Source organism: Maricaulis sp. B-26 (assembly GCF_056857855.1).
The window spans coordinates 1-111,630 of record NZ_JBSXNX010000017.1; the positions used below are offsets into that span (position 1 = coordinate 1).

Annotated in this window: 112 protein-coding genes, 3 tRNA genes and 1 pseudogene (1 of these 116 only partly in view); 51 read left to right on the plus strand and 65 right to left on the minus strand. The window is 64.4% G+C overall.

The window, feature by feature from the left end; all coding sequences use genetic code 11:
- From AC13HB_RS04320 to AC13HB_RS04340, 5 genes are all read left to right on the plus strand, one after another.
- Nucleotides 1-334, plus strand: a 334-nt coding sequence (locus AC13HB_RS04320; RefSeq protein ID WP_482948501.1) for a hypothetical protein, incomplete at its 5' end; no start/stop codon positions are given.
- Nucleotides 335-342: 8 nt separating this feature from the next.
- Nucleotides 343-1,500 carry a hypothetical protein gene (locus tag AC13HB_RS04325; protein WP_482948502.1) on the plus strand — a complete coding sequence of 386 codons (1,158 nt, stop codon included), beginning with the start codon at nt 343-345 and terminating at the stop codon, nt 1,498-1,500.
- Nucleotides 1,500-3,083: a radical SAM protein gene (locus tag AC13HB_RS04330; RefSeq protein ID WP_482948503.1), complete on the plus strand. Its 1,584-nt coding sequence runs from the start codon at nt 1,500-1,502 to the stop codon at nt 3,081-3,083. The genes AC13HB_RS04325 and AC13HB_RS04330 overlap by 1 nt, the downstream gene beginning before the upstream one ends.
- Nucleotides 3,080-4,381: an aKG-HExxH-type peptide beta-hydroxylase gene (locus AC13HB_RS04335; protein ID WP_482948504.1), complete on the plus strand. Its 1,302-nt coding sequence runs from the start codon at nt 3,080-3,082 to the stop codon at nt 4,379-4,381. The genes AC13HB_RS04330 and AC13HB_RS04335 overlap by 4 nt, the downstream gene beginning before the upstream one ends.
- Nucleotides 4,378-5,709 carry a tetratricopeptide repeat protein gene (locus tag AC13HB_RS04340; protein WP_482948505.1) on the plus strand — a complete coding sequence of 444 codons (1,332 nt, stop codon included), beginning with the start codon at nt 4,378-4,380 and terminating at the stop codon, nt 5,707-5,709. The genes AC13HB_RS04335 and AC13HB_RS04340 overlap by 4 nt, the downstream gene beginning before the upstream one ends.
- A 71-nt stretch (nt 5,710-5,780) precedes the next feature.
- Here the strand turns inward: AC13HB_RS04340 and AC13HB_RS04345 are convergent.
- Nucleotides 5,781-5,864: pseudogene (locus tag AC13HB_RS04345) on the minus strand (IS6 family transposase); the annotation flags it as partial.
- Between the two features lie 225 nt (nt 5,865-6,089).
- Nucleotides 6,090-6,180 (minus strand) — tRNA-Ser (locus AC13HB_RS04350).
- Between the two features lie 149 nt (nt 6,181-6,329).
- Here AC13HB_RS04350 and msrA point away from each other — a divergent pair.
- The 3 genes from msrA to AC13HB_RS04365 all read left to right on the plus strand — a co-directional run bounded on the left by msrA (nt 6,330) and on the right by AC13HB_RS04365 (nt 8,299).
- The gene (gene msrA / locus AC13HB_RS04355; RefSeq protein ID WP_482948506.1) at nt 6,330-6,983 is read left to right on the plus strand and encodes a peptide-methionine (S)-S-oxide reductase MsrA; all 654 of its coding nucleotides are present in this window, start codon (nt 6,330-6,332) and stop codon (nt 6,981-6,983) included.
- A 78-nt stretch (nt 6,984-7,061) separates the two neighbouring features.
- A complete protein-coding gene (locus AC13HB_RS04360) occupies nt 7,062-7,625 on the plus strand; it encodes a carboxymuconolactone decarboxylase family protein (RefSeq protein ID WP_482948507.1) in 564 nt (187 codons plus the stop codon).
- Nucleotides 7,622-8,299, plus strand: a complete 678-nt coding sequence (locus AC13HB_RS04365) for an HAD-IB family phosphatase (protein ID WP_482948508.1) — start codon at nt 7,622-7,624, stop codon at nt 8,297-8,299. The genes AC13HB_RS04360 and AC13HB_RS04365 overlap by 4 nt, the downstream gene beginning before the upstream one ends.
- A gap of 26 nt (nt 8,300-8,325) precedes the next feature.
- Here the strand turns inward: AC13HB_RS04365 and serA are convergent, their stop codons facing one another.
- Together serA and AC13HB_RS04375 are read right to left on the minus strand one after the other, a co-directional pair.
- Nucleotides 8,326-9,534: a phosphoglycerate dehydrogenase gene (gene serA, locus AC13HB_RS04370; RefSeq protein WP_482948509.1), complete on the minus strand. Its 1,209-nt coding sequence runs from the start codon at nt 9,532-9,534 to the stop codon at nt 8,326-8,328.
- Nucleotides 9,535-9,654: 120 nt separating this feature from the next.
- Entirely contained in the window at nt 9,655-10,182 is a 528-nt protein-coding gene (locus AC13HB_RS04375) for a peroxiredoxin (protein ID WP_482948510.1), read from the minus strand.
- A 150-nt stretch (nt 10,183-10,332) separates the two neighbouring features.
- Here AC13HB_RS04375 and AC13HB_RS04380 point away from each other — a divergent pair, with 150 nt between their 5' ends.
- Both AC13HB_RS04380 and AC13HB_RS04385 read left to right on the plus strand, forming a co-directional pair.
- Nucleotides 10,333-10,938: a hypothetical protein gene (locus tag AC13HB_RS04380; protein ID WP_482948511.1), complete on the plus strand. Its 606-nt coding sequence runs from the start codon at nt 10,333-10,335 to the stop codon at nt 10,936-10,938.
- Between the two features lie 146 nt (nt 10,939-11,084).
- Nucleotides 11,085-11,837, plus strand: coding sequence for a DUF5131 family protein (locus tag AC13HB_RS04385; RefSeq protein WP_482948512.1), 753 nt, complete (start codon nt 11,085-11,087; stop codon nt 11,835-11,837).
- Here AC13HB_RS04385 and tcmP read toward each other — a convergent pair.
- The 7 genes from tcmP to tsaD form a co-directional block, all read right to left on the minus strand.
- Nucleotides 11,813-12,706 carry a three-Cys-motif partner protein TcmP gene (gene tcmP, locus AC13HB_RS04390; protein ID WP_482948513.1) on the minus strand — a complete coding sequence of 298 codons (894 nt, stop codon included), beginning with the start codon at nt 12,704-12,706 and terminating at the stop codon, nt 11,813-11,815. The two genes, AC13HB_RS04385 and tcmP, sit on opposite strands and share 25 nt — an antisense overlap.
- Before the next feature lie 83 nt (nt 12,707-12,789).
- On the minus strand, nt 12,790-14,598 hold the full coding sequence (gene lepA, locus AC13HB_RS04395; RefSeq protein WP_482948514.1) for a translation elongation factor 4: 1,809 nt from the start codon (nt 14,596-14,598) through the stop codon (nt 12,790-12,792).
- A gap of 125 nt (nt 14,599-14,723) precedes the next feature.
- Nucleotides 14,724-15,197, minus strand: coding sequence for an MAPEG family protein (locus tag AC13HB_RS04400; protein WP_482948515.1), 474 nt, complete (start codon nt 15,195-15,197; stop codon nt 14,724-14,726).
- 159 nt (nt 15,198-15,356) lie between these two features.
- Nucleotides 15,357-15,692, minus strand: coding sequence for a Rieske (2Fe-2S) protein (locus tag AC13HB_RS04405; protein WP_482948516.1), 336 nt, complete (start codon nt 15,690-15,692; stop codon nt 15,357-15,359).
- Complete coding sequence (locus tag AC13HB_RS04410; protein WP_482948517.1) at nt 15,689-15,985, minus strand: YciI family protein; 297 nt, start codon at nt 15,983-15,985, stop codon at nt 15,689-15,691. Before AC13HB_RS04410 ends, AC13HB_RS04405 begins: the two co-directional genes overlap by 4 nt.
- 13 nt (nt 15,986-15,998) lie before the next feature.
- The gene (locus tag AC13HB_RS04415) at nt 15,999-17,000 is read right to left on the minus strand and encodes an NAD(P)H-dependent glycerol-3-phosphate dehydrogenase (protein ID WP_482948518.1); all 1,002 of its coding nucleotides are present in this window, start codon (nt 16,998-17,000) and stop codon (nt 15,999-16,001) included.
- Entirely contained in the window at nt 16,997-18,130 is a 1,134-nt protein-coding gene (gene tsaD, locus AC13HB_RS04420; RefSeq protein ID WP_482948519.1) for a tRNA (adenosine(37)-N6)-threonylcarbamoyltransferase complex transferase subunit TsaD, read from the minus strand. The genes AC13HB_RS04415 and tsaD overlap by 4 nt, the downstream gene beginning before the upstream one ends.
- Before the next feature lie 36 nt (nt 18,131-18,166).
- Here tsaD and hemC point away from each other — a divergent pair, with 36 nt between their 5' ends.
- From hemC to AC13HB_RS04450, 6 genes are all read left to right on the plus strand, one after another.
- The gene (gene hemC, locus AC13HB_RS04425; RefSeq protein WP_482948520.1) at nt 18,167-19,132 is read left to right on the plus strand and encodes a hydroxymethylbilane synthase; all 966 of its coding nucleotides are present in this window, start codon (nt 18,167-18,169) and stop codon (nt 19,130-19,132) included.
- Complete coding sequence (locus tag AC13HB_RS04430; RefSeq protein WP_482948521.1) at nt 19,129-19,866, plus strand: uroporphyrinogen-III synthase; 738 nt, start codon at nt 19,129-19,131, stop codon at nt 19,864-19,866. The genes hemC and AC13HB_RS04430 overlap by 4 nt, the downstream gene beginning before the upstream one ends.
- A gap of 33 nt (nt 19,867-19,899) precedes the next feature.
- On the plus strand, nt 19,900-21,219 hold the full coding sequence (locus AC13HB_RS04435; RefSeq protein ID WP_482948522.1) for a hypothetical protein: 1,320 nt from the start codon (nt 19,900-19,902) through the stop codon (nt 21,217-21,219).
- On the plus strand, nt 21,216-22,688 hold the full coding sequence (locus AC13HB_RS04440) for a heme biosynthesis HemY N-terminal domain-containing protein (RefSeq protein ID WP_482948523.1): 1,473 nt from the start codon (nt 21,216-21,218) through the stop codon (nt 22,686-22,688). The genes AC13HB_RS04435 and AC13HB_RS04440 overlap by 4 nt, the downstream gene beginning before the upstream one ends.
- A 3-nt stretch (nt 22,689-22,691) precedes the next feature.
- Nucleotides 22,692-23,345 (plus strand): uridine kinase, encoded by a 654-nt coding sequence (gene udk, locus AC13HB_RS04445; protein ID WP_482948524.1) that lies wholly within the window; start codon nt 22,692-22,694, stop codon nt 23,343-23,345.
- 92 nt (nt 23,346-23,437) lie between these two features.
- A tRNA-Thr gene (locus AC13HB_RS04450) sits at nt 23,438-23,513 on the plus strand.
- Nucleotides 23,514-23,618: 105 nt separating this feature from the next.
- Here the strand turns inward: AC13HB_RS04450 and AC13HB_RS04455 are convergent.
- The gene (locus tag AC13HB_RS04455) at nt 23,619-24,449 is read right to left on the minus strand and encodes a hypothetical protein (RefSeq protein WP_482948525.1); all 831 of its coding nucleotides are present in this window, start codon (nt 24,447-24,449) and stop codon (nt 23,619-23,621) included.
- A gap of 364 nt (nt 24,450-24,813) precedes the next feature.
- Between AC13HB_RS04455 and yghU the strand changes: the two genes are divergently transcribed.
- Nucleotides 24,814-25,668 carry a glutathione-dependent disulfide-bond oxidoreductase gene (gene yghU / locus AC13HB_RS04460; protein WP_482948526.1) on the plus strand — a complete coding sequence of 285 codons (855 nt, stop codon included), beginning with the start codon at nt 24,814-24,816 and terminating at the stop codon, nt 25,666-25,668.
- 9 nt (nt 25,669-25,677) lie between these two features.
- Here the strand turns inward: yghU and AC13HB_RS04465 are convergent, their stop codons facing one another.
- The 11 genes from AC13HB_RS04465 to AC13HB_RS04515 all read right to left on the minus strand — a co-directional run bounded on the left by AC13HB_RS04465 (nt 25,678) and on the right by AC13HB_RS04515 (nt 37,051).
- On the minus strand, nt 25,678-27,567 hold the full coding sequence (locus AC13HB_RS04465; RefSeq protein ID WP_482948527.1) for an LVIVD repeat-containing protein: 1,890 nt from the start codon (nt 27,565-27,567) through the stop codon (nt 25,678-25,680).
- A gap of 31 nt (nt 27,568-27,598) precedes the next feature.
- Nucleotides 27,599-28,267, minus strand: coding sequence for a DUF305 domain-containing protein (locus AC13HB_RS04470; RefSeq protein WP_482948528.1), 669 nt, complete (start codon nt 28,265-28,267; stop codon nt 27,599-27,601).
- 84 nt (nt 28,268-28,351) lie between these two features.
- Nucleotides 28,352-29,728 carry an efflux transporter outer membrane subunit gene (locus tag AC13HB_RS04475; RefSeq protein WP_482948529.1) on the minus strand — a complete coding sequence of 459 codons (1,377 nt, stop codon included), beginning with the start codon at nt 29,726-29,728 and terminating at the stop codon, nt 28,352-28,354.
- Entirely contained in the window at nt 29,725-32,853 is a 3,129-nt protein-coding gene (locus tag AC13HB_RS04480; protein WP_482948530.1) for an efflux RND transporter permease subunit, read from the minus strand. Before AC13HB_RS04480 ends, AC13HB_RS04475 begins: the two co-directional genes overlap by 4 nt.
- Nucleotides 32,850-33,980: an efflux RND transporter periplasmic adaptor subunit gene (locus AC13HB_RS04485; protein ID WP_482948531.1), complete on the minus strand. Its 1,131-nt coding sequence runs from the start codon at nt 33,978-33,980 to the stop codon at nt 32,850-32,852. The genes AC13HB_RS04480 and AC13HB_RS04485 overlap by 4 nt, the downstream gene beginning before the upstream one ends.
- Before the next feature lie 199 nt (nt 33,981-34,179).
- Nucleotides 34,180-34,656 (minus strand): bacterioferritin, encoded by a 477-nt coding sequence (gene bfr, locus AC13HB_RS04490; RefSeq protein WP_482948532.1) that lies wholly within the window; start codon nt 34,654-34,656, stop codon nt 34,180-34,182.
- An 84-nt stretch (nt 34,657-34,740) separates the two neighbouring features.
- The gene (locus tag AC13HB_RS04495; RefSeq protein WP_482948533.1) at nt 34,741-34,938 is read right to left on the minus strand and encodes a (2Fe-2S)-binding protein; all 198 of its coding nucleotides are present in this window, start codon (nt 34,936-34,938) and stop codon (nt 34,741-34,743) included.
- Nucleotides 34,939-35,053: 115 nt separating this feature from the next.
- On the minus strand, nt 35,054-35,470 hold the full coding sequence (locus AC13HB_RS04500; protein WP_482948534.1) for a response regulator: 417 nt from the start codon (nt 35,468-35,470) through the stop codon (nt 35,054-35,056).
- 70 nt (nt 35,471-35,540) lie between these two features.
- Nucleotides 35,541-36,437 (minus strand): bifunctional methylenetetrahydrofolate dehydrogenase/methenyltetrahydrofolate cyclohydrolase FolD, encoded by an 897-nt coding sequence (gene folD, locus AC13HB_RS04505; RefSeq protein ID WP_482948535.1) that lies wholly within the window; start codon nt 36,435-36,437, stop codon nt 35,541-35,543.
- Nucleotides 36,434-36,751: a DUF167 family protein gene (locus tag AC13HB_RS04510; protein ID WP_482948536.1), complete on the minus strand. Its 318-nt coding sequence runs from the start codon at nt 36,749-36,751 to the stop codon at nt 36,434-36,436. Before AC13HB_RS04510 ends, folD begins: the two co-directional genes overlap by 4 nt.
- Nucleotides 36,752-37,051, minus strand: a complete 300-nt coding sequence (locus AC13HB_RS04515) for a YggT family protein (RefSeq protein WP_482948537.1) — start codon at nt 37,049-37,051, stop codon at nt 36,752-36,754.
- Between the two features lie 120 nt (nt 37,052-37,171).
- Between AC13HB_RS04515 and AC13HB_RS04520 the strand changes: the two genes are divergently transcribed.
- Nucleotides 37,172-37,247, plus strand: a tRNA-Ala gene (locus tag AC13HB_RS04520).
- A gap of 168 nt (nt 37,248-37,415) precedes the next feature.
- Here AC13HB_RS04520 and AC13HB_RS04525 read toward each other — a convergent pair.
- Entirely contained in the window at nt 37,416-37,856 is a 441-nt protein-coding gene (locus tag AC13HB_RS04525) for a response regulator (protein ID WP_482948538.1), read from the minus strand.
- Between the two features lie 150 nt (nt 37,857-38,006).
- Between AC13HB_RS04525 and AC13HB_RS04530 the strand changes: the two genes are divergently transcribed.
- Nucleotides 38,007-38,468, plus strand: coding sequence for a hypothetical protein (locus AC13HB_RS04530; protein ID WP_482948539.1), 462 nt, complete (start codon nt 38,007-38,009; stop codon nt 38,466-38,468).
- On the opposite strand, the gene AC13HB_RS04535 is transcribed toward AC13HB_RS04530, so the two are convergent.
- From AC13HB_RS04535 to AC13HB_RS04550, 4 genes are all read right to left on the minus strand, one after another.
- Complete coding sequence (locus AC13HB_RS04535; protein ID WP_482948540.1) at nt 38,469-38,753, minus strand: 4a-hydroxytetrahydrobiopterin dehydratase; 285 nt, start codon at nt 38,751-38,753, stop codon at nt 38,469-38,471. It lies immediately after the preceding gene.
- A gap of 81 nt (nt 38,754-38,834) precedes the next feature.
- On the minus strand, nt 38,835-39,827 hold the full coding sequence (gene bioB / locus AC13HB_RS04540) for a biotin synthase BioB (RefSeq protein WP_482948541.1): 993 nt from the start codon (nt 39,825-39,827) through the stop codon (nt 38,835-38,837).
- Between the two features lie 191 nt (nt 39,828-40,018).
- Nucleotides 40,019-41,551, minus strand: coding sequence for an alanine/glycine:cation symporter family protein (locus AC13HB_RS04545; protein WP_482948542.1), 1,533 nt, complete (start codon nt 41,549-41,551; stop codon nt 40,019-40,021).
- Nucleotides 41,552-41,734: 183 nt separating this feature from the next.
- Complete coding sequence (locus AC13HB_RS04550) at nt 41,735-42,643, minus strand: lipid II:glycine glycyltransferase FemX (RefSeq protein ID WP_482948543.1); 909 nt, start codon at nt 42,641-42,643, stop codon at nt 41,735-41,737.
- A 41-nt stretch (nt 42,644-42,684) separates the two neighbouring features.
- On the opposite strand from AC13HB_RS04550, the gene AC13HB_RS04555 reads away from it, so the two are divergent.
- Nucleotides 42,685-42,891 carry a hypothetical protein gene (locus tag AC13HB_RS04555; RefSeq protein WP_482948544.1) on the plus strand — a complete coding sequence of 69 codons (207 nt, stop codon included), beginning with the start codon at nt 42,685-42,687 and terminating at the stop codon, nt 42,889-42,891.
- Nucleotides 42,892-42,894: 3 nt separating this feature from the next.
- On the opposite strand, the gene AC13HB_RS04560 is transcribed toward AC13HB_RS04555, so the two are convergent.
- Together AC13HB_RS04560 and AC13HB_RS04565 are read right to left on the minus strand one after the other, a co-directional pair.
- Entirely contained in the window at nt 42,895-43,962 is a 1,068-nt protein-coding gene (locus AC13HB_RS04560) for an NAD-dependent epimerase/dehydratase family protein (RefSeq protein WP_482948545.1), read from the minus strand.
- On the minus strand, nt 43,949-44,542 hold the full coding sequence (locus AC13HB_RS04565) for a TetR/AcrR family transcriptional regulator (protein ID WP_482948546.1): 594 nt from the start codon (nt 44,540-44,542) through the stop codon (nt 43,949-43,951). The genes AC13HB_RS04560 and AC13HB_RS04565 overlap by 14 nt, the downstream gene beginning before the upstream one ends.
- A gap of 159 nt (nt 44,543-44,701) precedes the next feature.
- Here AC13HB_RS04565 and AC13HB_RS04570 point away from each other — a divergent pair, with 159 nt between their 5' ends.
- Complete coding sequence (locus AC13HB_RS04570) at nt 44,702-45,319, plus strand: TetR/AcrR family transcriptional regulator (protein ID WP_482948547.1); 618 nt, start codon at nt 44,702-44,704, stop codon at nt 45,317-45,319.
- A gap of 105 nt (nt 45,320-45,424) precedes the next feature.
- Here the strand turns inward: AC13HB_RS04570 and AC13HB_RS04575 are convergent, their stop codons facing one another.
- On the minus strand, nt 45,425-48,751 hold the full coding sequence (locus AC13HB_RS04575) for a TonB-dependent receptor domain-containing protein (protein ID WP_482948548.1): 3,327 nt from the start codon (nt 48,749-48,751) through the stop codon (nt 45,425-45,427).
- Nucleotides 48,752-49,130: 379 nt separating this feature from the next.
- Between AC13HB_RS04575 and AC13HB_RS04580 the strand changes: the two genes are divergently transcribed.
- Nucleotides 49,131-50,597 carry a sigma-54-dependent transcriptional regulator gene (locus AC13HB_RS04580; RefSeq protein WP_482948549.1) on the plus strand — a complete coding sequence of 489 codons (1,467 nt, stop codon included), beginning with the start codon at nt 49,131-49,133 and terminating at the stop codon, nt 50,595-50,597.
- A gap of 96 nt (nt 50,598-50,693) precedes the next feature.
- Here the strand turns inward: AC13HB_RS04580 and AC13HB_RS04585 are convergent, their stop codons facing one another.
- From AC13HB_RS04585 to AC13HB_RS04605, 5 genes are all read right to left on the minus strand, one after another.
- The gene (locus AC13HB_RS04585) at nt 50,694-51,128 is read right to left on the minus strand and encodes a hypothetical protein (RefSeq protein ID WP_482948550.1); all 435 of its coding nucleotides are present in this window, start codon (nt 51,126-51,128) and stop codon (nt 50,694-50,696) included.
- A gap of 84 nt (nt 51,129-51,212) precedes the next feature.
- Complete coding sequence (locus AC13HB_RS04590; RefSeq protein WP_482948551.1) at nt 51,213-51,692, minus strand: hypothetical protein; 480 nt, start codon at nt 51,690-51,692, stop codon at nt 51,213-51,215.
- 29 nt (nt 51,693-51,721) lie between these two features.
- Entirely contained in the window at nt 51,722-52,015 is a 294-nt protein-coding gene (locus tag AC13HB_RS04595) for a DUF2312 domain-containing protein (RefSeq protein WP_482948552.1), read from the minus strand.
- A 75-nt stretch (nt 52,016-52,090) separates the two neighbouring features.
- Complete coding sequence (locus AC13HB_RS04600; protein WP_482948553.1) at nt 52,091-53,065, minus strand: alpha/beta fold hydrolase; 975 nt, start codon at nt 53,063-53,065, stop codon at nt 52,091-52,093.
- 5 nt (nt 53,066-53,070) lie between these two features.
- The gene (locus AC13HB_RS04605) at nt 53,071-53,646 is read right to left on the minus strand and encodes a tetratricopeptide repeat protein (RefSeq protein ID WP_482948554.1); all 576 of its coding nucleotides are present in this window, start codon (nt 53,644-53,646) and stop codon (nt 53,071-53,073) included.
- 160 nt (nt 53,647-53,806) lie between these two features.
- Between AC13HB_RS04605 and AC13HB_RS04610 the strand changes: the two genes are divergently transcribed.
- Nucleotides 53,807-55,051, plus strand: coding sequence for a lipase family protein (locus AC13HB_RS04610; RefSeq protein WP_482948555.1), 1,245 nt, complete (start codon nt 53,807-53,809; stop codon nt 55,049-55,051).
- 202 nt (nt 55,052-55,253) lie between these two features.
- Nucleotides 55,254-56,051: a bis(5'-nucleosyl)-tetraphosphatase PrpE gene (gene prpE, locus AC13HB_RS04615; RefSeq protein ID WP_482948556.1), complete on the plus strand. Its 798-nt coding sequence runs from the start codon at nt 55,254-55,256 to the stop codon at nt 56,049-56,051.
- Nucleotides 56,052-56,061: 10 nt separating this feature from the next.
- On the opposite strand, the gene AC13HB_RS04620 is transcribed toward prpE, so the two are convergent.
- A complete protein-coding gene (locus AC13HB_RS04620) occupies nt 56,062-56,739 on the minus strand; it encodes a COQ9 family protein (protein WP_482948557.1) in 678 nt (225 codons plus the stop codon).
- Between the two features lie 198 nt (nt 56,740-56,937).
- Here AC13HB_RS04620 and rpsU point away from each other — a divergent pair, with 198 nt between their 5' ends.
- Entirely contained in the window at nt 56,938-57,168 is a 231-nt protein-coding gene (gene rpsU / locus AC13HB_RS04625; protein ID WP_203291443.1) for a 30S ribosomal protein S21, read from the plus strand.
- 99 nt (nt 57,169-57,267) lie between these two features.
- Here the strand turns inward: rpsU and AC13HB_RS04630 are convergent, their stop codons facing one another.
- Nucleotides 57,268-58,662, minus strand: a complete 1,395-nt coding sequence (locus AC13HB_RS04630; RefSeq protein ID WP_482948558.1) for an ABC transporter permease — start codon at nt 58,660-58,662, stop codon at nt 57,268-57,270.
- Nucleotides 58,662-59,600, minus strand: coding sequence for an ABC transporter ATP-binding protein (locus AC13HB_RS04635; RefSeq protein ID WP_482948559.1), 939 nt, complete (start codon nt 59,598-59,600; stop codon nt 58,662-58,664). The genes AC13HB_RS04630 and AC13HB_RS04635 overlap by 1 nt, the downstream gene beginning before the upstream one ends.
- Nucleotides 59,601-59,732: 132 nt before the next feature.
- Here AC13HB_RS04635 and AC13HB_RS04640 point away from each other — a divergent pair, with 132 nt between their 5' ends.
- Nucleotides 59,733-60,059, plus strand: a complete 327-nt coding sequence (locus AC13HB_RS04640; RefSeq protein WP_482948560.1) for a TraR/DksA family transcriptional regulator — start codon at nt 59,733-59,735, stop codon at nt 60,057-60,059.
- A gap of 132 nt (nt 60,060-60,191) precedes the next feature.
- Nucleotides 60,192-60,938 (plus strand): 2OG-Fe(II) oxygenase, encoded by a 747-nt coding sequence (locus AC13HB_RS04645; protein ID WP_482948561.1) that lies wholly within the window; start codon nt 60,192-60,194, stop codon nt 60,936-60,938.
- On the opposite strand, the gene AC13HB_RS04650 is transcribed toward AC13HB_RS04645, so the two are convergent.
- Nucleotides 60,935-61,489: a DUF4269 domain-containing protein gene (locus AC13HB_RS04650; RefSeq protein ID WP_482948562.1), complete on the minus strand. Its 555-nt coding sequence runs from the start codon at nt 61,487-61,489 to the stop codon at nt 60,935-60,937. The two genes, AC13HB_RS04645 and AC13HB_RS04650, sit on opposite strands and share 4 nt — an antisense overlap.
- 84 nt (nt 61,490-61,573) lie before the next feature.
- On the opposite strand from AC13HB_RS04650, the gene AC13HB_RS04655 reads away from it, so the two are divergent.
- Nucleotides 61,574-62,194: a class I SAM-dependent methyltransferase gene (locus tag AC13HB_RS04655; protein WP_482948563.1), complete on the plus strand. Its 621-nt coding sequence runs from the start codon at nt 61,574-61,576 to the stop codon at nt 62,192-62,194.
- 10 nt (nt 62,195-62,204) lie between these two features.
- Here AC13HB_RS04655 and AC13HB_RS04660 read toward each other — a convergent pair whose 3' ends face one another.
- The 5 genes from AC13HB_RS04660 to AC13HB_RS04680 all read right to left on the minus strand — a co-directional run bounded on the left by AC13HB_RS04660 (nt 62,205) and on the right by AC13HB_RS04680 (nt 65,834).
- Complete coding sequence (locus AC13HB_RS04660) at nt 62,205-62,492, minus strand: 7(1) septoil knot domain-containing protein (protein ID WP_482948564.1); 288 nt, start codon at nt 62,490-62,492, stop codon at nt 62,205-62,207.
- Nucleotides 62,493-62,531: 39 nt separating this feature from the next.
- Entirely contained in the window at nt 62,532-63,935 is a 1,404-nt protein-coding gene (locus AC13HB_RS04665) for an NAD(P)(+) transhydrogenase (Re/Si-specific) subunit beta (protein WP_482948565.1), read from the minus strand.
- Between the two features lie 3 nt (nt 63,936-63,938).
- A complete protein-coding gene (locus AC13HB_RS04670) occupies nt 63,939-64,265 on the minus strand; it encodes an NAD(P) transhydrogenase subunit alpha part 2 (protein WP_482948566.1) in 327 nt (108 codons plus the stop codon).
- A gap of 3 nt (nt 64,266-64,268) precedes the next feature.
- Entirely contained in the window at nt 64,269-65,399 is a 1,131-nt protein-coding gene (locus tag AC13HB_RS04675; protein WP_482948567.1) for a Re/Si-specific NAD(P)(+) transhydrogenase subunit alpha, read from the minus strand.
- Between the two features lie 129 nt (nt 65,400-65,528).
- Nucleotides 65,529-65,834, minus strand: a complete 306-nt coding sequence (locus AC13HB_RS04680) for an aa3-type cytochrome c oxidase subunit IV (protein ID WP_482948568.1) — start codon at nt 65,832-65,834, stop codon at nt 65,529-65,531.
- Nucleotides 65,835-66,024: 190 nt separating this feature from the next.
- Between AC13HB_RS04680 and AC13HB_RS04685 the strand changes: the two genes are divergently transcribed.
- The 4 genes from AC13HB_RS04685 to AC13HB_RS04700 are packed head-to-tail and all read left to right on the plus strand — an operon-like array spanning nt 66,025 to nt 68,629.
- Entirely contained in the window at nt 66,025-66,675 is a 651-nt protein-coding gene (locus tag AC13HB_RS04685; protein WP_482948569.1) for a DUF7010 family protein, read from the plus strand.
- A complete protein-coding gene (locus AC13HB_RS04690; RefSeq protein ID WP_482948570.1) occupies nt 66,651-67,733 on the plus strand; it encodes a sensor histidine kinase in 1,083 nt (360 codons plus the stop codon). Before AC13HB_RS04685 ends, AC13HB_RS04690 begins: the two co-directional genes overlap by 25 nt.
- Complete coding sequence (locus AC13HB_RS04695) at nt 67,726-68,328, plus strand: response regulator transcription factor (RefSeq protein ID WP_482948571.1); 603 nt, start codon at nt 67,726-67,728, stop codon at nt 68,326-68,328. The genes AC13HB_RS04690 and AC13HB_RS04695 overlap by 8 nt, the downstream gene beginning before the upstream one ends.
- A gap of 46 nt (nt 68,329-68,374) precedes the next feature.
- Entirely contained in the window at nt 68,375-68,629 is a 255-nt protein-coding gene (locus tag AC13HB_RS04700) for a hypothetical protein (RefSeq protein ID WP_482948572.1), read from the plus strand.
- Between the two features lie 12 nt (nt 68,630-68,641).
- Here the strand turns inward: AC13HB_RS04700 and AC13HB_RS04705 are convergent, their stop codons facing one another.
- On the minus strand, nt 68,642-69,595 hold the full coding sequence (locus tag AC13HB_RS04705) for an alpha/beta fold hydrolase (RefSeq protein WP_482948573.1): 954 nt from the start codon (nt 69,593-69,595) through the stop codon (nt 68,642-68,644).
- A 327-nt stretch (nt 69,596-69,922) separates the two neighbouring features.
- Between AC13HB_RS04705 and ubiT the strand changes: the two genes are divergently transcribed.
- The 7 genes from ubiT (at nt 69,923) to AC13HB_RS04740 (ending at nt 76,758) form a co-directional block, all read left to right on the plus strand.
- A complete protein-coding gene (ubiT, locus tag AC13HB_RS04710) occupies nt 69,923-70,465 on the plus strand; it encodes a ubiquinone anaerobic biosynthesis accessory factor UbiT (RefSeq protein WP_482948574.1) in 543 nt (180 codons plus the stop codon).
- Nucleotides 70,462-71,460, plus strand: a complete 999-nt coding sequence (gene ubiU, locus AC13HB_RS04715) for a ubiquinone anaerobic biosynthesis protein UbiU (protein ID WP_482948575.1) — start codon at nt 70,462-70,464, stop codon at nt 71,458-71,460. Before ubiT ends, ubiU begins: the two co-directional genes overlap by 4 nt.
- A complete protein-coding gene (ubiV, locus tag AC13HB_RS04720) occupies nt 71,451-72,365 on the plus strand; it encodes a ubiquinone anaerobic biosynthesis protein UbiV (protein WP_482948576.1) in 915 nt (304 codons plus the stop codon). The genes ubiU and ubiV overlap by 10 nt, the downstream gene beginning before the upstream one ends.
- Nucleotides 72,355-72,666, plus strand: coding sequence for a chorismate mutase (locus AC13HB_RS04725; RefSeq protein ID WP_482948577.1), 312 nt, complete (start codon nt 72,355-72,357; stop codon nt 72,664-72,666). The genes ubiV and AC13HB_RS04725 overlap by 11 nt, the downstream gene beginning before the upstream one ends.
- Before the next feature lie 198 nt (nt 72,667-72,864).
- The gene (locus AC13HB_RS04730; protein WP_482948578.1) at nt 72,865-74,814 is read left to right on the plus strand and encodes a ribonucleoside triphosphate reductase; all 1,950 of its coding nucleotides are present in this window, start codon (nt 72,865-72,867) and stop codon (nt 74,812-74,814) included.
- A 1-nt stretch (nt 74,815) separates the two neighbouring features.
- Nucleotides 74,816-75,511: an anaerobic ribonucleoside-triphosphate reductase activating protein gene (locus AC13HB_RS04735; RefSeq protein ID WP_482948579.1), complete on the plus strand. Its 696-nt coding sequence runs from the start codon at nt 74,816-74,818 to the stop codon at nt 75,509-75,511.
- A 71-nt stretch (nt 75,512-75,582) separates the two neighbouring features.
- Nucleotides 75,583-76,758, plus strand: a complete 1,176-nt coding sequence (locus AC13HB_RS04740; protein ID WP_482948580.1) for an NnrS family protein — start codon at nt 75,583-75,585, stop codon at nt 76,756-76,758.
- A 37-nt stretch (nt 76,759-76,795) separates the two neighbouring features.
- Here the strand turns inward: AC13HB_RS04740 and AC13HB_RS04745 are convergent, their stop codons facing one another.
- The 7 genes from AC13HB_RS04745 to AC13HB_RS04775 form a co-directional block, all read right to left on the minus strand.
- The gene (locus tag AC13HB_RS04745; RefSeq protein WP_482948581.1) at nt 76,796-77,986 is read right to left on the minus strand and encodes a molybdopterin molybdotransferase MoeA; all 1,191 of its coding nucleotides are present in this window, start codon (nt 77,984-77,986) and stop codon (nt 76,796-76,798) included.
- A gap of 17 nt (nt 77,987-78,003) precedes the next feature.
- Nucleotides 78,004-78,519 carry a molybdenum cofactor synthesis domain-containing protein gene (locus tag AC13HB_RS04750; RefSeq protein WP_482948582.1) on the minus strand — a complete coding sequence of 172 codons (516 nt, stop codon included), beginning with the start codon at nt 78,517-78,519 and terminating at the stop codon, nt 78,004-78,006.
- The gene (locus AC13HB_RS04755) at nt 78,516-78,989 is read right to left on the minus strand and encodes a molybdenum cofactor biosynthesis protein MoaE (protein ID WP_482948583.1); all 474 of its coding nucleotides are present in this window, start codon (nt 78,987-78,989) and stop codon (nt 78,516-78,518) included. Before AC13HB_RS04755 ends, AC13HB_RS04750 begins: the two co-directional genes overlap by 4 nt.
- Before the next feature lies 1 nt (nt 78,990).
- Nucleotides 78,991-79,236, minus strand: coding sequence for a MoaD/ThiS family protein (locus tag AC13HB_RS04760; RefSeq protein WP_482948584.1), 246 nt, complete (start codon nt 79,234-79,236; stop codon nt 78,991-78,993).
- A 3-nt stretch (nt 79,237-79,239) separates the two neighbouring features.
- Complete coding sequence (gene moaA, locus AC13HB_RS04765; protein ID WP_482948585.1) at nt 79,240-80,259, minus strand: GTP 3',8-cyclase MoaA; 1,020 nt, start codon at nt 80,257-80,259, stop codon at nt 79,240-79,242.
- An 80-nt stretch (nt 80,260-80,339) separates the two neighbouring features.
- Entirely contained in the window at nt 80,340-80,891 is a 552-nt protein-coding gene (mobA, locus tag AC13HB_RS04770) for a molybdenum cofactor guanylyltransferase (RefSeq protein WP_482948586.1), read from the minus strand.
- Nucleotides 80,875-81,573 carry a cyclic nucleotide-binding domain-containing protein gene (locus tag AC13HB_RS04775; protein WP_482948587.1) on the minus strand — a complete coding sequence of 233 codons (699 nt, stop codon included), beginning with the start codon at nt 81,571-81,573 and terminating at the stop codon, nt 80,875-80,877. The genes mobA and AC13HB_RS04775 overlap by 17 nt, the downstream gene beginning before the upstream one ends.
- A gap of 245 nt (nt 81,574-81,818) precedes the next feature.
- On the opposite strand from AC13HB_RS04775, the gene AC13HB_RS04780 reads away from it, so the two are divergent.
- From AC13HB_RS04780 to AC13HB_RS04825, 10 genes are all read left to right on the plus strand, one after another.
- Entirely contained in the window at nt 81,819-83,204 is a 1,386-nt protein-coding gene (locus tag AC13HB_RS04780; RefSeq protein ID WP_482948588.1) for an MFS transporter, read from the plus strand.
- An 81-nt stretch (nt 83,205-83,285) separates the two neighbouring features.
- On the plus strand, nt 83,286-84,908 hold the full coding sequence (locus tag AC13HB_RS04785; protein ID WP_482948589.1) for an MFS transporter: 1,623 nt from the start codon (nt 83,286-83,288) through the stop codon (nt 84,906-84,908).
- An 11-nt stretch (nt 84,909-84,919) separates the two neighbouring features.
- A complete protein-coding gene (locus AC13HB_RS04790) occupies nt 84,920-88,654 on the plus strand; it encodes a nitrate reductase subunit alpha (RefSeq protein ID WP_482948590.1) in 3,735 nt (1,244 codons plus the stop codon).
- Nucleotides 88,651-90,177, plus strand: a complete 1,527-nt coding sequence (gene narH / locus AC13HB_RS04795; RefSeq protein WP_482948591.1) for a nitrate reductase subunit beta — start codon at nt 88,651-88,653, stop codon at nt 90,175-90,177. The genes AC13HB_RS04790 and narH overlap by 4 nt, the downstream gene beginning before the upstream one ends.
- Nucleotides 90,177-90,878 carry a nitrate reductase molybdenum cofactor assembly chaperone gene (gene narJ / locus AC13HB_RS04800; protein ID WP_482948592.1) on the plus strand — a complete coding sequence of 234 codons (702 nt, stop codon included), beginning with the start codon at nt 90,177-90,179 and terminating at the stop codon, nt 90,876-90,878. Before narH ends, narJ begins: the two co-directional genes overlap by 1 nt.
- Nucleotides 90,875-91,579 (plus strand): respiratory nitrate reductase subunit gamma, encoded by a 705-nt coding sequence (gene narI, locus AC13HB_RS04805; RefSeq protein ID WP_482948593.1) that lies wholly within the window; start codon nt 90,875-90,877, stop codon nt 91,577-91,579. The genes narJ and narI overlap by 4 nt, the downstream gene beginning before the upstream one ends.
- The gene (locus tag AC13HB_RS04810; RefSeq protein ID WP_482948594.1) at nt 91,576-92,403 is read left to right on the plus strand and encodes a peptidylprolyl isomerase; all 828 of its coding nucleotides are present in this window, start codon (nt 91,576-91,578) and stop codon (nt 92,401-92,403) included. Before narI ends, AC13HB_RS04810 begins: the two co-directional genes overlap by 4 nt.
- A gap of 55 nt (nt 92,404-92,458) precedes the next feature.
- Nucleotides 92,459-93,667 carry a hypothetical protein gene (locus AC13HB_RS04815; RefSeq protein ID WP_482948595.1) on the plus strand — a complete coding sequence of 403 codons (1,209 nt, stop codon included), beginning with the start codon at nt 92,459-92,461 and terminating at the stop codon, nt 93,665-93,667.
- Between the two features lie 60 nt (nt 93,668-93,727).
- Nucleotides 93,728-94,396, plus strand: coding sequence for a carbonic anhydrase (locus AC13HB_RS04820; RefSeq protein ID WP_482948596.1), 669 nt, complete (start codon nt 93,728-93,730; stop codon nt 94,394-94,396).
- Between the two features lie 131 nt (nt 94,397-94,527).
- Nucleotides 94,528-96,297 carry a pyridoxal phosphate-dependent decarboxylase family protein gene (locus AC13HB_RS04825; RefSeq protein ID WP_482948597.1) on the plus strand — a complete coding sequence of 590 codons (1,770 nt, stop codon included), beginning with the start codon at nt 94,528-94,530 and terminating at the stop codon, nt 96,295-96,297.
- A 74-nt stretch (nt 96,298-96,371) separates the two neighbouring features.
- On the opposite strand, the gene AC13HB_RS04830 is transcribed toward AC13HB_RS04825, so the two are convergent.
- From AC13HB_RS04830 to AC13HB_RS04875, 10 genes are all read right to left on the minus strand, one after another.
- Nucleotides 96,372-96,950: an RNA polymerase sigma factor gene (locus AC13HB_RS04830; protein ID WP_482948598.1), complete on the minus strand. Its 579-nt coding sequence runs from the start codon at nt 96,948-96,950 to the stop codon at nt 96,372-96,374.
- The gene (locus AC13HB_RS04835; protein ID WP_482948599.1) at nt 96,937-97,371 is read right to left on the minus strand and encodes a Spy/CpxP family protein refolding chaperone; all 435 of its coding nucleotides are present in this window, start codon (nt 97,369-97,371) and stop codon (nt 96,937-96,939) included. The genes AC13HB_RS04830 and AC13HB_RS04835 overlap by 14 nt, the downstream gene beginning before the upstream one ends.
- On the minus strand, nt 97,368-97,676 hold the full coding sequence (locus tag AC13HB_RS04840) for a hypothetical protein (RefSeq protein ID WP_482948600.1): 309 nt from the start codon (nt 97,674-97,676) through the stop codon (nt 97,368-97,370). Before AC13HB_RS04840 ends, AC13HB_RS04835 begins: the two co-directional genes overlap by 4 nt.
- A gap of 17 nt (nt 97,677-97,693) precedes the next feature.
- Nucleotides 97,694-98,146 (minus strand): nuclear transport factor 2 family protein, encoded by a 453-nt coding sequence (locus AC13HB_RS04845; protein ID WP_482948601.1) that lies wholly within the window; start codon nt 98,144-98,146, stop codon nt 97,694-97,696.
- Between the two features lie 53 nt (nt 98,147-98,199).
- On the minus strand, nt 98,200-99,045 hold the full coding sequence (locus AC13HB_RS04850; protein ID WP_482948602.1) for a DUF2231 domain-containing protein: 846 nt from the start codon (nt 99,043-99,045) through the stop codon (nt 98,200-98,202).
- Nucleotides 99,046-99,124: 79 nt separating this feature from the next.
- Nucleotides 99,125-100,456, minus strand: a complete 1,332-nt coding sequence (locus tag AC13HB_RS04855; protein WP_482948603.1) for an APC family permease — start codon at nt 100,454-100,456, stop codon at nt 99,125-99,127.
- A gap of 10 nt (nt 100,457-100,466) precedes the next feature.
- Complete coding sequence (locus AC13HB_RS04860; RefSeq protein ID WP_482948604.1) at nt 100,467-103,631, minus strand: efflux RND transporter permease subunit; 3,165 nt, start codon at nt 103,629-103,631, stop codon at nt 100,467-100,469.
- Entirely contained in the window at nt 103,628-105,178 is a 1,551-nt protein-coding gene (locus AC13HB_RS04865) for an efflux RND transporter periplasmic adaptor subunit (protein WP_482948605.1), read from the minus strand. The genes AC13HB_RS04860 and AC13HB_RS04865 overlap by 4 nt, the downstream gene beginning before the upstream one ends.
- Nucleotides 105,175-106,422, minus strand: coding sequence for a TolC family protein (locus AC13HB_RS04870; RefSeq protein ID WP_482948606.1), 1,248 nt, complete (start codon nt 106,420-106,422; stop codon nt 105,175-105,177). Before AC13HB_RS04870 ends, AC13HB_RS04865 begins: the two co-directional genes overlap by 4 nt.
- A gap of 65 nt (nt 106,423-106,487) precedes the next feature.
- Entirely contained in the window at nt 106,488-106,898 is a 411-nt protein-coding gene (locus tag AC13HB_RS04875) for a hypothetical protein (RefSeq protein ID WP_482948607.1), read from the minus strand.
- A 333-nt stretch (nt 106,899-107,231) separates the two neighbouring features.
- On the opposite strand from AC13HB_RS04875, the gene AC13HB_RS04880 reads away from it, so the two are divergent.
- The gene (locus AC13HB_RS04880) at nt 107,232-107,870 is read left to right on the plus strand and encodes a TetR/AcrR family transcriptional regulator (RefSeq protein WP_482948608.1); all 639 of its coding nucleotides are present in this window, start codon (nt 107,232-107,234) and stop codon (nt 107,868-107,870) included.
- Nucleotides 107,871-107,885: 15 nt separating this feature from the next.
- Here AC13HB_RS04880 and AC13HB_RS04885 read toward each other — a convergent pair whose 3' ends face one another.
- Together AC13HB_RS04885 and AC13HB_RS04890 are read right to left on the minus strand one after the other, a co-directional pair.
- Complete coding sequence (locus AC13HB_RS04885; protein ID WP_482948609.1) at nt 107,886-109,046, minus strand: SO2930 family diheme c-type cytochrome; 1,161 nt, start codon at nt 109,044-109,046, stop codon at nt 107,886-107,888.
- A 47-nt stretch (nt 109,047-109,093) separates the two neighbouring features.
- A complete protein-coding gene (locus AC13HB_RS04890) occupies nt 109,094-110,332 on the minus strand; it encodes a parallel beta-helix domain-containing protein (protein ID WP_482948610.1) in 1,239 nt (412 codons plus the stop codon).
- Nucleotides 110,333-110,639: 307 nt separating this feature from the next.
- On the opposite strand from AC13HB_RS04890, the gene katG reads away from it, so the two are divergent.
- Nucleotides 110,640-111,630 carry the start of a catalase/peroxidase HPI gene (katG, locus tag AC13HB_RS04895; protein ID WP_482948611.1) on the plus strand. The gene runs 1,184 nt beyond the window's last position, so 991 of the gene's 2,175 nt are visible here — the first part of the coding sequence; its start codon is at nt 110,640-110,642; its stop codon lies off the right edge, out of view.

The window sequence follows — 111,630 nt, forward strand, 5'->3', positions numbered from 1 at the left end:
CGCGGCGGCCCACGTCAATTCGGGACCGACTACGCACACGAATGTGCCGGGTCACGCCAATTTCTCGCGTACCCTGGACGATTCAGGAATGCGCCTTAACCGCAGTCAGGTCGCAGCTCTGCAGCGCTCGCTGGAGATGCCGGGCGGGAATGCGGCGGCGCATGTGAATTCGGGGCCGACGACGCACTCCAACGTACCCGGACATGCGGACTTCACCATGCAGCTCCAGAACCGGCAGGCGCTGAGCTTCGACCAGGTTTCGCGCATGGCAAACAGTTTCGAAAGCTCCGGTGAAAGCCTGGCGCAAACGCGCGCCCGACCGCAAAGGCGCTAGTATACCTGATGACATCGCCGTATGCCCGGAGCGCTCCGCTCGACGTCAAGCCTGTCCGGCTTGGACCGACCGATCTGGCTGCGATGGAACGTCTTTCGCGTTTTATCGCTCAGACCGCCGGGGATGCGTCATTCCGGCGCCAGCTGGCAACCGAAGCCGGGTATGCGCTGGGGCGGTATTTCGCATTTGCGCCGAGCGGGATCGATGGCTTTGCAGCCCCGACGGAGAAGCCGGATGTGCTGCTCAATGCGGCCCAGCTTTTCGGCTTCCACCTCGGCATGCCGGACAAGACCGAAATTCCGCCACAGGAATTGCGCCTGCTGGCTTATGGCACCAAGCCCGCCGCCCTGCTGCACGGACAGGAATCCTATCTGATGCGCTGGGCCGAGTGGGCGCGAAAACAGGGCTGGACAGCGATCCTGTCGCCCTATGAGTGGGTCATGACTGCCGATGACGGAAAGGGCGGATATGCCAACCTCGCGACGGACCAGCGCCGGGCGCGTGCGGGCTCGGATGCGCAACGCTCGCTGATCGTTTCCCCCGATCCGGATCGCGCGGAGATGGGCTGGCTGGGGCTGACCTATGGCTGGGATGCCCTGATGGGCGCTGTTCTGGGCTATCCGCCCTGCTGTGCCGCATCGTTCGACCGCAGATGGCCCGAGGCTGTGGCCCGTCATTCCGGCGATGTGGCCGCATTGATGCTGGCCGAGGCCGGTCCCGGCGCGCACCCTTGGAGGACAAATTCCCTGACCCGCTATTTCGGCTATTCCTTGATCGAGCATTTTCCCTGCCGCCCGGATTGTCCTGCCAGCCTGGCGATCGCAAACCGGGCTTTCGAGGCACTGGCCCTGCATGAACCGGAATTCGCCGCCGGAATGCAGAGCGTAATGAGCGCACCTGCCCTCTACACCGACCGGGACGGGATCGCGCTCTTGCCTGGCGGAACGGTCGAGGCCGACGGTACGGATATACGCTTCCCGCCCGAACGTATGGCCTGCACCCAGGCTGGCGCCCTGGCCAGCGCCCTCGCAGCCAGTGATGGCCGAATCAAGCTGGATCGCAAGGGCGATGGTTTCGAAGCGGGCGGGGTTCGTTTTTCCGGACGCGTCGCCCTGTTCGAGGCTGAGCCCGAAGGCGAAACGCAGGCCGACGCGGAGGCCGTGTGATGAGATATCTGCGCTCGGCCGGCATGGAAGCGCGCGAAGCGGCCACCCATCCGGCCCGTTTCGGCAAGCATTACGACCCGCACGCATCCGTCACGCTGGGCGATGGCGCATTGCGCGTCCAGGCCCCCGGACTCGATTTCGTGGATCTGGACGGGCGGATGTTAGCCATTCATCCCGACAGCGTGTCCTGGGCCTTCCTGACCGAGGGCGAGGCCCGGGTGCTCAAGGATCTGTCGCCCGGTTCCAGCCTCTCGTCCATCCAGGACGCCTGGCCGGGCGAGGCAACCGGAGATGCGGCGGATTTCGTGGCGGCGCTCTACCGGCGCGGCCTGGTCACGCTCAACGGGCACCGCGCCATCGATGAGGACATGTTCCGCGACGGCGCCAATGTGGAAGAGGGCCGGCTGGTCGAGATCCTTCTGACCGAAAAGTGCAATCTGGCTTGCGGGTACTGTCTGGCCGGTGCCGGGCAGGACATGCCGCATATGGCTGACGAGACGGCCAAGCGAACGATAGATCTGGCCTTCGCCATGCCGGACACGCCAAGTATCACTTTCGAATTTTCCGGCGGCGAGCCTTTCATCAAGTTCGAGCTGATGCGTGACTTGGCCGACTACATCCACACTCATCCGTTGCGGGGCGGGCGGTCCGTCTATCTGTGCGTCCAGACCAATGCCACCCTGCTCAATGAGGAGCGGGTAGACTGGATGGCGGCCAATAATGTCATTGCCGGCCTGTCGCTCGATGGCGACCCGGACGCCCACAATCTCAGCCGACCGCAGGTCAACGGCAAGGAATCCCTGTCCAAGGTGCTCAAGGGGATCGATCTGATGCAGAGCCGCGGGGTCAATTTCGGTGCTCTTGTCGTGCTCAACCGGTCCAATATCGGGTCGGTGGAAGGTCTGGTGCGCTTTCTGGTGGGGCAGGGGGTGACCCGGTTCAAACTCAATCCGATCGCCTTCCTCGGCGATGCCCGTGAGAACTGGGACGAATTCAGTCTCGGTCAGGACGAGATCATCGACTATTTCCTGGGTCTGGCGCACATGATCACGCGTGAGAAGCTCGATCTCTACGAAACCAATATTGCCGATATGACGCGTCACATCGTGTCCAAGTCGCGCCAGAGCCGGTGCTTGCGCGGCCATTGCGGGGCGGGCGACAGCTTCCAGGCGGTCGCCGCGGACGGCACGATCTATCCCTGCGGCCGCGCCACCCAGAGCCCGGGCCTGGCGATCGGCAATGTGATGGAGGAAACCGTTTCGCTGCGCGAACCCGCGCGGCGCAATCTGCATATGCAGCAGATACGGGAACGACGCCCGAAGACGCTGGAAGACTGCGTCAGTTGCGCCTATCGCGAGCTGTGCCAGTCGGGGTGTTCCGTACAGGCTTGGGAAAAATACGGAACGGTGCGCTCCAAGACGCCGGAATGCCGGTATTTCAAGACTATCTATCCTTTCCTGATGCGCTGGCTGAGCTTCGATGCGGACGCGGTCGCCCATTTCAATCGCGGCCCCTATTTCGGCGAGGGGGACCCGCTGGAAATCGCGGGCGAGACCTATATTCCCGGATGGGGCACGGCATGACGGAAACGCCTGCAATCGAAAACCCTGTTGGCGAGACCGCCCCTGGCAGCCATACGCTGATCGATCGCAGGTCGCCCCCGGCGGAACCAGTGGAATCGCGAACGGAGACGGCTCCGGCAAACGTCGGCGGACCCGATATCTCCGGCATCGTCTGGCCCGGACCGGCCGGCTCGGAAGTGGATGCGCTCGCCGCGCGCTTTGCCCACGGCTTGTGGCGCCGGACCGAAGAGCGGCTCCGGCAATACGCCGAAGGCGCGAAGACCAGTTGGGAGCAGCATGTCGCGACACGCACGCTGGCAGCACTGGATGATACGCACCCGTCTGCACGCCTGGCGGCCTTCTCGCACGCAGCGGCCTCGCTGGCTCTGTGCGACGGCAATCCGGACAGCCTGCTCGTCGAGGAAGCGTTCCGCGCGGCCCGCTTTCTGGCCGCAGCGCCGGGAGCGGCCCCGCTGGAACTCGTCCTGCCGGAGCGCGCTCTGGGCGAGAACGGGATATATTTCCCGCACGCGAATACCGTGCTGCATGCTGGACATGGCCCTGTCGCCGTGCGCAGCGACGCCGATGGCACGGTCTTTACCTGGACAGACGGGCGTGCGGTGACGGCGCCGGCCGAAGCGCCGAAGGAGAGGGTCACGCTGGCCGGACACCGGGCGACGATCCTTCCCGAAGCGGCAGGCCTGTCCGTCATGAACGGGACTCCGGATATTGCCGGCGGTATAGCAGAAGTCTCGCCGCCGCCCGACCCCGTTCCGGCCAGCGAGACTATCGAGCTGTTCCGCGAGGGCGCGACGCTTCTGAACGCGGTCTGGCCGGAGGCCTGGCAGACCAGCCGGCGCCTGCTCAACGCCATGATCATCCAGCCCCAGGACGGCGAGGGCACAACCTCGATCACGGTGGGCAGGTTGCAAGGCGCGCTGATCCTGTCGGTGCGCGATGCGGCCCAGGTCGGAGATGCGATTTGCCATGAAGGCTCTCATGCCCGGTTGAGCTTGCTCTTTCATGTCGACCCGCTGATCGAGGACGACGGAGCCGAGACGCACCCCTCGCCCTGGCGCGCCGACAAGCGACCGCTCAAGGGGCTTCTCAACGGCCTCCATTCTTTCGTGAATGTCTGCGCCTATTATCGCCGTCTCGGCGAGGTGAAGCCGGAATACGCCGAGGGTGCCGCGCGCATCCACGATCTCCAGGCCGCGCGCGTCCGCGAGGCGTGGGCGTATTTTGCACCCCGCGCTAAGCCGACCGCAATGGGACAGGCCGTGCTGGAGGAAATCGAGCAGGCGGTGAAAGCCCTATGAGCCGGATCGATTATGCCCTGAATGTCGATGCCGACCAGACTGCCGAGATCGCGCGTTTCGTCGAAGCCCATGGTTTCTCCCTGACGCCGGGCGCCGTCCTGCCGGATGCACTGTTCGCCGCGCTCAAGGCCGAAGCCGCAGCCCAGCGCGGCGGCGGATGGAGCGAGACGACGCGAGAGGCAAGTCCCTATCGGGCCTGCCGCGCCGAGCCGGGTGAAACCGCCAGGGCCTTTCTTTCACACCCCGATACGCTGGCCTTCCTGGAGCGCATATTCGGCGAACCCATGCTGCCCGCCTTCGAGGCAAGCTGTTTTACCTATTATGAAAATGAAGGCGACTTCCTCGCCCGGCACAAAGACCGGTCGGTCGCTTGCGCAGCGACGCTGATCGTCTATCTCGACGTGATTTCGGGCGAGGCCGGGCGGGATGCGCCCGGATTGCAACTGCACGTGTTCGGCCGCGAGGACACGGTCGACGAACCCGCAGTCATTCTCGGCTCCGCCGAAAACGCCATCGCGGTCGGTCGCGGATCGAGGGTCTGGCACGAGCGACCGCCGCTGGGCCCGGGCGAGGCCGTCACGGCGCTCACGGCCTGTTTCACGCCCGCCAATTTCGTCGTCGAGGCCAAGGGCGCGCGTGATGCGGACCTGGCCGACACCCTCAGCGAGGAGGGCTATGCCGCCTATCGGCGCGGAGAGCTGGAGCGTGCGCACGAGCGCTTCCGTCAGGCCCTGTCGCGCGATCCGGAGTGCGACATGGCGTGGGCCGGTCATGGTTTCGCCTATTGGTCGCGCGGCTTGTTCGAGCTGGCGCTGGCCGCTTTCCAGAGCGCCGCAAGACTGGACGGTGCGAGCGCCTCGCACTGGTCGAATATCGGGCTGTGCCTGCGTGATATGGGAGAGCCGGAGCGCGCGCTCGCTGCTTTTCGGACCTCCGTCTCGATCGACCCGGCATACGCTCCGGCCTGGAATGAATGGGGCAATGTGCTGCAGGATTGCGGTCAGGCCGATGAGGCGCTCGAATTCTACTACAGGGCCCTGGCGATCGATCCGGCCCGGGCCGTCGTGCACCATAATCTCGGCGTGGCGCTGACCCGCTGCAACGAGCCCATGCAGGCCTATCACGCTTTCCAGGAAGCACTGAGCCGCGATCCGGGCTATTCGCACGCACTGGAAGAGCTCGGCGTGCTGTATCTCAATGCCGGCATGACGGAGGCGGCCCGGGACGCCCTGCAGCGGGCCGGAACGCCGCGCGCCGCGAACATCCTGGCGGGGGCCGGCCAGGCGCTGCCAGACAAAACCGGACTGATCTCGGAAGTCTCAACTTGAGCCTACTTTAGGCCGCGATTTGACGCCATTCGGCCGGGGCGGCGGAGCGGTTTTGGTTGAAGTCAGGTCGTGGACAGCGGAAAGCGGACATCCATCATCACCGCCAGGCGGATGATCTCGGGCGAAGTCTTGAAGTATCTGAAGAGATTACGCATCGGAAAAGGCTTCGAAATCGCTCCTTCGCGCTCAAACCGTTTTCCTCTGACACTGCCAACCAGAGTACCCGGACCGCCTCACTTGGCGGTTTGAGATTTGGGGCGAATTGCGGGGTATGGGGCAGCCTTGCTCGCGTCTCAGGCGGGAGAGCGTGTCTGCAAGCAGCGGAAACTTGACGGGAATTTGGAAGATCGATGGACCCAGGCCACAAAGCGGGGTCTGGGTGGCGGTGAGGGTGGGATTCGAACCCACGAGACGGGGACACCGCCTACACGCGTTCCAGGCGTGCGCCTTCGACCACTCGGCCACCTCACCGCAGGAGGCGCGGACTATACCCATCGAGACGCGTTCGGCAAGGAGAGAGTCAGCAGGCTGTACAGTCCGGGGCCCTGCACTTCTCCCTCTGGCATTCGGCTCGCGATCTCCTATCTTTCCGGTATACGCAACCGGCTCCGGAGCCCGCCATGTCAGACCTTGTCTGGAAGTCCAATCTGATCCCCGCGGAAGAGGCCCTTCCCGGCCGCCAGGACGCAATTCCAACGGCGGACACGCATTTCATCACCGGCCGCGACCTCAAGCTCGCCGCTCCGGAAGGCATGCAGGAGATCGTGCTGGGTATGGGCTGTTTCTGGGGCGTGGAGCGCCTGTTCTGGGAAACGCCGGGCGTCTGGCACACGGCCGCCGGTTATGCCGGCGGGTCCACGCCGAACCCGAGCTATGAGGAAGTCTGCTCCGGGCGGACCGGTCACACAGAAGCCGTCCGGGCCGTTTTCGATCCGAGCGTCATCCCGCTGGACGACCTTCTCAAGGTGTTCTGGGAGGGGCACGATCCCACCCAGGGTATGCGCCAGGGCAATGATCGCGGTACGCAATACCGCTCGGCGATCTATACGACCACGTCCGAACAGGCCGATCTGGCGCGCACCAGCCTCGAGGCCTACCAGGCGGAACTCGACAAGTCGGGTCACGGTCAGATCACGACCGAAATCGCGCCGGCCGGCACTTTCTTCTATGCCGAAGACTATCATCAGCAATACCTGGCCAAGAATCCGGACGGCTATTGCGGGCTGGGCGGTACGGGCGTGGTCTGTCCGATCGGCGTCGGCGTCTCGGCCTGACGGGGTTCCGGGCACGTCACAGAAGCGCTGACAAGGCAGAGCGGTCTCGTTAGGGTCGAGCCCGTCAAGGAGACCCGCATGCCGCATTTCCCAAGTCTCGCCGAAGACGACTATCTCGAGGCCTTGTTCAAGCGGTTTCCGCGAGGCGTCGCGCCTCTTCTCGCCCTGCATGACGACATCATGCGTGCCCCTTCGGCCTTGTCGACGGGACAGCGCGAACTGATCTCGGCCTATGTCTCCGGCCTGAATGCCTGCCATTTCTGCTATGGTGCCCACAAGACCATGGCCCAGGCATTCGGCTATGATCCGGACTTCGTCGAGACGCTGGTCCATGACGGACCGGAAGCCGCCGGCGTCGAGGCATCCATGATCCCGCTGCTCGACTATGTGCGGCAGCTCACCGAGACACCGTCCCGCACGACCCGGGCGCAGGCCGATGCCGTGCTCGCGGCCGGCTGGAGCGAGGAGGCGCTGTACGACGCCGTTCAGGTCACCGCGCTGTTCAATTTCATGAACCGGATTCTCGACGGCGCGGGCATTGCCCCCAAGCCGCTCTTCTCCACGCCAGGCGAATCCGACCTGAAGGCCCGGCGCGAAGGAAACTACACCGATTGGGGCCGGGCTGCCGGGTTGATCGAATGACCCGACTGATCGCCTTTGACGTGGACTCGACTCTCTTGCGGGTCGAGTCCCTGGACACCGCTATCGAGGCGGCCCTCGGCAGCGCTGCGGGCAGTGCGGATGCGCGAAAGCGGCTGCACGAGATCACCAGGGCCGGCATGACCGGCTCCATGCCGCTGCGGGAAAGCCTGGAGGCGCGCCTTCACATGGCCGCACTCGACCGGGCGCGCGTTGACGAGATTGCCGAGCGCCTGCGCAAGCGGGTGACGCCGGGCATGGCGCCGCTGCTGGCAAAGCTGCGCGACCGGGGCGACCGGCTGCACGCCATTTCCGGCGGTTTCGCCGATCTGATCGCGCCGGTACTCGAGGATCTCGGTTTCGCGGCGGACACGGTTCACGCAAACCGCTTTACCTGGGACGGCGACAAGGTGGCCGGGCTCGACCCGGACATCCCGCTCTCGCGCAATGGCGGCAAGGGCGATGTGCTCAACGCAATCGGCGGCGGCGCGTCCGAAACGGTCATGGTCGGTGACGGGATGACGGACTTCGAGGCCTTCGAGACCGGGGCGGTGGACCGTTTCGTCGGTTTCGGCCTGATCGCCCGCCGCGAAGTCCTGATCGCGGCCTGCGAGTATGCCGGCGCAGACTATGTGCGTTCCATGGACGGCCTGGCCAAGGCGCTGGGCCTTCGCTGAAAGCGCTTCGGCCCGGGCGCCGGTTGTCAGCCCGCGATGAGGCGGGCCCGGATCGACCCTTCCAGACCGTTGACCTGATCGATGAAGCCCGGCGGCAATTCGCCTTCCAGATCCGAGGCGACATAGCCCAGCGCGCCGCGCGTCTCCAGACGCTGGGCGGCGATATTGGCGGTCGAGGCGCTGATCACGTCATTGAGGCGCGACAGGAAGCCGGGCGCGTTCTGGTGGAAGCTGAGCAGGCGGACCCGGCCCGGCTTGATCTCGCCGGGCTCGATCTCCGGCACATTGACGGCGCCCTTGGTGGAGCCCTGCGAGAGGTAGCGCGCCAGCTTGCTGGACACGTCCTCGCCGATCGACGCCTGGGCCTCGAGGGTCGAGCCGCCGATATGCGGGGTCAGAATGACGTTCTGGAAGGCCTGGAGCGGCGAGACGAAGGCCTCGTCCTTCGATGCCGGCTCCTTGGGGAAGACATCGACGGCGGCGCCGTTCAGGTGCCCGCTCTCGAGGGCGGCTGCGAGCGCGTCGATATCGACGAGATCGCCCCGCGCCTGATTGATGAAGATACTGCCCTTCTTCATCTTGCCCAGTGCCTCGGAGTCGATCATGCCGCGCGTCTGCGGCGTGGACGGGACGTGGATGGTGATCGCGTCGGAGATTTCCAGCAATTCGTCCAGCGACCCGCAGGAGCGCGCATTGCCGTGCGCCAGCTTGGGCTCGATATCGTAGAAATAGACGTGCATGCCGAGTGCGGAGGCCAGCACGCTGAGCTGCGAGCCGATATTGCCGTAGCCGATAATCCCCAGCTTCTTGGCCCGCACCTCGTGCGAATTGGTGGCCGATTTCAGCCATTCGCCTCGCATTGCCGCGGAAGAACGCATGGGGATGCCGCGCATCAGCATGATGACGGAGGCCAGGGTCAGTTCCGCCACCGAGCGGGTATTGCCGAAGGGGCCGTTGAAGACGGGGATGCCCCGCGTCTCGGCGGTGTCGAGATCGACCTGGTTGGTGCCGATGCAGAAACAGCCGAGCGCCTGCAGCGCGGGCGCGGCGTCGAAGGCCGCCCGGTTCATCTTCGTCCGCGAGCGTATTCCCGCCAGGGAGGCCGTTCCGAGCGCGGCATGAAGCGCATCGACCGGCAAGGCGGCCGCGTGGCGCTCGATCTCCATACCGGCCGCCTCGAAGGCGCGGTCGGCGAGCGGGTGGATGTTCTCGAAGAGGACGACTTTATCGGACATGACGGCGACTCTCGCGGCAGGACGGCTCAACCTAGTTAAGCGATTTGTACCGCACCGCAACATGTCCGGCGCGCCTTGGCCACCCCCGGCCGGAAACCGGGCATGGCCGGGCGCGAAAGATTATTCGGCGTTCAGGGCGCGAACCGCTGCAAGCGTCTGATCGACGTGGTCATAGGGGTTCATGTCGGACCAGGTGAAGGCAATCGTCGAATTTTGGTCGATTACATACGAGGTGCGGCTGGTCCAGCCTGGACGCATCATCAGCCGGACTTCGTAATCGCCCATCATGTCGTCGCCGAGGGCGAAGACCGGGAATGCGCTGGCGCAGTGCTGCGTGGAGAATTCAGCCAGCCGGTCCGTATTGCCGCCGGTCACGCCGATCACCGTCGCGCCCTCGGTCTCGAAGGTCTCGATGGATTCGGCAAAGCTCGCCGCCTGGGCTTCGCAGCCGGACGTGAATGCGGCCGGGAAGAAGAAGAGTACGACGGGACCGTCGGCCAGGGCCTCGGCGAGATGGAAGGAGACCGGCTCTCCGCCCTGGAAGCCTTCGACCGTGAAGTCCGGAGCGGTCTCTCCCGGGTCCAGTTCGGCCAGAGCGGCGCCGGACAGGCAGGTGGCCGCAGCGATAGAGGCAATGAAACGACGCATGGGAGCTCCCTCGAGGCGCGATTTGTACAGTCACAAGATGGCGCGGATCGCCGCGGAAGCAAGGGCTCTGGCCCATTCGGCCGGGATTTCCGTTGCCCGATAACACGCTATGATATAATTTCCGTCACACGCAATCGAAAGGAGAGCGTCATGCTCGACGAAACTGATGTGCGTACCGGCGTTCTGGCCTTTTCCGACATACCCCAACTCCCCGGCAGTTGGTGGACCGGCTCGCCGCCGGACGACCCGGCCGTCGTCTGGACCGTATGGGACCGCGACAGCTATTACCTGTGGGGGGCCAATGCCGGCAATTACGGCCATGAAGACGATATCGGCACGATTATAGGCGGTGCCGGCATGGCGGGGACAAACGGTCCGACGCGCGGCCGCAATCATCCGCATTATATCGGCATCATCACGATGAATTACGGCGACATGCCGAAGAATGCGGCTGCCTATATGAAACTGGGCAAGCTGGCGGCGGCCGGCAAGACGATCGTCGTGCCGACCTGGAAGGGTCGTTTCTCGCTGGGAACCGGCATCGGCGCCAGCCAGCCGAACTGGGCCGGCATCCAGGCATCGATCCTCCAGGCCATTGTGGATCTGGGCGAAACCTGCGCGCGGGTCGACATCCCTGACGGAACCTACTGGCCCGACGAAAACGCGTCGCCGGTAAAGGACTACCCGATCACGAGCCTTAACGACATCCAGACGATTATCGACACCGTGCTGGCCGACGCGGCGGCGCCTGCCTAGTCGTCGTCCATCTTGAGCGCGGCGATGAAGGCGTTGCCCAAATACTTCGCGTACTATGCCTACCTCGGGCCCGCGAAAGAACATACCATGAACATTGATGGCATGGTTAATGCATCGAAATTCTCTCGATACTATAGGAGCGAAGCATGGCTGAGACTTCAATCGAATGGACCGATGTAACATGGAATCCCGTTGCAGGGTGTGCAATCGCGACGAGTGGATGCTCCAATTGCTATGCGATGCGAATGGCCGCCAGGCTTGAAACGATGGGCGTGGAAAAATATTCCGGCCTCACAAGAAAGAGCGGTGGTCGATCGGTATGGACCGGCAAAATTTACCTTGATGAAAGCGCGCTTGAAACTCCGCTTCGATGGAAGAAACCTCGCAAGGTCTTCGTCAATTCGATGTCAGACCTGTTCCATCCCGATGTTCCACCAGATTTTGTGCGTAAGGTCTGGAATACGATGCAAAGCACGCCGCAACATACATACCAGATCCTCACCAAGCGGCCCGATAGAATGCGCATCATTTTGTCTGAACTGGGGGGCCCCGTTCTACCAAACGTTTGGCTCGGAACGAGCGTCGAAGATTCTCAAGTCTTGTGCCGTCTGGATGACCTGCGCGGTGTTCCTGCCGCGATTCGCTTCGTTTCGTTTGAGCCCCTGATCGGGTCGGTTTCCGGATGCAATTTGCACGGAATTCATTGGGCGATAGTCGGAGGCGAATCTGGCCCGAAAGCACGACCAATGGCACCAAAATGGGTTGAGGAAATTAGGCTACGCTGCCTAGTCTCTGAAACCGCATTTTTCTTCAAGCAATGGGGAGGAACGAACAAAAAAGCGGCCGGCCGCACTTACAAAGGGCAAACTTGGGATCAATTGCCGGAAATTAGAATGTGATCTGCAATTTTACCCGCCAAAGCCTGTGCTTTGGAACTCTTATTCGAAACCAAAAAATATAGCGAAAACATTGGTGACCCGCGATCATTGTACAATCGCCTTGGCCCCTTCACGAGCGGAAAAATCGTCTTCAATCGCTTCGTCACAAATTTCTCAATGATGTCGATTTTGGCCTGGCGAACCGTCTCTCGCGGCTCCTGCGCATCGAACAGTCCAGCTTGAGGGTCGGGAGGATACCAAGCCTTTTCCCATTCGTCCGTGCCTAACATTCGATTCAGCGCGCATCGCTTTGATTCATCAAGCTTAGATCTTTGGACTGTCGCTTGTCGGTATAGACCCGATAAAGACACTAGGTACCAAATGTCCAATGATCCTATTTCGCTCAGTCCCTTCAACGTCTCCCAATCAACGCTCATCCCATATGGATCGAGAAAAAGGACCCCGCGCACTTTATTCCACCCCTTCCAGTCTATAGACTCCTGAAGGAATTTATTTGCGTCTCCACAACGAATTTCTATTTGACGATCAGGGTACTCGCGCTTGAGACCCTTCAATGCTTGAGCATGACTTTTCTTACGGTCGAAAAAGAACAAACGATCAAACTGAGGCGAAGTTTCTAAAGCGATCCTTGCAGACCCCTTTTTTGCTTCCACAATTTGCGATGGCTTCGTCACCCAAAGACTTGGTTCGTCCGTGCTAAGCTTTATCGTCCGCTCGCCTGTTCCCGCGAAGGCATCAATGTACCATAGCTCAAATGGGCAGGATAAATTCGGCTTTCCCTGAAGCGCGGTAGTGAATGCCCTGAGGTAGGCTTCCACCATCGCCAGCTTGATGTCCGTCAGCCCACTCCCAAAAATATGCTCGCTCAAAACGACCCCCAAGCGCCTTCACGCAATGATAGGTCGTATTTTTAATTGAGTTCAACTATTTTGGTAAGCACGGCGGCGCCTGCCTAGTCGTCGTCCATCTTGAGCGCGGCGATGAAGGCTTCCTGCGGGATTTCGACCTTGCCGAACTGGCGCATCTTCTTCTTGCCGGCCTTCTGCTTGTCCAGAAGCTTGCGCTTCCGGGTGGCGTCGCCGCCATAGCATTTCGCCGTCACGTCCTTGCGCAGGGCGGACAGGGTTTCGCGGGCGATGATCCGGCCGCCGAGCGCTGCCTGGATCGGGATCTTGAACATGTGCCGCGGGATCAGATCCTTGAGCTTCTCGCACATGGCCCGGCCGCGCACTTCGGCGCGGGCGCGGTGCACGACCATGGAGAGTGCGTCCACCGGCTCGTCATTGACCAGGATCGACATTTTCACGAGATCGCCCTCGCGGTCCTCGATCCACTGATAGTCGAAGGAGGCATAGCCCTTGGAGACCGATTTCAGACGGTCATAGAAGTCGAACACGACCTCGTTGAGCGGCAGCTCGTAGACCACCATGGCGCGGTTGCCGGCATAGGTCAGCTCGGTCTGGATGCCGCGGCGGTCCTGGCAGAGTTTGAGCACGCCGCCGAGATACTCGTCCGGCACCAGGATGGTCGCCTTGATCCAGGGTTCGGCGATGGTGTCGATCTTCACCGGATCGGGCATGTCGGCCGGGTTGTGAAGCTCGATCTCCTCCCCGTCCGTCATCTTGATCCGGTAGACCACGGACGGCGCCGTGGTGATCAGCTCGATATCGTATTCGCGCTCGAGACGCTCGCGGATAACCTCGAGGTGCAGCAGGCCGAGGAAGCCGCAGCGGAAACCGAAACCGAGCGCTGCCGAGGTCTCCATCTCATAGGAGAAGGAGGCGTCGTTGAGCGCCAGCTTCTCGATGGCCTCGCGCAAATCCTCGAACTCGGCGCTGTCGACCGGGAAGAGGCCGCAGAAGACCACGGGCTGGGCCGGCTTGTAGCCGGTCAGCGGCTTGTCGGCAGGACGTCTGTCGTCGGTCACCGTGTCGCCGACGCGGGCATCGCGGACCTGTTTGATCGAGGCGTTGAGAAAGCCGATCTCGCCCGGGCCGAGGCTGTCGATCATTTCCTTTTTTGGGCGGAATACGCCCACGCCGTCGACCGGATAGGCGGCCCCCGTTCCCATGAGGCGGACTTTCATGCCCTTTTTCAGCGTCCCGTCGATCACCCGCACCAGGCAGATGACGCCGAGATAGGGGTCGTACCAGCTGTCGACCAGCATGGCCTTGAGCGGCGCGTCCGGATCGCCGGCATCCGGCGCCGGCAGGCGGGAGACGATGGCTTCGAGCACGTCGGGAATGCCCAGGCCCGTCTTGGCGGAAATCTCCACGGCGTCGGACGCGTCAAGGCCGATCACATCCTCGATCTGTTCCTTCACCCGCTCCGGTTCGGCGGCCGGCAGGTCGATCTTGTTGAGCACCGGGACGATCTCGTGATCGACCTCGATGGCCTGATAGACATTGGCCAGCGTCTGCGCTTCCACGCCCTGGGAGGCATCGACGACGAGGAGCGAGCCCTCGCAGGCGGCGAGAGACCGGTTGACCTCATAGGCGAAGTCGACATGGCCGGGCGTGTCGATCAGGTTGAGGACGTAGGTCTTGCCGTCCTTGGCCGTATAGTCGAGGCGCACGGTCTGCGCCTTGATCGTGATGCCCCGTTCGCGCTCGAGTTCCATATTGTCGAGCACTTGCTGTTTCATCTCACGATTGGTGAGACCACCGGTGAACTGGATCAGCCGGTCGGCAAGCGTGGATTTCCCGTGGTCGATGTGCGCCACGATGGAGAAATTGCGGATAAGGGACGGATCTGTGCTCATGGAGCGGGCAGGTAGCATTGCCGCGCCCTTTGGCCAAGCAGGATCGGCTGTAATGACGAATGAATACGTCCGGTGCCGCGGCCGCCCGGGCGGCCCCGCCGGTTTCGGTCGCACCCAGGACCGGGCTAAAGCACCACGAAGATCGCCCTGACAAGCACCCAGACCGCCATGACGATCACGATCACCGAACCGATCGTATAGAAAGTCGCGCGCACTTCGTGCGGCTGACCGGTCGCGTAGACGACCGCATGGATCAGGCGGGCCGCCACGAAGCCGTACATAAGGACCTGCGCCGCGAGGAGCGGCGGTGCAATCGCCACGAAGAGAAGTCCGATAACGAGAAAGGCCGGGATATTCTCCAGATCATTGCGATGCATGCGCCGCGAACGCTCGACATAATCATTCGGCTCCAGCTGCTCGGGGCGCGGATTCTTGTTGATCAGGCCGCGCTGCAGGTCTTCCGGGCTGACCAGGCCGGAATCGCTTCGCAGCATGCGATAGACCGTCATCCAGCCCTGCCCCATGATTTTAAGCACCATGAGCGCTGCTGCGATCAGATAGGTCGCGAAAACCGGATTCTCGATCGTGTACACGGACATGGCGAGCCTCCCTCATTGCGGCGCCGAGTGTCGGCCTCGATCCGCAAGAAAGCAATCGCACGACAAGCGGAAGACGACACGCAGCGATGGAAAGATTGACAGCGCCACAGCTTTTCCGCCCGGCTTTACGGGAGGAGTGCCGAGGGACGGTCGATATCCCTAGACGGCCCTAACCTCGCCGCCGACGATCTCGACCGGGATCGGGTCCAGCGCGGAACCGGTCGCCGGGCCGCCTGTACAGGCTCCGCTTTCCGCGTCGAAACTGGCACCATGAACCGGACAGACCAGCGTCTCGCCCTTGTGCAGGAGGCCGCGCCCGTCGGGCAGGGAGAGCGGCAGTCCGGCATGCGGGCAGAGATTGGACCAGGCGGTGACGGTTTCGCCCTTGCGTACGAGCAGGACCGCGCCCTTTTCCCAGACGGAGGCCCGCGCGCCGGGATCCGGCAAATCGTCGAGTTTCGCCAGCACCGTGCCGGCGGGCGGTCTGGGTCTCACGCATCGGCCTCCGCCGGCGGATTGATCACCCATTTATAGGGCGCGATCTCGACACGCTCGAAAAGGTTCGCGGACGCGTAAGGGTCCGTCGTCAGCCAGGCATCGAGCGCCGTACGGTCCTCGGCCTCCACGATGAGGAGGGAGCCCGCCATATCGCCATGCTCGTCGAGCCAGGGACCGCCGGCCTTGATCGACGCGCCGGCCGCCTGCAGCCAGGCAACATGCGCATCGCGATTGGCCTTGCGGAGGTCGAGCGCGCCGGGACGGTCGTAACCTCTTACCAGAAAGAGCATCGCTACGGTCTCCCTAGGCCGTTTCCAGCGTGAAAGGTCGGGAGAGCAGGGTCTCGATGGCGTCGTCGACTCCGGTCCGGCCGGCGAGGATATCGTCCACGGCCTCGCAGATCGGCATTTCCACGCCATACTGTTTCGCCAGCGCGACCACCGCCGGCGCACTCGCCACGCCCTCGGTTACGGCACGGCGCTGGGCGAGGATGTCGTCGAGGTGGACACCGCGCCCCAGCGCGAGACCACAGGACATGTTGCGCGATTGCGGCGAAGAGCAGGTCAGGACCAGATCGCCCAGACCGCACAGTCCGGACAGCGTCTCGCGCTGCGCGCCGAGCGCCAGGGCGAGACGGGTCATTTCCGCAAATCCGCGCGAGATAAGGGCGGCGTGGGCCGACTTGCCCAGGCCCTTCCCCTCGGAAATCCCGCAGGCGATGGCGAGGACGTTCTTGACCGCCCCGCCGATCTCGGCGCCGATCAGGTCGGTCGCGAGATAGGGACGGAAACGGGTCGTGCCGAGCGCCTCGATCAGCGCATTGCCGACCGTTTCGTCTTCGCAGGCCAGCGTCACGGCGGTCGGCAGGCCCTGGGCGGTATCGATCGCGAAACTCGGCCCCGACAGCACGGCCGCCCTGGCCGCGGGAATGGTCTCGCGCAGAACCTCGGTCATCAGGGAGAGCGAGGATTGTTCGATCCCCTTGGCGCAGAGCACGACCGGCACTTCGGCCCGCGCATAGGGCATATAGCCTTCCAGCACGCGACGCAGATGCTGGGCGGGAGCAACGGCCAGCACGGCGTCGCAGGCATCGAGATCGGAGATCGCGGTTACCGCCTCGATCGCCGGCTCGAGTTCGACGCCGGGCAGGTAGATCGTGTTCTCGCGCTTGCTATTGATCGCGTCGGCGACATCGGTCTCGAAAGACCAGAGGAAAACGCTGCGGCCGGCTTTCGCGGCTGTCTGCGCCAGCGCCGTGCCCCAGGCTCCGGCCCCGATCACGCCAATCGTCTGATAATCCGTCACGCCTTGGGTCCTTTCCGTCCGGAACCGATCACCGGGGCCAGCTTGGCCGAGGCCGCATCCAAAGGCCAGCGCGCACGCGCCGGCGCGTCCAGTTCGTCGGTCTGGCCGCGCTCGAGCTTTTCAAGCCCGGCCAGGGCGATCATGGCGGCATTGTCCGTACACCATTTCATCGGCGGTGCGATCAGCCGGAAGCCGTGCCTGTCCGCCTCGGCCTCGAGGGCGGTCCGAACTGTCTTGTTGGCGGCGACGCCGCCGGCCACGACCAGCGGACGCGGCGTGGCCACATCGGGGTAGCGCTCCGAAAAGAGTGCCAGGGCCCGGCCCGTACGGTTGGCGAGGCTGGCCGCAATGGCCGCCTGGACCGAAGCGGCGAGATCGGCCTTGTCCTGTTCGGCGGGGTTCTCCAGCCGGTCCCAGATCTGCCGGGCCGCCGTTTTCAGTCCGGCAAAGGAAAAGTCGCAACCGGGCTTGCCCTTGAGCGGCGTGGGCAGGTCGAACCGTCTCGCATTGCCCGATGCCGCACAGCGCTCCAGCGCCGGTCCGCCGGGAAAGCCGAGGCCGAGAACCTTGGCCGTCTTGTCGAAGGCCTCGCCGGCCGCATCGTCCAGCGTCGAGCCTAGGCGGTGATACGTGCCGACAGCTTCCGCGACGAGCAATTGGGTATGGCCGCCGGAGACGAGCAGCAGGAGGTACGGGAAGTCCAGCGGCTCGCTGAGACGTGGCGAAAGCGCGTGACCTTCAAGATGGTTAACAGCGATCAATGGTTTGCCGGAGCCGAGCGCCAGCCCCTTGGCCGTCATCAGTGCCGCCATAACGCCGCCGATCAGTCCCGGTCCTGAGGTCGCGGCAATGGCGTCGATATCGGCCAGAGTGAGCCCGCTCTCCTCCAGAGCAGCCCTGGCCAGCCCGTCCATGGCCTCCGCATGGGCCCGCGCGGCGATCTCCGGCACCACACCGCCGAAGGGGGCGTGCGCTTCGGTCTGGGAGAGGACGAGATCGGCCAGGACCTCGACGCCGCCATCGGATTTTCGGCGCAGGATCGCCGCCGCGCTCTCGTCGCAGCTGGATTCCAGTCCGAGCACGGTGAGCCGATGTTCTTGCGCCGGGGCGGCGGAGGGGTCTAAGTCCATGTCTGACCACTAGCCTCAAGACCGGGATACTGCAACGTGAAGCCACCGTCCTCTCCGCAGCCCATCGCCACCCGCAAATCCCCGCTCGCCCTCGTCCAGGCCCGCGACGTACAGGCCCGGCTGGGTGCAGCCTGCGGCCTCTCCGCCGGTGATATCGAAGCGGCCTTTCCCATTCTCGGTCTCGTCTCCACCGGCGACAGGATCCAGGACCGCACCCTGCTGGAAGCGGGCGGCAAGGGTCTGTTCACCAAGGAGATCGACGAGGCCCAGCTCGATGGCCGCGCGCGTTATGCTGTCCATTCGATGAAGGACGTTCCTACCGAGTTGCCCGACGGCCTGGTCATAGGCGCCATCCTCGAGCGCGAGGACCCGCGCGACATGCTGCTTTCGCTGGGCGGCGAGACGCGCCTCGCCGATCTGCCGGAAGGCGTGGTGGTCGGCACGGCCAGCCTGCGCCGCCAGGCGCAATTGCTCCATGCGCGCCCGGACCTCACCGTCGTCCCGCTGCGCGGCAATGTGGACACCCGTCTCGGAAAGCTCGCCGAGGGCGATATCCACGCGACTTTCCTCGCCCGGGCCGGCCTCAAGCGGCTCGGCAAGGCGCAGGCGAAGGGCGCGCCGCTCGAGGCCGACGAAATGCTGCCGGCGGTAGCGCAAGGCGCGGTCGGTGTCGCCGCACGCGCCGATGACGGCGACGCGCTGGAACGCCTCTCTACGCTCGATCATGCTCCGACCCGGATCGCCGTCACGGCCGAGCGCGCCATGCTGCGCGCCCTCGACGGTTCTTGCCGGACGCCGATCGCGGGCCATGTGAATATCGAATCCATGGACTTCATCGGTGAAGTTTTGACTCCTGATGGCCGGATTCGATGGCGCGAACAGGTGCGATTCGACGTGCAGAAAGCCGATATGGACAGCGCGACAGAGACAGGCCGGGCCCTCGGCCAGGCCATCCGGGACGCGGCCGGCGACCAGCTGCCCGCGGCGCTGGGTCTGGCATGACGGTATTGGTGACACGGGGCTGGCCCGGCGCGGAAACCACGATTTCGCGCCTGCGCGACATGGGGATCAACCCCATCGTCTCGCCCGTCCTCGACATCAATTTCAGGGCCCGCATCGACGCCAGTCTCGAGGATGTCCAGGGCCTGGTCTTCACCAGCGCCAACGGCGTGCGTGCCTGGGGCCCGCGGCGTCATGAACGCGATCTGCCCGTCTTCACCGTCGGCGATTCCACGGCCAGGGCCGCGCATGATATCGGGTTCCGCAAGGTCCATTCGGCCAGGGGCGACGTGAATGCGCTCGCCGAACTCGTCCGGCGCAAGACCAAGCCCGAGAAAGGCGCCTTCCTGCATGTGCGCGGCATTCATGTCGCTGGCGATCTCAATGGTGCGCTCAAGCCCGACGGCTATCGCGTGCGCGATGCCATCGGCTATGGCGCGGTGCCCGTGGATGCCCTCTCCGAGGAAGCCATCGCGGCGATCGTGTCCGGCGCTCCGGTCCAGGTCCTCGTCCACTCCGCACGCGGCGCCAAGACCTTTCTCGACCTGGCCCGCAAATTCGGACTGCACCACTGGCTCGGTTCGGTCCGTGCCTACGGCATTTCCGACAATGCGCTCAAGCCGCTGTCCGGCGCGGGCTTCGCCGCCCTCGTGGCCGCTCGCGAGCCGAACGAGGACGCGCTTCTTGCGCTGCTCGATGAAAGCTCGGAACTGGCGCCCGCAGGCGACGCACCCTAAGCTGGCCCAAACCCGCGCGAATCATGGGCGACCATGGCTGATCCAAACGACCCTCTCGACCCCGAACCCGTAGATGCCGAGTTCGAACCCGCTGACGATGCACCGCCGGCTGCGGCGCGCCCGAAAAGCGGTCCCGGCTTCCTCGCCCTGTTCACCGTTTTCGTCTTCGCCATGTTCGGCGGCGGCGCGCTCGGCTATTATGGCGCGATCTATTTCCCGCCGGCCGATGACGGCAGCACAGCCGCGGAGCACGCCTCGCTGAGCGAAACGGTGGATGCCCTGCAGGCGCGACTCGCCGGACTGGAAGATCGTCCGGCACCCGCCGATCCGACCGAGACGCTGACGACCCGGCTCGACAGCATCGCTGCGCGCCTCACCGAGCTGGAGACCAGGCCTGCGCCGTCCGCCGACGGCACGCAAACCGCCATCGATACGGACGCGCTCGAAGCGCGCATTGCCGCGCTGGAAGCCGCCGAGGACAATCGCCCTGCAGTCGAAGGCAATGTCGACATGGCGGCGATCGAGTCCCGCCTCGCGGAACTGGAGGCCTCGACCGCAACGCTCGACGCCCTCGCCAACCAGGCGCTCGACGCGGCCCAGTCCCGGGCGGCACCCGCCATCGATCCGGCCGTGCTCCAGAACTTCACGGAGCGGCTCGATGCGCTTGAGACGGCGATGGCGCAGCAGCAGACCGATCAGGGGGACACAGCCAGCACAGCGCAACTCGCGGCCCTTGCAGCCCGGATCGAGACACTGGAAAGCGCGCTGACCGATACCGCCGCGCTTGCCCGCAATGCCCAGTCGACCGCGAACGAAGCCTCGGCTCAGTCTCGCGACGCCGATACGGGCGAGGCTTCGCGCCGCCTGGCCGCCCGCGCGCTCGCCCTGACGGCCCTGCGCGAGATTGCCATCACCGGCGAAAGTTTCGAGGCAGAGCGCGCCGCCCTTGCCCGGCTCTGGCGCGGCAATGAGGATCTGGCCGCGATGAGCAGCTATGCCCGCTCCGGCGTTCCCTCGCGCGACGTGCTTACCGCCGATTATCCCGGCGATGCGATCCGCGAGGCCGCCGGACCGGGACGCGTCTTCTTCGGTCTGATCGAAGTCCGCCGGAGCGACGGAGAAGGCGATGCCACCGGACCACTGGCCATCACCGGTCTCGCCGAGAACCGGCTGGCCGAACAGGACCTCGCCGGCGCGGTGACGCTGACCGAACAGCTCGACGGCGCCGCGCTCGAGAGCGCCCGCGACTGGCTGCTGGCCGCCCGGGCCCGGCTCGACATCGAAGCGCGCCTGCTCTCGCTGCGCCAGGCGCTCGCCGAGGAAGCCGCCAGACAGGGAGAAGACCCGGCATGATCCGCCTCATCCTCGCCGTCGTCTTTGCCATACTTACGGCCGCGCTGGGTGCCTTCCTGGCACTCAATCCGGGCACCGCCCGCTTCGAGTTTCTCGGCACGACGATGGAGATGCCCTTCGTCGTCGCGGCCGGGGCCATCATTCTTTTCGCCTTTGTCCTGCTGGTCGTCTGGTGGGGCATCTACATGCTCTGGACCTCGCCGGACAAGGTGAAGGCCTTCCTCTCCCGCCGCCGCCGCGAGCATGGATATGACGCGCTCGAGCGGGCGCTGATCGCGTCGGCAGCCGGGGATGGCGAGACCGCCGTGCGCCAGGCGGCGCGGGCCGACGCCCTGCTGGACCGACCCGCCCTGTCGCGCCTGCTGGCCGCCCGGGCCGCGGAAGCCGCCGGCAATCTGGACGGTGCGGAAGCCCATTACGAAGCCCTGCTCGAAGACCAACGCACGCGGCTCGTCGCTCGCCGGGGCCTCGCCACGATCGCGCACGAGCGCGGCGACAGTCATTCCACGGCCGAGCATGCGGCTGACGCTTACCAACACGCTCGCACCGCACGCTGGGCCTTCGATGCGCTGTTCGACGCACAGGTTGCCCAGGGCCGCTGGCGCGAGGCCGCTTCCACACTGGCCGAAGGCGAGCGCCGCAAGCATGTCGCGCCGGACACGGCCAGACGCCGCCGGGCCGTTCTGCTTACCGCTGCAGCCCTCGATATCGAGGACAGCGATGCCGAACAGGCCCGCGAGCTCGCCGCCTCTGCGCACAAGGCCGCGCCGGGCTTCGCCCCGGCCGCCGCTCTCGCTGCGCGCCTGCTGGCCGAGGGCCGTCGGCACAAGCGGGCTGCGGACGTCCTCGAAGCGGCCTGGACATCGGCGCCGCACCCGGCCCTTGCCCAGGCCTATGGCGAGTTGCGCAAGTCGGATACGAAAGCCAAACGCCAGGAGCGCCTGACGCATCTGGCCGAGCGCAATCCCGATCACCGCGAAAGCCGTCTCATCCTGGTCCAGGCTGCGCTGGAAGCCGGTGATGCGGTGACAGCCCGCGAGCGCATCGCGCCGCTGCTCGAACCGGACACGCCGTCCTCCCGCGTCTGCGCGCTCGCTGCGCGCGTCGCGCGTCTGGAAGGTGCGGACGAGCAGGCCCGCCGCTGGATGACGCGCGCCTCCCACGCAGCAACGGAAGCCGACTGGACGGATATCGACCCGGACGGCCGCCTCTTCGCCTATACGCCGGACGACTGGAAACGCATGGTCTATGTCTATGGCGACGAAAAACGTCTGACCCACCCGCGCTATGAACGCTATGAGCGCACGGCCGGCGCCGTGCCCGAAACCACCCTCCTGGAATCCCCGCGACCCAGGCGCACAGCGGCCGCCCGCGCGGCGAGCTTCGCCGACACGCCGGCGCGCATGCCCGACGATCCCGGCGTGCCGGAGGAGGAAGAGGATAGCGGCGATACCGGCGAGGCCGCCTGATCCATGACGGCAACCTGCTATCTGATCGGCATTGTCGGGGGCTCGGCCTCGGGCAAGACGCGGCTGGCCCACGCCGTGGCGGAGCAGCTGGCCGGGCAGGGCAGCCAGATCATCAAGGAAGACGACTACTATGTGGACGCCGGCAATATGCGGGACTTCGACCCTTCCACCTTCAATTTCGACGAGCCCGCCGCCAAGGATCACGATCTGCTCGCCTCGCATCTCGACGCCCTGCGCGCCGGGCTCACGGTCGAAATTCCGCAATACGATTTCACCACGCATTGCCGCAGCGAGACGGTCCTGGCCTGTGAGCCGCGACCCGTCATCGTCGTCGAGGGCCTGCACCTGCTCGCCGATCCGGACCTCGCGGCACGCTTCGATCTGAGCGTCTATGTCCATGCCTGCGAGGCAACGCGCTATGCGCGGCGCGAAAAGCGCGACGTGGCCGAGCGCGGGCGGACGCCGGACTTCGTGCGGCAGCAATTCGACACCATCGTCCAGCCCATGCACGCCCTGTATGTAGAGCCTCAGCGCAAGCAGGCCGACATGGTGCTGGAGAATATGGGCGCACCGGATTTCGACATCCTCGCCGCTCCGATCCTGCGCCGGATCGATGTGCTCGCGGGCAAGGCGGTGCCGCGCGATGGCGGGGAGTGAATTTCGCGCTGCAGAGGGACTTGTGCACCGCCGCGTTCGCGGTTAGTTTCCGCCGCCTCTCGCCCAGCACGGGCGGGCACACACAATGGTCGGCCGCTTTAGCTCAGCTGGTAGAGCAACGCATTCGTAATGCGTAGGTCGCGTGTTCGAGTCACGCAAGCGGCACCATTTCTCCCTTGATCCCGCTCCGGTCGATCCGGGCGCTCGCCTGTTCTGATGACGAGGCGATACTCGAATGAAATGCGATCGGTGCTGCTCCGGGAGCGGTTCGCGTTATTCTCCCGGTACGGCAGCCGAGGCGGGCGGAATTTTCCGGGGCGAGCCGTGTTTCCAGCCGAGCCAGGACACCAGGATACCCGCTGCCAGACCGGCCGTGAGCGTGACCGGATCGGGAATGGCGGCATAGGCTTCGAAACCGCTGCGCAGGAAACCGATCGACGGGGCGATATACATCAGGACCGCCTGTCCCGCGATCATGAGCGCGGTGAGCAGGAAGGGGGCGCCGAACTTGCGATTGAACGCATACAGCACGAGGCAGAAGACGACGACGAGTGCCATGCTGATCACGATGGCGTCGAGAATGGTCTGCGGAAATTCCGACCCCGTGAAAATGAGGAAGGGAGCCTTGTCGAGCAGAATGCGGCTGAACGGAGATTCGAAGAGGACCGCCGGCGTCATCAGCATATAGCCCGCATGCAGCGCGATCGTCTTCCGGTTCTTCAACGCCAGATAATAGAGCACCAGATACATGGCGATGGCGGTCACCATGCCGATCCCGAAGCTCGGTGCGAAGGCCGATGTCACCGGATTGGGGTCGTTTGCAAGCCGCCAGGCGGTCATGTTGATGATCGCGACGAACCCTACGATCAGCAGCGGAAACATCGCCAGACTGGCCTTGCCCAATGTCTTGTGAAGGGCGTTTTTCCGGTTGTGGATGGACCAGACCTGGACCATCAGGAGGGTCACCCATGCGGTCGACGTGAATGCGTGGACATGGAATGCCAGCGGTACGTCACCGATCCGGGAGAAATAACTCGACCAGAATCCGGCAACGATAACGACGAGCGTAAGACCCACGAACCAGTTGGCGCGACGATAAACCATTGAAAGCCCCCCAAAGCTTCTTTCGGGCACGTTATCAGTCGCTGTCCTGTCTTGAAAGGCAATTGCTTGCGTGAAGCGACAATGATGACGTGAGAGTGCAGGCTTGCGAGTTGGCGTTAGCGCTGCGTCCGGCTTGATGTCTCCGGTCAGATATTCCCCGTCAAGGACACCGGCTCCCCGGTCGAGGCCTGTATTTGGGCGACCTGGGATGCGACCTCGTCGACGGCCCGCCCGGTCTGGACGGCATTCGTCGTCACCTCGCCGGCATGGCCGCGCCGCACATGATCACGCGTCTGTCATCATCGGTAGCATTGTCCCGAGCGATTGCGTTCCTAAATGTCCTCGCAGCCACAAGGGATTGATCATGACCGGAACGACCGAATACGTGCCGCCGAAAATCTGGGCCTGGGACCATGAGAGCGGCGGGCGCTTCGCCAATATCAACCGGCCGATCGCCGGCCCGACCCATGAGAAGCCATTGCCGGCGGGATCGCACCCCTTCCAGCTCTATTCCCTCGCCACGCCCAACGGCGTGAAGGCGACGGTGATGTTCGAGGAGCTTCTGGAGGCCGGTCATTCCGGCGCCGAATACGACGCCTGGCTGATCCGGATCAGCGAAGGCGACCAGTTCTCCAGCGGCTTCGTGGACATCAACCCGAACTCCAAGATTCCGGCTCTGCTCGACCGTTCCGGCGAAACGCCGATCCGCGTTTTCGAATCCGCCTCGATCGTCTTCCACCTGGCGGAGAAGTTCGGCGCCTTCCTGCCAACCGAGCCCGCGGCCCGTGCCGAGGTGATGAACTGGGTGTTCTGGCAGATGGGTTCGGCCCCCTATCTCGGCGGCGGCTTCGGGCATTTCTACGCCTATGCGCCGGCGAAAATGGAGTACCCGATCGACCGCTATGCCATGGAGGTGAAGCGCCAGCTCGACGTGCTGGACCGCAATCTCGCCGACCGTGAGTATCTGGCCGGTGACGCGTATACGATCGCGGATATCGTCACCTGGCCCTGGTATGGCGCGCTTGTGCGCGGCCTGCTCTACAGCGCCGGCGAATTCCTTTCGGTGAGCGAGTACAAGAATGTCGTGCGCTGGGCGGACGCCATCTCCAAACGCCCCGCCGTGAAGCGGGGCATAAGGGTCAACAAGGTCTGGGGCGACGAGGCCACCCAGATGCCGGAACGCCATTCCGCCGACGACTTCAAGACGCCGGCGGAATAGGTACCGCGTCTAGCCGAGCGACTGCAGCAGAGCACCGAGGGCCGAGAAGCGATCCGCATCGGCGCCCTCGGCACTTTCGGCCAGTTCGGAGAAGTGCGCCCCCATCATGACGAGATCGGCGGTGTCGGCATCGCCGGTCGACCAAGCCTCGATCAGATCGCGCGCCGCGCCAAGACCGTCGGCATCCATGGCTTCGCTACGGGCCAGCTGGTCGAGATAGGCGTGGGCCACGACCGGCTCGGCCGGCCAGTCGACATGCAGCTGGGTCTGGGTATTCGCCTCGTCGAAGCGGATCAGCTCGGCCGCAGCGATTTCGTTCGCCGTGAGGTGCTGGCTCGGCAGCAGGCGGAACACGTCGAGACCGCGGACGATTTCCGGTCCCCAGATACGGCCGTTATGCCAGTAGGCCGCCCAGTAACCTCCGAGATAAAGCTGGTCCTCGTCCAGCGGCCCGCGGTCGAAGAAGGCGATCTCGAAGATGTTTTCGCTGTCGGTGAAGTCGATCACGGACAAGCCGCCGGAATACCAGCCCTGCACCATGATATCGCGGCCCGGCACAGGGATCAGGGAGCCATTGTGCGCGACGCAATTCTCGACCTCGGTCTGCTCGCCGGGGATCTTGAAAAAGCCGCGGCGCTCCAGCCCGTCTTCGGTGATGTCGACGACAATGTCCGCGCCCCAGGTCTCCGGGTCCTCCGGCCGGCAACGTGCGCCCAGACCGCCACCCCACTCGTCGGTGAAGAGGATTTTGGTCGCGTCATTGTTGAAAGTGGCCGAGTGCCAATAGGCCATGTTCGGATCGAATACATCGTCGATCCGGACCGGGTTGGCCGGATCGGAAATGTCCAGAAGAATGCCGTTTCCGCTGCACGCACCTGCCGCGAGGTTCATCTCGGGATAGGCCGTAATGTCGTGACAGGACACGGTCGCCGAGGATTCCTGACTACCCTCTTCGGCGGCACCGCCGGCCCAGAGACCGGCAATCTCGCCGGTCTCCGCATCCGCGAAAATCCGCGGGCGGCCGATGACGGAGGCGGTCTCCGGGGCGTCGAGCGGCACCTCGATGATATCGATACCGTAGAGCGCCGTGTCGGGATTCTCGTCCGGCTCGCCGCCGGAACAGCCCGCCAGCTCGCTCTCCGGACGCACGCCTCCCGTGCCCTGGACATAAATATATATGCGTCCGTCATCCTCCGGATCTGGCACCACGGTATGCGTGTGCGAACCCCGGCAGGTCTGGACCGCCGCAATCTGGCGCGGCGCCGCGATATCGGAAATGTCGAAGATGCGCACGCCGAGGAAGCGCTCCGCGCTGCTTTCGCCTTCCACGCCACCGGCGCCGCAATCGAGACGGGCACGGCCCTGCTCGACCGACATGAAGAGCAGATCGCCCTGCACGGAGACATCGCCCTGTCCGCCCGGACACACGACCGACAGCACATGTTCCGGCAGGTCCGGCGTGCTCACATCATAGACGTTGAAGCCGTGAAAATTGCCCATCACCAGCCGGTCGCCGGAAAAGGCGAGATCGGTATTGGCAAAGGATATCGGGCTTGGCGGCGCACTGGGCGCCTCGTCTCCGGTCGCCGCTTCGTCTGTGGCGTCTGCGGCCTCGTCGCCGTCAGCGGCTTCCTCTTCCTCCGGGTCGGGCCGGACCGGCAGGGACCAGAGCGCGTCCGGTTCGAAGAAGCCGGGCGGTGAGGGCTGGGCGGAGGTCAGTTCAAGATTCCAGACCACCTCGCCGGCATCATGGATGCCCGGCGTCAGGCCGGCGCGGCTGGGCGCCTCGGCGTAGGTCATGGTCTCGGGGGCTGCGTCCTCGCCCGAGGGCTGGGAACAGGCCGTCAGCATGGCGCCCATCGCCACGCACAGAAACAGGGATGTCTTGGTTTTATTCATGATCTGGCCCCCCTTGGACCTCGCTTGAAACTCAGAGCCCCGCGAGCAGGGCCCGCATCCGGGCAATTTCCGCCGACTGGTCGGCGACGATATCGGACAGGAATTGAGACAGTTCGGGATCCTCGCCCGCGCCGGGCTCGGCACGGAGCGCCTCGACCATGTCGATCGCGCCCTGGTGGTGATGGATCATTCCGGTCAGGAAGAGCCGGTCGAACGCGTCGCCCTCGGCATCTGCGAGTCGCGCCATCTGGGCCGGCGAGAGCATGCCGGCCATCAGAGGCGTCTCCGAAGGCGGCATGTCGTGACCGGCATGCGGCTCGTCCGCAATATCCGCCATGGCGCTGTGATCCATGCCGGACATGTCGCTCATTTCCGGCGACTCGCCGCGGCGCTCCAGCCAGGTCCGCATCATCCCGATCTCGCTGATCTGCGAGGCGGCGATGCGCGCGCCCATCAGACGCACGCCCTCATGCGTGGACCGGTCGGCGATCAGGGCATTCATCTCCACAGCCTGGCTGTGATGCACGATCATGTGCTGCATGAAGCGGACATCGGCCGCGGTGTAGCGGCTCTGACCGAGTGCGACGGATTCCTCCGGCGTGAGACGGCGAGTCTCTTCGCCGGGCGCGCCGGGCTGGAAAATCGGCGGCGAAGCCAGTGCCATCGCGGCACCCAGTCCACTCGCAATCCAGTTCAGCATGCCTCTCTCCCCCGCATCGGGCCATGACGATCAGACGGGAAGACTAGCGTTGCACAGCCCGGACGCAAGCCGGACGAAGCCGTTTCAGAAGGGCGCTGCGAGCACCCGGTTGAGATCGATCACGGCGGAAGCGAGATCGGCCTCGGAGTCGACATGGGCTTCCCGGCTGGAAATCAGGGTGCGCTGGCCGTCGAGCACGTCGGTCAGACTGGCCAGGCCTTCGCGATAGAGCGCATTGAGCTGGGCGAAGGCTTCCTCGCTGGCCGAGACGGCTTCGGCAAAGTCGGCGCGGCGCGCCTCATAGCTCTCGATCGCGACGAAGGCCGTCTCAACTTCGCCCAGGGCTTCCAGCAGGGCCTGCCGGTAGGCGAGCGCGGCCTCGCGGGCGTTCGCCTCCGCGGCGCGCACTTCGGCCCGGCGCCGGCCAGCATCGAACAAGGGAATATCCACCACGGCGGAGATTGATGCGACGACGTCATCAGCTGCCGACCCGTCGAGATCGGCGCTGATAGAGCCGGGCAGGCGCAGTCCGGGATAGAGATCGGCCGTCTCGATCCCGATCGCCGCGGTGGCCGCCACGAGCTCGGCTTCGGCGGCACGCAAGTCCGGGCGGCTTCGAAGCAGGTCGGCGGGCAGACCTGCGGCCGGCGCACCCTCATATTGCAGCATCAGATCGGCATCCGCATCGCGCCCGGCCTCGGTCAGGCCGAAGGCCGCCAGTTCACCTTCCGGCGGGCGTCCAAGCAGGATGGAGAGCGCATTGAGAGCGCGGGTCTCCGAGAGGGCGAGCAGGCCGCGCTGGGCCCGGGTGCGAGCCAGATCCGCGGTGGCGCGCTGCACATCGAGATCGGCGGCGAGGCCGGCTTCGCGCCGGCGTTCGACGATATTGAGCGTGCGGGCCTGAAGGTCGAGCGAGGTGTCGAGCAAGGCGAGGCGCGCCCGCGTTCGGCGCAGTTCCACATAGCGTTGAGCCACGGAAGCGGCCGTCAACCGCCGCAAATCCTCGATCGCGTAGCCGCGGGCCGCTAGCCGGGCACGTGCGCGTTCGACGGACCGCCGCGTGGCACCGTTCACATCCGGCACGAATGTCATGTCGAGCGATGCCGCGGAATTGTCATTGCCGCTCGTATCGGCACGCCCGGAGAGGCCGCCATCGAGCGTGGGAATGAAGTCGGACCGGGCGGCCCCCGCAAGCGCCTCGGCGGCGAGCAGGCGCTCGCCGGCGGCAGCGATATCGATGTTTCCGTCCAGAGCAGCCTCGACGAGCGCGTCGAGCACGGGGTCGTTAAAACCGGCCCACCAGGCGCCGCCTGCGACCGGTTCGCCCGCCGGTGGATTGGCCGTCCAGCGATCCGGAACGTCCAGGGCAGGACGCTCATAGTCGGGGCCGACGGCGCACGCCGAGGCAAACAGGGCGAGCCCGAAAACCCCGATCCGGATCAAACCGCGATGCTGGATCATTCGGCGTGCTCCGCAATCGACTTGTCGCGACCGGCTTTCGATGCGGCATCGGTCAGCTCCTCGGACAAGCGCCGGGCGGCCGCACTGCGCGGCGTGCCGAAGCGCGCAACGCCCAGATAGATGACCGGCGTCAGGATCAGGGTGAAACTCGCAGCAAGCCCGAGCCCGCCGAACACGGTCCAGCCGATCGCTTCGCGGCTCTCCGCACCGGCTCCGCTGGACAGGATGAGCGGGAGTGCGCCGAGTACGGTCGACACGATCGTCATGGCGATGGGGCGCAGGCGGATATTAGCCGCTTCCTCGATCGCCTCGCGCACCGATTTGCCCTCGGCTCTCAGCTGGTCGGCGAACTCGACCACGAGAATGCCGTTCTTGGCCATCAGGCCGATCAGCATGACGAGCCCGATCTGGGAAAAGATGTTGAGCGAAATGCCGGTGAAGAAGAGCGCGTAGACCGCCGCGGCCAGCGCGAAGGGCACGGTCAGCATCACCACGACGGGGCTGGTCAGGCTTTCGAACTGGGCCGCCAGGACCAGGAAGACGATGACCAGGGCGAAAGCATAGGTCAGCAGCATGTCGCGCGTCGTTTCGTCGAGCGTCTGCGCCTCGCCTTCCAGCAGCATCTCGATACCCGGCGGCAGGGTATCGTCCGCCAGCCGCTCGAGCTCGGCCACAGCCTCGGCGATGGTCACGCCGGTCGCGATATCGGCGTCGAGCGCGATGGCGCGGCGCTGTTCGGTCCGGTCGAGCTCTGCGGCCACGCCCTCCTCGATGATCCGGGTCAGGCTGGACAGCGGAATGAGTTCGCCGGAATTGGAGCGGACATAAAGATTGCTCAGATCGGACGGATTGCTGATCGCGCCGACCGCGCTTTCCAGCACGATGGGGACCGCCCGGTCGTCGACATTGAGATCGACGATATCATCGCCGCCCACCATGGCGCGCAGGGTCACGGAGAGTTCGTTGAGCGGAACGCCGAGATCGGCGGCGCGGCGCCGGTCGATTTGCACCGACAATTGCGGCTGGGTGGGCTGGTAGGAGATTTCCGGATTGATCATGGTCGAACTGTCGACCTCGATCCGGTCCGCCAGGGCCCGCGCGGCGAGGAAGATGTCCTGGTAATTGCCGCCGGTCAGCGCCACCTCGATGCCGCTGCGGCCGCCGCCGCGGCCCACATCCAGGCTGCCGCGCCCGAACACGCTGGCGCGGACGCCCGGGATCTGCGCCAGCGGGCCCCGGAGTCTCGCGACCAGTTCCTGCTGGCTGATCTGGCGTTCATCCCAGTCCGCGAGCGGCACGGTGATCACGACGAGATTGGGGTCCCAGCGCCCGACGACGGTGAAGAGCGAGGCGATGTCGCCGCTGTCGACATAGGGCTGGAGCACCGCCTCGATCGCATCGGTCTGGCGCTCCATATAGTCGAGCCCGACCCCGTCCGGCCCGCGCGCAAAGACGAAGACCACGCCGCGGTCCTCGGACGGAACGAGCTCCTGTTCCAGCGAGGTAAGAAGGACGATGGCACCGGCAGCGGCACCGACAGCGATCCCGACCGTGGTCACCGGGCGGTTCAGCGCGAGGTGCAGGATATGGCCGTAAATCCCGGCGAGGCGGTTGCCGATGCGGGCGAGGAGACCATGGCGGTCATCGCCACGGGTGAGGTCGAGGCGTGCCGCGATTGCCGGGGCGATGGTCAGGGCCACGAAAGAGGAGATGATGACGGCGAGGGCGAGGACGAAGCCGAATTCGCGGAAGAGCCGCCCGGCCGTCGAGGGCAGGAAGGAGATCGGCACGAAAACCGAAACCAGAACCGCCGTGGTAGCGATCACGGCGAAGAAGACCTGCCGTGTTCCGATCACGGCGGCGGCGCGCTTGCCGATGCCCTTGGCCTGGAGGCGGTGAATGTTTTCCAGCACCACGATCGCATCGTCCACGATCAGGCCTGTGGCCAGAACCAGGGCGAGCAGGGTGAGAAGATTGATCGAGAAACCGAGCAGCCAGATACCGGCCACCGCGCCGATCAGGGCCGTAGGAATGGCCGCGGAGGGGATGAGGGTCGCCCGCATCTTGCCGAGGAAGAGCCAGATGGTGGCGATGACGATGAGGATGGTGAAACCGAGACTGGTGAGAACTTCGCGCACGGAGCCGCGGATGAAGACGGCATCGTCCGAGGTGACCACGATCTCCAGATCGTCGAAGCGGCGATTGAGCAGTTCGACCCGCTCTTGCACGGCATCGGAAATCCGGATCGTGTTGGAGCGGGCCTGCCGCACCACGCCGAGGCCAATGATATTGCGGCCGTCCAGCCGGGTGAAACTGGTCGCGTCGGCCGGGGCGAAATAGGCTTCGGCGACGTCGCCGACGCGGGTCTGGCCGGACACGATCACGTCCTTTATGCGCTCCGGCGTCGCCGCGGTGGCCTCGGCGCGCACGAGGAGTTCCTGGTCCTGCGAGCGGAAGCTGCCGACCGGAACATCGAAGGGCGCCTGGCGCAGCGCGGCGGCCACATCGCCGATGGTCAGGCCGAAACGGGACAGGCGGATGGGATCGATGACGACGCGCAGCTGACGCTCGCGCGTGCCGAAGAGATCGACACTCGCCACGCCCTCGATGGCGGTGAATTCGGGGACGATGTCGTTTTCGATAATGGCCGTCAGCGTCTGCTCGTCGTGCACGGAGGACAGCACCGCCATGCTGACCACGGCCTGGGCGTCATTGTCGGCCTTGATCACATTGACCTGCTCGACCCGGTCCGGCAGCCGCCGCGAAACGCGTGAGACCGCCTCGCGCAGATCGGCAGAGGCCGTGTCCAGATCAACGCCCGGATTGAACTCGACGCGGATGCGGGTGTTGTTTTCCTCGCTGGACGAGCGGATGTCCCGCACGCCGGAGACGCGCGCCGCGGCGCCCTCGAGAACGCTGGTCACCTCGGCGTCGACGGTTTCCGGCGCTGCTCCGGGATAGGTCGCGGTGACGGTCACGATCGGGCGGTCCACGTCGGGAAGCTCGCGCACCTCGACGCCGAACAGCGCGGCCAGTCCGCCGATCACGATCAGCAGATTGAGCACCGTCACGAGAATGGGGCGCTTGACCGCAAGCGCCGGAAGGTCGGAAGCGTGCGAGGTCACAGTGCTTCACCCCGGCTCGCGCCCGCCTCGGCCGCGGGTCCGCCGCCGAAGCGGTCGGAGCGCAGCGTGTCGAGAATGGTGACCGTCATGCCCTCACGGACCTTCTGGACGCCTTCCGCAATAACCAGGTCGCCGGGACCGAATTCCCCGGCAACGAGGACACGGCCCTCGCGGCGCTCGATCAGGGTGACGCCATTCTGTTCGGCTACGCCTTCGCGCAATATCCAGACATAGGGGCCGTCGCTGCCCCACACGATGGAGGCTTCCGGTACCGCCGGATAGGACTCGCCGAACAGGTCCAGTGTGACCCGGAAACTCATGCCCGGACGCAGCAGGTCCGGCGAATTGTCCAGCTCGGCCCGCACGGTGAAAGTCCGCCGGGTCGGGTCGATGCGGCTGTCGATATTGACGATGCGCGCCTCGTAATCGCGCTGGTCGCCGGCAAAGGGCGTGGCAGAGACCGTGTTGCCGACCTCGATACGGCCGAAGACCTGCTCGGGCGGATCGAAATCGACATAGAGCACGCTGCGATCGTCCAGACGGGTGATCTCGGTCGCGGTATTCACGCGGGCGCCCGGATCGATATCAGTCAGGCCGACATGACCCCCGAAGGGCGCGCGAACCGTGCGGCGTGCAAGGGCGATACGCGCCTGCTGCAGCTGGATCCGGGATGCGTCGAGGGCGGTTTCGGCCTCGTCGATCTGGCTGTCGGAGACGGCGCCGGTATTCTCGATGCGGCGATAGCGGGCGAGCAATTGCTCCGCCTCGCGCACGGCGACCTCGCCCAGCTGGACGTCGAGGCGCTCCTCGTCCGCTTCCAGCGCGACCAGGACAGCCCCGGCCTCGACGCGGTCGCCGGCGGTAAAATTGACGCGCTCCACCTCGCCGGCCGCTTCGGCGAAAATCGCCGCGCTGGCGCGTGCGCGGGCCGTGCCGACGGCCTCGATGCGGGTGGCTTCTCGCTCCAGCCCGATCTCGTGCACGATCACACCGGCATCGCCGCGTCCCGGCATTCCGCCGCCGCTCCGGCCGGGACCGCCGTTTGGGCCGGACTCGGGGCCGCCATCCGAACAGGCCGCCAGCAGAAGTCCGGTGGCGACAGCGATTGCGCGGGTGAATTCGGGCATTGGCAGCAGGCTCTCCAGTTTCGTCGTCTACGTCATCGACCGTGCACAGGATCACCGGCCGGTCTGCAACGAACAGATCGGCCGGCCGACGCTCAACTGGATTTACGTGCGGGGTGGCCGATTCCGTCGCGCCCGGCTGCAATCGCTACATCCGGTGTGCGGGAGCCATAGCCGAAACCGGTCCGCAGACCGGCCCGGCCTAGTCTTCAGTGGTCATCTGGGACTGCATGTAGCGCTGCTCGCCGATCTTCTCGATCAGGTCGAGCTGCGTCTCCAGATAGTCGATATGCTCTTCCTCGGAGGCGAGGATATCGGTCAGAAGCTTGCGCGAGCCGTAGTCCTGGGCTTCCTCGCAATAGGCGATCGCATTGACGTAGAAGGGATGCGAGCGGCGCTCGATCTTCAGATCGCATTCGAGGCACTCCTTGAGCGTCTCGCCGATATAGATCTTCGCCAGGTCCTGGACGTTGGGGAGGCCTTCAAGAAAGAGAATCCGCTCGATCAGAAGATCGGCATGCTTCATCTCGTCGATGGATTCCTCGTACTCCGCCTTGGCGACGGCGCCGAGTCCCCAATCCTTGAACATGCGGGCGTGCAGGAAATACTGATTGACCGCCGCAAGCTCGTATTTGAGCGCCTCGTTGAGCAGTTCGACAACCTTGGCATCGCCCTTCATGGGAAACTCTCCTCTCAAATCGCCGAGGACAGTCTAGGGGATTGTCGGGCGCGACGGAAACGTCCTTGCGCGATGCTCGGGGGATTATTCGGCTGCGGCGGGCGGCGCGGCGGGCGCGAGCCGGGTTGCGGCGACCATTTCGGCGACGTCGGGCAGGCAGCGCCCGCAGCGTGGCTTGGCTTCGCAGCGCTTGAACACGCACGCCGCACCTTTCACCGCCGGATCGGCGGCAGCGGCCTTTAGGTCTCGATCACGCAGGGCATTACAGATGCAGACAAACATGGGGCGCACGCGCTTTGCTGAGGACGTGACGCCAGATTTATGTGAATGCGAATGATTGTCAACTGCATATGAAATGAGTGCGGCAGGTCGACGCGGTCGCGGGCGGTCGGCCGCTTCAGATCGTCTGGATGTCCGCGCTTTCCGCCGCCTGGCGGATCAGTCCGGCGAGCTGCAGCGGTACGTCGCCCCGATCGCTGCGGAATCCCGCATTCTTGTCGAGCCGCGCAACATCGGCCGGCAGGATGTTTTCATCGATGCTCATCGAACCGGAGAGGATGAGAAGCGGCGTATCCCCGGCCAGATCCTGGGCGGTCTCGAGCGTTTCGGTCGGATGGATGGAGTCGGGCAGCCGCAGATCGAGCAGGACCAGATCATAGTCGTGCCGCTGCAGGCACCGGCGCGCATCCTTGAGCGTGCGCGCGACCTCGAACTCGATATCAAGATCGCCCGCTTCGCACACGGCATGCTGCACGAGCAGTGCATCGGCGAAATCGTCTTCGACGTGAAGAACACGCAAGGCTTGATGCGACATGAGTCTCTCCCGATACCCCAGACCTAACGCGGTTGCATTACCGAACTGTTTACGAATTAGGGAAAATGCCTCAGAAACCGGCCGGCAAGGCCAGTCCGGCTCGCAGAGCGGCCGCGCGGACCGTATTGCGCAGAAGCATGGCGATCGTCATGGGGCCGATGCCGCCGGGAACGGGCGTGATCCATCCGGCATGTCCGACGATCGCATCGAAATCCGCATCGCCCACCAGGCGTGTCTTGCCCTCGCCCTTCTCCGGCGCCGGGATGCGGTTGATGCCGACATCGAGCACGCAGGCGCCCGGCTTGACCCAATCGCCCTTGACCATGTGCGGACGCCCGACGGCCGGCACGACGATGTCCGCCTGACGCACGACATCCGCCAGATCTTTCGTCCGCGAATGCGCGATGGTGACGGTGCAGTTTTTTTCAAGAAAGAGCAGGGCCGCCGGCTTGCCGACCAGGATGGAGCGGCCGATCACGACCACCGACTTGCCGGACAGGTCGCCCATCGCCCGTTCGGCCAGCAGGACGCAGCCTTCCGGCGTACAGGGACGCAGGCCCGGCTTGCCGAGCACGAGACGCCCGGCGCTGGCTTCGGTCAGGCCGTCGACATCCTTGTCCGGATCGATGGCGCCGATCACGCTATTGGCGTCGATATGATCGGGCAGCGGCATCTGGACCAGAATGCCGTCCACGCTGGTGTCGTCATTGAGGCTCTGGACGATATCGATCACCTCGGCCTCGGTCGTCACCGCCGGCTTGCGGATCTCGATGGAGCGCATGCCCGCCGCCTCGGTACGCTTGCCCTTGTTGCGGACATAGACGTCGGACGCAGGGTCGTCGCCGACCAGCACCACGGCGAGACAGGGCGTACGCCCCAAGGCCGGCGCCAGCTCGGCGGCCACCTCGCCGGCCCGTGCATCGATTTCGGCCGCTATGGCCTTGCCGTCGATCAGTTCTGCGCTCATGCCCGATAGCTCTCCAGCAGCTCGATTATGCCGTCGCGCGCTTCTTTAGCCGCTTCGATCCGTACTGTCTTCAGACGAGATGTCGCGCCGCGGATCACATCCACATCGCGCTTGGCAATGCCGAAGGTCTTCGCAAGCAGCGCGACAAGGGATTTGTTCGCCTTGCCCTTCTCGGGGACGGCACGGACGCGAACGACGAAATGCGCCGCGCCGTCGGCGGCCTCCGCCCAGCCGACCAGCTCGTCACGGCCGGCATTGGGCGTCAGCCTGACATGCAGGGTCAGGCCGCTCATGTCGGCCTGATACCCCGTCATCTAGAAGATGATCATCAGCTGGCGAAGGACATAACCCTGGACGAAGCCGATCAGGAGCAGAAGCACGATGGGCGAGAAGTCGATCCCGCCCAGCGGCGGCAGGACGCGGCGGATCGGCGAGAGAAGCGGTTCGGTGATCGCGCTTGTCACCCGCCAGATCATGCCGACAAACTGGTTGTGCGCATTCACGACATTGAAGCTGATCAGCCAGCTCATGATCACGCTGATGAGAACGATGAACCAGAGAATATTGAGGGCCGGATGGAGGAGATAGATGATGATACCGTCGATCGGAGACATGTGCCGTTTTCCTCGCCATGCTTGCTGTCTACCGCTTCTAGACTGCAATGACCTGCAACGTCCAGAAGCTCATGCTTGACAGTGCAGCGCGGCGGTCCTAGGTGATCGCTTCCTTGGTTCGGGGCCGTAGCTCAGTTGGGAGAGCGCGTCGTTCGCAATGACGAGGTCAGGGGTTCGATTCCCCTCGGCTCCACCACCTTTCATACAGTTTCTGGTTCTTGGGGTGCTTCGGGAAGCGAGCCACATCGCTCTCCGGTCTCACGGCAATTCGCTACGCTCACGCCTCCGACAGGGCGGGCTGACCGCCCGACGCGCGGTCGCGCTTGCGCACCTTGCAGGCGCGAGCTTCCGTCAGGATCTCCCGCTAAACCCGTGCTGTCGGTTTCCGCGTTGCCTTCTTCGGCTTCATGGCGCCGGTGAGACGGACGATGTCCTGGACGAGGCGCCGTTGCTCTGCGATCCGTTCGGGCTTCGAGACAGAACCGATGACATTGGGGAAATCGCGAGCTCTTTCGACCGCGGCGAGATGCTGGCTCAGCACCATGACCGGGATCTCGCGCAATTCCGGGCGGCGCCCCATCTCGTGCAGCAGCCACATACCGTCATGCGGCTCCATCATCATGTCGAGCAGGATACAGGTGGGCAGAAGCCCCCGCGCGCGGGCGGCACGGGCCGTCAGCATGTTGAGGGCTTCGTCGGCGGAGCTGGTCCGCTCGAGCCGGATCGTCGCCTTGAACGGCGCAAAGGCCTCCCGGACGAGCTCGGCATCATCGCTGCAATCTTCGACAAGGAGGATGCGCTTCATCGTGCGACCCTAGGTTACCTGACCAACCCGGACAATTTGGATGATTGCGCGATCATGTAAACGCCGTTTTCGGTTATCGGTAAATTTTTAGCCAACCCGTTAGGCGCGTACGCCAACGCTTCCTTTACCGAGTTCTGCTAGACCGGACGCATGAGACCGATCACGACCCGCCTCGCCGCGCTTGCCGCGGCCGCGCTCACCGCTTCGGTGAGCCTGCCGGACGCAACCGCCTTCGCGGCACCTCCGGCGGAGTCGGGCAATCAGAACAGCGAAAGCAGGCACCGCACGATCACGTCGTCGGAAACCTATATGCCGCTGCCGCCGCTGACAGCCACCGTCCAGGCCAATCACCGGGCGCGCGGCCTGATCCAGATCGAGGTCGGGCTGGAAATTTCCAGCCCGCGGCTGCGCCAGCGCGTGGAGCGTTTCATGCCGCGCCTGCGCAATGCGCACGTCCAGGCGCTGACCATGTATACCGGGATGAATTACCGCTTCGGCGACATCCCCGATGCGGACCGGATCGCGCAGATGCTGCAGGACGCCACCGATGCCACGCTCGGCGAGGAAGGTGCGGAAATCCTGATCGGGATGATCATCATCCACGCCGGCTGATCAGGTCTTGCCGCTGATCGCATCCATGAAATGGGCCAGCTCGACATCGAGCTCCGTCACGCCGTCGGCATCATGCGTGGAGAGCGTGACGTCGACCTTGTTCCAGACATTGAACCATTCGGGATGATGGTTCATCGCCTCGGCCTTGACGGCCACACGGCTCATGAAGCCCCAGGCGGCGTTGAAGTCCTCGAATTCGAAGACCTTGCGGATCGCGTCGCGGCCTTCCACGCCGCTCCAGCCCTCGACTTGCCCGAGCGCGAGCGCCTTGCCGATACGTTGCATGCCGTTTTCCCCCAAATCAGCCTCCGCGCACCCTATTCGCCCTTGGCGGGAAAATTAACCCCGGCACTCGCCCGCAGACCGCTACTCGGCTGCCGGCATCGTCATCGGCTCGATTCCGAGCGCGTTGAAGAGATCGAAATCCTCGTGCTCGTCCGGATTCGGCGTGGTCAGCAATTCCTCGCCGACGAAGATGGAATTCGCACCGGCCAGGAAACAGAGTGCCTGCAGCTCGCGGCTCATGCCTTCGCGGCCGGCCGAGAGACGCACCATGGTGCGGGGCATCATGATCCGCGCCGTGGCGATGGTGCGAACGAAGTCGATGCCGTCCAGCGGTTTGGAATCGCCGAGCGGCGTCCCCGGAACGGCCACGAGATGGTTGATCGGCACGCTTTCCGGATGCGGCTCCATCACGGCCAGCTCGGTCAGCAGGCCGATCCGCGCCGCCTCGTCCTCGCCCATGCCGACAATGCCGCCGGTGCAGACGTGAATGCCTGCACCGCGCACGCGAGACAGCGTATCGAGACGGTCCTGATAGGTGCGCGTGGAGATCACCCGGCCGTAATCTTCCGGCGCGGTGTCGAGATTGTGATTGTAATAGTCGAGCCCGGCCTGGCGCAGACGCTCTGCCTGGCCGTCGGTCAGCATGCCCAGCGTGACGCAGGTCTCCATGCCGAGCGATTTCACGCCCTCGATCATGTCGCAGATCTTGTCTTCGTCGCGCGGCTTGAGCTCGCGCCAGGCGGCGCCCATGCAGAAGCGCGTGGCTCCGCCGGCCTTGGCCTTCTGCGCGGCGTCCATCACCTCGTCGAGCGGCATCAGCTTGGACGCGTCCAGCCCGGTATCGAAATGGGCGGACTGGTTGCAATAGCCGCAATCCTCGGCACAGCCGCCGGTCTTGATCGACAGCAGCTGGCTGGTCTGCACCTGGTTCGCCGGATGGCATTTGCGGTGCACGGCCTGCGCCGCAAAGATCAGGTCGTTGAACGGCGCCCGGTAGATCTCGCCCGCCTGTTCGCGGGTCCAGTCCGTGCGCGGCTGCGCCAGTGCATCGATATCGGTCAGCTTGGTGGTCATGTGAGCTCGCCCTGAAAATGACGGGGCGAAACTAGGTAGAGTGCGGCCCGGCGTCCAGACAAACCACTGCGCAGGACGCGATCGTCTTCACGTGAACGGCGCATCAGGAAGGCGGGCAAGGGATGATGACGGGCAAAAGAAAAGGGCCCCGCCGGAGCGGAGCCCTTTCCGTTTCGCTATCGCTGCGTCGATCAGTCGTCTTTCGACTCCTGCGCGTGGGTCGAGGTCTCGGTGATTTCCTCGGCGGGAGTCTCCTCCGTGCCCCACTTGTCGCCGGCCCAGTTCGGCGGCAGCTCGCCCGTCGTGTCGAAGCGCTTGGTCATGGTGATGACCACGCCCGACAGAAGGATGAGTGCGATCACGTTCGGGATCAGCATGGCCGAGTTCGCGATGTCGCCGAAGCGCCAGAGACCGTCCACATTCAGGACCAGCGTGCCGATAAAGGCGACGCCTACCCAGACGAAGCGGAAGGGACGGGCGATCCAGTCGCCGGTGATGTAGGTCAGGCACTGCTCGGCATAGTAGGACCAGCCGATGATCGTGGTGAAGGCGAAGAGCGCCTGCGCCGCGAGCACAACCCAGGCACCGCCGGCCATACCCTCGGCATAGGCCGCCGTGGTCACCGCGGAAGCTTCCAGCGAATCCGACATCCAGGCATAGGGCACCGTGCCGCCGTCGCCGGACGGGAAAGAGCCTTCCACGACCAGGATGACAAGGGCGGTCATGGTGCAGATCACCATGGTGTCGATGAAGACACCGAGCATGGCGATCTCGCCCTGCTTGACCGGGTTCTTGGTTTGCGCGGCCGCGTGGGCGATCGGGGCGGAACCCTGACCGGCCTCGTTGGAGAAGAGGCCGCGGGCCACACCGGCCCGGATCGCCGCCAGCACGCCGTAACCGGCTGCGCCGCCGACTGCCTGCTCGAGGCCGAAAGCGTGGCTGAAGATCGTGCCGAAAGCGCCCGGGATATGATCGAGATGGGTGACCAGCACGAACAGGGCCGCGAGAACATAGGCCAGGGCCATGAAGGGAATGATCTTGCCCGCCAGGGAACCGATCGACTTGATGCCGCCGATAATCACCAGGAAGACAAGCGCCGCGAGTACCAGGCCGACGGCCCAGTTCGGGATGTTCATCCCCAGCGTGGTTCCGGCCTCGACCGCACTCTGCGTGATCGAGTTCGCCTGGATCATGCCGCCGGTCGCCAGCGCGGACAGGACCGTGCCGACGCTGAACAGGATGGCGAGCCAGCCCCAGTTCTTTCCGAGACCGTTCTTGATGTAATACATCGGGCCACCGTGGAAGTGCCCGTCCGGATGGCGTTCGCGGAAGCGGACCGCCAGGCTGGACTCGGCGTAGGCCGCAGCCATGCCGAAGATCGCCGTTACCCACATCCAGAAGATGGCGCCCGGACCGCCCAGCGTCAGCGCCGTGGCGACGCCGGCGAGGTTACCGGTACCGACTTGCCCCGACAGGGCCGTCGAAAGAGCCTGCCAGGGCGTGATCTCACCCTCGCCGCCGCCGCGGCGGCCGGACCAGAGTTCGCCGAAGGCCGGGCCGAGCCGGCGCAGCGGGCGGAAGCCCAGGCGCAGCATGAAATAGAGGCCGGTGCCCAGCAGCATGTACGTAATCGGACCGGACAGCGGAACGATCCGCGTCCCGTTCCATTCCCCGCCCCAGAGAAAGTCACTGATCGAAAAGATCAGGTTGAAAATGGGTTCCATCGTGCTCCCCGCATGGATTTGCTTGGGCGCACATTAGGAAGTCGAACCCCTTTGTGAAAAGGCTTTTCTGCTTTGCCGTCGCAGCACGCAAGCTTCTGCCCGCTCTGCGTGCACGCTCCGCAGAAGTGTGCGCAATGCCCGGGCGGGCCCGAAATCATCCTGGAACCGGCGCGCTTCGCGCGGTCAGGTCCAGCTGCCTCCGAGGGTTACCACCTCGCCGCCCGTCCCGATCTTGAAGCGCGCAATGCCCGCGCCGGAGACCGTGTTCACACCTCCCAGATCGAGCTGGAGTACACCCATTTCGCGCAGGCGGCGAATGGCGTCCCACATCAGAAGATTGTGCGCACCGGGCGCTTTCACCTCCCGGTTCAGCCAGCCCATATGATAGGTGGCCGCGCAGCCATGCACGAGGAAGAGCATGGCCGCTGCTTTGGTCTTGCCGATATCCGCGCGCAGAACGAGGGCCGCGTCCCGGTCTCCCTTTGCGTCCAGATAGGCCGGAACCAGCGCCGCCGGCGTCGCGCGATAGCCGCGATCCTGCCGCTGCGCTTCCTCCGCCCCCATCAGCCAGGCCAGCTGGGCCGGCTTGGTTCCATTCCGCACAATGTCGAATCTGACCTTCCCGGCCGCCTTCAGACTATTGCGCCATTTCGGATGGAGACCGGCCCGAAGCTTGTCCTCGGAGGGACGCAGATCGAGCATGACAGTGGAATAGCCGGTCATGACCCGCTTCATCCGGTTCACGCCCGCCGGCACGGTCTCGTCAGGCGAAACCAGGGTCACGCGCGGCCAGCCGAGGTCGAGCCCGGACTTGAGCGCGCGATAGCCGTCCGCGCGCGTTTCCGCATCCACATCGCCAAGCCAGACCGGCCCGCGGGTACAGGCCGCCATGGAGACGAGTCCGCCCATCCGTCGATTGGTGAACTGGGCGAGCCCCACCAGGGTCTGGCCGTCCAGCAGACCCACCCGCTTCACGCCGGCGCCCAGCGATGCCATGGCTTGCCCATAGCACCAGTCCTGCTGCAGGGCGGCGGGCCGGGTAGCAAGCGCTATGTCCCAGGTGGCCCGGTCGATATGAGGATCGAGTCGCATGTGACGAAGCGTTAGTCTTTGGGTGTTAACAGGCGTTAAGCATGACTGTTGCACGAGTCGCCGACATGTTCGCCCGCAAACCTGAAACCGTCCTCGGACACGCCATAGCCGAACCGCGCCCCACCCTGATGGCGGTGTGGCTGGTCTTTCTCTATGTCGGCCTTCCGCTGCTGGTTTTCACCGGTCTGCTCGATCTGGCCATGCAGCTTGTCTTCGGCGTCTGCACCGGCCTGTGGTGCCTCGCCTGATCCTTAACTGCGGGGCGTGACCCGGCCGGCATCGGCGAGATGCTGGAAGAATTCCCCGACCGTCTCGGACAGGGGCCGGTATTCCATCCCCAAGTCCTGCACGCTCCTGGAATTGTCTGCGAGGAAAGGTACGCCGACATTCCGGGCGACCATCTTGCGTGTCAGCGCCTTGTTGATCATCGGCCCGACGAGCCAGACCAGGAATTTCGGCATCACTTTCCTCGGGAAGCGATACGCGTCTCCGAATCGCTCGCGCAGATGGCCGGCGATTTCCGGGAAGCTGGAATTATGACCGGAGACGATATAGCGGCCGGACGCGGATGGCGTGAATCCGGCCTTGATATGGGCGTCCGCCACCTCGCGCACATCGACCACGCCGATGCCGAAATCCGGAACGCCGGGCGCCATCGTACCGTCGCCGAACTGGATCATGATGGAATAGCTCTCTCCGGTCGCATCCGGATCGATTCCCGGTCCGAGAATGAAGGACGGATTGATCGCGACCAGATCCCATCGCGACTGGGCTTCAGCCATGTCCCAGCCGGCCTTTTCGGCGAGTGTCTTCGACAGGGAGTAGGCCTGATGGTCCAGCGAGGCCGATGTATTCCAGACGGCCTCGGTCAGCTTGCCGGCCGGCATGGAGCGGATGTCGGTATTGTCACTGTAGATCGCGGCGCAACTCGACGTCATGACCACCCGCTTCACCGTTTCCACCGAATTGGCGGCAGCGAGGACGTTGCGCACGCCGGCGACCGCCGGCTCGACGAGGTCGCGCTGGGGGGTCTCGACCGAGGTGATGAAGGGCGAGGCGGTGTGGATCACCAGCTCGCATCCGGCCATGGCCGGCGCGAACGCGTCCGCATCGCGCAGATCGGCCTTGAAATACCGGATCCGGCCCGGCGCTCCGGCCGCGACGGCGTTGAGTCGGGCCAGCTTCTCTGTCCGCTCCGGGTCGCGCACGGTGGCATGCACAGTATGGCCGGCCTCGAGCAATTGGCGGATGATGACTCCGGCCAGATACCCCGTCGCGCCTGTCACCAGGATCGGGGCGTCGCGATCAATCTCGGTCATGGTCGTCCTCTTTTCCGTCCGGCGCGGCAATGCCCCGCCAGAAAACGTCGAAGCTTGTGGCCGCCACGGACGAGCGATCGGCCTCCGGCGTCTGGGTGATGTAGTGAATGGTGGCGTCCAGTTGCCCGGCCGCGATGGACTGGATGAGCGGTAATGGCATGGTCCGGATTTCGCCCGCTTCCTGCGCGTTGCGGACCAGCGCGAGCACGGGTTCGAAAGCAGCATCGCCATCGGCCTGTACCGCATCGGCGACGTGCTCGGACAATTTCATCTGCATGAGCAGCGCATGGCGTTGCGGATGCGCCATCGCCCATTCGACCGCCCGCATCCAGACATGGCGCATGGCCTCGCGCGGGCTCAGCGCCTGTCCGTCCTCGGGCATGAGATAGTCGACCCACTCGGACTTCAGACCCAGGAAGACCGCCTCGATCAGGTCCGTCTTGGTCGGAAAATAATTGAAGAGCGTACCGTTCGCGACGCCCGCCGCCTTGGCGATGCGGGCGGTCGGCGTTTCCCAGAATCCCCGCTCATGGAAGAGCCGGATCGCCGTGTCGATCAGGTGCTGGCGCTTGTCCGTCATGAGGTCAGACTAGACATGACTGACTACTCAGTCAATTTCCAGACCAGGCAATCATGCCGCCGGGTGCGGTGCCCGGGAGCACTGCGCTACTTTTCTGGTCCGCACTTGTTGTTGCAAAACCATACGAATACGCTTGGACGCGTTCTGCAGGAGTTCCACATGCCCACAGTCACGAAGCGTCCGGATCTCACGCCCAAGGGCGAGCGCACGATGAATGCCATCCTGGACGCCGCGCGCGAGATCATCACCGCGGAAGGCATGGGGGCGGCATCCCAGGACTCGATCGCGCGACGGGCCGGTATCTCGCAAAGCACGCTGCGGCACTATTTCCCCACCAAGGAGCAGCTGGTCTCGGAAATCTACCGGACCGGTTTCCAGCGCACGCTTGAGAGCGTCGAGGCCGACCTGCCCGATGCCGCCACCGAGCCGGAAGCGCGCCTGCTCAGAATGGCGCGGAACCATCTTCACTTCATCATGGCGCGCGACGGCGCCTATGCCTTCGAAAGCTTCGCACATCTCGCGCGCAATGCCGGCGACCGCCGCTATCGGGACGAATGGTATGAGGCGCTGGCCGCGCGCTATGCGGATCTGATCGGCCGCATCCGACCCGGTCTCGCGGAAACGGAATGCCGGCGCCGCGCCTTCCAGATCATGACGCTCTGCCTGGGCGGATGGCTGACCATGACGGAATCGCGCCCGCGCCTGCATGACGCCTCGTCCGACGAACTGGTCGAGAGCGCCCTGGCCGGCATCCGCGCCATCATGCACGCCGACTGACAGACCTCCGGCGACCGACAGACAGCCGGCGACCCGCAAACGCGGACGGGCCGGACGCCATCGCGCCCGGCCCGCCCTGGCGTCGAGTGGTTCGCCGCCGCGCGATCAGCGCCGGAAGCTGAGCAGGTCGGCGAGATTGTCGCCCTGCATATTGACCCCGAAGAAGAAGTACCGGCCCGTCACACCGACCGGGTAGGCAATGGTCGAAAAGAGCGGGTCTTCCTCGAAGACATTGTTGACACCACCATAGAACTGGATGTTCTCGCTATAGTCGTAGAGCGCCGAAATGTCATGGCGCCACAGCTCGTCGGACCAGGCATTGACGAAGTCGTCGGCGGTCTCGATCTCGAGACGCGGCGTGATTTGCAGCATCTCTCCGTAATAGCTGGTCTGCCAGTTCACGACCCAGTTTCCGACCATCCAGCGCGCATTGAAATTGGCCGAATCCGCCGGCTGTCCGGCTTCATAGAGAAGATCGTTGACGATGGTCGGATCGGTCGGATCCTCGAAGCGCTCGAGAGCGTCGACATGATTGCCGAGCACACTCAGCGTCATCGATCCGAGGCTGTCGAGCGATTGCGAGATATCCCTGAAATCGAAGGAATAGACGATCTGGTAGTCCCAGCCGCTCGTCGCGACCTTCGCGAAATTCAGCTCGCTCGAGGTGAAGCCGGACAGGCCCAGATAGGTCGCAGAACCGACATTCGTGTCGCGCTCGAACTGGTTGCAGAACTGGTTCGGGAAGGTCGCCGCATCGTAGCAGGCCTCGAGGATTTCCTGGAAGCCGACCGCATCGATCGCATCATTGATCTCGATATCGTAATAATCGACCGTCACCGAGAGGCCTTCCAGGAAGGTCGGCTCGAACACGAAGCCGAGCGTGACCGTGTCGGCCTCTTCCGGCTCGAGATCGGGATTGCCGCCGGTAAAGCCGGCCACACGGGCCGTCAGCGGGTCCGTCCATCCAACCGGTATTCCGTCGGCTGCACAGTTCGCCGCCCGGAATTGCGAGCCATTATTGATCGCGCCCGCATCGCAGGGATCGATCGGCCGGGCCGTCGTTGCCGTCAGAGGCGAGAACAGCTCGAAAATGTTCGGTGCGCGCACGGTCTGAGAGACGGCACCACGGAAGCGGAGCTGGTCGACCGGCGCCCAGGTGGCCCGGATATTCCAGCTGTCGCTGCTCGATGTATCGCCGGCAATATCGTACTCGGAATACCGGAACGCCCCATCAAGCGTGAGAATCTCCGCGAAGGGCTGATCGACGAGGATCGGCACCGAGACCTCGCCGAATAGCTCGGAGACGTCGAATTCGCCGGAGACCGGCGCCACCGGCGCGTTGACCGGGAAGATCAGCGAACCCGTACCGGTCTCGACCGCGTCCGGCGTGAAATCGCTTTCTTCTTTGCGGTATTCGGCACCGATCACGAAATCGATCGGGCCGGCCGGAAGGTTGAGCCAGCCGGACGTGTCGCCGGTGACGAAACCGCTCAGAACGGTCTGTTCGATCGTGCGGGTGCGGAAGGTCGTCGTGGTGACGAAATCGATCGCCTCCTGGCTCGGTGCACCGACTCCGAAGAGGTTCATCGGCGCGCACTCGCCCTGGCCCGGGGTGAAGGAATTATAGCCCGACCAATAACCCGCGCTCGACAGGAAGGAGCCGACCGGCGTCTGGCTCGGGTCAAGCTCGGACCGGCAGACGATATCGCCGGAGACCGGATCGACCACAGCATCCGCCGCAGCATAATAACGATCCTGGAGGACTTGCCCGCTCGCGGTCGTGTCGGCATTGGTCTGGCCGTAGTTCAGCGAGATCTCGTAGAGCAGGCCGCTATCGCCCAGCTCACCCTCGAAACCGGTCACGAAACGATAGGTCTCGCGCGTGGATTCGAACAGTTGCGGTCCCAGATCGGTCGGGTCGCGGCCGATCAGGATATTGACATCGTCGAGGGTGAAGACACCCGGATTGTCGTTGACGAAGGTGGTGATGGCATCGCGCAGATTCTGCGGGATGTAGGGATTGTCCCACTCGATCACATGCGAGTCGTAGAAGGAGTGGACGGCGGAGGTCGCATTATTGACGGTCTCGGACAGCGAGACCTTGCCCTCGAAGAAGAAGGTATGGTCGGCGCTGACATCGTAGCGAAGACCGATATTGGCGGTAAAACGCTCATCGCGCGGAATAATATCCGCGAAATCGCGGCCGGAATTCGTGCCGTCGCCACCGAAGGCGTTTTGCGTGCCGCCGAGCAGGCCGTCGGCGAAGACGTCGGCCGGCTGGCCCGGCGTGCGGGTCACATGGCAGCCGGCAAAGCCGCCGAAACGCTGGAGCTGGGTCCCGTTCACCGTCTCCAGGCAGTCCTCGATGCCGTTATTGTTGAGGTCGAAGATCAAACCGTCCGCGCCCAGATTCAGGCCGGCCAGGTTGGAGCCGAAAATGTCGGTGAACGGATCGCCCGGATAATAGGCCAGGAAATCGAACCCGTAGAAGTCGACACCGATCAGCGAGCCGTAGCTGGACAGGTTGAAGCGCGGGAACTCCATGATTGCGCGCGAGGGAATGCCGTCGATGCGGGCGCAAAGGTCCGCCTGGCCGCCCCCCAGCGTCGGATCGCCGGCGCCGCAATAGAACGAGATGGAATCGCCGAGCAGGAGCGGGTCGAGACCGTAGGTCGCGACATCGGCTGCCTGGACGAAGCGGGCCGGGTTGGGCCAGTCCGACGCGACCCGGTCGCCGCGGGTATGCTCGCGGTCGCCCTGGCGGACATTGTCGCTCGTTTCATAGCTTAAATTGAGCGTCGCATTGCCGCGATCATTGTCGAAATTCCGGCCCATCGTGACCGAGAACATGTACTGGCCGGCATCGTTTTCGTCTGAAAGGCCGAACTGGGTTCGCGCATCGATGCCCTCGAAATCCTCCTTCATGATGAAGTTCACGACACCGGTCACCGCGTCCGCGCCGTAGACGGCCGACGCGCCGCCGGTCAGCACCTCGACGCGCTCGACGAGCGCAGCCGGAATGGTGTTGACGTCGACCGCCGACGTACCGGCCTGGCCGGAGACGTGGCGGCGGCCATCGACCAGGACGAGCGTCCGCTCGGTGCCAAGATTGCGCAGATTGAGCGTTGCGGCCCCCAGCGTGCCCTGGCCGCCGGAATTGTCTGCGGTGGTGTTGGAGCCGATCAGGGCGGGCAGGTCGTTCACCACGTCGACGATGTTCAGGTCGCCCGACAGGGTGACATCGTCGTCATCGACGGACTGTACGGGAACGGGCGCCGTCAGATTGGGGTCGCGCTGGATTCGCGAGCCGGTGACCACGATCCGGTCCTCGGTCGTATCCTCGTCCTGCGCGAGTGCTGCGCCCGGCGCTGCGAACATGCCCAGCACGAGTGCTGCGGCGCTGGTTGTGCAAAAAAGCTGATACCTGATCATGTCGACCCCCTCTAAGGTTGGCTGATGCAACCATATGACGAAATTGGGGAAGCGTCGATTCGAAGCTGGGCTGGATTGGTTTCGCCGTGCCTCAGGATCAGATTTCAGAATGTCCGTTCAGCAGGCGCTTTTCCCGTCATTCAGGCAACTTATACGCGACGAAGCTCGCTCACCGATCCGTCAATTGAGACACGGTAGGCAGGGGGAGTGAGCTGCGTCCTGAGGGTGAGGCAGGCTTATGCTTAACCACTGGTTTCCGCGCCATAAACGTCAAATTTAGAAGAGTGTCCCATAACGGTGCGCATAGATGCCCCACCGATCGCGGTGGCGAGGTCGACAAGGCCCGGCAGTTCAAATGGCGACCGAAAAGGCGTGGGTGATGGTTAAATCTGTTCTGATCGTCGACGACGATCCGACGCAACGCCGTCTGCTGCAGGCGGTTATCGAGAAACAGGGGTACAAGGCCGAGACCGCGGAAAGCGGTGAGGCCGCACTCGATTGCGTTTCCGAGTCCAGTATCGATGTGATGCTGCTCGACCTGATCATGCCTGGCATGGACGGGATGGAGACGCTCGAGGCGGTGAAGCACAGGAAACCGGATCTACCGGTCATCGTGCTGACGGCCAGCGGGGGAATCGAGACCGTCGTGTCGGCCATGCGTGCCGGCGCCGTCGACTTCTTCGTGAAGCCGGCAAGCCCCGAGCGCATCGCGGTGTCCATCCGCAATGCCCTGAAAGTCCAGAATCTCAGCGGCGAGGTGAAACGCCTCTCCAAAAAGGCCGAGAACAAGCTGGGCTTTTCGGACATGATCGCGGGGGCACCGGCCATGCGGCAGGTGGTCCGGCTCGGCGAGCGGGCTGCGCAATCCGACATTCCGATCCTGATCACCGGTGAGTCCGGCGTCGGCAAGGAAGTGGTCGCCGGATCGATCATGGCGGGTTCAAAGCGCGCGAACGGTCCTTTCGTGACCGTCAATTGCGGCGCGATCCCGGAAAACCTCGTGGAATCGACCCTCTTCGGTCACGAAAAGGGGGCGTTCACCGGGGCTGTGGGCAAGCATATGGGCAAGTTCCAGGAAGCCGATGGTGGCACGCTTTTCCTGGACGAGATCGGCGAACTGCCGCTCGACATGCAGGTGAAACTGCTGCGGGCACTGCAGGAAGGCGAGGTCGACCCGGTCGGTTCCAAGCGTCCCGTGAAGGTCAATGTGCGGATCATCTCCGCGACCAACCGCGATCTGGCCGAACAGGTTTCCGCCGGCCAGTTCCGCGAAGACCTTTTCTACCGGCTCAACGTCTTCCCGATCGAGGTGCCGTCCCTGCGAGCCCGCAAGGAGGACATCCCGGCGCTCGTGCGGCACTTCATCGGTCGCTTCAACGCCCAGGAAGACAAGTCGATCCTGGATGCCGCGCCGGAGACGCACGCCCTCCTGGCCTCCTATGATTGGCCCGGCAATGTGCGCCAGCTCGAAAATGCGGTCTTCCGAGCGGTCGTGCTGTCCGACGGCGATTGTCTCAAGCCAGAGGACTTCCCGCAGATCTCAGGCCTGACGCCGTCTTTCGAGGCGACGTCGCAGGCGCCGGCGGACATGTGCCAACTGTCCGGACTGACCGCGGTCGCCGGAGATCTGGCGGCTGTCGAGCAGAGCAGGGTCGAGATCATGGACGAGGGCGGACATCTGCGCTCGCTGGAGGATATCGAACGCGATCTGATCGAGTTCGCCATTGAGACCTATGCCGGTCGGATGAGCGAAGTCGCGCGCCGCCTCGGCGTTGGCCGTTCGACGCTTTACCGCAAGGTCCGCGAATACGATCTCGACGTGGACGGGGTTCGCGCCGCGGGCTGATCACACAAATGACGCCCTCCCCACCACGGGAGGTCATGAACGCCTGAACAGCGGGCGGGGGTAACGGGCCGGCGCCGGGGAAGCGCCGGCCCGTCTTCATGGTCGGAGGGGGATGGGGGAGACGTCATGCCGGTCCAACCAGCCGGCAAAGACGGGTTTCAGGGCCGCTTCGCGCTTGAAGCGGACCCTGAGATGCCTGACCAGGTGGTCCAGGTCGCGATCGAGCCTTCCGGCATCGACAGGCTCGTTCAGGAGAGCCAGAGCGATATGGACCCGCAGCACGTCGATCTGGGTGGCAACGTCGTGCAGCTGACGGTCAAGCCGCGACACGTAGTCCCGCGTGAGCGGGTCGGTCGCGAGCGGGGTGTAGATCTGGTCGAGGCGCGAGGTATCGATATCGTCCAGCGCATCCATCGCCCAGTTGAAGCTAGCCCGGCCTTCGGGCGTCGCGAGCCCGGCACGCGCGGCGTCGGAGAGGGCTGTAAACAACGCCACTTCCATGAGTTCGAAGTATTCGACCGTCTCGTGCATGCCCGAATCACCTGACTAACAAGTCGAGGATAGGCGGGCGTGACGGGCTGGCTTTCGAAACCGGTTCGCGCGGTTAACGGCAGGTTAATCGTCCGCGGACTCGTCCCGGCCGCCGGCGATGAGCCGGAAGCGCGCGCGAAGGGCCGCCGCATCGGATGCGGGCCTAGGTTCCGGGGCCGAGCGCGGTTCAGGCTCGGGCGTTGCCGACTCGGGCAGGTCGATATCCTCGTTGATGTCCCGCGCGCGGCCGCCACGCTGTGGCATTTTCCGCTTGAAGCCGGAGCCGCGAGACATGGGCTTGCGGGCCTTGCCCTTTGCCTTTTTCTCGATCTCTTTCAGCTTGATGGCCTGCCGGACCGAGAGGGCCTCCTCGGTACTGCCCTTATCGGGATCGTTGAAGGCAGAGCCGAACTTCTCCAGGCGTTCCTCGAGCGAGCCGAGAAATTCGCCCTCCCATTCGGACAATTCCTGTTCGCTGGCACCCGCCTCACGGGCAGCCTTGCGCGCCCGCTCGAGACGTCTGAGCGCGCGGCGTGTCTTCTTTTCGTCGACCTTGCGGACCAATCGGGCCTCCGGAACGGGAGGCGGTCAGTCTAGCTTTCGACAGCGCCGAGATACAATTCCAGAAGCGCTTCGGCTTCCTGGCGCTCGTGCCGGTCGATCTTGCGCAGGGAGATCACCTTGCGCAGGACCTTGGTGTCGTAGCCCATGGACTTGGCTTCGGCATAGACTTCCTTGATGTCGGCCATGATGTTGGCCTTGTCTTCCTCGAGGCGCTCGATGCGCGCGACGAAGGCTTTCAGCTGCTCGCGGGCGGCACCGCCGATAGCGTCGGACTGGTCGATCGGGCCGGACGTTGCGGGGGCGGATTCATCAGTGAAAGCCATGTCGGAAACCTCATCTTGGGAGCGGCGTGGACACTAGTCCGAGGCCTGCATCGCCTCAAGCGGTTCGGCCAGCTTTCATTCGGCATTTTGCACAGCGAGGCCGGACGATCCCGCCGCCCGCTCGCGCAGGGTGAGGATAGCGTCGTGCACCGCCTCGGGATGGTGGTGATGGAGATTGTGGCCGGCACCGCCGATCCAGCGCATCTCCCCGTTCGGCATCCGGGCCGCGACCTGGCCGCCATGCCGGTGAGACCAGAGCACGGTATCCCCCTTGCCCGCGAGGACGAGGGTATGATGCTCGATGTCCTGATAGCGCGTCTCCTGGACTTCCAGGTGCTCGTTCACGCATTTCATGTCCGCCGCATTGGCGCGCCAGGTTCGCGGCCGCAGCAGGAGCGGCAGGCTGGTCCGGCTCACATAGTCCGCGGGGACCGGTTCCGGGTGGAAGGCACTGCGGGCACCGGCCGCGGTCTGCTTTTCGCCGACGATGGGGACGATGACATGGGTCAGCAGCCAGCCGGCGCCTGGCCAGAAGCTGACCTTGTTGAACCAGGCCGCTTCGCCGATCCAGGCCGACAGGGCCGGCGCGATCAGGAGCAGGGCATCGACGCGGGCAGGATGGTCCATCGCCAGACGCATCGCGATAGCGCCGCCCCAGGAGTGTCCGACAACCAGGGCCGAACTCACGCCGATCTCGTCGAGGAAATCCGCGATCAGTGCGGCTTCGCGCTCGGGCGACCAGGGGCCTTCCGGGCGATCGCTCCAGCCGAGACCGGGCCGGTCCAGCCAGATGACATGCTCGCCTTCCAGGCGTTCCGACAATGCCGCAAAGGGCTCTTCCAGATTCGAGGTCGCACCGTGCAGGACGAGGATGGCCGGTTGCGCAGAATTGCCGGTTCGGCGGTAGTGCAGGCGGATGCCCGCAACGTTGATGAACTCGGCTGACGGCGGATGCCGAGCCTCGATGAGGCGGACCCGGTGCCGGGCCAGCAGGAATGCTCCGATTAGTGCTGTGAGGGCGATCAGAGCCAGAATGACGACGGTCAGCATCTGCGTCAGAGGGCGCGGCCGGCGCGTGCAGCTTCCAGCCGGGCGCGGGCCTCCTGCGCGGCTTCATGGGCCGGGTAGATTTCCAGGGCGGTATTGTAGGCGTCCAGCGCCGCCTCCCATTCCTCGGCCTGTTCGAAGACGCGGGCGAGGGCGAGCCAGGCATCATAGCGGCGCGGTTCCAGCGTGAGCGCCGTGTTCAGCGTCTCCAGCGCATAGGCCCAGTCCTCCATTCCGGCCGCCACGCGTCCGGCGGCGAGCCAGCCCTGGGCGAAATCCGGGTCGAGACGGGTGACATGGTCGTACATGCGCGCGGCGATCTCGGCATTGCCGGCCTGTTCGGCGAGAGCGCCGCGATCCATCAGCAGGGAAATCGTGTCGCTGCCCGAATGCGCCCAGAGCGCCTGGATCTCGTCCACCAGCGGGGCCGCTTCGCGTGCATCGGCCTCGGCGAGCGCGTCGAGGCGTTCCTCGAGGCGTTCCCCAGGCGTCTGGAATTCGGTCTGCGGCGCGATCTGGACATCCGGCGGCGGCGTGTCCTGGAGCGCAAACGCGAACAAGGTGGAAGCAAGCAGGGTGATCATCGCTCACAGGATAGCCCGCAGCGGCGCTTCGTCCAGCGTTCGCGGGCAGATCATGGACGAGAATTAAGCCGGATTGTCTCGCGGCATCGCCACGGTCGCGAATTCCCTCCGCAACAACCTGTGATGTGATATGATCGGGTTTTCTCCAGGGAGGCGAATGATGGATTTCGAAATCGATGTCGACAGCGAACTTCTCGCGCCGCCCGTCCGGCGCGCGGCCTATTCGGATCGCATGGCGTGGCTGATGGCGGTTATGTCGCTCCTGGCCTATGTGCCCTTCGAGGCGCCGCCGACCCGGGCGAAGCTCCGCGAGATGGCCGAGGCGATCGCCGGCAGGACGGATGTCGATGAGGTTCTTTCTGAATTGAACAAGCTGGTTCGCCCCGGCGAAGGCAAGAAGGGCAAGGCGGTACTGGAAACCCAGCTCGGCAGAATCGGCTTCGAGCTGATCGATACGATCAGCGTGACCGACGGCATCCGCATCGATACCCAGGCCTTCATCGCCAAGGTCCGGATCGCAGACGGCCAGTCGGATGCCGGTGATCCGGACAAGGAAATCCTGGTGATAGCCTTTCGCGGTACCGAGCCGACCAAACTCGCGGACATCCGCGTCGATGCCCAGGCCGAAATGATCGCGCCGGCAGACATCCAGCCGGCGGAGATCGAGCCGGAGGGCCAGCTCACTCTGGAAAAGCGCGGCCCGGCCCGCGTCCATCAGGGCTTCTACACCGCGTACAAGAGCGTCGAGTCGCGGCTCAACGAGATCATCATCGCGCACAAACCGGCGCCGGTTTACGTCACGGGTCACAGTCTCGGTGGTGCGCTGGCCATGGTGGCGACGCGCTTCATCGCCAATCGATCCGAGGGCGCCTGCTACACGTTCGGCGCGCCACGCGTCGGCAATGAGGCCTTTGCCGAGCAGATATTCACCCCGGTTTACCGCGTGGTGAACGAATCCGACGGCGTTCCCGGCGTTCCGCCAGCACACTGGCAGATGGCGGGTCTGATCTGGCTGGCCGACCGGTTCGAGTGGATGGCCTCGGTTATCCCGGTCCTCAAGCGGATGAGCGAATACCGCCATTACGGCGATATGCGCCATCTCTCGGCGAGCCGCATCGAGATGACGGAGACCGGAATGGCCCGTTATCCCGAACTGAAAATCCGCACGGCGCCGCTTCCCTGGGAACGCTGGAGCGGCCTCATGGTCGGCGGTATCTGGAAGCGCTTCGCCAGACCCCTGGCCGATCACGACATAGCCAGATACGCCGACAAGCTGCGCGCCCACGCTCGCGCGCGCCTGGACAGCCGGCGTGCGCTCAACAGGCAAAAACCGACCGCAGAACCGGAAGTGCAGGCAGCCAAAGCCAAGTCCCGGGCCGGGAAAAAGGTGGAACAGGCGGAATAGGCGGAGTAGGCGGTAGCCTGTATTCCTGAGCCCGGATGTTTATCCCCCGGCGTGAGGCGAAAGTTTATCCGGAGCCCGTGGGAAATTCGGAAAGTTGAGGCAGGTGGAATCGGCGCAGTAAGCAGGCGCCTGCCGTCTTCCGGTTGGCCGGTTTCATCAATTATCGCTCGCACCGGTAGGGCGGGATGCTTATATCTCTCGCATGCCCGCACAGATTTCGTCCCTTTCGCCTGTCGCGTTCCGCGATCATTCCGGTCCTTTCGACCTGATCGGGGATGTACACGGCTGTGCGGGGGAGCTGGAGCGTTTGCTGCACCGGCTCGGTTATGAAGTTCGCTATGAAGGTGTCGCCGGGTCGCGCGATTACCGGATCTGGCACCCGGAGGAGCGCAAGCCGGTCCTGCTCGGCGATCTCGTCGATCGGGGGCCTCGCTCACCGGACGTGATGCGCCTCGCCATGCACCTCGTGGAAGAGGAGCGGGGGTATTGCGTGGTCGGCAATCACGACGACAAGTTCCGCCGCTGGCTGGCCGGGCGAGACGTCAAGATCAGCCATGGTCTCGGCGAGACGATCGAACAGTTCCAGCGGGAAAGCGAGGCCTTTCGAAATCGTGTTGCGGCCTTCCTCGACGGCCTGCCCCATCACCTCGTGCTCGACGGCGGCGATCTGGTCGTCGCTCATGCCGGTATCCATGCCGACATGCATGGCGAGGAATCGTCGCGCGTGCGCGCCTTCGCCATGTTCGGCGAGGTGACCGGCGAGCGGGACATGCATGGCCTTCCGATCCGGCGCGACTGGGCTCGCAATTATTCGGGCGAAGCCACCGTGGTGCACGGCCATATCGCCGAGCCGGATGTGCGCGAGCGCAATAATGTCGTCTGTGTGGATACGGGCTGCGTCTTCGGCGGCCAGCTGACGGCCATGCGCTGGCCCGAGCGAGACTTCGTCCAGGTCGAGGCCGAGCAGGCCTGGTACAACTCGCCGCGCTGGGAAGCCTAGGTTTCGGGCATCAGGTCCGGGGGCCGGGGCCGTAGCGCAGCTTGCCGAGAATGCTGCCGATATCGGGCAGGTCGGTTGTCAGCTTGGTCATCTGCGCCTTGGTCTTCTCGAAATCCATGACGTTCTGGATGCGCCGGTCGAGGAAAGCCTGGGAGTCCGGCTTTGCGGCATCCGACTCATTGAGCCAGGTCGAAAGCGTGGACGCGAAGACGCCGGAGAGAATCGTCCGCTTGGTGTAGAAGTTCACGTCGGTCGAGGTGTCGCCGATGGCACGCCAGATCGTGTCTGCGGTGGCCCAGAGCAGTTGCGGCGCTTCGGCCGCTGCGTCGGGCAGAAGCAGACGGGCGCGGGCACGCCGGGCGGCCTCTTCATGCACGCCGATCGCTTCAAGGCGCGCCATGACGCCGAAGCGGACCCGCTCGCGGATTTTCATGGATTTGATGTCCGCCGCATTCACCGCGTCAACGATGGCCTGGTCCAGCTTGCGCGACCAGTGGGCGATCATGTCCAGTTCTCCGCGGGGGCAGGCGATATGGCCCTCACCCTCGCTCAGGCCCCCATCGGAACAGGCGCGCTTGAAACTGTCGGCGGTCCAGCCGTCGAAGGCGGCGTGTTCCAGCATTGGCTGCAGGATCGCGTCGCGTGTGCTAGACTTGGACGAACGGGTGTCGGTAGCGGCATCACTCATGCCGCATATCTAGACCAGGCTGCAGGGCGCGTCACCTGGACAGGACGTCGCTGGAACGACCTGCGACGACTCGTCTGCACTGCCGTGCATATGACTCGATAGTGTGGACAGGGCCCTGTAGCTCTGGTAGTAGCCCCGCCTCTGGCGAACTAGCGACGTGAGGATGGCCCTCGCGTCCAACCTAATGGAGAGAGAGCCATCGTACAGATCGTTGTGCGCGACAATAATGTGGAGCAAGCGCTCCGCGCGCTGAAAAAGAAGATGCAGCGGGAAGGTACTTTCCGCGAGATGAAGCGCCGCAATCATTATGAAAAGCCGTCGGAGAAGAAGGCTCGCCAGAAGGCTGAAGCCATTCGCCGTGCGCGCAAGCTGGCCCGCAAGCGGGCGCAGCGCGAAGGCCTCATCGCGAAGCGTGGCGGTCGTCGCTAGGGTCGCCAGGACCTTCGATAAGATCTGAGAAAACACCGTGTCCTCCCGGACACGGTGTTTTTCTTTGTCCGGATTTCACGGACCCGCAACCGGGCGGTATCAGTTCTTGCGTCCGCCGATCCGGAACCAGCCCTTCACCGTGTCCTGGTTCGCCTGGTTGAGAGCCCCCATCCGGAAGAGCACGCCGGCACCCCAGATCACGAAACCGGCCGTCGCCAGCATGAGTACGGTCGTGCCCACGATCTCGAACATGGAGATGTCCTGGGGCAGGCGCGTGAGCATGACATAGGGCGTCCAGAGCGGGACCCAGCTGGCGACCGCCACGATGGGCGAATCGGGTGCGTCCACAGCCATCATGGCCAGGAAGAGCGGCACCATCATGATCAGCATGATCGGGCTCATCAGCGTCTGCGCATCCTGGATCGTCTCGCACAGCGAGCCGACTGCCAGGAAAATGGCGCCATACATCAGATAGCCGATGATGAAATAGCCGATCGCGGGCAGGAGAAGGCTGGGCGAAAGAACGGTGCCCATGATGTCCGCGATGGGCATCCCGGCCGCGGCGGCGGTCTGCTGGACCGTCAATCCGACCAGGGTCGCGATGCCGCCCCAGAAGAGGAGCAGGGTCGCGGAGACGGCGGCCACGCCGAGCAGTTTGCCGGTGAGGATTTCATGATGCCGCGAGGAGGCCAGCATCATCTCCAGCACCTTGTTTCCCTTCTCCTCGATCATCGCCGTGAGCAGCATGTTCACAACCGAGAAGATCACGATCCAGAGACCGAAGGTAGTGGCGACGCCGACGAAGATGGGCAGGCGTTCCGTATCGGTGATCTCGGCCTGTTCCGCCGCGCGTTCCGGATTGAGCTCGCGAACCACGGGCGCCAGATTTTCCGCGGTTTCGATCAGCTCGGTCGAGACGCCGGCTTCGACGAGATGCCGGGCCTGCATGTATTCGCGTAGGGTGTCGCGGATGGAATTTCGCAGACCGCTATCGGTCAGATTGGTGCTCCAGTACTCGACCTCGATCCGGCCGTCTTCGGGTTCGCTCAGATAGATCGCGGCGAAAAGGGATTGCGGGCCGTCCGGCGTGTCGATCTCGCTCTGCCCGGTCAGATAGGGCCGGAGTGCATCAAGATCGTGCGGACCGGGATCGATACGGACATAGCCGCCATTGAGCCCCCGGCTGGCGGGTGCATTCTCCAGTGCCGCCTGGACCTGCGGATGGTCGCCGAACATCTCCGTCGCGGCCTCGCGGACGCGTTCCTGTTCGGCGATACGGGCGGCGTCCATCCCGGCCTGAAGGGCGCGGTCGAGATGGCCGTCGGTCTCGTCGACCAGGACGTAATAGCGGGTCGGCTGGGAGCTCTCGATCAGGATCGGCATACCGAAGCCCAGCGCCATGAAGAGCGGCACGGAGGCGAGGGAGAGCCAGAAGCCCCAGGTGGCGACGTAGGAGAGGAATTCCCGGCGGGCGATGAGATAGATGGCACGCATCAGACGGTCTCCCCTTCGGTCCGGCCGCTGGTCTCGACGAGGTGGACGAAGGCATCGTGCAGGTGGGCGCGCATGGGCTCGAACCGTGTCAGCCGCACATCCGCGTCGACGCAGGCCTTGAGCACGTCCTGGGCGTCGGCGCCGGGTGCGAGATCGACGAACCAGACATCCTCGCCCTCATGCGTTTCGCGATGCACGCTGCCCATGCCCTCCAGGATGCCGGCAAGGTCGTAGTCGGACGCGGTCTCAAGCAGGACCCGGCGGGGCACTTCTCCCAAAGCGTCCCGGACCGTGCCGTCGAACACCTTGCGGCCCTTCGCCATCAGCACGATCTTGTCGCAGAGGCGTTCCGCGTGCTCCATCACATGCGTCGAGAAGAGCACGGTGCGCCCGGCCTCGGCCTGACGGCGCACCACCTGCTCGAGCGATTTCTGGTTCACCGGGTCGAGGCCGGAGAAGGGCTCGTCCAGGATGATGAATTCGGGCTCGTGGATGAGGGTGGAAATGATCTGGACCTTCTGGGCCATGCCCTTGGACAGCGTCTTCACCTTGCTGTCGGCGACCTCGGCCAGTCCGAACTCTTCCAGCATCTCGAGTCCGCGCCGGCGCGCGTCTTCGGCATGTACGCCCTTCAGCCGCGCGAAGAAGACGATCACGTCGATCACCTTCATCTTGCGGTAGATGCCGCGCTCTTCGGGCAGGAAGCCGACCCGGTCAAGCGCGCTGCTGCGCGGCGGCCCGCCGAAAAGCGAGACCGTCCCGCTATCCGGCGTCAGAATGCCCAGCGACATGCGCAGGCTGGTCGTTTTCCCGGCGCCGTTCGGGCCGAGGAAACCGGTGATCTGGCCGCGCTCGACCGTAAAGCTGACATTCTGGACGGCGCTCGTGCCGTTGAAGGATTTGGAGACAGACTGAAGGGAAAGGATGGTATCGGTCATGGGAGCCCGTGTTTTCTTGAAACCGAGCTTAGAGCCGGGCGGGTGAGCGATCCACCGGTATTCCGCACCGTGTCAGTCCCGCCTGCTTTCGGAGGGCGTTTCTGGCAAGGCGGGAGGAGGAAGGACGGGAGCATGATCGACGAAACAAAAGCCCGGCAACGGCTTCTGGCCCTGCAATCGGAACTGCGCGACTTGTCCGAGGCGGCGAGCGAAGACCGCAAACCGGTCGAGCTCGACCAGCAATCTGTCGGCCGTCTGTCGCGCCAGGACTCCTTGCAGGTACAGGCCATGGCCAAGGCGGCCGATGCCCGCCGGGCGCAGGAATTGCGGCGCATCGAGGCCGCGCTTCAGCGCCTGGAGGAGGGCGAGTATGGCTGGTGCGTCGAGTGCGGCGAGGCGATCGAGAGCAAGCGGCTCGATGTCGACCCCGCCGCTCCGCGCTGTGCCGGATGTGCTTGAAGAGAATACGTGTTTCCGGTTCCAGATTTCCGTTTGTGAACGGTAGCTTACGGTTCATTCACTTGCAAATCGTAGGGCGGCGCGGCGTAATTTCGCGCGGTCGCTGGGGGGCGATCAACTGGGGATCGCTCCATGGAACTGGGTTGGACCATCGACCCGCGCGCCTCTCATTCGCGCCTGGCGAGATCGGGACGTTGCCGGATTGACGATTTTTTGTCGCCGGACACGCTTCAAGACGTGCTCGCGCAGATCGACCGGGTCCCGAGCTGGAATCTCGTTACCCTGCTGGGCGGCCGCCACCTTGATCTCGATGCTGCGGCCATGCGCGATCTGCCCGCGCAGAAGAAACGCGAATTCGAGCAGCATGTGGAGGCGGGCGCCCGCAACGGGTTCCAGTATCTCTACGAGACCTATCCCGTTTACGACAAATGGCATGGCGGCGTGCTGACGCGAGAGGCGCCGGCGATGGCCGAGCTGTTCCAGCTGATCAATAGCGACGCTTTCCTCGACCCGATGCGCGACATGCTTGGCACACCCGATATCGGTTTCGCAGACGCGCAACTCACTTGCTATCGCGGCGGGCATTTTCTCTCGACCCATGACGATGCGGTCGCCGGCAAGGGGCGGGTCGCGGCCTTCGTCCTCGGCCTCAGCGAGGGCTGGCAGGAGGATTGGGGCGGCTTGCTGGAATTCTATGATGCCGACGGTCAGGTCCGGGACCGGTTCACGCCGCGCTGCAATACGCTGTCCCTCTTCAAAGTTCCTCAATTGCATGCCGTGACGCGGGTGGCGCCGCGCGCGGGCAGACCGCGCCTGAGCATTACGGGCTGGCTGCGCTGCGGCGAGGATCCGGGCCTTGCCGGAGAGGTCGCCGCCTAGCCGGGCGCGTATCCGGACCGCTCCAGGACCGACGACAAGGCGGCATCTCCGGGCGAGGCCAGTTTCAGTATCTCCACATAGGGATCGCCGCCCAGGCCCAGACAGTGCGCGAAGGCCGGTTCCGTCTTCAGCCCGGAGCGCTTGGCGGCGCGGACATCCTCGCGCAGTCGAGGGGATGCCAGAGCGAGCAGCCGGTGCTCGGCAAGCCAGTGGATATAGCTCTCATGCGTCTCGACCGGGCGTGTCCGTCCGAAGACCTCGAAGGGCGTGTCCTCGACCGTGAATTTCGCGATTACGGAGGCTTCGCCGGCATGGACATTGTCCTGCACGATCGCGCCGTAGCGGTCGCCGAACCGGCTCTCCAGTGCCGTTCGGAAGGCGTCGAGCCCGCCAGGCGCGGAACAGCAAATGTCGATGTCGGCACCCGGTCCGTGAATATCCAGCGGGATCGACCCGACCCAGCGCGGGCCGAAGGCCGAGAGCGTTTCGGGCACGCCGCTCCGGGACAGGAGGTCGCGCGCCGCGTTCACGGTCAGGACGGGATCGGGCATGGCGTCCGTTTGGCGCGGACGCCCGGTCGTGTCAACGTAGCCTCGCCGCAGTCGCCGGATGCGACGGGAGCCGGAGCAAAAGAGATGGGGTTCTACGAAGAGCGAATTCTGCCCAATGTGATCGCCTGTGCCTGCGGGATGAAGCCGATCCTGAAACAGCGCCGGATCATGGTGCCGGAAGCGAAAGGGCGCGTGCTCGAAGTGGGCATGGGCTCCGGTACGAATCTGCCCTATTACGATGCTTCCAGGGTTACGCAGATCATCGGCGTCGAACCCTCCGAAGGGATGAGGATCAAGGCGGCTCGGGCGATCGCCGGCCAGGAGATTCCCGTCGAGCTGGTCGATGCGCCCGGCGAAGCCCTGCCCGTCGAGGACGGATCGATCGATACGGTACTGCTGACCTTCACGCTGTGCACCATTCCCGATTATCAGGCCGCGCTGGAGGAGATGCGGCGCGTGCTCAAGCCAGAGGGCAGGCTCGTTTTCGTCGAGCACGGGCTGGCTTGCGATGCCGGTGTCGTAACCTGGCAGCGGCGCATCGAACCCATCTGGAAGCGGATTGCGGGCGGATGCCACCTGACCCGGCCCATGGACAAGCTGATCGCCGATGCCGGCTTCCGCATCGACCGGCTCGAGGCGGACTATATTCCGAAGACGCCGAAGATTTCCGGATATGTCTACAAGGGGCTGGCGGGCGTGCGCTGACCGGGCGGCGTCAGGGTAAACCGGGGAAGCTGTCCACGAGCATGATCCTGACGTCCGGGAAACTGTCCACGAACTGGATGGTGAAGTCCGGGAAGCTCTCGACGAATTCCCATTCCCCGCAATCGTCCGGGAAACTCTCCACCGGTTTCACCTTGAGATCGGGGAAGCTCTCGACGATCTGCACCCGGATGTCCGGAAAGCTTTCCACCACCTCCACCTCGCCGTGCAGCGGGACACCGTTGAAGGTGCAATCCTCGGCGACTTGACCGGATAGAAGAAGGGCGAGGGCGGCGATCATGCCGTTATCCTCGCCCGTTCAAACTGAACCGCTACTGAACTAGTCCAGCGTCTTGATGATGCTCTCTGTCATCTTCTTCGCATCGCCGAGCAGCATCATCGTGTTGTCGCGGAAGAAGAGCGGGTTCTCGACGCCGGCATAGCCGGAGCCGAGCGAGCGCTTGACGAAGAAGACCGTGCCGGCCTTCCAGACCTGCAGGACCGGCATGCCGTAGATCGGCGAGCCGGGATCGTCCTCGGCGGCCGGATTGGTCACGTCGTTCGCGCCGATGACGAAGGCGACGTCGGCATTGGAGAAGTCCGAATTGATGTCCTCCAGCTCGAAGACCTCGTCATAGGGGACCTGGGCTTCGGCGAGCAGGACATTCATGTGACCGGGCATGCGTCCGGCAACCGGGTGGATGGCATAGGCCACTTCCACGCCTTCTTCCTTGAGCATGTCGGCCATTTCCCGCACGGCGTGCTGGGCCTGGGCGACGGCCATGCCGTAACCCGGGACGATGATGACCTTGCCGGCATTCTTCATCACGAAGGCGGCGTCCTCGGCCGAGCCCTGCTTGGCATTGCCCTGCGGGCCTGCGGCTGCGGCGGCGTCGCCGGTCTCGCCGAACCCGCCCAGTATGACCGAGATGAAGGAGCGGTTCATGCCCTTGCACATGATGTAGGACAGGATCGCACCGGAAGAGCCGACCAGCGCGCCGGTGACGAGCAGCGCGGTGTTCTCCAGCGTGAAGCCGAGCGCGGCAGCAGCCCAGCCCGAATAGGAATTGAGCATGGAGACCACGACCGGCATGTCGGCGCCGCCGATCGGGATGATCAGCGTCACGCCGATCACGAGGGCGAGAATCGTGATCAGCCAGAAGGCCGTCTTGTTATCCCCGCCCGAGGCGATCAGGAAGGCGATCAGGGCGGCGATGCCTACACCGATCAGGATATTGATGAGGTGACGGCCCGGCAGCAGGATCGGCGCGCCGGACATGTTCCCGTTCAGCTTCGCGAAGGCGATCACCGAGCCGGAGAAGGTTACGGCACCGATGGCTGTACCCAGCGAGAGCTCGAGCAGGGAAAGCTGTTTCAGCTTGCCCATCGGTCCGGCGATGTGGAAGGCCTCCGGCGCGTAGAGCGCGGCTGCGGCGACCAGGACGGCGGCCATGCCGATCAGCGAGTGGAAGGCGGCGACCAGCTGCGGCATGGCGGTCATGGGGATGCGGCGCGCAATGACCGCACCGATGCCGCCGCCGATCATGACGCCGCCGACGATCAGCACCATGGAGGCGCCGTCGAGGTCGACGGCCAGCAGCGTCGTGACGATGGCGATGGCCATGCCGGCCATGCCGAAGAAATTGCCCTGGCGGGCGGTTTCCGGGCTCGACAGGCCGCGCAGGGCCATGATGAAGAAAATGCCGGAGACGAGATAGAGAAGGGCTGCGAGATTGGCTGACATGCTCTAGCGCTCCTTCTTCTTGTACATGGCCAGCATGCGCTGGGTGACGAGGAAGCCTCCGAAGATGTTCACGCTCGCCAGGATGATGGCGATGGCCCCCATGGCGCGCGAGAAGCCTGCGCCGCCTTCGCCGTCATCGGCGCTTCCGCCTGTCGCGGAGGCCGTCGCGGCCAGCAGGGCACCGACGATGATGACCGAGGAAATGGCATTGGTGACGGCCATGAGCGGCGTGTGCAGGGCCGGGGTTACCGACCAGACGACGTAATAGCCGACGAAAACCGCCAGGACGAAAATCGCCAGGCGGAAGATGACGGGATCAACGGCTTCCATGGATCAGGCCTCCTCTTTCGTCAGGCTGGGATGCACGACCTTGCCGTCCTTCGTCAGCGCCATGCCCTGGATGATTTCGTCGTCCCAGTGCGGCGCCTTTTTGCCCTCCTCGTCGACGAGGAGGGGCAGGAGATTGGCGAGGTTTTTCGCGTAGAGGGCGGAACTGTCAGCGGCGAGACGGCCTGGCAGATTGGCATAGCCGGCGACTTTCACGCCCTTGTGCTCGACGATCTCGTCGGCCCTGGTCAGCTCGCAATTGCCGCCATTGGGGGCGGCGAGGTCGATCACGACCGAGCCCGGCTTCATGCTTTCCACCATGGCCTTGGTCACGAGTTTCGGCGCCGGGCGTCCGGGGATGAGGGCCGTGGTTACGACCACGTCCTGCTTGGCGATATGGCTGGCGATGAGCTCGGCCTGTTTCGCCTGGTATTCCTTGGACATTTCCTTGGCATAGCCGCCGGCGGTCTCGGCTTCCCTGAACTCCTCGTCCTCGACGGCGACGAATTTCGCGCCGAGCGAGGCGACCTGTTCCTTGGCGGCCGGGCGAACGTCCGTGGCGGAGACCACGGCGCCGAGGCGGCGCGCGGTCGCGATCGCCTGGAGACCGGCCACGCCGGCGCCCATGACGAACACCTTGGCCGGGGCGACGGTGCCCGCCGCCGTCATCATCATGGGAAAGGCGCGACCATAGATCTGCGCCGCCTCGATCACCGAGCGATAGCCGGCGAGATTGGCCTGGCTGGAGAGCGCATCCATGGCCTGTGCGCGCGTGATTCGCGGCACGAACTCCATGGCGAGGGCATCGATGCCGCCCTTGGCGAGCGCTTCGGCCTTCCCGGTCGCACCATGCGGTTCGAGATGGCAGACCAGCAGCATGCCCTTGAGCTTGGCCAGCGTGGCGTCGTCGGGAGCGTGGACGCCGAACAGGGCATCGGCGCCCTTCAAGGTTGCCGCTGCCGTGCCGATGGTCGCGCCTGCATCGGAAAAGGCGTCGTCGGTGACCGCGGCTGCGAGGCCGGCGCCTTTCTCGATCGCGACATCATGACCGGCGGTCACGAATTTTTTGACGGTTTCAGGGGTTGCCGCGACGCGGGTTTCCCCGGTCCGGCGTTCTTTCAGGATGGCTATACGCATGTCGTCCCGCCGCTTTTTGGCTTGTTGGCGAAACCATGCGCGAATTCCCCCGACAGGGGAAGCCCTGTCGGAAAATTTCCTGAATTCAAAAGTGGATAGGCCTGCCGGAGGGCAGGCCGGTCCGTCGCGTCAGCCGGCGAGTGCGGTGCTGAACAGCCAGGCAAAACCGCCGCAGATCAGGCCGAAGACGAACATGCCGCCGACGGTCACGTACCAGGCCGTTTTCATTTTCATCACCAGACCGAGGATGACGCCGATGACGGCGCAACCGATCAGGGACGCCATCCAGTCGAGGCCGACTGCGAAGACGAGGGTCAGGTAGAGAATGGTGAGGCCGATGATCAGCGAGGACCAGACGCTCACGGAGATGAAGCCGTTGAACGTGCTCTTGTGGTCGGCGATGTCCATTTCGCCGCGGACGTAATCAGTCGCCATCGGTACTATCCCTGTCGTCAAGAAGCGATTGGAAGAGGCGGATAGCACGCGTTGCGCGGCCCGCCAAGATACCTGCGCCGTCCGGTCGCATGACAGCTGTCATGCCCGAAGGGTGATGCCTGCTTCTGCCGCCCGGTCGGGAAGAGGGGCAGTCTCCGCCCGTCGAAACAAGCTGACGGAGCGACAGACCATGTCCGATCTTGCCCGGATCATCCTCAATGAACGACGCCGCTATTGTGCGGAAGCGGGCGGGGGCGTCTCCCTGCCTGTCGCCGGCGCCGTCTACTGGGCGGCTGCCGCGATCGCCGGCGTCTATCTCGAGCCCGGGGACTGGGCGTTTGCGGCGGCCGCCGGTTCAGGCCTGATCTTCCCGCTCGGACTGCTTCTTCAGGGTATTTGCCGCTCGCCCTTCATGAAGGCCAAATCGCCGCTTGGCGGATCCGCCATGGCGGGGATTCTCGCGATCAATCTTCTCTGGCCGGTTCATTTCGCGATCATTTCGGTGTTTCCGGAAGCCGCGCCGCTGACCCTGGCCATCGGCATGGCTCTGCACTGGCCGATCATCGGCTGGGGCTATGCGAGCCGTGTCTGTCTGTTCCACGCCATCGTCCGCGTAATCGCGGTGACGGCGCTCTGGTACGCCCTGCCGGAGCTGCGGCTGGTCGCTATTCCGCTCGCCGTTTCCGCGCTTTATGTTCTGGCGGCAATGGGCCTGTCCTGGGAAGCCAGCCGCTTCCGCGGCATGACGACCGCCCGGGTGGCGTTGAACGGACGAAGCCCCGGGGGAATGAGCCGGGTGGAAAAGGGACAAGACCCATGGCAGTCGACTGGCGCACGCTGATTTCGCCCAACCGGCCCTGGGTCCATCTCCTCTATCTGGGCCTCTTTCTCTTCAACTGGACCTGGCGTACGCCAGGCACGCTTGAGGTCGTACTGTCGCTCGCCGCGCTTGCCGGCTTCGCGGCCCTCTATGTGGTAACGCTCCGGCGCTTGGACTGGACGGTGTTTGTGGCGGCAGCCGTCGCCATCGTGCTGGGCTTCGCCTTCATTCCGGTCAATCCCGGCGGGGCGGTCTTCATCGTTTTCGCGGCGGCCATGTTTGGCTGGCTGCTACCGTCGCGGGCCCAGCTCGCCGGCTTCGGCCTGGCGGCTCTGGCAGCGATCGCTGCCGGGCTGATGATCGGTTCCTGGCTGGTCGCCCTGGTTACGCTGGGCATCGGCGCCATGGCGACGACGGGGGCGGTGGTGGCCACGCGCCGTGTGCAACAGATGCGAGAGGCGGAAGGCGCGGCCTCGCGCGCGGCGCTCCATGCGACGGACGCCGAGCGCCAGCGCATCGCGCGCGATCTTCACGATCTCCTGGGGCACACCCTGTCCGTGGTCACTTTGAAGGCCGATATCGCCGCGCGCCTCCTCGATGACGATCCCGAGCGCACGCGGGCCGAATTGCAGACAATCCAGGACATCTCGCGAACGGCGCTGGCGGAGGTGCGCGAGGCAGTGACCGGATTGCGCGAGCGCGATGTGGTCACCGAGATCGCCGCCGCCCGATCGAGGCTGGAGGCGGCGGGGCTGAGAGTGGATGAGAGCGTGGAGGCTGCGGAGCTCGCTCCGGAACGGGCGACCGTGCTGGCCATGGCGGTCCGCGAGGCCGTCACCAATATCTTGCGGCACGCGTCCGCCTCGACGGTCCGTTTCGTCCTCGCAGAGGCCGATGGCATCGTCACGCTGGATGTGATCGATGACGGTCATGGCGGAGCCGACCGCTCCGGCGGCGGTCTGACCGGGCTTGCTGCCCGGCTTGCCGAAGCGGGTGGGTCGCTGGCTGTGAGCGATGGGGGTGCGGGGCGCGGGACGCATCTGATCGCACGCCTGCCGCTGGGAGAGACGGATGCTTAAACTCGTCATCGCCGAAGACCAGACCATGCTGCGCGAAGCTCTGGCGACCCTGTTGGGACTGGAAAGCGATATCGAGGTCGTCGGGCTGGCCGCGAATGGACGCGACGCGCACGCACTGGTGCGCAGCCATGAGCCGGACGTCGTCGTCACCGATATCGAGATGCCCGACATGACGGGGCTGGAGCTCGCCGCCCTGCTGCAGCGCGAGCAGCGGCTGACACGCGTTCTCGTGGTCACCACTTTCGACCGGCCGGGCTATTTGCGGCGCGCCATGGAGGCCGGCGTGGCCGGCTTCATCCTGAAGGACGGGCCCTCTGCCGATCTTGCCGATGCGGTGCGCCGGGTCGCGGCGGGCGAAAGGGTCATCGCGCCCGAGCTGGCGGCACGCGCCTGGGACGGGGAGGACCCGTTGAGCGATTCCGAGCGGCGCCTCCTGCGGCTCGCCGAGGCGGGGCTGGACAGCAAGGCCATCGCCGAGGCCTCCGGCCTGGCACGCGGTACGGTCCGCAATTACCTGCATAGTGCGATCGCGAAGCTCGGCGTTTCCAACCGGATCGAAGCGGCGCGCCTGGCGCGGGAAAAGGGTTGGATGTAGCCGTTCGGCTGTCTAGGATTGCATCGCTGCAAGTCTGGAGTATCGCATGCGTGTACCCTTTGCCCTCTGGTCGGGAGTTCTCGCCCTGCTGGTCTATGCCGGTTTCGTGGGCTTCGAGTACATGAATTTCGGGATTATCGATCCGGTCCTGCCGATGGCGGCCCGGATCGGCGGTGTCTGGCTCGCTCTCGTCATTCTGGTCGGCGTCGCCGGCATGCTCCGCAAGGCGATGACGGCGCGGCCCGCCGATCTTCCGGACGATGTCGCGCGCGAGATCCGCGCCCATCCCGAAGACGGTTGACCCGGCCGGGGCTCAGCCGCCCCAGCCCGGCCCCGTCAGGACTTCCAGCGCCGCGCCGACCGCAATCGGCTGATCCAGGATGACATGGTGTTCCGCGTCGGGAATGGAGACGAAGCTCGTTTCCGCGCCGAAAGTGTCCTGCATGTAACTCCAGACCTCGTCCGTCACCAGACGGGAGTTTTCCCCGCGGAAGAAGGCGAGCCGGGTCTTCATTTCGGCGGCAATCTCGGCCGGGTCCCCGCGGTCGTAATCCATTTTCTCCCAGAGTTTCGGATCGAATTTCCAGGTCCAGCCTTCGCTGTCGTCCGGCCGCGGCGCCGTCTTCAGCGAGCAGCGGGCGATATGGTCGACCAGGAAGAGGTTCGCGCAGCCCTGCTCGGGCAGGAGACGGAAACGGGCAAGGGCCGCGTCGAAGCTCGCATAGACATTGCCGCCGCGGCTGGGCGGAGAGGAGCGACGCTGGGTGTCGCGCGGGCGGATCGGGCTGTCGAGCACCGCAACGCCGCGCAATTCCTCGCCGAAGAGCCGTCCGGCCATGAGCGAGGCGAAACCTCCGAAGGAGTGACCTGCCACAAAGGGGGCGCCGGCCTCGAAAGCACCGCCATCGCGCCCCACTGCGAGGATTTCCTCGGCATAGACCGGCAGGGAATAGGCGTCGCGATGGTCGCTATCGCCCATGCCGGACAAATCGAGCGCCACAATGCGGCGCGTGCCGGACAGGAAGGGCGCGATGCTGACCCACCAGTCCTTGTGAGCCACACCGCCATGGACGAGAATCAGGCCCGGCTTGCCGCGCTCGCCCCAGGCTTTCCACTGGATACGGGCATCACGCACAAGGCTCGATCCGCGCTCGGCGGGGACGGCCAGTGCCTTTTCGAACCAGGCCGGTGCCGGCGGACGCTCGCCGTTGAATTCTACCAGAGGTGCAGGGGGGCGTTTGGAGGAGGAGTGATTGTTTTTGCTCATTGCCTGGCGCTAGCTGTGAATTCCCGTTGGGTTTTATTGCCCATGCGGGAACCGTGAAGTTGTAATTGCGAAACGGCCATCATTAAAGAAAAGCTCAGATGAAGGCCCACAGGAATGCCAGAACCGCGTCGTCTGGGCGAGCCCTGATTATGCCGCTGATGCCTGACTGATAGGGCGTGACCCGTATCTTTCGTTCTGGTGGTCCTGCCCCTGTGCGCGAATGCCGCATCTTCTGGACTTGATAAATATCAAGACAAGGTTCAAATCGGAGGCCTTCCCGGTACCTCTCCTGTCGCCGGGGGGACAGGCCGGTCGCCGGAGTATGCAATGAGCCAACCGAAGCAAAGTCGAACTCCCTCCAGATGGCGTACGCGGAACTGGGAGGGTGTGGATCGAGTAACCCGGAAATTCCGGTCCACATCCCTGCTACCCGTTTCCACCGCGCTGACGTTCGCTTTGCAACGCGTACTCCGGCGCCGGCCGCAGCTTCTTTCCCGCCTCGGTGAGGCCGAAGGACGCACTATCCGAATTCGTCCGAATGCCTTCCCGGTGGTTTTTCTCATCAGAATAGATAGCCGGGGCGGACGGGTCGAGGCGCGTCCCGCTGCCGACCCGGGCGCAGCCGACGCGAGCGTCGAGGCGTCTCTCGAGACGCTTCTGGATGTATTCGAGGGGCGCGCCGACGGCGATGCGGCTTTCTTCTCCAGCGACCTCTGGATCGATGGCGATACGGCCAGCGTGCTCAGCCTGCGTAATGCGCTGGAAGAGGCCGAACTCTCTCTGTCCGATCTTCTTCCGCTGCCTTTGCCCCCGGTCATGGAGGCGCCATTCTCCGCCGCCCTCAGAGGGGTGGGAAGGCGCTTCGCATGAGCGCGGGGCGACTGGAACTCGTCTGTCCCGCAGGGACACCATCCGCCTTGCGCGCGGCCGTCCGGGCCGGAGCCGATACGGTCTATTGCGGTCTCCGCGACGAAACGAATGCGCGCAATTTCCCCGGGCTCAATTTTTCGCCGGACGAACTGGCCGAGGCTGCCGATCACGTCCATAGCAACGGGTCGCGTCTGCTGGTGGCGATCAACACCTTTGCGCGGGCCGGCAATACGGCGCCCTGGCGAGCTGCAGTCGATCGGGCCGCCGCTGTCGGTGCGGACGCCATCGTCGCCGCGGATATGGGCGTTCTGGACTATGCGTGCGAACGCCATCCTGGACTGAGGCTCCATCTTTCGGTCCAGGCCGCTGCCGGAACGCCGGAAGCGATCGAGTTTTATGCGCGCAGTTTCGGCGTTCGCCGGGTTGTGCTGCCGCGCGTTCTGAGCATTCCGGAAATCGCCGCCCTAGCCGATGAGGTGGATGTCGAGGTCGAGGCGTTCGCCTTCGGCGGGCTGTGCGTGATGACCGAAGGCCGGTGCAGTCTTTCTTCCTATGCCACGGGGCGGTCGCCGAACCTGTCCGGTGTCTGTTCTCCTCCGGAAGCGATCAGCTATACCCGCGAGGGCGGGTGCCGGTCGGCCCGTCTGGTAGGGCTGACCATTCACCGGGAGCCAGAGGGGAAGCCTCTGGGCTATCCGACCCTGTGCAAGGGCCGCTTCAGCGCCGGCGACCGAACCGCGCACTTGTTCGAAGACCCGGTCAGCCTGAACACCATCGATCTGCTCCCCGAACTCTCGGCTGCAGGCGTGTCCGCGCTCAAGATCGAAGGGCGGCAGCGTGGCAAGGCCTATGTCGAGAAGGTCACCCGCGAATTCCGGGCTGCGATCGATGCGATCGGCGACGACAAGTCCCGAACCGACCGAATCTCGGATCTCGCCGGTCTGACCGAAGGGGGACGCAGCACATCGGGAGCCTACAGGAAGACATGGCGCTGACCTTACCGCGACTGCAAGTGACGCTTGGACCCGTTTATTTCAACTGGGGTGCCGATCTGCTCCGGGATTTTTATGCCCGGATCGCCGACGAGGCGCCGGTCGATCGCGTCTATATCGGTGAAGTCGTCTGCGGCAAGCGGACGCCCCTGATTGCCGAGGCGCTCGCGGATTCGGCTGACCGCCTGCAGCGGTCCGGCAAGGAGGTCGTCTGGTCGAGTCTCATCGCGCCGGCCAACCGCCGCGAACGCGCCTCGATGAAGGAACTCGCAGCACTCGGCGATGAGCTGGAAATCAACGACATAGGCGCGCTGACGCCCGAATCGGCGAGCGGTTTCACCGCCGGGCCTTTCCTCAATATCTACAATGAGGCGACGCTCGATACCCTGGTGCGCCGTGGCTGCAGGCGCTGGTGTCCACCCGTGGAACTCTCGATCGACGCGGTCGCGAAAGTGAATGCCGCCCGTCCGGACATTGCCGTCGAGTTGTTCGCTTTCGGCCGCCTCCCGCTCGCACATTCGAGCCGCTGCTATCACGCGCGCTATCACGGCCTGAACAGGGATAGCTGCCGCTATGTCTGCGAGACGGATCCGGACGGATGCCGGGTGGACACGCTGGATGGCGAAGCGTTTCTCGCCTTCAACGGCCTGCAGACGCTGTCCGACGGTGTCCAGGTCTGCGACGCGCCGCTTGAGCGGTTGCGCGAGGCCGGCATTGGTGCCCTGCGTCTCTCGCCTCAGTCCTGCGACATGGTTGCCGTGGCGCATGCGTTCCGCGACCGTCTGGATGCCCGTATCAACGCGGGCGAATTGAAGGCGCGGCTCGCCGGCGAGACACTGGGGCGGCCCATGGTGAACGGTTATCTCAACGATCGGGCCGGCATGGCGAGGATATCCCGTGAAGCGTGACAGGCTCAGGGTCGTTCGCACGGAGATCGATGCGGTCGATCGCGAACTCGTCGCCTTGATGGCGCGGCGCAAACAGCTGGTCGAACGAGCGGCACGCATCAAGCGCCATGCTCGCAACGTCGTCGATGCGGACCGGAATGAAGCCGTTCTCGACAATGTCCGCGCGGCGGCCCTGCGCTACGGTTTGCCGCCCGGCTTCGCCGAGCGCGTCTGGCGCTTGATGACCGAGCTCTGGATTCGCCACCAGGTCAGGATGCTGTGCGATCCCGAGGAAGCCGTTCTCGACGAGCAGCCCGGCTAGACCGGAGCAGCCGGGGGCTTCTCAGCCCGAAGGAAACAAGAATGCGAAAGGCGCGATCGATAACGTCGCGTCGGGGACAAAACGTGCCTGGACGTGCGAGATGGCTCCTTGGTGCCCGAGTCTTGATAAAAGTCAAGATTTCTGACCTGCGCCTCATGGACGCGCGGCGAGGCGCCGCATTTGAGACAGGCCGCTCATTTGCAAGAAATTGTGTCTCAAAAAATTACGGACACAACATCTTGTAGGCTGGAGATTGAAATGGCGGTTATTGAATCTGAAGGCGTTCGGACTGTGGCGGTGGCGAAACCCGCCCATCTGACGGTCGATGTCGAACATGCGATCGAGGAATATCTCGACCGGCTCGACTGGCGGGTGAAGGCAAATGCGAACCAGGGCTACTCCCTGGGCGGGCTCATCCTGAATACGTCGGGCAAGGTGACCGCGAACTACTGGCTTTCCCATATCTACCCGGCGGAGATCGGTTACGCGCACCGGGAAGGTGATCTGCATATCCACGATCTGGACATGCTCGCCGGCTATTGCGCCGGCTGGTCGCTTCGGAATCTGCTCAATGAAGGGTTCAACGGCGTGCCCGGCAAGATCGAAGCGGCGCCGCCGCGCCATTTCTCGAGCGCGCTCGGCCAGATCGTGAACTTCCTCGGTGCCCTCCAGAACGAGTGGGCAGGGGCCCAGGCGCTTTCGTCTTTCGATACCTATCTCGCGCCTTTCCTGCGGGCCGACGGACTCGATTACGAGCACCTCGTCCAGCTGATGCAGGAATTCGTCTTCAATCTGAACGTTCCCTCCCGCTGGGGCACGCAGACGCCCTTCACCAATCTGACTTTCGACTGGGTCTGTCCGGAAGACCTGCGCGATCAGACCCCGCTGATCGGCGGCGAGGAGACGGATTTCGACTATGGCGACTGCCAGGCCGAAATGGACATGATCAATCGTGCCTTTATCGAGGTCATGACGCGGGGTGATGCGAAAGGCCGGGTCTTCACTTTCCCGATCCCGACCTACAACATCACCGAGGATTTCCCGTGGGAAAGCGAGAATGCGCGGCTGCTCTTCGACATGACCGCGAAATACGGCCTGCCCTACTTCCAGAACTTCATCAATTCGGAGCTGAAGCCAAACCAGATCCGGTCTATGTGCTGCCGGTTGCAGCTCGATCTGCGCGAGCTTCTGAAGCGCGGGAACGGCTTGTTCGGTTCGGCCGAACAAACCGGTTCGATCGGTGTCGTGACGATCAATTGCGCGCGCCTGGGACACCGTTTCGCGCATGACGAGCGCAGCCTGTTCGCAGAACTCGATCGTCTGCTCGACCTCGGACGCGACAGCCTGGAGATCAAGCGCGGTCTTGTGCAGCGGCTCATGGATGAGGGGCTATACCCGTATTCGCACCGCTATCTGGGCACGCTCCGGAATCACTTCTCCACGCTCGGCGTGAACGGCCTCAACGAGATGATCCGGAATTTCTCTGGCGATACCGAAGATATCACGACGCCATTCGGCGAAGCGATGGCGGAACGTCTGCTGGATCATGTCCGCGCCCGCATGCTCGAATATCAGGACGAGACCGGGCACATGTACAATCTCGAAGCCACGCCGGCGGAAGGGACCACCTATCGCTTCGCCAAGGAAGACCGGAAACGCTTTCCGGGCATCCTGCAGGCCGGTTCGGACGATGCGCCCTACTACACCAATTCCAGCCAGCTTCCGGTGGGCTTCACCGACGACCCGTTCGAGGCGCTGGAGCGGCAGGACAAGCTCCAGACCCGCTATACCGGCGGCACGGTGCTGCATCTCTACATGTCCGAACGCCTGTCCTCGGCCGAGGCCTGTGCGGCCCTGGTGCGCAAATCCCTGGGACGGTTCAAGCTGCCCTACATCACGATCACGCCGACCTTCTCGATCTGTCCGCATCACGGCTATCTGGCAGGCGAGCATCATCACTGTCCGACGTGCGACGAGGAGGCGCGCGCGGAAGGGCGGTATGATCCGGACGACCGGCAGGCCTGCGAGGTCTGGACACGGGTGATGGGTTATCACCGCCCCGTCTCGGCCTTCAATCCCGGCAAGCGGTCCGAGCATGGCGAGCGGACGCACTTCCTCGAGACGCGTCTTGCCCGCGCCGCGGCCTGACATGCCCGAAGCGTTGCGCGTCGGGGGAGTCCAGACTTTTACGAGCCTGGACTTCCCCGGGCGCCATGCAGCGGTCGTCTTCTGTCAGGGGTGCCCGCTGCGTTGCGTCTATTGCCACAACCCCGACCTGATTCCGGCGTCCGGCACTTCGCCGCTGAGCTGGACCGATATCCGAAATCTCCTCGAGGAGCGGGAGGGCTTGCTGGACGGGGTGGTCTTCTCCGGAGGCGAACCGCTGGCGCAAAAGGCGCTGCCGGCTGCCATCCGGGAGGTGCGATCCATGGGATACAGCGCAGCCCTCCACACGTCGGGGGCATTGCCGGAGCGGTTTTCGGCGGTTCTGCCTGAGCTCGACTGGGTCGGTTTCGATCTCAAGGCGCCATTCGGCGATTATGAAGCGCTTACCGGCGTGCCAGGCGCGGGCGAGCGGGTCAGGCGGGCTTATGCCAGCCTGCTTCGCTCCGGGGTAGAGCATGAAATCCGCACGACCGTCTGGCCCGGTCAGCTCGGATCGCCGGAGATAAGGCGGATCGCGGCGAGCATCGATCCGCGTTTTACCAAACACTTTGTACTGCAGGAGGCCCGCCATCCGCGCGATGGCCGGCCGATGGGCGGAGAGGCTCTGCTCGATGCGGGTCTGCTCGCCAGTCTGGAGCAGCGCTTTGCGCATGTCTCCGTCAGACGCGCGTCAGGCTGACGCAGGTCAATAAGTCTCATTTGCACAAGCCTGGGCGGCGTCTACCCCTGCCTTATTCAATGGAGTTGCCCATGCCACATCATACGGAGAGCGAAGCAGGACGCCGGCGCCGTGCAGCCGTGCCGATCCTGCAGAATGCTTTCAGACCCTTCTTCCTGGCAGCCGGCCTCACCGCGGCTGCGGCGGTGCCGGTCTGGGCGGCCGTCTATCTGGGGTGGATGTCGCCGTCCTGGGCTGACCTTTCGATGCATACGCATGAGATGCTCTACGGTTTCCTCGCAGCGATGGTGTGCGGCTTTGCCCTGACGGCCATTCCCAACTGGACGGGGCGCGCGCCGGTCGCCGGACTGCCGCTGGCCATCCTGTTCGGTATCTGGCTTGCCGGGCGCGGGCAGGTCATTGCCCCGGACTCGCCGATGGCCAATCTGGTCGATCTCGTCTTTCTTCCGAGTCTGGTCCTGATCGCAGCGCGGGAAATTCTGGCCGGAAAGAACTGGCGCAACCTGCCGATCGTCGTGCTGCTGACGCTGTTTGCAGCCTCCCATCTTCTCTTCCACCTCGACGGATACGCGCAGGTCGCTGCACGCGGGACTCTTGCCGTCGCGAGCCTGCTGATCGCCCTGATCGGCGGCCGCATCGTGCCGAGCTTCACGCGCAACTGGATGGCGGGATTGCGCATGCCGGATGTCGCGAAGCTTCCCGCGCCGATGCAGGGCTTCGACAAAGTGGCGCTCGCAGCGCTCGCCGTGTCGATGGCCGCGTTCACGCTGCGGCCCGACCATGCCGGCACGGGAATCCTGCTGGTCCTGGCCGGCGCGCTGAACCTCGTCCGCCTCGTCCGCTGGAGAGGGATGTCCACGGTGTCGGAGCCGCTCGTCTGGTCGTTGCACGCCGGGTATCTGTGGGTCGGAGCCGGAGCGGTTCTGGCCGGACTCGGCGTGGTCTGGCCGGGACTGGTCCCGCCGAGCGCCGGCCTTCACGCCCTGGCTGCGGGTGCTGTGGGCAGTATGGGGCTCGCGGTGATGACGCGCGCCAGCCTGGGCCATACGGGACGCTCGCGATCGGCCGGCCCGGCGACGACGGCGATTTTCGTCCTGGTTCATGCCGGCGCACTGTTGCGCGTCGCCGCTGCCATACACGCGCCCGCGTCCGTGCTGCTGGCAGCCGGGGCTCTGGCCTGGAGCGCCGCATTCCTGCTCTTCGTGGCGGTTTACACGCCCATACTCTTCGGACCCCGAGCGACGTGACGCAAAGCGCGTGCTGGCGCAGCCGGGCGCTCTCGCGTCAGTCGCGTCCGTCCAGAGTCAGGATTTCGACCAGGTCGCCACGCCGGGCTGCCTTGGCATTGATCGTCCGGCGTATCAGGCAGTTTGCGCGAACGAGCGCGGAGAGGGCGGAGGAGTCCTGGTTGGACAGGGGCGCCACCCGCCCGTCTGCGGTCCTGGATGAGCGCAAATAGGTCTCGCGGTGGTCGTTGGCCGACAGGTCGGCGTCGAGCGTTGCCGTCTCGAAGAGCGTCGTCGCTGCGGCGCCGTTGAGGCGTGTTACGGCCGGTCGCAGCAACAGCCTCGCGATAACGAGGGCGGAGACGGGATTGCCAGGCAGTCCCAGATGCGGCACGCCGCGCAACTGGCCGAACCAGGTGGGCTTGCCCGGCTTGATGGCGATCTTCTCGAAATCCAGCGCGCCGCCTTCATCGTTGAAAACCTGCCGGAGATGGTCGTGATCGCCGACCGATGCGCCGCCGATCGTCACCACAAGGTCGAGATCGCCACCACGCGCCAGGGTGTCGCGTACCGAAGCCGGCGTGTCGCGCGCGATGCCGAGATAGACAGGCTCGCCGCCCCATTCGCGAACAAGCGCATCAATGCCCTTGGAAACCGAATTGATGATCTGGTGCGGGCCGGCACTCTGGCCGGGCTCGACGAGTTCGTCGCCGGTCGAGACGATGCCGACGCGCGGCTGCCGGTGCACAGACAGGCTGGTGAGGCCGGCGCCGGCCGCAAGAGCGATGGCTTCCGGCGTGAGACGCGTGCCGGCGCGCAGGAGGGTGTCGCCCTCCCGGAAGTCGATACCTGCGCTACGAACATTGGCCATCGGCCGTTGTGTATCGGCCAGCGTGACACGATCTCCGCTCCGCTCCGTCTTTTCCTGGATAACGACTTGATCGGCGCCGTCCGGCAAGGGCGCGCCGGTCGATATCCGGGCAGCGGTCCCGGGTTCGAGATGTCCCTCGAAACCATGCCCGGCCGCCGACTCGCCGACCAGGTCGAGAGTGACCGGCACATCGCCCATATCCGCAGACCGGACCGCATACCCGTCCATGGCCGAAGCAGCGAAGGGCGGTTGGGTCCGCGCCGCGACCGCGTCAGCCGCCAGCACCCGGCCGAGGGCCGACTGGAATTTCATCGGCAGCGCCTCGGTGGCCGTAAGGCTCCGCAGGATGCGTTCGCGGGCTTCGTCAACAGTGATCACTCGAACGTCCTCGCGCGCTATTTCTCTGTCAGACGGGGGAGGAGCTCGACCAGGTTGCACGGCCCGTGATCCCGGTTGAATTCATGCGTGAGGATCCCGTTCCATGCATCCTTGCAGCCGCCCGTCGAGCCGGGGATGGCGAAGAGATAGGTCCCGTTGGCAATGCCGGCCGTTGCGCGGGACTGTATCGTGGACACTCCGACCGCCTGGAAGCTGATCTGGTGAAATACGGCTGCGAAGCCCTCCATTTCCTTTTCGAACAGGGGCTTGAGGGCTTCGGGCGTCACGTCGCGACCGGTCAGGCCCGTGCCGCCGGTCGCGATGATGGCGTGGATTGACGGGTCGTCGATCCACTTTTGCGCCTGTTCGCGAATAAGCGGAATTTCGTCGTGAACGATCGCATGGTCGATGACCTCATGTCCGTCCCCGGCGATCTTCTCGCGCAACCACGGTCCTGTTTTGTCGGTTTTGGAGTCGCGCGTGTCCGATACCGTCATAACGGCAAATCCGACCCGGTTCGGTGTGGCGGTCATTTCGAGACTTCCTCTGTCTTTTCCAGCCAGGCAGCCGCAGCTTCGTTATCGTCTGCCCTGGGCTCCACCCATCGGGAGCCGCTGGCGGTTATTTCCTTTTTCCAGAATGGCGCCTGGGTCTTCAGGACATCGATCATGAATGAAACCCCGTCCAGCGCAGCCCGCCGGTGGGGTGCCGCAGCTCCGACGAAGACGATCGGATCGCCGATCTCCATCCGCCCGACACGGTGAACGATAATGGCGCGATGGAGAGACCAGCGCCCGCAGGCATGATCAGCGATGCGTTGCAGGGCGTTTTCCGTGACACCCGGATAATGCTCCAGCTCCAGTGCCGTAAGCGTCCCGCCCGAGCGAACCTGGCCGACAAAGCTGGCTGTTGCGCCGCACCCGCTCGCGCCCTGTCCGAGACGATCGAGCAGCGCGCCGGGCTGGAAGGCCTGCGTCAGGACTGCAACGTCGATTTGCGCCACATCAGCCTCCTGAGAAAGGCGGACAGAATGCGATTCTGTCCCCGTCCCTCAAGGGCGTATCGGCTGTGGCGATCATATCGTTCACGATAAACCGGACAGACCCATGTCCGAGCGGTTCGGCATGCTCATCGCGCCGGATCAGCCATTCGACCAGCGCGCGCGGTGTGGCGGCGTCCGCCTCGATCGTTTCCTCGGCAGTTCCCATGCGATCGCGCAGGGCCGCGAAATAGTTCAGTGTCAGAGCCATGGGTCAGCCTCCCGTATGGGCCATGTTGCGCGCTACAGCAGGGCCGGCATTGCGTGAAATGTCAAAATCGTGGGCTTCCGGCTTGCGCGCCATGGCTTCGTCGAGCCGGGCATCAAGCGCGTCCGGACCTTCTTCTCGCAGGGTCTTGCGCAGATCCAGCGCTCCGTCCCGTCCGAGGCACATGAAGAGCTTGCCCGTGCAGGTCAGGCGGACGCGGTTGCAGCCTGCGCAGAAATTCTCCGTCAGTGGCGTGATGAAGCCAAGCCTGCCGCCGGTTTCGGCAACCCGCACATAGCGCGACGGGCCGCCCGTCCGGTCTGCCAGCTCGCTCAGCGTGAAATGAGAGGAAAGCCGGTCGCGGACGGTCGTGAGCGGGAGGAACTGGTCCGCCCGGTCCTGGTCCACTTCGCCCATCGGCATGATCTCGATGAGCGACATGTCGTATCCGCGGCCGTGAGCCCAGACCATGAGGTTTTCGATCTGGTGTTCGTTCTCGCCCTTCAGGGCCACTGTGTTGATCTTGATGTGCAGACCGGCCTCGCTGGCGGCGTCGATACCGCGGAGCGTGTCGCCGAGAGCGCCCCCGCGCGTCAGTCGGCTGAAAGTGCGCTCGTCCAGCGTGTCGAGCGAAACGTTCAGACGCTTCACGCCTGCGCGTGCCAGCCGGGTCGCGTATTTGGGAAGCTGGGTGGCATTGGTCGTCAGGCAGACCTCTTCGAGCGATGACACGCCGATCCGGGCGCCGAGATTTTCGATCAGGGTCATGATGTCCCGGCGAACGAGGGGCTCTCCGCCGGTAACCCGGATTTTCGACACGCCGCGGCGAATGAAGGCATCGCAGAGCATGGTCAGCTCCTCGAGCGAGAGGAGGTCGCGTTTCGGGAGGAATTCCGGGCGCGCCTTCATGCAATAGACGCAGCGCAGATCGCACCGGTCCGTCACGGACAGGCGCAGATAGCTGATATGCCGTCCGAATGCGTCGACTAGAGGCGGGTGAGTCTGGGTCTGGAAAGAGCGGTCCACTGAGGGGCCTCCCGGTTTGGCTTGTTGCCCTTGACAAACATCAAATCGTGCGCGCTTGCCAAGCGACCAGTCGTCGCAGGCTAGCGCGAGGAGGTTAGCCTTGCGAACGCCTCCGGGGTGTTCACGTTCTCGAGACCTTCCATCAAACCGGCAGGCAAGGTCAGGGATTCGGCTTCGACCGAGGCAAGCAATCGCTTGATGGACCAGATGTCCTCCCGGTCCGGTGGGGCAAGGCCGCAGGAAAACCAGGCGGGAAGGGGGTATCCGTCCCAGATGCGCGCGACGGGGCGTGGTGCGGCCAAAAGCGGCACAAGGTGGTCGATGGTGAGTTTCGGCATGTCGACAGGGATCACCAGGATGCCCTCTGCCTGCGACCGAAAGCGATCAAGCATGTCGATGATCGCATGGGCCGGCCCGCCGCCGGGATTGGTATCCTCCAGCCCGTCCGGCTCATCCGGGCGACCACTGACGTAAATGCTGCTGCAGCCGGCGGCTTCGAGCAGCGCGCGCGCGTGGTCGAGCAGGGTCTGCCCGCCATAGACGAGCCCGGCCTTGTCTTCGCCCATCCGGGTCGACCGCCCGCCCGCGAGGACGATGCCGACCAGGGACGTTGCGTCAACTGGTCGGGTCATCGATCAGCCGGTTCGGCTTGCAATAGCTTTCGAGGGCGTCCCGGTCGACGACTTCGATCCGCGGACCGTCGACCAGGATGCCGTGGGATTGAAGTGCGCCGAAAGCCCGAGACAGGTTTTCGGGCGTCATGCCGAGAATGGAAGCGAGATTCTTCTTGCCGTAGGGAAGTTGGACGACGTTGCGACCGTCGGTCTTGTCCTGGAGCCGGATGATATAATTCCCCACGCGCTCGACGGCGGTGCGCAGTTTCAGGTTCTTCATGGATTTTACCACCGACCTGTAGCAGGTCGACAATTCGGTCACGATCGCCCGGGCGAATGCGGGGTCGTCCTCGAAGACTTCCCGAATGTTGGGAGACGGAATGAGCAGGAGTTTGCTCGCAGTGACCGTCCGCGCCGACATCAGGAAAGGGGCATCCTTGATCGTTGCGGCGAGAATGAAGGTGGAGACCGGCGTGATCATGGCCATCGAGGTCTCGCGCCCGTGGCTGGACGAGAAGAGTTCCACGCAGCCCTCGAGAACGATGTAGAGAAAGTCGGCCGGCTCGCCTTCACGAATGAGCTCCACATGCGGCGGCATGCGCTGCACGTAAGCTGCGTTCAACAAGGCGTCGAACCGATCCTGTTCGACATGCGCGAACAGATCCAGTTCGCGAATTGCCAGTCTGTCCCCGTCGCGCATGCCTGCTCCAGCTTGTTTCTGAGCCGCTTTCTAGCTGCGCGCTTGACTTAGATCAAGGGGGTGATTGATGTGCAGTAACTTTGTGAGCCATATTTTTGTTATTACTGATTTTGATTTCAAGCTGATTGAATTGTGCGTGCGCTGCATTGACGCGCGACAAGTCTGTACATTCAAATCCGCAGACCGCCTTGCTAGTAAATTCTCATCGTCATTATCCCGTTGGTGGGAAAATAATGGGGGCGAGGATGCATTCACTCGATGGTGTAACGCGCGGACAGCAGAGACAAGCGCTCGGAATGAGTACGCTGGCCTTTACGGTCTGCTTTGCGGTGTGGACGATCTTTTCGATCATCGGCATCCGCATCAAACAGGAGCTGGGCCTGTCCGAGACCCAGTTCGGCCTGCTGGTCGCCACGCCGGTCCTGACCGGCTCGATCAGCCGCATATTCCTTGGTGTCCTGACGGAGACCTATGGCGGCCGGATCATGTTCCCGATCCAGATGGTGACCACTGCCGTCGCTGCCTTCCTGCTCTCAATGGCCAACAGTTATCCGCTCTTCCTGCTCGCCGCGCTCGGCGTCGGTCTTGCCGGTGGATCCTTCATCATCGGGATTGCCTATGTCTCGCGCTGGTATGAAGCCAAGGCGCAAGGAACTGCGCTGGGCATATTCGGCGTCGGCAATATGGGTGCCGCAGTCACCAATTTCGGCGCGCCTTTCCTGGTGGTGGCCTTCGGCTGGCAGCAGACGGCACAGATCTATTCGCTCGTTCTGCTGATCATGGCGGCGATCTTCTGGATCTTCACCAAGGACGATCCGGTCCTTGTCGAACAGAGAAAATCCGGAACCAAGCCTCCCTCGGCCCTGATGCAGCTCGAGCCGCTCAAGAATGTGCAGGTCTGGCGCTTCGCTACCTATTACTTCTTCGTCTTCGGCGCCTTTGTGGCGCTCGCCTCCTGGCTGCCGCGCTACTATGTCGGCGCCTACGGTCTGGACCTGCAGACGGCGGGCATGCTCGCTGCGGCCTATTCGCTCCCGGCCTCGATCTTCCGGGCGCTGGGCGGCTGGATGTCCGACAAGTGGGGTGCGCGTTTCGTGATGTACCTCACCTTTATCGTGTCGCTCGTCTGCCTGTTCATCCTGAGCTATCCCGAAACCGCCTACATCGTTCAGGGCATCAATGGCCCGATCGAGTTCAGCTTCGGCATCGGCGTCCCGCTCTTCGCGACGCTGTCGATCGGCCTCGGCTTCGTGATGTCGCTCGGCAAGGCTGCCGTCTACAAGCACATCCCGGTCTATTATCCGCACCATGTCGGAGCGGTCGGCGGGCTGGTCGGCATGATCGGGGGCCTGGGTGGTTTCATCCTGCCCATCACATTCGGCATCATGAATGATCTGACCGGCGTCTGGACCAGCTGCTTCATGCTGATGTTCGTGATCGTCCTGGTCTCGACGATCTGGATGCATGTCGCGATCCGCCGGACCGAACACCGCAAGTATCCGGAACTCAGCAAGGAACAGCATCTCAGCGATGTGCCCGACCTTCCCGTGCCCGCTCCCGCGGCCGGGCGGGAGGGCGCCGCTGCGTCCGGAAAGTCATTCAGCGACACGACGGTGCGCCCCGTTCGCTGAAGCCGGTCTGGGCCCTTCCCCGCCCGCCCCGGATCGGGGCGGGGCCCAGCCCACCAGAATTTTTGAAACAAGGAGCCTTCGATGGCCAAGGACCTCAAGGACTGGAACCCGGAAGACCCAGAGCAATGGGAATCCACGGGACGGAAAATCGCCAATCGTAACCTCTGGATCTCGATCCCGGCCTTGCTCTGCGGCTTCGCCGTGTGGCTCTACTGGGGCATCATCACGGTCCAGATGCTCAATCTCGGCTTCCCGTTCAGCCAGGGTGAGCTGTTCACGCTGGCTGCCATCGCAGGCCTGACCGGTGCGACCCTTCGTATCCCGTCGACCTTCTTCATCCGCATGGCCGGCGGACGCAATACGATCTTCCTGACGACGGCGCTCCTGATCCTCCCCGCGGCCGGGACCGGCATCCTCCTGCAGAACCCCGACACCCCGCTCTGGCAGTTCCAGCTGATGGCGCTGCTGTCGGGCTTCGGGGGCGGCAATTTTGCCTCGTCGATGTCCAACATCTCCTTTTTCTTCCCCAAGAAGGTGCAGGGCTATTCGCTGGGCATGAATGCCGGTCTCGGCAATTTCGGCGTTACCACGATGCAGATCCTCATCCCTCTGGTGATGACGGCCGGCGTCTTCGGCGGCGCCCCGATGATCCTGGAGAACACGTCCGGTACGCTGATCGGCAAGATCGCCGCCGGCACGCCGACCTATCTGCACAATGCAGGCTTCATCTGGGTGGTGATCCTGGTGCCCGTCGTCGTGGCGGCCTGGTTCGGCATGAACAATATCGTCGACGAGCACGTCTCGCCGGAAATCGGGTCGACGCCGGCGGCCTTCGGCAAGATCATCGGCATGCTTCTTATCGGCCTGGTCACCGCCTCGGCCGGCCTGTGGCTGATGCTGCCGGAAGGCGCCGGCGGCTCGGGCTGGAACGTGTCGAAATGGCTGGTGCTGCCGCTCGTGATCGCCGCGACCGTGTTCGCGCTGAAAATGATCCCGGGCGCGATCCGCAAGAGCCTCGACCGCCAGTACAAGATCTTTAACAACAAGCATACCTGGGCGATGACGGTCATCTACACGATGACGTTCGGCTCCTTCATCGGCTATGCGGCCGCCTTCGGTCTCGCGATCAAGGTGATCTTCGGCTACCAGCACGTGATGGTCGATGGCGTGATGACGCACGACCTGGCGAACCCGAACGGCCCGAGCGCCCTGATGTTCGCCTGGACGGGCCCCTTCATCGGCGCGCTCATCCGGCCGGTCGGCGGCAAGCTGGCTGACCGGTTCGGCGGCGCGATGGTGACCCAGATCATCTCGGTGATCATGGTCGCCGCAGCGCTCGGCGTCGCCTACTTCATGAAGGAAGCCTACGCCTCGGCCACCCCGGAACAGTATTTCTGGCCGTTCCTGGGGCTCTTCCTGATCCTGTTCGCGGCGACCGGAATCGGCAATGGCTCGACCTTCCGCACCATCGCGATGGTGTTCGACAAGGAACAGGCAGGCCCGGTCCTCGGCTGGACCTCCGCAGTCGCGGCCTATGGCGCGTTCATCATCCCCAAAGTGTTCGGCGAGCAGATCAACGCGACCACGCCTGAATACGCGCTCTATGGCTTCGCCGCCTTCTATGCCGTCTGCATCGCACTGAACTGGTGGTTCTATCTGCGTCCCGCCTCGATGCGTCCCGCCACTTACATGTACAACCCGTAGGAGCGACCCGTATGAGCCATCTCCTCGATCGTCTCACTTTCTTCACCCGCCAGCAGGAATCCTTCTCGGATGGTCACGGCGTGACCACCCGGGAGGACCGGGGCTGGGAAGACGCCTATCGCAAGCGCTGGCAGCACGACAAGATCGTCCGTTCGACCCATGGCGTGAACTGCACCGGGTCTTGCAGCTGGAAGATCTACGTCAAGGGCGGGCTGGTCACCTGGGAAACCCAGCAGACCGACTATCCGCGCACGCGGCCCGATCTTCCCAATCACGAGCCTCGCGGCTGCTCCCGCGGAGCGAGCTATTCCTGGTACATGTATTCCGGCAACCGGGTGAAGTATCCGCTGATCCGGTCGCGGCTTCTCAAGGCCTGGCGCAAGGCGCGCGAGACCATGCAGCCGATCGCGGCCTGGCGGTCGATCCAGCAGGATGCGGACACCCGCCGCGCCTACGTCTCCAAACGCGGTGCGGGCGGCTTCCTGCGCGCCGACTGGGACGAGGTGACGGAAATCATCGCCGCGGCCAATGCCTACACCGCGAAGACCTACGGACCGGACCGCGTCTTCGGCTTCTCGCCGATCCCGGCCATGTCGATGGTCTCCTACGCAGCCGGTTCCCGCTATCTGTCGCTTCTCGGCGGCGTCTGCATGTCCTTCTACGACTGGTATTGCGACCTGCCGCCGGCGAGCCCGATGACCTGGGGCGAGCAGACGGACGTTCCGGAGTCCGCCGACTGGTATAATGCGGGCTACCTGCTGATCTGGGGTTCCAACGTGCCGCAGACGCGGACACCGGATGCGCACTTCTATACCGAGGCCCGCTACAAGGGCACGAAGAGCGCGGTGATCTGCCCGGACTATTCGGAGGCTTCCAAGTTCGGCGATGTCTGGCTGAACCCGAAACAGGGTACGGATGCGGCGCTGGCGCTTGCCTTCGGTCATGTCGTCCTGCGCGAGTATCATCTGGATCGCCAGGCTCCGTATTTCGAGCAGTATGCGCGCGAAAACACGGACATGCCGAACCTGGTGCGGCTGGTCGAGAAAGACGGCCGCTACGTCCCGGATCGCCTTGTGCGGGCCTCGGATTTCGACGGTTCGCTGGGCGAGGACAATAATCCGGAATGGAAAACCGTTGCGCTCGACCGCAAGTCGGGCCGCATCGTCACCCCGCAGGGCTCCGTCGGTTTCCGCTGGGGCGAAGAGGGCAAGTGGAATCTCGAGCAGAAGGACGGCCAGGGCGAGGAGATCGACCTCGAGCTTTCCTTCATTCTCGACGAAAAGCACGACGATGTCGTCGATGTCGGCTTCCCCTATTTCGGAAACAAGGGCCACGACGCTTTCGCCGGCACGGACCATCCGGACGTGCTCGACCACAAGGTTCCCGTGAAGAAGCTGCAGCTGGCCGACGGAGAGACGATGGTCGCCACCGTCTTCGATCTGTTCTGCGCCAATTACGGCCTCGATCGCGGGCTGGGCGGCGATTTTTCCGCCAAGTCCTATGACGACATGATGCCTTATACCCCGGCCTGGGCGGAGGCGATCACCGGTGTGCCGCGGGACAAGATCGTCGCCGTCGCCCGGGAATTCGCGACCAATGCCGAAAAGACCCAGGGCAAGTCGATGGTCATTCTCGGGGCCGGTCTGAACCACTGGTACAATATGGACATGAACTACCGGGGGATCATCAATCTCCTGGTGATGTGCGGCTGTGTCGGTCAGTCCGGCGGTGGCTGGGCGCACTATGTCGGTCAGGAAAAGCTTCGGCCGCAGACCGGCTGGCAGCCTCTCGCCTTCGCGCTCGACTGGAACCGTCCGCCGCGGCATCAGAACTCGACCTCCTGCTGGTATGCGCACACCGATCAATGGCGCTACGAGACGCTGAGCGCGAAGGAAATCCTCTCGCCCACAGCGCCGGACGGAGACTGGTCCGGCACCATGATCGACTGGAATGTCCGTGCCGAGCGTATGGGCTGGCTGCCGTCGGCGCCGCAGCTGAAGGCCAATCCGCTTGAGCTCGCTCGCGAAGCGGAGGCGGACGGGAAGGATCCCAAGGATTATATCGTCGACCGGCTGAAATCCGGCGAACTGGAAATGTCCTGCGAGGATCCGGACGACCCGGTCAACTGGCCGCGCAATCTCTTCGTCTGGCGCTCAAACCTCCTGGGGTCTTCGGGCAAGGGACACGAATATTTCCTCAAGCACCTGGTCGGCGCGCAACACGGCGTGCTCGGCGAGGAGTGCGAAGAGGAGATGCGTCCGGAAGAGGTGAAGTGGGTGGCCGAAGCGCCGGAAGGCAAGCTCGACCTGCTCGTGGCCATCGACTTCCGCATGTCCACCACCTGCGTCTATTCCGACATCGTTCTGCCGACGGCCACCTGGTACGAGAAGAACGACATGAACACGTCGGACATGCACCCCTTCATCCACCCGTTGACGAAGGCGGTCGACCCGGCATGGGAAGCGCGTTCCGACTGGGACATCTTCAAGGGCATCGCGAAGAAATTCTCCGAGATCGCTCCGGAAGAACTGGGGGTCGAAACGGATGTGGTCCTGACGCCGATCCTGCACGACACGCCCGGCGAGATCGCCCAGGCGGTCGACGTGAAGGACTGGAAGAAGGGCGAATGCGATCCGGTTCCCGGCAAGACCATGCCGCAGATTGCGGTGGTCGAGCGCGATTATCCCAACCTCTACGCTCGATACACCTCGCTTGGCCCGCTCATGAACACGCTCGGCAATGGCGGCAAGGGCATTGGCTGGAATACCGAGCATGAGGTCGAACTCCTCGGCGAGCTCAACGGTGTCCATGCCGACGGCGCCGCTGCGGGACGTCCGAAGATCGAGACCGCCATCCACGCGGCCGAGACCATCCTCATGCTGGCCCCCGAGACCAATGGCGAAGTGGCCGTGAAAGCCTGGGACGCCCTGTCGAAGAACACCGGTCGAGATCACAAGCACCTGGCCCTGCCCAAGGAAGACGAGAAGATCCGCTTCCGCGACATCAAGGCCCAGCCGCGCAAGATCATTTCCTCGCCGACCTGGTCGGGTCTGGAGAGCGAACATGTCTGCTACAATGCCGGCTACACGAATGTGCACGAGCGCATTCCGTGGCGTACGCTGACCGGCCGCCAGCAGCTCTACCAGGACCATAAATGGATGCTCGCCTTCGGCGAGGGGCTGTGCGTCTACCGGCCGCCCATCGACACCAAGGCGGTGGCGCCGGTGATCGACAAGAAGTCGAACGGCGAAAAGCAGATCGTTCTGAACTTCATCACACCGCACCAGAAATGGGGCATCCACTCCACCTATACGGACAATCTGCTGATGCTGACCCTGTCTCGCGGTGGACCGATCGTCTGGCTCTCCGAGACGGACGCGCAAGCGGCCGGACTCGAGGATAACGACTGGGTCGAGGCCTATAACGCCAACGGCTCCCTGGTGGCCCGCTGCGTCGTTTCGCAGCGCATCAAGGAAGGCACGATCTTCATGTATCACGCACAGGAGAAGATCGTGAACGTGCCCGGGTCGCAGATGACCGGCCAGCGTGGCGGTATCCACAACTCGGTTACCCGGGCCACGCTGAAGCCGACCCACATGATCGGCGGATATGCCCAGCAGTCCTACGGTTTCAACTATTACGGCACGGTCGGATCCAACCGCGACGAGTTCGTCATCGTGCGCAAGCTCAACAAGGTCGATTGGCTCGAAGGCCCGGCCGCCGATGCGAAGGAGGCCGCAGAATGAAGATCCGTGCACAAATCGGCATGGTCCTCAATCTCGACAAGTGCATCGGGTGTCACACCTGTTCCGTCACTTGCAAGAACGTCTGGACCAATCGTGAAGGCGTCGAATACGCCTGGTTCAACAATGTCGAGACCAAGCCTGGTATCGGCTATCCGAAGGACTGGGAGAACCAGAAGCGCTGGAATGGCGGCTGGACCCGGAACGGCAATGGCTCGCTGCGCCCGAAAATGGGCTCGAAATGGCGGATCCTGGCGAAGATTTTCGCCAATCCGGATCTGCCGGAAATCGACGATTACTACGAGCCCTTCACCTTCGACTACGAACACCTCCAGACCGCCGGGGAAAGCAAGGCCTTCCCGACGGCCCGTCCGCGCTCGCTGATTACCGGCGAGCGGATGGAGAAGATCGAGTGGGGTCCGAACTGGGAGGAAATCCTGGGCGGCGAGTTCTCGAAGCGCTCCAAGGACTATAATTTCGAAGGTGTCCAGAAGGAGATCTACGGCGAGTTCGAGAACACCTTCATGATGTATCTGCCGCGCCTGTGCGAGCACTGCCTCAATCCGGCGTGCGTGGCCTCCTGTCCCTCCGGCGCGATCTACAAGCGCGAAGAGGACGGCATCGTCCTCATCGACCAGGAGAAGTGCCGCGGCTGGCGGATGTGCGTCTCCGCCTGCCCCTACAAGAAGATCTATTTCAACTGGTCTTCGGGCAAATCGGAGAAGTGCACCTTCTGCTATCCGCGCATCGAGGCAGGCGAGCCGACCGTGTGTTCGGAAACCTGCGTCGGTCGCATCCGCTATCTCGGCGTGCTGCTCTATGATGCGGACCGGATCGAGGAAGCGGCATCGGCGGAAAACGAGCAGGAGCTCTACGATGCCCAGCTCGGCATTTTTCTCGATCCGCACGATCCCGAAGTCCAGGCGCAGGCGCGCAAGGACGGTGTGCCGGACGCCTGGCTGGAAGCGGCCAAGGAATCGCCGGTCTACAAGATGGCGATGGAGTGGAAGGTCGCCTTCCCGCTCCACCCGGAATACCGCACCCTTCCCATGGTCTGGTACGTGCCGCCGCTCTCTCCGATCAACAGTGCGGCGGAAGCCGGCGCGATCGGTGTGGATGGCGAGATGCCGGATGTCCGCTCCCTGCGCATCCCGCTCAAATACCTGGCGAACATGCTCACCGCCGGCGATGAGGAGCCGGTCGCGCTCGGGCTCGAACGCATGCTCGCCATGCGGGCCTATATGCGGGCGAAGACGGTGGACGGCGTGATCGACGCCGAAGTCGCCGAACGCGTCGGTCTGACGCCGGCCCTGATCGAGGACATGTACAAGATCATGGCCCTCGCGAACTACGAGGACCGCTTCGTCATCCCGACCAGTCACCGCGAATACGCCGAGAACGCCTACGACCTGCGCGGCGAATGCGGGTTCAGCTTCGGCAATGGCTGTTCCGATGGTGCTTCGAGCAGCTCCCTGTTCGGGAAGCCGAAGAAGAACAATCCCATGAACCCGATGGAGAAGGCCTGATGGTCCGCACATACAGAGTTCTCGCGGCTCTTCTGAGCTATCCGACGGCCGAAATACAGGCCGCGGCTCCCGACTTCCGCAGCGTCCTCGACGAGGAAGCGCTATTGCCCGCCGGGCAGCGGTTGCGCCTGGGCCATCTGATCGACCAGCTCGCCTCACGCGACCTCTACGATCTGCAGGAGCGATACGTCGCCCTGTTCGACCGGTCCAAATCGCTCTCGCTGCACCTGTTCGAGCATGTGCATGGCGAGAGCCGGGATCGCGGGCAGGCCATGGTCGATCTGCAGCGGCTCTATGCCGAGCGCGGGCTCGAGATATCAGCCCGCGAGCTGCCGGACTATCTGCCGCTCTTCCTTGAATTCCTCTCCACCCTGCCGGAGCCGGAGGCGCGGGAACTGGTCAGCGAACCGGCCCACGTCCTCGAAGCCCTGCGCGACCGCCTGCGCAAGCGGAAGTCCATCTATGCAGCGGTCTTCCGTGCCCTTCTGACACTGACGAGCGGCCAGGCCGCGGCAACGCCTGAAGATGTCCGGACGGAGGATGACGATCCGGACGATCTGGAGGCGCTCGACCGGGCCTGGGAAGAAGAGCAGGTCACGTTCGGACCCGGCGAGGAGGGCTGTCCCCTGGCCGACCAGATGATCAGCAATATGAATGCGCCGGCAGCGCCGGCCCAACGGACGCGGGAGGCTCGGTCATGAGCGACTTTCTCCACACAGCCCTGTTCGGCATCTATCCGTATATCGCGCTCGCCGTCTTCGCGATCGGTTCGATCATCCGTTACGACCGCGAGCCCTATTCCTGGCGTGCGGGGTCGAGTCAGCTCCTGCGCCGGCGCCAGCTGGTGACCGGGTCGGTCCTCTTCCACCTGGGCGTCCTGGTCATCTTTTTCGGCCATCTCGTGGGACTGCTCACGCCGATCGCGGTCTTCGATGCGCTCGGCATCGGCCATGGCGCCAAACAGCTGCTGGCGATCATCGCCGGCGGCGTCGCGGGCGTCCTGGCGCTGATCGGTGCGACCCTGCTCATGCACCGCCGCTTCGCGGATCCGCGCATACGCAAGACGTCGAACTTCTCCGACAATGCCATCCTGGTGATTCTCTACGTCCAGCTACTGCTCGGCCTCGGCACGATCGCCGTTTCCATGCAGCATCTGGACGGCCATGAAATGACGACCTTCATGGCCTGGGCGCAGGGCATCTTCATCTTCGACTTCAATGCGGCGAGCTATATCTCGCACGCTCACTGGATCTTCAAACTGCACATCTTCCTCGGCCTGACGATCTTCCTGATCTTCCCGTTCACGCGGTTGGTGCACATCTTCAGCGCGCCTGCCCGCTACATCTTCCGCCGGGGATACCAGGTGGTCCGGCGCAAGGCGCCGGCAGGAGGCGCGAAATGACCCACTCCATCCTGACACCGAAACAGGCAACGCCGGACGTGCGCGTCAATGGCGTGCGGATCGAACCGGAAGCCATCGCCTCGGAAGCGCAGCATCATCCCGCTGCGCGACCGGAGCTGGCCTGGAAGGCCGCCGCCGAAGCGCTCGCGATCAAGGAAGCTCTGTTGCAGGCCGCGAGGGAACGCGATCTCAAAGCCGAACCGCAGCAGGATGAGGATGGCCGCGAAGAAAGCGAGGAGGACGCGCTCATCCGCGCCCTTCTCGAACGTGAGGTCATCACGCCGGATCCGGACGAGGAAAGCCTTCGGCGCTATTTCGAGAACAACCGCCAGAAGCTCCGCACGCCCGATATTTTCGAGCCTGAACACATTCTGCTGCAGGCCCGCGCCGACGATGCGGATGCTTATGAAAAGGCACGCGAACAGGCCCAGGTGCTGATCAAGCACCTGGGCAACAAGCCGGACGATTTCGCCCGCCTCGCACGTGACCGCTCCGATTGCGCCTCATCGGGCGAGGGCGGAGCGCTCGGCCAGGTGGTTCGCGGCGAAACCACACCGGAATTCGAGGCCGCGATGGCGGCTCTGGAACCTGGCGAACTCTGCTCCGAACCGGTGGAAACGCCATACGGGTTCCACGTAATCCGTCTCCGGTCGAAGCTGCCGGGCAAGCCGCTCGACTTCGATGCGGCCCGCCCTCTCGTCGAGGAGTTCTTGCGCGACGCCAGCTGGCGCCGTGCCGTCGCCCAGTTCGTCGCGCTCGTGGTCGGTGCGTCGAAGATCGAGGGCGTCAAGCTGGATGGAGCATCGTCTCCGCTCGTCCAGTAGCGGCCACGCATGGCCGGCACCATCGGGGGAGCCGGCAACACAAGGGAAATAGGTCATGAAACGCGTTTCCAACGTGAACGGCGCCGTGTGCGCCGCAGTGAGCACGGCTGCGTTGCTGGCGGGGGCAGGCCCCGCCCTCGCAGACGGGGATATCATCCTGAACATGCGGCTGCGAGCCGAGACGGTCGACCTGTCCGGAGCGCCCAATGAAGCCGAAGCGCTGACCCTGCGTACGCGGCTCGGATACGAGAGCGATGTCTATAACGGGTTCAGCTTCCTGGTTGAGGGCGAGAATGTTCTTCATCTCGTCGACGACTTCAACGACACGATCAACGGGTTGCCGGGCTATCCGGTTATTGCGGATCCGGAAGCCACGGAGCTGAACCGGCTCCAGGTCAGCTATTCCGGCTTCGAGGACACGAACCTGATCCTCGGGCGCCAGCGCATCATCCTCGGCGATGCGCGCTATGTCGGCAATGTCGGCTTCCGGCAGAACGAGCAGACCTTCGACGCTTTCGTCGCGTCCAACGGATCGCTGGAGAACACGACATTCACCTATGCCTATATCGACCGTGCGCATCGCATTTTCGGCGACGACCACCCGGCCGGAGAGCTGGATATGCAGACGCACGCGCTGATGGCGTCGCACGAGATGCAAGCGGGAACCCTCACGGGTTTCGCTTTCCTCGCCGATGTCGAGGACGTCGCCGCGCTGTCCAGCGCGACCTATGGCGCGAGCTGGCGCGGCCGGCATGAGTTCGGCGAAGGTGTGAGCTTCGGCTATTTCCTCGAATATGCGTGGCAAACGGACTATGCGGACGCACCGCGCGATTTCGACCTGTCGATGATCCGTGCCGAAGCCAGTCTGAGCCGCAACGGGCTGAGCGGTGCCATCGGCATCGAACAGCTGGAAGGCGATGGCGTGCAGGGTTTCAGTACGCCGCTGGCGACGCTGCATAAATTCCAGGGCTGGGCCGATGTCTTTCTGGCAACGCCGGGTGTCGGCGTCCGGGATGCCTATCTGCGCGGCAGTTATCGTTTCGACGAGGTTCCGTTCGGAACCGGCTTGAGCGCGGCGATCGTCTATCACGATTTTGAAAGCGAGACCGGCAGCATCGACTTCGGCTCGGAACTCGACTTCGTGATCACCTCGACGCTCACCGAGCATGTGTCCGTCCAGCTGAAAGCCGCCTCCTTCGATGGCGAGGCCGGTGGTCCGGCGAGCCGCGACAAGGTCTGGCTCGCGCTGACATTCAATCGATAACGGCTGACCGGGCCCGGCGCTGCCGGGCCCGGGGCCCCGACGTCCGGAGGGTATACTGCGATGATCAGCGAACTCCTCGAGAACAACCAGGTATGGGCAGACTCGAAAACCGAAGCCGATCCGGACTTCTTCCGGCGTCTCTCACAGCAGCAAAGCCCGGATTATCTCTGGATCGGATGTTCGGACAGCCGCGTCCCGGCAAACGATATTGTTGGCCTCGACCCCGGCGAGCTCTTCGTGCACCGGAATGTGGCGAATATCGCCCCGCCGAGCGACGCCAACTTCCTTTCGGTCCTCCAGTTCGCGGTCGAGGCTCTGAAGGTGAAGCATATCATTGTATGCGGTCACTATGGCTGTGGCGGTGTCGCAGCCGCGATGTCGGGCAAGCGTCACGGCCTGATCGACCACTGGCTACAGCCGATCCGCGAAATCTCCGACGAATGGGCCGATCACCTGCTTCGCATACGTGATGAACATGCCCGGCTCGACGCCCTGTGCGAGGCGAATGTCGCGGCTCAGGTCCGCTCGGTCGCCTGCAATCCGATCGTCCAGGATGCCTGGCGCCGGCGGCAATCTGTCGCCGTACATGGCTGGATCTATTCGATCTCGAACGGTCTCATCCGCGACCTGGACGTCACCGTGTCCTCGTTTTCTCAATTGTCGCGCCAATTTCCCGGGCGGCTTTCGGCCCAGATCGGAGCGCCGGCCAGAGCGCGCGAACACAGTTAGCTCCCGGTGCGAGCCGAGCGCGAACAACGCGCTTGCAAGGCTTGCCGCCGCGGCGTGCGAGTGGTCGATTGTCGGCCATGCAACAGGCGAGGCAGGTTAAGCCTGGCCGCCAATCCAGAACGGACCGTCCAATGACCGGATCTTCCTTCTCCAGCGATGCCTATTTCCTCGGACCGAAATCGGAGAACGCCGCCTGGGTGCGCGCCGAATTCCAGGCGATCCTCGATCACTGGTTCGACTGGCGGAAGTCGCTCTTCCCGGACGACCCGTCGCCGCTGCCGGACGACCGCCGGCTGTCGGCCGAATTTCTCGGAGAGCGTGAGCGGCTGGCCCAGAATCTGCGGACCTTGCGCGACATGTTGTGCTCGGAGGTCCCGAAATACACGCCGCGCTATAATGGCCACATGGTTTCGGAGACGTCGCTTCCGGCCTTGTTCGGTCACTTTGCGACACTGCTCCACAATCCCAACAATACCTCCCGCGAGGTCGCCCGCGTCGGCGGTGCCATGGAAGACGAGGCGATCGCCATGCTGGCCGACATGGTCGGCTATGACCCGGCGCTCGCGCAGGGGCATTTCACCGGCGGTGGTACGGTCGCCAATTTCGAGGCGATCTGGCGGGCGCGCTTCCGGCTCGACCATTTCCTTGCGCTTGCCCTCTGGGAGGCCGAACAGACCGGCCGGTCCTGCAATGCGTTCGAGGCCGGGCATATGGGATGGCAGACCTATCGCGAGCGCGAGGCGAGGGCAGACGTGGACGATGCGTCCCTGCGCGGCTGCAGCGGTGTTCTCGGCAATCCGTTCGAAATGGCCGAACGCCTGACGGCCGCAACCGGGCGTCCATGGCGAGGACCCGTCGTCATCACGCCGGGCAACAAGCATTTTTCCTGGCGCAAGGCCGCGAATGTGTTCGGTCTGGGCGAGTCGGCCTTCTGGAATGCGCCGCTGGATGCGGGAGGGCGGCTCGATGTCGATGCGCTGGAAGGCTTGATCGAGAAAGCGCGTGAGGCGGGACGACCGGTTCTGGCGGTGGTCAGCGTGGCCGGTACCACAGAGGCGGGGGAGATCGATCCCGTGCACCGCGTCTGCGATCTGCTCGACCGCTATCGCGCCGACGGCATCGATATCTGGCATCATGTCGATGCTGCCTATGGCGGATTTTTTTGTTCCATGCTCGACGGCGATTCCGAGAGCGTCCTCGCGGCGGACCGGGCCGCTGCCCTGCGGGCCATTGCGCGGACGGAGTCGGTCACGCTCGATCCGCACAAGCTGGGCTATGTGCCTTATGCCTGCGGCGCCTTCCTGACCCGCGACAAGACCGGCTATCTCGCCTCGTCCTTCCAGGCGCCCTATATCGAGCGGGCGGCGACGAACGACAAATGGGCCTGCACGCTGGAGGGTTCGCGCAGTGCCGCCGGTGCCGCCGCGACCTGGCTGAGCGGCAAGGCGATGGGGTTCGGCGCCGACCGGTTCGGCGCCATGCTGGCAGTGACGGTGGAGACACGCCGGCATTTCGAACGCGATCTCGCCGATGCGCTTTCCTTGGTGCATATCCTGCCCGCCGACACCAATATTTCCTGTTTCAGTCTCGCCGAATCCGGGGAGGCGCTCTCGGCGTCAAATGCGAGAACCGAAGCGGTCTTCGCCAAATTCCAGAAGGATCCGGATTTCTCGGTTTCGAAGACCGTTCTGAGCGCGGATTCTTATGGCCGCCTGATCGATTCTCATCTGGCGAGCTATGGCGGAAAACGCGACACCGATACGCTGAGTCTCGTTCGCTGCGTGTTCATGAATCCGTTCTGGCAGGACCACACGACGGCCCGGTATCTCATGCCCCGTCTGATTCAGAGATTCTCGGAACATATAGAAGCCGCCGATTCAGAAGGTCGCGACGGTCAGTGAGCGATGCCAGAGGCTTGACCGGAACTGGGGCGGGGCGGTTGCCCTTGGCCGGGCATCAAAGGCGCATAACTATGTCAGGCCTCGCCCGGGCGACGTGACCTGAGTACCTTCCGTGCCCGGTAGATGCGCACCTCGACCGCTTTTTCGGTCAGGCCCATCACCGTGCCGATTTCCGCCAGTGGCATACCTTCTACCGAGGCGAGGAGCAGCGGTGTCCGCAGTCCTTCGGGAAGGCGCGCAAGGTCGTCGCTGAGGCGGCGCAGTTCGCCGCGATCCCCGGCGATGGTTTCCGGGTCGGCCTCGCCTCCCTCGAACCGGTCGAAATCGGTCTCTTCGCCCAGCCAGCGCAGGACGGTCCGTCGCCTGAAATGGTCGCGCATCTTGTTGCGCGCGATCGTGAAGAGCCAGGTCTCGAAGGGTTTGTCCGGATCGAAACGGTCCAGATTCCGATAGAGCGCGACGAAGCTGTCCTGGGCGATGTCCTCGGCGGCGGCGGCATCGCCCGTCTGTTGCGTGAGGAAGCGGACGATACGCGGCGCGTGCCGGCTCATCAGCCGATCGAAAGCCTTGTCCTCGCCGCCGGCGGCGGCCCGGACAAGGGCGGCATCGCTCTGACCGTCCGGGGCCGGAGGAGCTGACTCAGTCGGCGACATCGAAGGACTGGGCCAGCCGGGCGTCGAAATAGGCCTGTTGCTGCGGGTCGAGCTCGGCCCGCATGGCGAGCACGTGGGTCAGGCTCCTGATCTGCAATTCGCCCATAGCATCGTGGAAACGGTCTGCTGCCTCGATCACGTCCGGCGACAGCGCATGATCGGCGAGCAGGGCCTCCCCGATCTGCCGGCGCGACTGCGCCATGCGCGCTTCCACGTCCGCGCGTTCGGCCGCGAATGCTTCCTCCAGGGCGTGGATGCGGGCATCCTGCGCCTCGGTCAGCGTGATCTCGTCATGGACGATGTCGTGGATTGAGCGCTCGTCCGGACCCGCATTGCCGAACAGGGCGAGGCCGCACCAGACGCCCGCCAGGCCGGCGAGGAAACCGAAAATCGCCGCGACCAGTGCCGTGCGCCACATCATGACCGGCCATCCTCGTCGAAGAGACGACCTCCGAGCAGATGATCGGTTCCGGTATCGAATACGGCGAGCGCATCGGGTGGATCGGTACGGCCGACCGCCAGGCCACCGGCGAGGATGCCGATGGCGAGCGCCAGCAAGGCCGGTGCCGCCCTGACGCTGATCGCGGGCGCGAGACCGGTACGGCTCCCGCGCGCATCGCCTTTGTCCTGCGTCCGCGCCCTTACCGTTTCGGCAAAGTCGGGATCGAGATCGGGCAGGCGCTCCGCGAGTCGGGCCAGTTGCCGGTCGAGCGTGTCATCCATCATGCTGCGCTCCGGTCAGGTCAGGATGTGTGGAGATGGCGGATGCGCCAGCCGTCCGGCGTCATCTCGAGGATGGCGGTGCCGTGGGCATCGCGTTCGCGGGCCTCGCCGCGTACGGTGTATTCCATGCGGATGTCGAAGGTCGCGACGGCCATCTCGCTGCCCACGCGGATGTCGTAATCGCGCCAGTCATAGACTTCGAAACTGACATGCTCGGCGGCGAATTCCGGGGCCAGATGATGGTCGCGATAGCCGGCCCAGCCGACATCCTTCCCCGATCCCTCGAAAATGGTGAAATCCTCGCCCTCGGCCAGGACCCAGTTTTCCGCCGACGCGACATCTTCCTGCGACAATGCGCCGGAATAGGCTTCCAGGACAGTTTCGACGTCCTGTTCCGAGGCGGTGTGCCCATCGGCCAGCGCGGTCGAAAGGGTCAGGGTCGCGGCCAGTGCCGCAAGGCTCGTCGTCATCATTTTCAGTCTCCCCGTTCAAGGCATTGCAATCATCATAGCAGGTGGCTGGCGTTTCAGCCGCCCATCAAGTGGCGCAGTCCGCCATGCGCCAGCGAACCGCCGAGGAAGCCGTTGACGGCGACGAGGGCGGCGCCGGCCAGAATGGCGGTCCCGGCCAGCCAGTCGGTCAGGGCGCCGGGGCGGCGGCTACGCAGTTCCACGAGGACGGCGACCGCGAACAGGCCGGCCGTCAGGGCGGTTCCGATCCAGCGGTGCGCAGCCATTATGCCGCTTTCGCCGGTGGCCATCGGGCCGGCATGGGCCCAGCCGAGAAGGCCGGCGCCGAGACCGCCCAGAGCGGCGGTCCAGGCAAGGAAGCGAACGGTTTGACCGAAGCCGGTGCCGGGCCGCATCCAGGCGAGAATCTGCGCCAGCGCGGCTGCCAGCATGAGCGCGATCGGGAAATGCACCGCGACGGAATGCAGCGCGCCGAGACGGGCGATCGCACGTTCGAGATCGCTTTGCGGACCGTGGTCGCCCCAATGGGCGTGCCCGCCGGCGGGCGCCGCAGCGGCCCCGCTCTCCATGTGGGGTGCGGCATGGCCGTCATCGCAGGGCGCTGCTCCGGCCGGGTCGTGATGGCCGGCTTCGGTCCCGGGCATGTCCTGATGGTCCGCGTTGCCGGCGGCGTTCGCGGCCGCGTCATGCGCATGCGAGCCGGTGTGCGCATTGGCGTCTTCCCCGGTGCCCGCCCCGGTCTCCGCCTCCTCGCCGACCGGGTCGCCGGTCGGGGCTTGTTGCATGGCGTCTTCCTCCGCCGGGCCGGAATGCTGGGCGGGCGGATGGGCGCTGGCTGCGCCAGCGGCGATCAGAAAGGCGAATAGCAGGGCGGTCAGGCCGACCAGAAAGCGATGGGACACGCGAACTCCTCCGGATTTGTCCTGAATACGCAGCTGCTCTCCCGACCCCTCACGGCAACCGCAGCGTTCCGGCGCGGCGTCAGTCGTGCGTCGGTCCGGGTCCCGGATCGAGCGCCCGCAAGCGCGAGAGGTAGAGTTTCTCGAAGGCAAAGACGGCGATCATGCCTCCGACGGAGACGATGATGATGAAGGGGTCGGTCATGGCTTTCAGGGTCATGAAGGCGCCGAGTGCGAGCAGGTCGAGCACGATGGCCGCGACCAGGACCGGGGCCCGGGCGCCGGTCTCCACGCGCAGATGCCGGAGCACGCCCCAATGGATGATGATGTCCATCACCAGGTAGAAGATGGCGCCCATGGAGGCGATGCGCCCGAGGTCGAAGAAGGCGGCGAGCAGCCCGGCAAGGACCACGGTATAGACCAGGGTGTGTTTCTGGATCCGTCCCGGCATGCCGAAATGGCGGTGCGGAATCAGCTCCATCTCGGTCAGCATGGCGAGCATGCGCGAGACCGCGAAAATGCTCGCGATCACGCCGGAGGCTGTCGCAATGATGGCGATGGCGACCGTGTAAAGGACGCCGGCATCGCCCAGGGCCGGGCGTGCGGCCTCGGCAAGGGAGTAGTCGCGCGCCGCCACGATCTCATCGATCGAGAGCGAGCTGCCGACGGCGAAGCTGACCAGCATGTAGACCAGCAGGCAGATCGCCAGCGAGATCATGATCGCGCGGCCCACATTGCGTTCCGGATCGACGACTTCGCTGCCGCTGTTCGTGATCGTGGTGAAACCCTTGTAGGCGAGGATGGCGAGCGCGGTCCCGGCCAGGAAACCGCTCCAGCTCATCTCGCTTGCCGCCTCTTCCGTGGCGGCCCCGAAACTGCTTTGCCCGGCGATCAGCGCGATCCCGGCAAAGACGAGGATGCCGCCGACCTTGGCGATGGCGGAGAGTTTCGAGATCGTGCCGATCGCCTTGTTGCCGGCAATATTGACCAGGAAGGCAAAGAAAATCAGCGCGACCGCCAGGACCGGTACGAGCCAGCCCGGCGGGTCGCCGTCGACAAGCTGCAGCGAATAGGTCGCGAAGGTGCGTGCGACGAGGCTCTCGTTGATGACCATGGAGAAAGCCATCAGGAGAGCGGCGCCACCGGTGATCATGGTCTCGCCATAGGCTTTCTTCAGGATCATCGCGATGCCGCCGGCCGAGGGATAGCGGTTCGAGACCTTGATATAACTGTAGGCACTGAAACCGCTGATCACGGCGGCGAACAGGAAGGCGAGCGGAAAGGCCGGTCCGGCGAATTCCGCCACCTGTCCTGTCAGGGCGAAGATCCCGGCACCGATCATGACCCCGGTGCCCATGGCGACCGTGCCCGCCAGGGTCAGGCTGCCTGATGCGTAGTCGGAGTCATGATCCATGCCGGTCTCCTCAGGCTGGCTCGCTGCCGGTTTTGCGGGGTTCCGCGCGCGTCTGTCCGCGAAGGACCCGGCTCTGCCAGATCAGGAAGGCAGCGGGGATGACCAGCAGGGTAAGAATGGTGGCACTGGTCATGCCGCCCACCATGGGCGCTGCGATCCGCCGCATCACTTCCGACCCGGTTCCCGAGCCAAACATGATCGGCAGCAGGCCTGCAATGATGACCGCGACCGTCATCATGATCGGCCGGACCCTCATCAGCGCCCCCTCAACGACCGCCTCGCGGATATCCGCGACGGTGAGGTCGCGATTTTCCGCCTTGGCCATGGCCTTGCGGTCCTTCAGCGCGCCTTCGAGATAGACGATCATCAGCACCCCGATCTCGACGGCCACGCCGGCCAGCGCGATGAACCCGACGCCGACAGCGACGGACATGTTGTAGCCGAGCAGGTCGAGGAACCAGAGACCGCCGACCAGCGCCAGCGGAAGCGTGCCGAGGATCAGCATCACCGGAACGAAGCGCCGGAAGTTGAGGAAGAGCAGAAGCAGGATGATCACCAGGGTTACGGGGACCACGATGGCCAGGCGAGCCTTGGCCCGCTCCATGTATTCGTACTGGCCCGACCAGGACAGGGAATAGCCCGGCGGCAGCTCGATCGATTCGGCCACGGCCCGCTGGGCATCGGCGACGTAAGTCCCGATATCCACGCCGGAAATGTCGACATAGATCCAGCCGTTCAGACGCGCATTCTCACTTCGGATCACACCCGGACCGTCGGAAATCGAGATTTCCGCAACCCGGCCGAGCGGGATTTCCGCTCCGGTCGGCGAGATGAGCGGAAGGGATCGCAGGTTCTCGACCGAGTCCCGGTAGTCCCGCGGATAGCGAAGATTGACGGGATAGCGTTCCAGTCCCTCCACGCTTTCCGTGATGGTCATGCCGCCGATCGCCGTGCGGACGACGTCGTGGACATCGGCTACATTGAGCCCGAAGCGCGCAGCCTCCCGGCGGTCCACATCGATATCGACGAACCGTCCGCCGGTGACGCGTTCGGCATAGACCGAAGCGGTGCCCGGCACCTCGTCGATTACGTCCTCGATCTGCTGGCCGATCTCCGCGATCACATCGAGATCCGGGCCGGCGACCTTGATGCCGACCGGCGTCTTGATACCGGTCGCGAGCATGTCGATACGGTTGCGGATCGGCATGATCCAGACATCGGTCAGACTGGGCACGTCGACCAGCGCATCGAGCTCCGCCCGGATGTCGTCCATGGTCACGCCTGGCCGCCATTCCTCGCGCGGACGCAGCTGGATCGTGGTCTCGACCATGGTCAGAGGCGCCGGGTCGGTCGCGGTTTCCGCCCGCCCGGCCTTGCCGTGGGCGGTCAGCACTTCCGGGACCGTCATGATCAGCCGGTTGGTCTGCTGCAGCACCTCCGTCATTTTCCCGGCGGAGACCGCCGGATAGGCGCTCGGCATGTAGAGCAGGTCGCCCTCGTCGAGATCGGGCATGAATTCGCTGCCCATGCGCGAAAGCGGCACGGCGGCACTGAGCATGACCACCCCGGCCAGGCCGATCACCGCCCAGGGGTGGGCGAGCACGACCCGGATGAAGGGTTTGTAGCCGGCGATCAGCAGACGGTTCACCGGATTCTTGTGCTCCGGCGTGATCCGGCCGCGAATGAAATACCCCATCAGGACCGGGACCAGGGTCACGGACAGTCCGGCGGCTGCGGCCATGGCGTAGGTCTTGGTGAAAGCGAGGGGGTGGAAGAGGCGTCCTTCCTGCGCCTCGAGGGCGAAGATCGGGACGAAGCTGAAGGTGATGATCAGCAGGGAGAAGAAGAGGGCCGGTCCGACCTCGACCGCCGATTTCGTGACGATCTCCCAGCGGTTTTCCCGGGTGACCGTCTCCCGCTCGATATGCTTGTGCAGGTTCTCGATCATCACGATGGCCGCATCGACCATGGCGCCGATCGCGATGGCGATGCCGCCGAGCGACATGATGTTCGCGTTGATGCCCTGCGCATTCATCACGATGAAGGCGGCGAGAACACCCAGGGGAAGGGAGAGGACGATCACCAGTGAAGACCGCAGGTGGAAGAGGAAAAGCGCGCAGACGAGCGCGACGATGAGGAATTCCTCGATCAGCTTTTCCTTCAGCGAGTCCACTGCCCGTTCGATCAGGCCGGCGCGGTTATAGGTTGTGACGATCTCCACACCCTCCGGAAGGGAGGCTTCGAGCTCGTGCAGCCTTTCCTCGACGCGCTCGATCGTCGCCATGGCGTTTTCGCCATAGCGCATCACGATCACGCCGCCGACTGCCTCGCCCTCGCCATTGAGTTCGCCGATGCCCCGGCGCAATTCGGGGCCGGTGCGGATTTCCGCGATGTCGGAGAGGAGGACGGGCGTCCCGGTCTCGGTGACGCTGACCGGGATGGATTCGAGATCCTCTATGCCCCGGATATAGCCGGAGGCCCGGACCATGTATTCGGCCTCGGCCATCTCGATGACCCGGCCGCCGGTTTCCTGATTGCCGCGCTCGATGGCCATGCGAACTTGCGAGAGCGGAATGCCATAGGCCCGCAGACGGTCCGGATCCGCGACCACCTGGTATTGACGTACCATGCCACCGATCGTGGCGACTTCGGACACGCCCTCGACGGTCTGGAGCTCGTATTTCAGGAACCAGTCCTGGATAGAGCGCAGCTCGGAGAGGTCATGTCCGCCCGTCCGGTCCACAAGGGCGTACTGATAGATCCAACCCACACCCGTCGCATCCGGGCCGAGGGCGGGCGAGGCGCTCTCGGGCAGCGTCGGCGCGACCTGGGAGAGATATTCCAGGACGCGCGAGCGGGCCCAGTAGAGGTCCGTTCCGTCCTCGAAGATGATGTAGACATAGCTGTCATTGAAGAAGGAATAGCCGCGCACGGTGACCGCCCCGGGGACGGCGAGCATGGCCGTGGTGAGCGGATAGGTGACCTGGTCTTCCACCACCTGGGGCGCCTGGCCGGGATAGGTGGTCTTGATGATGACCTGTACGTCCGAGAGGTCCGGAATGGCATCCAGAGGCGTGCGCAGCAGCGACCAGCTTCCATAGGCCGCCATCAGGGCAGCGAGGATCAGGACGATCAGGCGATTGCCGACCGACCAACGTATGATGCCGGCAATCATTGATCCGCCTCCGCGTCCTGGCCGCCCATATCCATGTCCATGTTTTCATGGCCGGACATGTCGTCGCTCACGGAGTCTTCGGTTGCGGCATGCGCGATCTCCGCGATGTGCCAGACATCCTCCTCGTCCGGGATGAGCCGGAAGCGCAGGCGGTCGCCGGCGGAAATCATGGACAGATCCACATCGGGCTCGGTGAAGTACATCATCTGCATCGGCGGCATTCCGATCGCCTCGATGCGCTCGTGATCGACCTCGATCATGCCGTGATCCGCCATGACCCGTCCGGCGATGCCCTCGCCCCAGATGGGCGCAGGTTCGCCGGGCTCCTCCGTCGCGCCGGGCGGGCTCATTCGGAGCATCGCTCCGCGCAGGCTGGCCTCGGAATCGATCAGGAACTGGCTGGACACCACGACCTGCTCGCCCTCGGCAAGACCTTCGAGAATCTCCGTACGTCCGGAGGAGGTCGGGCCCGCAACGATCCGCGCCGGACGGAAGCGACCGCCCGGCTCGGCGAGGATGACGCGTTCCGATTGCCCGGTTCTGATGATGGCTTCGCGCGGGACCGTCAGGACATTCGGGCGGGGCTGGGAGCGGATGGTGACGTTGACGAAACTGTCGGGCCGCAGATCGCCGCTCTCATTCTCGAAGCGCATGCGAACGGGCACGGTGCGGCTGCGCGGATCGACGGTCGGATAGATGTATTCCACCACGCCTTCGCGCACCTCGCCGGGGCGAGATGGTGGTCTCATCTGCACCGCGAGACCCGTCTCCAGCTGCGTGGCTTCGTCCTCGAAGACATCGGCCATGACCCAGATTTCCGACAGGTCGGCGATCGTCATGAGGCTCGCGCCCGGCTGGACATGGCTGCCCTCGCGAACCGACAGCGCCACGACGATGCCGTTGCGCGATGCCCGCACATCGACCAGCCGGGAGGGGCGCCCGGCGCGGGCGACGGATTCGATCTGTGCATCCGTCATGCCGAGCGCGCTCAGTCGTTGCCGTGAGGCCGACACCAGCTGGCTTCGCCCGATGCGGCGAGCCTGCAGGAATTCGGACTGTGCCGCCACGATCTCGGGCGCGTACATGCGGAACAGGAGCTCGCCAGCCTCCACGGGGTCTCCGACGCTGGCGATCCTCAGGTCCTCGATCCACCCCTCGCTGCGAACATCGACGACTGCCGTGAGGTCATCGACCGGCTGGATATAACCGACTGCGGTGACATCCTCATGGAAATCGACACGCCGGACGGGTGCGGTGCGGACGCCGATATTGTTCTGGACGGCGGGGTCGATGAGGATGGCGTCGTCGCCGCCTGCAGCCGACACTTCCTCGCCGGCATAGACCGGGACGAGGTCCATGCCCATCGGCGACTTGCCCGGCTCGTCGCGCCGGTAGCTTGGATCCATCGGCGCGACCCAATAGAGGATTTCCGGATCGCCCGAGCCTGATCCGCCCGCTCCGCCGGTGAAGACGCGGCTGAGGCCCGCGCCTGCGACAGCGCCCAGGGCGAGTGCGGCGGCAGCAATGAGAATCTGGGTCCGGTTCATTGCACGTCTCCCGTCAGGTAGAGGATTGCCGCGCGGGCCTGGAGCTGATCGACCTGCATGCGCACGAGGGCCAGTTCGGCGTCGAGCAGGGCGAGTTCGGAGCGGACGAGTTCGGCGAAGTCAGCCTGCTCATTCTCGTAAGCGCTCAGGACCGCCGCGACGGTTTCCCGGGCGCGGGGCAGGACGTCCTCGGTCTGCAGGGTCAGGCTGCGCTCCAGGCTGTCATGCCGGCGCATGGCGCGCTCCAGCTCGCGGCGCATGTCCAGCAGGCGGGTTTGACGGGCCAGCTCTTCCGCAGACCGCATATCGCGGGCCGCGCTGACGCCGGCTTGTCTTTCCGAGCGGCTGAAGAGTGGCATCTGGACGCTGACACCAACGCTCGCTATGTCCGAGCGGCTTCCGCGAAGGCCGTAGCCGGCATCCACCGACCAGGCGGGCCGGAAGGCCTGTTCCGCCAGTTCCACCTCGCGCGAACGGACATCGATGCGGGCGTTCAGCGCGCTGATGTCCGGGTGATGTGCGAGCGCTTCGAGGGCGTCGCCCGAGGCGGGTATGGCGGGCAGGATCGGGAGCTGGCCCGGCAGGGGGCGGTCGGCGTCAGCACCGATATAGCGCTCGAGCGAGGCGCGAATGATATCGGCCTGACGATCGATTTCGATGAGCCGCGTATCGAGAGCGGCGGTCTCCAGATCGACGCGGATTACATCATGCCCGTTGGAGCGTCCGCTGGCGAAGATGGCGGTGGCCACATCCGCCAGGCCGGCGATATCGGCCCGCCTTTCCTCGGTCAGGTCCCGCGCGCGTTCCCAATAATAGAGCTCAAGCCATTGTTCGCGCACATCCTGCCGGATCATGCGCAGGACAAGTGCTTCCCGGGCGCGGGCGGCATCGGCTTCCGAGGCCCGCCGCGCCTGCCGGAGCTGCCGCGTCTCGCCGCGCGGGATGGCCTGTCTTATGCCGACCTGGAACTGGGTCATGGCTTCCCGGTCAAGATCGAAATCGCGTAGCGGGACATTGGCAGCGGCGATGCGGATCGACGGGTCCGGCAGGGCGCTTTCCGTGACGCCCTGATGGTCGAGCGCGGAAGCGCGGAGGCGCCATTCATCGAGCGCTGGCTCGTCGCTCTGTTCGGCGATCAGGACGGCTTCCGGCAGGCTGAGGGCGGGCAGTGTTTCATCGCCCGGCGGATTGGCACCGGCGGCGAGAGCGGTCGCGAGAACGACCGGCAGGAACGGGTTGGGCATGACTGGCTCCACAAGTCTGTACGATTCACAAGGGCCGCGGCCGGGTGCTCCGGCCGCGTGGAATCTCAGACTCGCGGGGGCTCTTCGGGCAGGTCGGGCTGCGGGAAGCGCCGCAATCCGGTCTGTGGCGGACCGGAGTGCCGATCCATCAGGGGACGGGCGGTGGCGAGGCGATCGGACGGAATCGCGACCAGGCCCGAGACGCACCCGATCATGGCGCCGCACTCGTTCTCGGCGCAATGCGCCGGCTGATCGGCCGGACGCATTTCACCCGCCATCATATGACTGACTCCGGCCATCATGCCGTCATGACAGCAATCGGCCTCGGCCGCTTGGTAGCAGGTTTCAGACGATGCGGTGTCGGCGAAGACGGCTGCCGGTGCGGCCAGAATGATCGTCAGACAGGCGAGCAGGGCCATCAGGCTGCCTGTGAGCCTGCCGAGCCGTGTCCATGTCTGAAATTGTCCAGCGCGCATGAAGCCGTTCCCGATGATCCCGGTCTTGTAGCACGATACGCACGGCCAGGTCATACCCCTCAAGGAAGTTGCAGTTGACGCCTGTCGGTCCGATGCAGGCTGCGCGACAAAGCGGTGGTGGCGGGCGCGCCCGCCCGGGTCGCGGGCGGGCGCTGCCTCTCCCCCAAGCGTCCCCCCGGACGCCGGAAGAAAACATGAAACGGAATGCTGTTCATTATACAAGCGCTCTGCGGCGCTCGGACCTGAATGGGCTTGCTGGCGGCACATATGTGTCACACTTGTTCGCACCCGGGAGGCTGGGCAGTATGCCCGAAACTCGATGCGAGGCATGACGTGACCGGACGGGCTCCCAACGAAATTGTCGACCTGGAACAGCGCACTGCGCCGCGGCAGAAGCGGTCGCAGGCGCGTATCCTGGAAATCGTGGACGCGACGAAGCGCCTCCTGGAACGCGGCGAGACAGACGCTATCACCACCAGCACGGTCGCTGCCGAGGCGCGCGTCCCGGTGTCCTCGGTCTATCGCTATTTCCCGAACATCTACTCCATCCACCGGACCATCCTGGAAGAGTTCAAGGCGCAGACGGATCGCATCATCAAGGCCCGTCTCGCCGACCCGGCCGAGACGGCCTGGCGCGTCAGTCTGACGGGCATGATCCTTGGCCTGCGGCAGCTGGTGGAGGAGAACCCGTCCTACGGTGCCGTGTTCCGCCTCACCCTCACCACGCCGGAACTCCGCTCCGTACGCGAGGCATGGAATCTGCGCCTGGCCAATCTGCTCTCGGAGCGCTGGCGCAGCGGGGCGGACGGGTTTCATGACGGCGATCCCGACCTCGTCGCCCGGATGACGGTGGAAATCTACTGCGCCGCCGAAATCCTTGTCTTCGACACCCGCGACCGCGTAAAGGCCGAGGCCTATTTCGGCGAGGCGCTGACCGCGCTCGAGCGGTATCTGGCCGCCTATCTGGACTAGAGGGCGTCCGCCGCGTCAGCGCGTGCAGTCACCCTCGAGACCCGCGATCCATTCCCGGACCAGCTCCACGGCCTCGCGGTGGATCGTGGAGCGGCCGAGTTCGGGCATCATCACATCGGGCTCAACGCTGTCGATCCGGTACATCAGGATGGAGGCGTCCGGCTCGCCCGGTACGATATCCCAGAGGCGATTGCCGGTACCCGATCCCGCGGCGATGGGCAGTTTGCAGAACCCCAATTGCGGGCCGTCAGGCGTATCGGGTTCGAGGAAGAGGCCGGACGTGTCGGCCGGACCGACGGGGCTGTGGCAATGCGAGCAATTCGAGTCGAGCCAGCTGCGGGCCCGGTCCTCGACGCTCGCCGTCTCGTCGCCCCAGGCCGCATTGCGCGGAGCGTCCAGGAAGGTGTCGGGGGCGCCGGTCAGGAAACCGGCCTCGACCAGGCGGGCAAGCTGGTTCTGGGTGCCGTCGGCATAGGCGAAGTCGCGATTGATGTGACGCGGCTTCGGCCCGATCGGGGAGATGATGCGCGTATTGGAATCCGGTGCGTGGCAGCTCGCGCACTGATTGGTGTCCGGCATGACGTAGGCGAAGTCTACCTCGCCGCCATCGTCCGAGACGAGCGTCATCGGGATGATCGCACCGGTGCGATGAAGGCGCGCTTCGGTCTGCGCATCGTTCCAGCGATAGGGGATCGCGACCCAGCCGGTATCCCGATGCACCAGAATGCGCGTCTCCACGAGCTGGACCGCATCCATGTCCAGGGCGCCGCCCGCAAAATCCACCGCCGCGTTCTCTGTGCGGGCGACCCGGCCGTCTGCATCAGTGCCGGCGCGCGGGTAATAGAAGGTCTTGGTGATCACCGTCCCGACCGGAAAGTCGAGCACATCGCCCTCGCGATAGACCGCCTGACTGCCCGGCGGCATCCAGATCGTCCGAAGCTTGTGGGCGTAATCGGTAAAAAGCGGCGTATTCATGTCGTAGGCGACGACATGCTCGCCCAGCACGAGCGATCCGTGGCTGATCCCGACCTGGCCCCAGTCGGACAGCAGGGGCGGATTACCGTCCGCGATATATTGCGGCTCGGGCGCGGACTGTGCGGCGGGTTCGGGGCTGCACGCGGCCATGACGGCGCTGGCAGCGGCGGCGAAGAGGGTATTGCGGATCAGGTAACGCATCACGGGGTCCGGTAGCCAGGCGGCAAGGCCGCCCGGCCGGGCTTCAGTCAATCGATGGCGACGAGTTCGACAGCCGGCAGGGCAGGCAGCTCGCAACGGTAGTCGTCCGTCTCGACGCGCGGGTCGGCATACCCGTTCGGACCGTCGGCATTGAGCACGTCGACCGGGTCGGCGACGCAGATGCGCAATGCGTCGGGAAGGGCTCCGTCCACCTGTTTCTCCGCATCGACATAACCGTCGAAGAGCACGTCCGGCAGGCTGCCATTGAGCCCGAACATGGCGATCTTGAGCGCCGTGAGTTCGAGTCCGTCGGGGTCGTTGCCGCCCCCCGAATAGGTGTTGTCGTGGATCCAGATGGTTTCCGGATAGGGGTCGAAATCCGCTTGCACGGAATAATCGGAATAGCCCGTGGAGTGCAGCGAGGAGATGATGATATTGGCCGTCTTGTTGTCGGAAATCCGGTTGTTGAAGATCTCGACCTCGTCATTCGAGTTGATCACGATCCCCGAGCCTGCCGGCACGCTCGCGACGGGCGTTCCCTCATGACCGAAATTCTCCGTATTGTTTGAGAAGACGTCATTGTCGTAGACGCGGGTCCGGTAGCCGGGTTGCGGCAGGTTGGGCATGTTGAAGACGAGAATGCCGCCGGTATTGTTGGTCGCGGTATTGCCGTAGACGTCGGCGCCGATGCAGTTCTCGACCTCGATGCCGGCGACGTTGTACTCGGCGCGGTTATTGCGCACGACGACATTGCGCGACTGGCCGACATAGATGCCCGCATCGGACGCGCCGATCGCGACGCTGTCCTCGATCAGCACGTTTTCCGTCTGCACCGGATAAAGACCATAGGCGCCGTTCTCGGTGGAATAGCCGTTGGTCCATTCGACCCGGACGCCCCGGATCACGACATTGGTCGCGTTGTTGACCTTGAGGCCGTCGCCGGACGTGTCCTCGATGGCGAGGTCTTCGAGGGTGAAATCATTGGCCGTGACCAGCAGGCCCTCGGCGCCCGCGACCTGGCCCTGGAAATTCAGGATGGTCTCGTTCATGCCCGCGCCGCGAATGGTCACGCCGTCGACGGTCAGGCTGAGGGACCGGTCGAAATGGTAGATGCCGACCGGAATCTCGATCACATCGCCGGGCCTGGCATCGATCAGCTGCTCCAGCAGGACGTCCTGATAGGCGGTGTCCGCCGTGGTGATGTCCCGGGCTTCCTGTTCCGGTTGTCCGCAGGCGGCCAGGCAGAGCGCCAGGCTCCCGGCCAGGATGAAGCGTGTCTTGATCATGTGTCCCTCTCCCGAAAGGCATCCTCCCTCCGGATGCCCGTCATGTGTTCCGGCGCACATTTCCATACGGCGCCGGTTACGGCAATGTGAAAACGGAAAGTCTTTCTGTTTTCACATTGCCCAAGCTCGAAAATCGCCTGCGTGGCAGTGGAGGCGGGCAGGTCGACCGGGTTTTGGCAAGAGGCGGGGTCTATGGCTTCGCATAATAAAATCGATTGGATTCATGGCGAAGGAGCCGTCATCATCAACGTCACAGGTTGCATGCGTACGAACCAGTCAATTCATACAAGAAATGATGGGAGAGATCATGGACGGCAATGATGCGAAGACGATGGGCAAGTGTCCGGTGATGCATGGCGGCGTTACCGAGACCGGCACCTCCGTCATGGATTGGTGGCCGAACGCCCTCAATCTCGACATTTTGCACCAGCACGACACCAAGTCCGACCCGCTGGGCAAGAGTTTCAATTATCGTGAGGCGCTCAAATCGCTCGACGTCGAGGCGTTGAAGAAGGATATGCACGCCCTGCTGACCGAAAGCCAGGACTGGTGGCCGGCAGATTACGGGCATTATGGCGGCCTCATGATCCGGCTTGCCTGGCACTCGGCGGGCTCCTACCGCCTGGCTGACGGCCGTGGCGGTGGCGGAAGCGGAAATATCCGCTTCGCGCCGCTGAACTCCTGGCCGGACAATGGCAATCTGGACAAGGCGCGGCGCCTGCTCTGGCCGTTGAAGAAGAAATACGGAAACCAGGTATCCTGGGCCGACCTTATCCTGCTGGCCGGTACGGTCGCCTACGAATCCATGGGCCTGAAAACCTATGGCTTCAGCTTCGGGCGCGAGGATATCTGGCATCCGGAAATCGACACCTATTGGGGTGCCGAGAAGGAATGGCTGGCGCCGTCCGACACGCGCTACGAGGATGTCGGCAAACCGGATACGATGGAGAACCCGCTCGCTGCCGTGCAGATGGGCCTGATCTATGTGAACCCGGAAGGCGTCAACGGTCAGCCCGATCCGCTCAAGACGGCGGCCCAGGTCCGCGAGACGTTTGCCCGCATGGCGATGGACGACGAGGAAACCGCGGCGCTGACCGCCGGCGGCCATACGGTGGGCAAGGCGCACGGCAATGGCGATGCCGGGACCCTGGGTCCGGAGCCGGAAGGCGGAGATATCGAGAACCAGGGCTTCGGCTGGCTCAATCCGAATTTGGGCGGCAAGGCGAGCAATGCCGTGACGTCCGGTCTGGAAGGTGCCTGGACCACCAATCCGACCAAGTTCGACATGGGCTATTTCG

Excerpts from the sequence above, each read along its gene's own strand:
- AC13HB_RS04325 (WP_482948502.1), top strand. The coding sequence starts at position 343 with ATGACATCGCCGTATGCCCGGAGCGCTCCGCTCGACGTCAAGCCTGTC.
- AC13HB_RS04330 (WP_482948503.1), top strand. The coding sequence starts at position 1,500 with ATGAGATATCTGCGCTCGGCCGGCATGGAAGCGCGCGAAGCGGCCACC.
- AC13HB_RS04335 (WP_482948504.1), top strand. The coding sequence starts at position 3,080 with ATGACGGAAACGCCTGCAATCGAAAACCCTGTTGGCGAGACCGCCCCT.
- AC13HB_RS04340 (WP_482948505.1), top strand. The coding sequence starts at position 4,378 with ATGAGCCGGATCGATTATGCCCTGAATGTCGATGCCGACCAGACTGCC.
- msrA (WP_482948506.1), top strand. The coding sequence starts at position 6,330 with ATGTCAGACCTTGTCTGGAAGTCCAATCTGATCCCCGCGGAAGAGGCC.
- AC13HB_RS04360 (WP_482948507.1), top strand. The coding sequence starts at position 7,062 with ATGCCGCATTTCCCAAGTCTCGCCGAAGACGACTATCTCGAGGCCTTG.
- AC13HB_RS04365 (WP_482948508.1), top strand. The coding sequence starts at position 7,622 with ATGACCCGACTGATCGCCTTTGACGTGGACTCGACTCTCTTGCGGGTC.
- serA (WP_482948509.1), bottom strand. The coding sequence starts at position 9,534 with ATGTCCGATAAAGTCGTCCTCTTCGAGAACATCCACCCGCTCGCCGAC.
- AC13HB_RS04375 (WP_482948510.1), bottom strand. The coding sequence starts at position 10,182 with ATGCGTCGTTTCATTGCCTCTATCGCTGCGGCCACCTGCCTGTCCGGC.
- AC13HB_RS04380 (WP_482948511.1), top strand. The coding sequence starts at position 10,333 with ATGCTCGACGAAACTGATGTGCGTACCGGCGTTCTGGCCTTTTCCGAC.
- AC13HB_RS04385 (WP_482948512.1), top strand. The coding sequence starts at position 11,085 with ATGGCTGAGACTTCAATCGAATGGACCGATGTAACATGGAATCCCGTT.
- lepA (WP_482948514.1), bottom strand. The coding sequence starts at position 14,598 with ATGAGCACAGATCCGTCCCTTATCCGCAATTTCTCCATCGTGGCGCAC.
- AC13HB_RS04400 (WP_482948515.1), bottom strand. The coding sequence starts at position 15,197 with ATGTCCGTGTACACGATCGAGAATCCGGTTTTCGCGACCTATCTGATC.
- AC13HB_RS04410 (WP_482948517.1), bottom strand. The coding sequence starts at position 15,985 with ATGCTCTTTCTGGTAAGAGGTTACGACCGTCCCGGCGCGCTCGACCTC.
- tsaD (WP_482948519.1), bottom strand. The coding sequence starts at position 18,130 with ATGGACTTAGACCCCTCCGCCGCCCCGGCGCAAGAACATCGGCTCACC.
- AC13HB_RS04430 (WP_482948521.1), top strand. The coding sequence starts at position 19,129 with ATGACGGTATTGGTGACACGGGGCTGGCCCGGCGCGGAAACCACGATT.
- AC13HB_RS04435 (WP_482948522.1), top strand. The coding sequence starts at position 19,900 with ATGGCTGATCCAAACGACCCTCTCGACCCCGAACCCGTAGATGCCGAG.
- AC13HB_RS04440 (WP_482948523.1), top strand. The coding sequence starts at position 21,216 with ATGATCCGCCTCATCCTCGCCGTCGTCTTTGCCATACTTACGGCCGCG.
- udk (WP_482948524.1), top strand. The coding sequence starts at position 22,692 with ATGACGGCAACCTGCTATCTGATCGGCATTGTCGGGGGCTCGGCCTCG.
- AC13HB_RS04455 (WP_482948525.1), bottom strand. The coding sequence starts at position 24,449 with ATGGTTTATCGTCGCGCCAACTGGTTCGTGGGTCTTACGCTCGTCGTT.
- yghU (WP_482948526.1), top strand. The coding sequence starts at position 24,814 with ATGACCGGAACGACCGAATACGTGCCGCCGAAAATCTGGGCCTGGGAC.
- AC13HB_RS04465 (WP_482948527.1), bottom strand. The coding sequence starts at position 27,567 with ATGAATAAAACCAAGACATCCCTGTTTCTGTGCGTGGCGATGGGCGCC.
- AC13HB_RS04470 (WP_482948528.1), bottom strand. The coding sequence starts at position 28,267 with ATGCTGAACTGGATTGCGAGTGGACTGGGTGCCGCGATGGCACTGGCT.
- AC13HB_RS04475 (WP_482948529.1), bottom strand. The coding sequence starts at position 29,728 with ATGATCCAGCATCGCGGTTTGATCCGGATCGGGGTTTTCGGGCTCGCC.
- AC13HB_RS04485 (WP_482948531.1), bottom strand. The coding sequence starts at position 33,980 with ATGCCCGAATTCACCCGCGCAATCGCTGTCGCCACCGGACTTCTGCTG.
- bfr (WP_482948532.1), bottom strand. The coding sequence starts at position 34,656 with ATGAAGGGCGATGCCAAGGTTGTCGAACTGCTCAACGAGGCGCTCAAA.
- AC13HB_RS04495 (WP_482948533.1), bottom strand. The coding sequence starts at position 34,938 with ATGTTTGTCTGCATCTGTAATGCCCTGCGTGATCGAGACCTAAAGGCC.
- AC13HB_RS04500 (WP_482948534.1), bottom strand. The coding sequence starts at position 35,470 with ATGTCGCATCAAGCCTTGCGTGTTCTTCACGTCGAAGACGATTTCGCC.
- folD (WP_482948535.1), bottom strand. The coding sequence starts at position 36,437 with ATGAGCGCAGAACTGATCGACGGCAAGGCCATAGCGGCCGAAATCGAT.
- AC13HB_RS04510 (WP_482948536.1), bottom strand. The coding sequence starts at position 36,751 with ATGACGGGGTATCAGGCCGACATGAGCGGCCTGACCCTGCATGTCAGG.
- AC13HB_RS04515 (WP_482948537.1), bottom strand. The coding sequence starts at position 37,051 with ATGTCTCCGATCGACGGTATCATCATCTATCTCCTCCATCCGGCCCTC.
- AC13HB_RS04525 (WP_482948538.1), bottom strand. The coding sequence starts at position 37,856 with ATGAAGCGCATCCTCCTTGTCGAAGATTGCAGCGATGATGCCGAGCTC.
- AC13HB_RS04530 (WP_482948539.1), top strand. The coding sequence starts at position 38,007 with ATGAGACCGATCACGACCCGCCTCGCCGCGCTTGCCGCGGCCGCGCTC.
- AC13HB_RS04535 (WP_482948540.1), bottom strand. The coding sequence starts at position 38,753 with ATGCAACGTATCGGCAAGGCGCTCGCGCTCGGGCAAGTCGAGGGCTGG.
- bioB (WP_482948541.1), bottom strand. The coding sequence starts at position 39,827 with ATGACCACCAAGCTGACCGATATCGATGCACTGGCGCAGCCGCGCACG.
- AC13HB_RS04545 (WP_482948542.1), bottom strand. The coding sequence starts at position 41,551 with ATGGAACCCATTTTCAACCTGATCTTTTCGATCAGTGACTTTCTCTGG.
- AC13HB_RS04550 (WP_482948543.1), bottom strand. The coding sequence starts at position 42,643 with ATGCGACTCGATCCTCATATCGACCGGGCCACCTGGGACATAGCGCTT.
- AC13HB_RS04555 (WP_482948544.1), top strand. The coding sequence starts at position 42,685 with ATGACTGTTGCACGAGTCGCCGACATGTTCGCCCGCAAACCTGAAACC.
- AC13HB_RS04560 (WP_482948545.1), bottom strand. The coding sequence starts at position 43,962 with ATGACCGAGATTGATCGCGACGCCCCGATCCTGGTGACAGGCGCGACG.
- AC13HB_RS04565 (WP_482948546.1), bottom strand. The coding sequence starts at position 44,542 with ATGACGGACAAGCGCCAGCACCTGATCGACACGGCGATCCGGCTCTTC.
- AC13HB_RS04570 (WP_482948547.1), top strand. The coding sequence starts at position 44,702 with ATGCCCACAGTCACGAAGCGTCCGGATCTCACGCCCAAGGGCGAGCGC.
- AC13HB_RS04575 (WP_482948548.1), bottom strand. The coding sequence starts at position 48,751 with ATGATCAGGTATCAGCTTTTTTGCACAACCAGCGCCGCAGCACTCGTG.
- AC13HB_RS04580 (WP_482948549.1), top strand. The coding sequence starts at position 49,131 with ATGGTTAAATCTGTTCTGATCGTCGACGACGATCCGACGCAACGCCGT.
- AC13HB_RS04585 (WP_482948550.1), bottom strand. The coding sequence starts at position 51,128 with ATGCACGAGACGGTCGAATACTTCGAACTCATGGAAGTGGCGTTGTTT.
- AC13HB_RS04595 (WP_482948552.1), bottom strand. The coding sequence starts at position 52,015 with ATGGCTTTCACTGATGAATCCGCCCCCGCAACGTCCGGCCCGATCGAC.
- AC13HB_RS04600 (WP_482948553.1), bottom strand. The coding sequence starts at position 53,065 with ATGCTGACCGTCGTCATTCTGGCTCTGATCGCCCTCACAGCACTAATC.
- AC13HB_RS04605 (WP_482948554.1), bottom strand. The coding sequence starts at position 53,646 with ATGATCACCCTGCTTGCTTCCACCTTGTTCGCGTTTGCGCTCCAGGAC.
- AC13HB_RS04610 (WP_482948555.1), top strand. The coding sequence starts at position 53,807 with ATGGATTTCGAAATCGATGTCGACAGCGAACTTCTCGCGCCGCCCGTC.
- prpE (WP_482948556.1), top strand. The coding sequence starts at position 55,254 with ATGCCCGCACAGATTTCGTCCCTTTCGCCTGTCGCGTTCCGCGATCAT.
- AC13HB_RS04620 (WP_482948557.1), bottom strand. The coding sequence starts at position 56,739 with ATGAGTGATGCCGCTACCGACACCCGTTCGTCCAAGTCTAGCACACGC.
- AC13HB_RS04630 (WP_482948558.1), bottom strand. The coding sequence starts at position 58,662 with ATGCGTGCCATCTATCTCATCGCCCGCCGGGAATTCCTCTCCTACGTC.
- AC13HB_RS04635 (WP_482948559.1), bottom strand. The coding sequence starts at position 59,600 with ATGACCGATACCATCCTTTCCCTTCAGTCTGTCTCCAAATCCTTCAAC.
- AC13HB_RS04640 (WP_482948560.1), top strand. The coding sequence starts at position 59,733 with ATGATCGACGAAACAAAAGCCCGGCAACGGCTTCTGGCCCTGCAATCG.
- AC13HB_RS04645 (WP_482948561.1), top strand. The coding sequence starts at position 60,192 with ATGGAACTGGGTTGGACCATCGACCCGCGCGCCTCTCATTCGCGCCTG.
- AC13HB_RS04650 (WP_482948562.1), bottom strand. The coding sequence starts at position 61,489 with ATGCCCGATCCCGTCCTGACCGTGAACGCGGCGCGCGACCTCCTGTCC.
- AC13HB_RS04655 (WP_482948563.1), top strand. The coding sequence starts at position 61,574 with ATGGGGTTCTACGAAGAGCGAATTCTGCCCAATGTGATCGCCTGTGCC.
- AC13HB_RS04660 (WP_482948564.1), bottom strand. The coding sequence starts at position 62,492 with ATGATCGCCGCCCTCGCCCTTCTTCTATCCGGTCAAGTCGCCGAGGAT.
- AC13HB_RS04665 (WP_482948565.1), bottom strand. The coding sequence starts at position 63,935 with ATGTCAGCCAATCTCGCAGCCCTTCTCTATCTCGTCTCCGGCATTTTC.
- AC13HB_RS04670 (WP_482948566.1), bottom strand. The coding sequence starts at position 64,265 with ATGGAAGCCGTTGATCCCGTCATCTTCCGCCTGGCGATTTTCGTCCTG.
- AC13HB_RS04675 (WP_482948567.1), bottom strand. The coding sequence starts at position 65,399 with ATGCGTATAGCCATCCTGAAAGAACGCCGGACCGGGGAAACCCGCGTC.
- AC13HB_RS04680 (WP_482948568.1), bottom strand. The coding sequence starts at position 65,834 with ATGGCGACTGATTACGTCCGCGGCGAAATGGACATCGCCGACCACAAG.
- AC13HB_RS04685 (WP_482948569.1), top strand. The coding sequence starts at position 66,025 with ATGTCCGATCTTGCCCGGATCATCCTCAATGAACGACGCCGCTATTGT.
- AC13HB_RS04690 (WP_482948570.1), top strand. The coding sequence starts at position 66,651 with ATGGCAGTCGACTGGCGCACGCTGATTTCGCCCAACCGGCCCTGGGTC.
- AC13HB_RS04695 (WP_482948571.1), top strand. The coding sequence starts at position 67,726 with ATGCTTAAACTCGTCATCGCCGAAGACCAGACCATGCTGCGCGAAGCT.
- AC13HB_RS04700 (WP_482948572.1), top strand. The coding sequence starts at position 68,375 with ATGCGTGTACCCTTTGCCCTCTGGTCGGGAGTTCTCGCCCTGCTGGTC.
- AC13HB_RS04705 (WP_482948573.1), bottom strand. The coding sequence starts at position 69,595 with ATGAGCAAAAACAATCACTCCTCCTCCAAACGCCCCCCTGCACCTCTG.
- ubiT (WP_482948574.1), top strand. The coding sequence starts at position 69,923 with ATGAGCCAACCGAAGCAAAGTCGAACTCCCTCCAGATGGCGTACGCGG.
- ubiU (WP_482948575.1), top strand. The coding sequence starts at position 70,462 with ATGAGCGCGGGGCGACTGGAACTCGTCTGTCCCGCAGGGACACCATCC.
- ubiV (WP_482948576.1), top strand. The coding sequence starts at position 71,451 with ATGGCGCTGACCTTACCGCGACTGCAAGTGACGCTTGGACCCGTTTAT.
- AC13HB_RS04735 (WP_482948579.1), top strand. The coding sequence starts at position 74,816 with ATGCCCGAAGCGTTGCGCGTCGGGGGAGTCCAGACTTTTACGAGCCTG.
- AC13HB_RS04740 (WP_482948580.1), top strand. The coding sequence starts at position 75,583 with ATGCCACATCATACGGAGAGCGAAGCAGGACGCCGGCGCCGTGCAGCC.
- AC13HB_RS04750 (WP_482948582.1), bottom strand. The coding sequence starts at position 78,519 with ATGACCGCCACACCGAACCGGGTCGGATTTGCCGTTATGACGGTATCG.
- AC13HB_RS04760 (WP_482948584.1), bottom strand. The coding sequence starts at position 79,236 with ATGGCTCTGACACTGAACTATTTCGCGGCCCTGCGCGATCGCATGGGA.
- mobA (WP_482948586.1), bottom strand. The coding sequence starts at position 80,891 with ATGACCCGACCAGTTGACGCAACGTCCCTGGTCGGCATCGTCCTCGCG.
- AC13HB_RS04775 (WP_482948587.1), bottom strand. The coding sequence starts at position 81,573 with ATGCGCGACGGGGACAGACTGGCAATTCGCGAACTGGATCTGTTCGCG.
- AC13HB_RS04780 (WP_482948588.1), top strand. The coding sequence starts at position 81,819 with ATGCATTCACTCGATGGTGTAACGCGCGGACAGCAGAGACAAGCGCTC.
- AC13HB_RS04785 (WP_482948589.1), top strand. The coding sequence starts at position 83,286 with ATGGCCAAGGACCTCAAGGACTGGAACCCGGAAGACCCAGAGCAATGG.
- AC13HB_RS04790 (WP_482948590.1), top strand. The coding sequence starts at position 84,920 with ATGAGCCATCTCCTCGATCGTCTCACTTTCTTCACCCGCCAGCAGGAA.
- narH (WP_482948591.1), top strand. The coding sequence starts at position 88,651 with ATGAAGATCCGTGCACAAATCGGCATGGTCCTCAATCTCGACAAGTGC.
- narJ (WP_482948592.1), top strand. The coding sequence starts at position 90,177 with ATGGTCCGCACATACAGAGTTCTCGCGGCTCTTCTGAGCTATCCGACG.
- narI (WP_482948593.1), top strand. The coding sequence starts at position 90,875 with ATGAGCGACTTTCTCCACACAGCCCTGTTCGGCATCTATCCGTATATC.
- AC13HB_RS04810 (WP_482948594.1), top strand. The coding sequence starts at position 91,576 with ATGACCCACTCCATCCTGACACCGAAACAGGCAACGCCGGACGTGCGC.
- AC13HB_RS04815 (WP_482948595.1), top strand. The coding sequence starts at position 92,459 with ATGAAACGCGTTTCCAACGTGAACGGCGCCGTGTGCGCCGCAGTGAGC.
- AC13HB_RS04820 (WP_482948596.1), top strand. The coding sequence starts at position 93,728 with ATGATCAGCGAACTCCTCGAGAACAACCAGGTATGGGCAGACTCGAAA.
- AC13HB_RS04825 (WP_482948597.1), top strand. The coding sequence starts at position 94,528 with ATGACCGGATCTTCCTTCTCCAGCGATGCCTATTTCCTCGGACCGAAA.
- AC13HB_RS04830 (WP_482948598.1), bottom strand. The coding sequence starts at position 96,950 with ATGTCGCCGACTGAGTCAGCTCCTCCGGCCCCGGACGGTCAGAGCGAT.
- AC13HB_RS04835 (WP_482948599.1), bottom strand. The coding sequence starts at position 97,371 with ATGATGTGGCGCACGGCACTGGTCGCGGCGATTTTCGGTTTCCTCGCC.
- AC13HB_RS04840 (WP_482948600.1), bottom strand. The coding sequence starts at position 97,676 with ATGATGGATGACACGCTCGACCGGCAACTGGCCCGACTCGCGGAGCGC.
- AC13HB_RS04845 (WP_482948601.1), bottom strand. The coding sequence starts at position 98,146 with ATGATGACGACGAGCCTTGCGGCACTGGCCGCGACCCTGACCCTTTCG.
- AC13HB_RS04855 (WP_482948603.1), bottom strand. The coding sequence starts at position 100,456 with ATGGATCATGACTCCGACTACGCATCAGGCAGCCTGACCCTGGCGGGC.
- AC13HB_RS04860 (WP_482948604.1), bottom strand. The coding sequence starts at position 103,631 with ATGATTGCCGGCATCATACGTTGGTCGGTCGGCAATCGCCTGATCGTC.
- AC13HB_RS04865 (WP_482948605.1), bottom strand. The coding sequence starts at position 105,178 with ATGAACCGGACCCAGATTCTCATTGCTGCCGCCGCACTCGCCCTGGGC.
- AC13HB_RS04870 (WP_482948606.1), bottom strand. The coding sequence starts at position 106,422 with ATGCCCAACCCGTTCCTGCCGGTCGTTCTCGCGACCGCTCTCGCCGCC.
- AC13HB_RS04875 (WP_482948607.1), bottom strand. The coding sequence starts at position 106,898 with ATGCGCGCTGGACAATTTCAGACATGGACACGGCTCGGCAGGCTCACA.
- AC13HB_RS04885 (WP_482948609.1), bottom strand. The coding sequence starts at position 109,046 with ATGCGTTACCTGATCCGCAATACCCTCTTCGCCGCCGCTGCCAGCGCC.
- AC13HB_RS04890 (WP_482948610.1), bottom strand. The coding sequence starts at position 110,332 with ATGATCAAGACACGCTTCATCCTGGCCGGGAGCCTGGCGCTCTGCCTG.